Origin of the sequence: Pseudomonas sp. FBF18, from assembly GCF_024261405.1 — a bacterium.
In the GTDB taxonomy this organism is placed as follows: domain Bacteria; phylum Pseudomonadota; class Gammaproteobacteria; order Pseudomonadales; family Pseudomonadaceae; genus Aquipseudomonas; species Aquipseudomonas palmensis.
This window is the reverse complement of record NZ_QKRS01000012.1, coordinates 56180-171263: the sequence shown is the minus strand read 5'-3', so window position 1 is coordinate 171263 and position 115084 is coordinate 56180. Positions and strand designations below refer to the sequence as shown.

Here is a 115084-nt window from a genome sequence, read left to right as displayed (position 1 = left end):
AAATCCAAAATCAAATCGAGTGCCAGAGTTTGAAAAAGTTGAGGCCATCCTGAAAAACCACCAAATTTCAGGTACCAATCCTGTAGTAGGTAAGGTCAAATGAAAAACATGATTAATACTTCTTTTTTTGAGATATTTTATACGTTTTTGGATAGGCTGAATTTTGATGGGGTAGAGTCGCTACATTTACCTGCTCTTCGCGTTGAAGTTTTGGAAGACGCTGGGTATGAAGTGTCAGGTGATAAGTTGGAGTTTCATGCTTATGAAAAAGAAATTTTTGTCCCATACCAAAAGCGTAGTGTGGGCTTGCTGCATAAGCTGTATTTTTTTGCAGATGAGAAAGTAGGTAGTGGTATAGGAGTAGGCCCTAAAGTACGATTGGCTACGCTTTTAAAGGCGTACTGGTCTTACCGTGCTTTGCCAAGAGGTGAGTCAGGACCGTTAGCGTTCTATTTTTGGGAAGGTTATGAAGATGGTGCAGTAATAATTGAGGAAAAGATAGTTGTTTTTTTTGGAAGCTGGAGAAAAAAAGGCGCATATGTTGTTAGCGCAATCGAAAGCGGGCTTGATGAGTCGGGTAAACTTCCAGGGTTCGTGGTTGATACAGTTAAAAGAAGTATGAGTTTATACAGGGTTGACTGTGATGGGCGGCGAGAAAACGTTAAAGGTGCTCCTGTGGCTTTTTTAAGATTTGTTGATTTTATATGTAGTAAGAGGTAGGCGAAGCATTGCCGCTTCTGACGTGGCCCGCCATGTATTGAGGCGGGCAGCAATACATATTTAATGTTCTTTGGCGGCAGACTACGCCCTCAGGATGGACGTAGTATAGCCTTTTATGATCACCATTTTAGATGCCTCCTCTGTCATATGTCGAGGCCTAGTATCATTGCGTCCCATGGGAATGCGAGTCGCCCGAGTTTGTGCAGGTTAGAGATATTTTGACTAGATATCATAAACAAGGTACCAATCCGGTGGTTAGGTAAGGTGAATTTATTATGTTGAAGATTAATTTGATTAAGTTGTTTGATTTGTTTTTAAATCACGCGGTGGATGATTCTCCCGAAGTTTTTGGGCTCAAAGGATGGGGGGTGAGTGATGTTGTGATGGGCGACTATGATCTGGTAGGGTCTGTTTCAGACTTTCATTTTTATGAAAGGTGGTATTCTGTAAATTATGGTAATAAATGGGTTGATGTTAATGTAAAAAATTATTTTTTTTGCGATGAAAGGCTAGGTGTTGGATTCGAAGCTGTTGGTATAAGGCTGGTGCCGCTACTCAAGTATTATAGGAGGTTAAGGTGGGGTAATGATTTTGAGATCTATTTCTTTGATAAGGACCTAAAGGATGGAGCTGTTATTTTACAGGGTGGCAAAGTACTGAGATTTAGTCGGAAGAGTAAACGGGGTGGGTACAGAGTTGGCGCCCTCGAAAGCGATTTTTGTTCGGCTGATCGCTTCTCTGATGTATCGACGGGAATGGTGCGGGCTACAATGAATTTTTATTCTGCTGAGGAACTGCATTCAATCTCAAAAGTGGCTCGGATAGGTGCACTTTGTAAGTTGGTTGACTTTCTACGCTTCTCTTGATTTCATAGGCAGAATGACCTAGATGCACCCTCCTGATCATGGCCTCGTACCAACTCTTCCTGGAAGTATCAAGCGTGGGCATGGGTCGGGGTGAAGTTTATATTTACACAAGTAAAGTCCCCGAACTATATGAAAATTAAAATTGAAATTCCCGAATTTTTTCCAATGGCGATGATAGGCGTTTTTTTGAGGGGCTAGAATATATTTCTGTAGTGGGAGAATTCAAGGGTGTGGGTACTGATTTGATTTTGAAACTAGACCGTGAGCTGCTCTTTGTCATACATATAATAATCTATATTATCACCGGCCAGTTCATATTCGTCCTGCCTGTCCCGTATTAGAATGGAAAGGTCAAGCTGTATTTTTTAAGAATGAACCCGTTGGAAACGGACTGGATGTAGAGCCGATAGTCAGTTTGACGACATTGTTGAAGGCGTGCTGAGGTTGTCGTAAGTTTAAAAAGTCGTTAAGTAATTTGGAGTTTTAGTCAGGGTGGATCGGGCAAAGAAAATTTCTGGTGCTTATCTACGGTCGGTGGCTTTTCTTGTGCAAAGAAATAATGAATTTGTTTAGTTGCTGCTGTTTTTGGTGGGCTGGCTTTTCTAAGATGCTCCGTTTATGCGCCTCGGCGCAACAAGTTGCTGGACAACCTGTTGCGCGAGTATGCCAGTCCCCCTTACGAAAACGACGAGCGTGGCTTCACCCCAGATTCTTGCCCAACAACGCGTGATACAGCTCGCTGTCGCCCAATATCCCCACCACCTGATTCCCTTCCTGCAACACCAGCTTGTTCCCCGTCTGATAACGAATCTGCAACGCCTCGCGCATACCGATATTGGCATTCACCAGCGTCGGCTTGCGCTCCAGCCCCTCCACCGCCTCGCCGGGCGCCCAGTTCTGCAAGGCCATGCCGTTGACGCCCTGGCGCGCGCCCCTGATGGTGTTGCCCTCGGCCAGGTCCAGCCAAGAATCACCACCCGGGTCCAGGCATACCGAACCGTTGATGCGCTTGCACTTGTCCAGCGTGCGCATCAGGCTGCGCCCGCACAGCACGTTGAGCGGGTTGGTATGCGCGACGAAGGTACGCACATACTCGTCCGCCGGGTTGAGCACGATCTCCTCGGGCTTGCTGTACTGGATGATGCGCCCGTCCTTCATGATCGCGATGCGGCTGCCGAGCTTTAGGGCCTCGTCCAGGTCATGGCTGACGAACACGATGGTCTTGGCCAGCTTGCGTTGCAGCTCAAGCAGCTCGTCCTGCAGGCCCTGGCGGATCAGCGGGTCGAGCGCCGAGAACGGTTCGTCCATCAGCAGGATGTCGGCGTCCATCGCCAGCGCCCGGGCCAGGCCCACGCGCTGCTGCATGCCGCCCGACAGCTCGTCGGGCTTCTTGTTGCGCCACTGGGTCAGGCCCACCAGCTCGAGCTTCTCGTCCACCAGCTTGCGCCGCTCCTTCTCGGGCCGGCCCTGCATCTCCAGGCCGAAACTGATGTTCTCGCGTACCGTCAGCCAGGGCATCAGGGCGAACTTCTGGAACACCATGGCGATACGCTGGGTGCGCATCATCTTCAGCTCGGCCGGGGTGCAGTGGGCAATGTCGATCTGTGCGCCTTCATGCTCGACGAACAGCTTGCCGCGGCTCACCGTGTTCAGGCCGTTGATGCAGCGCAGCAGGCTCGACTTGCCTGAACCCGACAGGCCCATCAGCACGCAGATCTCGCCCTTGTTGATGTCCAGGCTGGCTTTCTCGACGCCGACCACCAGGCCGGTCTTCTTCAGGATCTGTTCACGCGTGAGGCCCTGGTCCAGCAGGCTGAGCGCCTCACGCGGGTGGCGCGAGAAGATCACGTCGACCTCTTCGAAGCGAATGATGCTCATGCTTCACTCCTTGCCGGTGCGTCCGGTTGCTTGCAGATACGGTCGAGCATGATCGCCAGCAGCACGATCGCCAGCCCCGCCTCGAAGCCCAGCGCGATATCGGCGGTGTTGAGTGCGTTGACCACCGGTTTGCCCAGACCATCGGCGCCCACCAGCGCGGCGATCACCACCATCGACAGCGACAGCATGATGCACTGGGTGACCCCCGCCGCGATGCTGGGCATGGCATGCGGCAGTTCGATGCGCGAGAGCAGCTGGCGCCGCGAGCAGCCGAACGCCTTGCCGGCATCCAGCAGTTCCTGCGGCACGTCGCGGATGCCCAGGTAGGTCAGGCGGATGGGCGCGGCAATCGCGAACACCACCGTCGAGATCAGCCCCGGCACCACGCCCAGGCCGAACAGGGTCAGGGTCGGGATCAGGTACACGAACGTGGGCACCGTCTGCATCAGGTCGAGTACCGGGCGCATGGCGGTGTAGAACATCGGCTTGTGTGCCGCCAGGATGCCCAGCGGCACGCCGATGGCCACGCACACGAAGGTGGCGAACAGCACCTGGGCCAGGGTTTCCATGGTTTCCTGCCAGTAGCCGAGGTTGAGAATCAGCAGGAACGACAGCGCGCAGAATACGGTGAGCGCCCATTTGCGCTGGATCAGGTGAGCGATCAGGGCCACCAGGGCAATCAGGACGAATGGGTTGAACCAGGTCAGCGCCCCGGTCACCCCGTGAATCATGAACTCCAGCGCCTCGGCGAAGGCGTCGAAGTAGTTGGCGCCGTGTTGCGTCAACCACTCGACGAAGGCCGCGATGTGCTGGCCAAGGGGTATTTTTTGATCGATCAGCATGATAGCGAGCGTCCACCTGCAAGGGATTGGAAACAACCCGCGCCGGGCAATCGCCCCCCGGCGCGGGGCGTGCTTACTGCGTCAGCTTGGCCTTGGCCGCCTCCAGGCCCGGTTTGCCATCCACGGTGGTCACGCCGGCCAGCCAGGTGTCGAGCACCTGCGGGTTCTGCTTGAGCCAGGCCTTGGCGGCGGCGTCGGGCTTGACCTTGTCGTCGAGCACCTTGCCCATCAGGGTGCTTTCCATGTCCAGGGTGAAGGAGAGGTTCTTGAGCAACTGGCCGACGTTGCTGCACTCCTGGCTGTAGCCCTTGCGCGTGTTGGTGAGCACGGTGGCCTTGCCGTAGTCGGGGCCGAAGAAGTCGTCGCCGCCTTCGAGGTATTTCATCTTGAAGCGCGTGTTCATCGGGTGCGGTTCCCAGCCGAGGAACACCACGTCGGTGCCACGGCGCTGGGCACGGTCGACTTGCGCGAGCATGCCGGCCTCGCTCGACTCCACCACCTTGAAGCCGGCGTCCTTCAAGCCGAAGGCATTCTTGTCGATCATGCTCTGGATGGTGCGGTTGCCGTCGTTGCCAGGCTCGATGCCGTAGATCTTGCCGTCCAGCTCCTTCTTGAATTTCGCGATGTCGGCGAAGTTCTTCAGGCCCTTGTCATACAGCGCCTGGGGCACGGCCAGGGTGTACTTGGCATTCTCCAGGTTGGCACGCACGGTCTCGACGGTGCCGGCATCGCGGTAAGGCTTGATGTCGTTTTCCATGGTCGGCATCCAGTTGCCGAGGAACACGTCCATGTTCTTGCCGTCGGCCAGCGACTTGTAGGTCACCGGTACCGAGATCATGGTGGTGCGGGTCTTGTAGCCAAGCGCTTGGAGCACCGCACTGGTGACTGCAGTGGTCACGGTGATGTCGGTCCAGCCGACGTCGGAGAAGTTGACGGTGTGGCACTGCTCGGGCTCCACGGCCTGGGCCAGCGCCGGCAGGCTCAGCAGCGCGGCCAGCAACAGCGGGGGTGAACCTTTCATGGTGGACTCCTGGTTTTTTTCGGATGTCCCACGGGACAGGGGCCGTGCAATCGAGTCGGTACCGATCATCTAACAGCGAAAATCAAACGCCTACCGGGTGCGTCGTATCCAGTACAGGCAGGGTCGCATCCAGTGCCAATGAGGTCGCTTACAGTGTCGTCGGCCTCGAAAAACGCGGTTCTGGCGCATGTGCACCGCAAAAAAACGGCGCAGGTCCTGCCCTGGCAACGGGCGGCGCTGCTGGACAAGAGCGCGTCGGTTGCAGACGTCGTGGTCGCTGACAAAAGCCTGATGATGCGCGAAACCGGCGGATTGCCGCCTTTTCAGCGTAGCAGCCAGAGGTACGCGGCATGGCCATCAGTGTGTTCGACCTGTTCAAGATCGGTGTCGGCCCTTCAAGCTCGCACACCGTCGGCCCGATGCGCGCCGCAGCGCTGTTCGTGCAGGGGCTGCGCGAGCGCAACCTGCTGGCCCGGGTGCGGCGTATCGAGGTGCGCCTGTACGGCTCGCTGTCGGCCACCGGCATCGGTCACGGCAGTGACAACGCGGTGATCATGGGCCTGATGGGCGAATGGCCGGACGCCATCGACCCGGCGCAGATCGCCCCGCGCATCGCCACGCTGCGCGAAACCGACAGCCTGCTGCTGGACGGACGCTGGCCGGTCGGCTTCGTCTGGGCCCGCGACATGCGCCTGCTGGACGAGAACCTGCCGTACCACCCCAATGCCCTGACCCTGATCGCCGAGGGCGAGCAGGGCGAGCTGCACCGCGATACCTACTACTCGGTGGGCGGCGGCTTCGTGGTGGACGCGGCGCAGGCGGCCAGCGGTGTGCTGGACGCCGACACCACCGTGCTGCCCTACGACTTCAACAGTGCCGTGGAACTGCTGGATTTGTGCCGGCAGCACGACCTGCGCGTGTCGCAACTGATGCTGGAGAACGAAAAGGTGTGGCGCAGCGAGGCTGAAATCCGTGCCGGGCTCATGACCCTGTGGCGGGCCATGCAGGCCTGTGTCGAAAACGGCCTGCGCCACGAGGGCATCCTGCCGGGCGGGCTCAATGTGCGCCGCCGCGCGGCACGCCTGCACCGCAGCCTGCAGGAACTGGGCAAGCCCAACGTGATCGGCTCCACCCTCAGTGCCATGGAGTGGGTCAACCTGTATGCGCTGGCGGTCAACGAGGAAAACGCCGCAGGCGGGCGCATGGTCACCGCCCCCACCAACGGCGCGGCAGTCATCATCCCGGCGGTGCTGCACTACTACATGCGCTTCAGCGACGAGGTCAGCGAAGCCAGCGTGGTGGACTTCTTTCTGGGCGCGGCGGCGGTGGGCATCCTGTGCAAGAAGAACGCGTCGATCTCCGGCGCCGAAGTCGGCTGCCAGGGCGAGGTCGGCTCGGCCTGCGCAATGGCGGCGGCGGGCCTGGCCGAAGTGCTCGGGGCCACCCCGGCGCAACTGGAGAACGCCGCCGAGATCGGCCTAGAACACAACCTGGGGCTGACCTGCGATCCGGTCGGCGGGCTGGTGCAGGTGCCGTGCATCGAGCGCAACGCGATTGCCGCGGTCAAGGCGATCAACGCCGCGCAGATGGCCTTGCGCGGTGACGGCGAGCACTTCATCTCCCTCGACCGGGTGATCCGCACCATGCGCGACACCGGCGCCGACATGCACGACAAGTACAAGGAAACCTCTCGCGGCGGGCTGGCGGTGAACGCCATCGAATGCTGAGGCGTGGCTGCGCCGTTTTGGCCCATCGCTTTGAGCGAGCGCTGCGTTTTGGCGCGCCCCGGCCGATGGCGATTCACTGGCCAAACCACCCCTTCCAGCACGCGCGGTGACACCGCGCGTTGTCGTTTCTGGGCATCCTTCCCACAAGTGCTACCCAATTTCACAACGGGACTACAGACAGGCTTTGGCCCGGCCTTTTGCGTTTAAAAGCGACCCTGCGGGCGTGGGCGAACTAGACACATCGCGATGTCGTTTTCAGGTGTTGTTGAATGCGTATTCAAGTTTGGGCATGGCATTTGCGTTGGGTTTGGCAAAGCCCCTGCAATCGAACCGGGGCCATGACAAAAAGCCCGAGCCTGAGGCACACCCTGCATTGTGTGAGGAGAGATCGCGATGACGTCGTACAACTCCGCAACCCCAAACCAGAACCGCACCCCCCAATCCATCGGTTTCCTGCTGCTGGACAACTTCACGCTGATCTCCCTGGCCTCCGCGGTCGAGCCGCTGCGCATGGCCAACCAGTTGTCGGGTCGCGAGCTGTATCGCTGGAGCACCCTGAGCGTGGATGGCGGTCAGGTGTGGGCCAGCGACGGCCTGCAGATCACTCCTGATTCGGCGATGCACGCGGCGCCGGCGATGGACACCGTGATCGTGTGTGGCGGCATCGGCATCCAGCGCACCGTGACCCGTGAACACGTGACCTGGCTGCAGAGCCAGGCCCGCCAGTCGCGTCGGCTGGGGGCGGTGTGTACCGGCAGCTGGGCGCTGGCCTGTGCGGGGCTGCTCGATGGCTTCGATTGCAGCGTGCACTGGGAGTGCCTGGCCGCGATGCAGGAGGCCTTCCCGCGGGTGAGCATGAGCACGCGCCTGTTTACCCTGGACCGCAACCGCTTCACCAGCTCGGGCGGCACCGCGCCGCTGGACATGATGCTGCACCTGATCAGTCGCGATCATGGCCGCGAGCTGTCGGCGGCGATCTCGGAGATGTTCGTGTACGAGCGTATCCGCAACGAGCAGGACCACCAGCGCGTGCCGCTCAAGCACATGCTCGGTACCAACCAGCCCAAGCTGCAGGAAATCGTGGCGCTGATGGAGGCCAACCTCGAAGAGCCGATCGACCTGGACGAACTGGCGGTGTACGTGGCGGTGTCGCGGCGCCAGCTGGAGCGGTTGTTCCAGAAGTACCTGCATTGTTCGCCGTCGCGCTATTACCTGAAGCTGCGGCTGATTCGTGCGCGGCAGCTGCTCAAGCAGACGCCGATGTCGATCATCGAGGTGGCATCGGTGTGCGGGTTCGTGTCCACGCCGCACTTTTCCAAGTGCTACCGGGAGTACTTCGGGATACCGCCGCGTGATGAGCGGGTAGGCTCGAACACGGCCCAGCAGGTGGCGATGATGCCGCTGCCGCAGGCGCTGGTGCTGTCGCCGCTGGCCGGGCCGATGTCGGCGCTGAGTCAGGCGCGCAATGAGTCGACGTTTGCCAGTGTGAGGCTGTAGACCAGGCCGACCGCATCGCAGGTCAAGCCCGCTCCCACCGGTACATCGCTGCTCTGAAGGGCAGTGAAGCGCCTGTGGGAGCGGGCTTGACCCGCGATGGGGTCAACCGTGAAGGCTTTTGTGGTTCGCCAGCGCCGGCAGCAACTGCTTGTCGATCGCCTGGCGCACCGCCGGCAGTATCGTCGCGCTGCCGGTGTACAACTGCTCCACCAGGCCGCGCAGGGCCCGGGCGCGTTCCGCGCTCAAGCCGCGTACCGCACATTCGCAGGCCTGCTCGGCGCTAGCGCCGGCAGGCATCTCGAAGCCCAGGGCGCGCAGTTGGCCCAGCAGGTCGTCCTGATCGATCAAATCGGCGTGCATCATGGCGGTTGTCCTTGTTCGAGGCGAAGGGTGCCCCGATTCTGGGAGCGCTGCGCGGTGGCGACAAGGGGCATGGCCGGCATACCTATGAACAGGTCGTTTTTGGCTAGATCAGTGACGTGCGCAGGCGCCCTCAGCCGCGCTTGAGCAGCGCCGCACAGGCGCTCTTGTAGGCCTCATGCTGATACTTGTTCAGCGTTCCCGGCAGCTCGAGATTGTGCTTCTTGGCCTGGGCGCTGACGGTCTGTGGCGACACCAGCTCCACCGTGCAGTTGTCCAGCAACTGCAGCACGCCCTCGATCTTGAAGGTGGTCGGGCCGCCGGCAAAGTCGCCCTTCTTGCTGCGCTTCTTGATCGCCAATTGCCCGATGCCATGCTCGCTGACAAAGGCTCTGACCTGTGCGGCGAATGCCTTTACCTGGGCGGCATCCTCGTCATCCTCCAGGCCGATCTTCTTGGTGGCCACGCCAACGTGCACGGGCTGGCCGGCGTCCAGGCTGGCCACGGCCAGCAGGGCTTCGCTGCCCTTGATTTCGATGCCGCAGATTTTCATGGGGTGCCTCAATCGGAGTTTTGCAGGCCAAGGGACTGCAGGTATTCGGAGCGGTCGTCGCTGCGTTGCGCCAGGCAGGTGTTCAGTGCGGCGTCGTACTCCTTGCCCGGTGTGCTGTCGAAGGTCTCGACCTTGCAGTCGGCGTCGCGTACTTGCTTCCACAGGTTCTGGGCGGCGTTCAGGCGGTTGCTCAGTTCGGTGATCTTCGCACCCTGGCCGGCATACTGTTCCTTGATGCGTTCTAGCAGATCGCCGAAGGCGGCGTTCAGCTCGCGTTCGGCAACCGTACGGCTGTAGGCGGCGCAGGCGTAGTTCTGCTGGGCCGTCTCGACGTTGTCGCACGGGGTGGGAGCGTCACTTTCCTCGGCGTGCACGGCAAAGGCCAACGGCGCCAGCAGCAGCCATACCATCGATTTCATCAGCGACATCCTCGCAACCGGTGTGTGGAAGGTGGGGGTCGATTCTCGCTCAGTGCCAGGCTAAATGACAGAGACCCGTCGCCCGACGCTAAGCGGTTTCATTCAGGTCCTCCCAGCCTCGATGAAACTGGTCGAAAAGATCGGCGTACATCTTGCCCAAGGGGTACTCCCTGTACTCCGAGCGCTCGAAACGCAACAGGCGGGTACGCAGCGTTACCTGCTCCAGGTCCAGGTATTCGCCCGGGTCCCAGCGGCTGGCCGTGTTCAGGTTGCTCAACAGGGCCTCGATAGCGAATTGGGCGGCGATGAAATTGATGCCTTCCTTGCTGAACCGGGCATAACGCTGGCGCAGGGCAAACAGCGAGACGCTGTTGCGGGTCAGGTCACAATCGGCACGGGGCTGCAGTTCTACGCACAGCGAGCCCTGGATGGCATCAAACGCCATGAGCACCGAAACAAAGTCGTGTTCCGGGTGGTAGCACTCGAAGTTGACGGACTCCTGGTCGAAATAAGGGTGCAAGTGCTTGTGGAGGAAGAAGTCCGCTTCGCCTTTGAGCGACGAGTTGCACGCGTAGCAACTGGGGATGAGATTGGCGAGGGTCAGGCCCAGGTGCGGGTAAAGCGCCTTGGGATAAAAGTGGTCGAGCGTTGGACGCATCGCCCCCTTGCCGTCCCTGAACAGGGTGTGCGCATAGTTGTAGTTGCAGTACGGGCAGGTGGCGAGTTGCGAGCTGGCACACAAGGCGTAGGCGTCCCAGTGGTCAGGCATGGGCTTTCGGGGTTTGGCACTGAACGTGTCGTAATTGAACACGCGCGTGAGGTCGCTGAGCAGATCGGCGTAGACCTCATCCGTCATGAACTGCCGACAGTCCAGCAACTCATGAATGGACCATTCCATTTGCGCGCGGCTGTCCGAGAGGATGGCCTTTTCGACATCAGCCACAAAGGTGCGGCTGTACCAGTTCTTTGCCTTGGGACGATCGTTGTTGACGAACGCCGTAATCCGTTCCTGCAGGTACTGCGTATGCCGCGGCCTTGCCGCACGCCAGTTGTCGGGCATGGAAATGATCATTGGCTTTGGTGCTCTGTGTGCGGCACCAGGCGCTGCAGTTCGCGCTGGATGATCGGGTCGTCCACCACCGATATCAGGTACTTCTCCTGAGGGCCATATGTGCCGGCTTTCAGCGCGGCAATCGCGGCATTGATCCGGCGCACGGCGAATTCGCCGATAGTGACAGCGCCGAAGGAGCGGTTGAGGATGGCGTGCAGCGGTGCGGCAAAGGAGGGCGAGGTGGTGTCGGGCTCGATGAAGTCATCGTTGCTCGCGGCCCGGCCTTTGTTTTGCGCGTGGTCCTCCAGGTTCAACTGGCACACAAATTCGCCGGGCACATCGGAAGCCAGCAGCGGGGAATGGGAGGCGATGATCAATTGCAGGAGGGTCAGTCCGAAGGTGTGCTTGCACTCGCTGAGAAATTTGTTCATTTGCCAGATGTACTTGCGTTGCCACGCAAGGTGCAAAAAGGCGTCGCCTTCATCGATCAGCACCAGCAGTTTGGTGATCGGCTCGCGCGGGGAGGCGCGGTTGCCGGCTGGCGGCGCGGCCAGGCGCTTGATCGCTTCGTACAGGGAAATGATCTGGTTGAAGATCGCCCATTGGCCGGAGCTCATGCCAGGCAGGACCATTTCGAACGGTCCTTCCCGATCCGAGGCAAAATGCAGGCGCTCCTGCTCATTGGTCAAGGCGTACTGGTACACGCCACGTGGGCCTTTTTCGAATGCGAAGTTGTCCAGGCGTTCGAGGATGTACCTGAACAGGCGGCGGCTTCCCACGTGTTTCTTTTGTTGCAAGGTGCCAGGGTCAATGTGCTGGAAGTAGCTTGAGGGCAAGTGTTCGTCGATCAGCGCGATGTAGCTCAGGATGTCGTAGTTCTGTTTTTGCATGTGGTGGAACGTGGCGCAGAGTGCCGTCAGGACGTTTGATGCCGCAGGCTCCCTCGTGCGCAGGTCGTCCAGCACATAGCCACTCAGAAGGCTAAGTTCACGCTTGTACTGATTCTGCAGGTACGTCAGCTCGCGCTGATCGCCGTTGAAGTCGGAAAACCGCTCCAGGCGCGCCTTCAGATCGCGTATCGATCGCAGCTGCGGCTGGTGGCGCTTGCTGGCATAGCGGCCCTTTTCATCCTCCACCAGTGCCAAGGCCAGAAAATCACCGACCTTTTTTTCATCTGCACGCAATTTGACCAGCAGGTTTATCTTAAGCCCGAAGCTCTCGATGATTTCGCGGTGTTCATACAGTTGAAGCAGATCCTGCTCCCGACGCTGTGATGCATCGACAAAGTGCTTCTGCGCGCGAAAGGCGATCCGGTTCTGCACCGGCGTGTAATACACAACGCCCCAGTCCTGAGGCTTGCGCTGATCGACATAGTTGAACACCAGTTGGCAGTCACTGCCGAAATCCGGCAGCCTGCGGCTGGCGAACTGCTCTACCGTGCGCTGCAGAAAGCGGCTCTTGCCCGACCCGTTGGGCCCGATGATCAGCGACACCGAATCAATGTCGAACAGGTTGAAGCTTTCCCGCGTGCGCAGGTGAAGGACGTGGCCGTCCTGTTCGATCGACGTCAGCATGGTCTGGCATTCCTTGTCTGAACACGACGCCGGGCGGGCGTCGGGCAAACCGCTATTTGAGCCGATTCTTGCGCGTCGCGAAAGCGGCCAACGGCCAATGGCCATGCCGGCCTTTGTCGCACCTTGACGTTTTCGGCAATTCCCCTGTCGTTTTTGCATCCTGGCGACCTGACGCCTAGGCATATGCTGGCCCCAAAGCGCCGGCAGACGATTCGGCGCCGCAACGTCATACAAGGGGACAGCCTGATGAGCCCGGCCGAATTGCACGCAGACAGCATCGTTATCGACGGGCTGATCATCGCCAAGTGGAACCGCGAGCTGTTCGAGGACATGCGCAAGGGCGGCCTCACTGCCGCCAACTGCACTGTCTCGGTGTGGGAGGGCTTTCAGGCCACCATCAACAGCATCGTCGCCAGCCAGAAGCTGATTCGCGAAAACAGCGACCTGGTACTGCCGGTACGCACTACCGCCGACATCCGCAAGGCCAAGGAGCAGGGCAAGACCGGCATCCTCTTCGGCTTCCAGAACGCCCATGCCTTCGAGGACCAGCTCGGCTACGTGGAGATCTTCAAGCAGCTGGGTGTGGGCATCGTGCAGATGTGCTACAACACCCAGAACCTGGTGGGTACCGGCTGCTATGAGCGCGACGGCGGGTTGTCCGGCTTCGGTCGCGAAATCGTCGCCGAGATGAACCGCGTGGGGGTCATGTGCGACCTGTCCCACGTCGGCTCCCGAACCAGCGAGGAAGTCATCCTCGAATCGAAAAAACCGGTGTGCTATTCCCACTGCCTGCCCTCCGGGCTCAAGGAGCACCCGCGCAACAAGTCCGATGCCGAGTTGAAGTTCATCGCCGACCATGGCGGCTTTGTCGGCGTGACCATGTTCGCGCCGTTTCTGGCCAAGGGTATCGACGCGACCATCGACGACTACGCCGAGGCCATCGAATACACCATGAACCTGGTGGGTGAAGACGCCATCGGCATCGGCACCGACTTCACCCAGGGCCACGGCCAGGACTTCTTCGAGTACCTGACCCACGACAAGGGCTATGCGCGCCGCCTCACCAGCTTCGGCAAGATCATCAACCCGTTGGGCATCCGCACCGTGGGCGAATTTCCCAACCTCACCGAAACCCTGCTCAAGCGCGGCCACCCCGAGCGGGTGGTGCGCAAGATCATGGGCGAGAACTGGGTCAATGTCCTGAAAGACGTCTGGGGCGAGTAACCCCACGCCTCACCCAGCCGCATCCTTTTTCTTTTATGGAGTTCAGTTTCCATGGCCAAGATCGCCCCGCAATTGCCCATCGAAGTCGACAGCGAAACCGGTGTGTGGACCAGCGACGCGCTGCCGATGCTGTACGTGCCGCGGCATTTCTTCGTCAACAACCACATGGGCATCGAAGAGGTGCTGGGCGCCGACGCCTACGCCGAGATTCTGTACAAGGCCGGCTACAAGTCGGCCTGGCACTGGTGCGAGAAGGAGGCCGAATGCCACGGCCTGCAAGGCGTGGCGGTGTTCGAGCACTACATGAAGCGCCTGTCGCAACGCGGCTGGGGGCTGTTCACGATCCAGGACATCGACCTCGACAGGGGTACCGCCAGCGTCAGGCTCGAACACTCGGCCTTCGTCTATGTGTACGGCAAGGTCGGGCGCAAGGTCGACTACATGTTCACCGGCTGGTTCGCCGGCGCCATGGACCAGATCCTGGCGGCCCGCGGCAGCCCCCTTCGCACGGTCGCCGAGCAGGTCTACGGCGGTTCGGAACACGGCCACGACGACGGCCTGTTCATCGTCAAGCCCCTGTAAGTCGAGGAACCCGCCATGGCTTTCGAAGCAATGTTCCAGCCGCTGCAGATCGGCAAGCTGACCATCCGCAACCGGGTACTGAGCACCGCACACGCCGAGGTGTACGCCACCGACGGCGGCATGACCACCGAGCGCTACGTGAAGTACTACGAAGAGAAGGCCAAAGGCGGTATCGGCCTGGCCATCTGCGGTGGTTCGTCGGTAGTGGCCATCGACAGCCCGCAGCAGTGGTGGGCCTCGGTCAACCTGGCCACCGACCGCATCATCCCGCACTTCAAGAACCTGGCCGACGCCATGCACAAGCACGGCGCCAAGATCATGATCCAGATTACCCACATGGGCCGGCGCTCGCGCTGGGACGGCTATCACTGGCCGACCCTGATGTCGCCCTCGGGCATCCGCGAACCGGTGCACCGCGCCACCTGCAAGACCATCGAGCCGGAGGAGATCTGGCGCGTGATCGGCAACTACGCGCAGGCCGCGCGCCGCGCCAAGGAAGGCGGGCTGGACGGGGTGGAACTGTCGGCAGTGCACCAGCACATGATCGACCAGTTCTGGAGCCCGCGGGTCAACAAGCGCACCGATGAATGGGGCGGCAGCTTCGAGAACCGCATGCGCTTCGGCCTGGAAGTGCTCAAGGCGGTGCGCGAGGAAGTCGGCCCCGACTTCTGCGTGGGCATGCGCATCTGCGGCGACGAGTTCCACCCCGATGGCCTCAGCCACGAGGACATGAAGGAAATCGCCAGGTACTACGACGCCACCGGCATGCTGGACTTCTTCGGCGTGATCGGCTCGGGCTGCGACACCCACAACACCCTGGCCAACGTGATCCCCAACATGAGCTTCCCGCCCGAGCCGTTCCTGCACCTGGCGGCGGGCATCAAGGAGGTGGTGAGCGTGCCGGTGATGCACGCGCAGAACATCAAGGACCCCAACCAGGCCACGCGCATTCTGGAGGGCGGCTACGTGGACATGGTCGGCATGACCCGCGCGCACATCGCCGACCCGCACCTGATCGCCAAGATCAAGATGGGCCAGATCGACCAGATCAAGCAGTGCGTGGGCGCCAACTACTGCATCGACCGCCAGTACCAGGGCCTGGACGTGCTGTGCATCCAGAACGCCGCCACTTCGCGGGAATACATGGGCGTGCCGCACATCATCGAGAAATCCACCGGCCCCAGACGCAAGGTGGTGGTGGTCGGTGCCGGCCCGGCCGGCATGGAGGCGGCGCGGGTGGCGGCCGAGCGCGGGCATGACGTGACCCTGTTCGAGAAGAAGGAGGCGATCGGCGGGCAGATCAGCATCGCCGCCAAGGCTCCGCAACGCGACCAGATCGCCGGCATCACGCGCTGGTACCAACTGGAGCTGGCGCGGCTGAAGGTCGACCTGCGCCTGGGTACGGCGGCGGACGTCGACACCCTCATGGACCTGCGCCCCGACGTGGTGGTGCTGGCGGTGGGCGGGCACCCGTTCATCGAGCAGAACGAGCACTGGGGCGCGGCCGAGGGCCTGGTGGTCAGCAGCTGGGACGTGCTCGACGGCACGGTGGCGCCGGGCAAGACCGCGCTGGTGTACGACACCATCTGCGAATTCACCGGCATGTCGGTGGCGGATTTTCTGGCCGACAAGGGCAGCCAGGTGGAGATCGTCACCGACGACATCAAGCCGGGGGTGGCGATTGGCGGCACCTCGTTCCCCACCTACTACCGCAGCATGTACCCCAAGGAAGTGATCATGACCGGCGACCTGATGCTGGAGAAGGTCTACCGCGAGGGCGACAAGTTGGTGGCAGTGCTGGAGAACGAATACACCGGGGCACGGGAGGAGCGGGTGGTCGACCAGGTGGTGATCGAGAACGGTGTGCGCCCCGACGAGACCCTGTACTACGCACTCAAGGAGGGCTCGCGCAACAAGGGCCAGATCGATGTGGAGGCGCTGTTCGCGATTGAGCCGCAGCCGATATTGAGCCAGCCGGGGGAGGGGTACCTGCTGTACCGGATCGGCGATTGCGTGGCGCAGCGCAACACCCATGCGGCGATCTACGACGCCTTGCGCCTGTGCAAGGATTTCTGATCGCTCTGTGAACCGATTGTCCCGGTCGCTCGGGCTTTCTGTGGGAGCGGGCTTGACCCGCGATGCAAGCACTGCGGTGTGTCAGGCGTGCCGCCATCGCGGGTCAAGCCCGCTCCCACAGTGTGTGCAACCGATCATATCGAGTGTGGGAGCTTCCCATGTTGAACACCCTGCTACCCCTGCTGCTGTTCGCCGCCCTCGGCCTGGCCGTGCTCGGCGCGCTGCGGCGCGTGCGGATGTGGCGCCAAGGCCGGCCATCGCGGGTCGAGCTGCTCAAGGGCCTGCTGGCCATGCCACGCCGGTACATGGTCGACCTGCACCACGTGGTCGCCCGCGACAGGTACATGGCCAACACCCACGTCGCCACCGCCGGCGGCTTCGTGCTGGCCGCCGTACTGGCGATCCTGGTGCACGGTTTCGGCCTGCACAACCGCCTCCTCGGCTACGCCCTGCTGGTGGCCACCGCCTTGATGTTCGGCGGTGCGCTGTTCGTCTACAGGCGCCGGCTGAACCCGCCCGCGCGCCTGTCCAGAGGCCCCTGGATGCGCCTGCCGAAAAGCCTGCTGGTGTTTTCCGCCAGCTTCTTCATCGCCACCCTGCCGGTAGCCGGCATCCTGCCCGAAGGTACCGGTGGCTGGGTGCTGGTGGCCTTGCTCGGGCTGGGCGTGCTGTGGGGTGTGAGCGAGCTGTTCTTCGGCATGACCTGGGGCGGGCCGATGAAGCACGCCTTCGCCGGTGCCCTGCACCTGGCCTGGCACCGGCGCGCCGAACGCTTCGGCGGCGGACGCTCCACCGGGCTCAAGCCGCTGGATCTGCAAGACCCGAGCGCACCGCTGGGTGTGGAAAAACCCAGGGACTTCACCTGGAACCAGTTGCTTGGCTTCGACGCCTGCGTGCAATGCGGCAAATGCGAGGCCGCGTGCCCGGCGTTCGCCGCCGGCCAGCCTCTGAACCCGAAAAAACTCATCCAGGACATGGTGGTGGGTCTGGCGGGTGGCACCGATGCGAAGTTTGCCGGCAGCCCGTACCCCGGCAAACCGCTCGGCGAACACGGCGGCAACCCGCACCAGCCGATCGTCGACGGCCTGGTGGATGCCGACACGCTGTGGTCGTGCACCACCTGTCGGGCGTGCGTGGAAGAGTGCCCGATGATGATCGAGCACGTGGATGCGATCGTCGACATGCGTCGCCACCTGACCCTGGAAAAAGGCGCCACGCCGAACAAGGGCGCCGAGGTGCTGGACAACCTGATCGCCACCGACAACCCCGGCGGCTTCGCCCCGGGCGGGCGCATGAACTGGGCCGCCGACCTCGACCTCGAGGTGCTGGGCGAGGTGCACGGCACCGACGTGCTGTTGTGGGTGGGTGACGGCGCCTTCGACATGCGCAACCAGCGCACCCTGCGCGCCTTCGTCAAGGTGCTCAGGGCGGCCAATGTAGGCTTTGCCGTGCTCGGCCTGGAGGAACGCGACAGCGGCGACGTGGCCCGCCGGCTGGGCGACGAGGCCACCTTCCAGCAACTGGCCCGGCGCAATATCCGGACCCTGGCACAGTACCGCTTCACACGCATCGTCACCTGCGACCCGCACAGCTTCCATGTACTGAAGAACGAATACGGCGCGCTGGGCGGGCACTACCAGGTGCAGCATCACAGCAGCTTCATCGCCGAGTTGATCGCCGCCGGCCGCCTCGACCTGGCGCCGCACAAGGGCGCCAGCGTGACCTATCACGACCCGTGCTACCTGGGCCGCTACAACGGCGAGTACGAGGCGCCGCGCCAGGTGCTGCGCGCGCTGGGCATCGAGGTGCGCGAGATGGCGCGCTCCGGCTTTCGCTCGCGTTGCTGCGGCGGCGGTGGCGGAGCGCCGATCACCGACATTCCGGGCAAGCAGCGCATTCCCGACATGCGCATGCAGGACATCCGCGAGACCGCCGCCGAGGTGGTGGCCGTGGGCTGCCCGCAGTGCACCGCGATGCTCGAAGGCGTGGTCGAACCACGCCCGCAGATCAAGGACCTGGCCGAGCTGGTGGCCGACGCGCTGCGTGAAGCGACGGTTGCCAGCACGCCGGTAGCAAGCCAACCAGAACCTGCGCAGGTGGACCCATGAGCGACATCATCCGGCGTGACCCGCGTGCCGAGTGGATTGCACGCAACCGTCTGCACCCGCTGCACGCAGCCATGCAGGCCCAACAGACGCAGTGGATGGGGCCCAATGGCGTGCTGCGCAAGAACCCGCATGCGGTGGGTTTCATCGGCCCCAATGGGATCAAGCGCATCGATCGCAGCGGCGCCAGCCAGGGCGCTACGAGCAAGCGCAGCGCCGCCGCCGAGGTGCTGGTGCCGCTGCATCAGGTGCCGTTGCCGGCGTTCTACATCGTGGTGGTGCCGGACATGGTCGGCGGGCGCCTGAGCAGCCACGACCGGGATGTGCTCGGGCTGGCCCACGGCCTGGCCGGCAGCGACGGCGCGGTGCTGGCAGTGGTGTTTGGCGAGCACAAGGAAACCGCCTTCGGCACGTTCGGCGTCGACCGCCTGCTGCAGATCGACGGTGACGCGTTCGCAGGTTATGCACCGGAGCAGCGGGTGCAAGGCCTGCGGGCTGTGGATAACCAGTTCAACCCGCGCCACTGGCTGCTGCCCGACAGCCGCAGCGGTGGCGGCGAGCTGGGCCGGCGCCTTGCCGCGGCGCTGGGCGAGCGCCCGGCCACGCGGGTGTGGCAGGTCAAGGACGGGCTGTGCAGCGGGCGCGCCGGGGCTGGCCAGCAGGACCTGGTACGCGGGCTGGCGCGCCTGATCCTGGCGGCGGCCGAATGTGCCGAGCCGGTCAGCGAAACCCGCCATGAAGCCCTGCCGGTGGAGTTGTCCACAGGCGCGGCGCGCAGCCTGGCGCGTATCGAAGACCTCGGCCCGGTGCCGGTGGACCCGGCCACCATCGCCATGGCCGAGGCCGAATTCATCCTGTCGGGCGGCAACGGGGTCAAGGACTGGGCACTTTTCCACAGGGCCACCGCCGCGCTGGGGGCCACCGAAGGGGCCTCGCGGGTGGCGGTGGACGATGGCTTCATGCCGCGCAATCGCCAGGTGGGGGCCACCGGTACCTGGGTCACGGCGCGGGTGTATGTGGCTGTGGGTATCTCCGGGGCGATCCAGCATCTGCAGGGCATCGGTGCCTGCGACAAGGTGGTGGCGATCAACCTGGACCCCGGCTGCGACATGATCAAGCGTGCCGACCTGGCGGTCATCGGCGACAGCGCGGCGATTTTGCAGGCGCTGATCGAGGCTGTGGACAACTATCGCAACGGCGCCCGGCGCGATGCGGCCTGAGGGGGCATTCATGAACATCAAGGTCATCAGCCTGGTCTCGATCGGCGCCCACCCCACCTCGGGGCGCATGCGCCGCGCCGAACAGGATGCGCGGGCCGTGGAACTGGGGTTGCAACTGGCTGGGGATAACCTGCAGGTGCTGCATGCCGGCGACCCGCACGAGCCTGCGCTGCGCGCGTACCTGGGCATGGGGCTGGCGCAGCTGGACGTGTTGCAGCAGCCCGCAGGCGCCGATGTGCTGGGCGTGCTCGGCGACTACCTGCGCGAGGCGGGGGCACAGTTGGTGCTGAGCGGCAGCCAGGCCGAAACCGGCGAAGGCTCGGGCATGCTGCCGTTTCTGCTGGCCGAGCGCCTGGGCTGGCCGCTGGTGGTGGGGCTGGCGCAGGTGGAATCCATCCACAATGGCGTGGCCCAGGTGCTGCAGGCCCTGCCACGGGGGCAGCGGCGCCGCCTGAGCGTGCGCCTGCCGATGCTCGCCACTGTGGATAACGCCGCGCCGGTGCCGCGCCAGAGCGCCTATGGGCCGGCGCAACGCGGGCTGTTGGCGGCCCATGAGGTGGCGGTGGTGGAGGACGAGTTATTCACAGATGCTGTATTGCAGCCGGCCAGACCCCGGCCCAAACGCCTCAAGGTAATCAAGGCCAAGAGCGGTGCCGACCGCATGAAAGCCGCCACGGCGAAGGCCAGTGGCGGCGGTGGACAGGTACTCAAGGGCGTGACCCCGAGCGAAGGCGCCGAGGCGATCCTGAAGCTGTTGGTGGAGGAGGGTGTGCTGCGCTGAAGGGTTGTGCACAAAGTCTGTTGGCGGTTCTGTGGATAAAGTGTTTGCCTATGGCTGCAGGCCACGTCAACCGTGGCCTGCAGGCTATTGTTCAAATAGTGATCAATACACGCCGCGAATTTTTCGCGGTTTTTTCATGCCCGTCGTCCAGCGAGACGGCAGTTTTGCTCACAATCCTTGTTGGCGGCTCTGTGGATAATCTGTTCGGACATGGCTGCAGGCCACGTGGTTAAAGGTGTTCAGCTATTTGATCAAAAAACGCACAAAACCTCGTCAATCCACCGCGAAATACTCACGCGGCAGCGAAAATCGGGGGTTTCGGCGGTTTATCCACATGGGTTTTGCAAAGAGGGCTACTTGCACACAAAGTCTGTTGGCGGCTTTGTGGATAAGGTGTTCGTGCAGTGCTGGGAGCCACGTATTCAAAGGCTTACAGAGGTTTGATCACTTTTTGATCTATTGCACGCTGTGGATTGAAGGGCGCTGGGCGGAAGTTTTCCACAAGGGTTGCCCACAATTGCTGTGGGTGTGGCTGTGGATAAAGTGTTGGTGGAGTAGGTATGGGGCAGTAGGGGCTGGGGTTTGCGGGTGTTGTTCAAAATTTGTACAGTTGGCACCGGCCTCATCGCGGGTCAAGCCCGCTCCCACAAGATCTACGCGGCCCTTGTGGGAGCGGGCTTGACCCGCGATGGGCCGCAAAGCGGCCCCAGTATTACTGCGCCGCCACACCTTTGAGATACGGCGCCGGCGCCGCGCCCAGGTTGCTCAGCATCCGCTCGCTGTACCAGTCCACGAAATTCACCACGCCAAACTCGTAGGTTTTCGAATACGGCCCCGGCTGATACGCCGTCGAGTTGATGCCGCGCTGGTTCTCTTCGGCCAGGCGCCGGTCCTGGTCGTTGGTCGCGTCCCACACCTGGCGCATGCGTGCCGGGTCGTAGTCCACGCCCTCAACCGCATCCTTGTGCACCAGCCACTTGGTGGTGACCATGCTCTCCTGGGCACTGATCGGCCATACCGTGAACACGATGATGTGATCACCCATGCAGTGGTTCCACGAATGCGGCAGGTGCAGGATGCGCATCGAGCCCAGGTCGGGGTTCTGGATGCGCCCCATCAGTTTCTGGCAGCCCAGCTTGCCGTCCAGGGTCATCGACAGCGTGCCCTTGAGCAGGGGCATGCGCACGATACGGTTGCGCAGGCCGAAGCTGGCATGCGCATAGGGGATCTTCTCCGCGTCCCACGCCGCAGCGCTGGCCGCCACGTGATCCTTGAACGCCTGGTCGGCGCGCGGGTCGGTGACGTCGTCCCATTCGAGCAGGGTCTTGAGCAGCTCCGGGTGCGAGGCGTTGCAGTGGTAGCACTCGCGATTGTTCTCCAGCACCAGCTTCCAGTTGGCCTTTTCCATCAGGGTGGTCTGCACCGCCACCTTGGTGTTCTCCATGTCGTAGGGCTCCATGTAATGGGCCAGGGTGGCGAGGAAGTCATCGATGGCCGGCGGGTTGTCGGCCAGGCTGACGAAGATGTAGCCACCGGCGGTCTTCACGTTCACCGGCTTGAGACCGTACTGCTGCATGTCGAAGTCGTCGCCCATCTCGGTGCCGGCGAACAGCAGCCGCCCGTCCAGCTCGTAGGTCCACTGGTGGTAGTGGCACACCAGCTTGGCCACCTTGCCCTTGTCGCTGGTACACAGGCGCGAGCCACGGTGGCGGCACACGTTGTGGAAGGCATGCACCTTGCCCTCGGCACCGCGGATCACGATGATCGGGTTCTTGCCGATCTGCAGGGTCAGGTAGTTGCCCTTGGCCGGGATCTCGCAGGTCATGCCTGCAATCAGCCATTCCTTGTGGAAAATCTCCTGCATGTCGATCTGGAACAACCGCTCATCGGTGTAGAAGGGTTGCGGCAGCGAGAAGGTGCGCTCGCGGGTCTGCAGCATGTCGGCGGTGGCCTTGCGTGCAGCGTCCAGTGGGTCGCCCAGGCTCAAGGTTGCGGTGACGTCCATCGTTCAGGTCCTCATGGCCCGTGCGGGCCGCGAAAGTGGCTAATCGTTCGTGTGGCGACGCAGGGCTCAGACAGCAGGTTGATGTGCGATGGAGTGTGCGTTCGCCCGCGCCGGCAACCATGCCCATGGGCGACATGGCCAGATCCGTTCCCGACGCGCGAGCCCTTGTGGGCGGGGGCTGGTCGCGATAAGTACGCCGATGTCGCGAACAGGAATGTGCGCCGCCTGCACCTTGCGCATCATCGTCGCCATAACAGGCCCCGATCGGCCGCGGAGACGAGCATGTCGAACAACTTCCTCAACCCGGTGACCACTCAGACCTGGGCCAACGGCCGGCATACCGTGCGCTGCGTCAAGGTCATTCAGGAAACCTGGGATGTGCGCACCTTCTGCTTCATGGCCGACCAGCCGATCCTGTTCTTCTTCAAGCCGGGGCAGTTCGTGACCCTGGAGCTGGAAATCGACGGTCAGCCGATCATGCGCTCGTACACCATCTCCAGCTCGCCCTCGGTGCCCTACAGCTTTTCGGTGACCATCAAGCGCGTACCCGGCGGCAAGGTTTCCAACTGGCTGCACGACACCCTGCATGAAGGCCAGGAGCTGGCCGTGCACGGGCCGGTGGGGTTGTTCAACGCGATGGACTTCCCCAGCCCCAGGGTGCTGTACCTGAGCGGCGGGGTGGGCATCACCCCGGTGATGTCCATGGCGCGCTGGTTCTATGACACCAATGCCAATGTCGACATGGTGTTCGTGCACAGCGCGCGTTCGCCCAAGGACATCATCTACCACCGCGAGCTGGAGCACATGGCCTCGCGGATCGACAACTTCAGCCTGCACATCATCTGCGAGAAGCATGGCCTGGGCGAGGCATGGGCCGGTTATCGCGGCTACCTGAACCAGAAGCTGATGGAGCTGATCGCGCCCGATTACCTGGAACGCGAGATCTTCTGCTGCGGGCCCACGCCCTACATGAACGCGGTCAAGCGCATGCTCGAAGCCAGCGGCTATGACATGCAGCGCTACCATGAGGAGTCGTTCGGCGCCACGCCGCCCGAGGCCAAGGCCGATGCGGTAGAGAACGCCGAGCAGGCCGCCGAGGCCGCCGAAGTGGACGTGGCCGACCAGCACCAGGTGGAGTTCACCGCCAGCGGCAAGAGCATCCGCGTGGCGCCGGGAGAGACGGTGCATGCGGCAGCCGCCAAGCTCGGGCTGATGATCCCCAAGGCCTGCGGCATGGGTATCTGCGGCACCTGCAAGGTGCTCAAGCTGGGTGGCGAGGTGGACATGGAGCACAACGGCGGCATCACCGAGGACGACGAGGCCGAAGGTTATATCCTGTCGTGCTGCAGCGTGCCGCGCGGTGACGTGCGCATCGAGTTCTAGTCGCGCAGCAGCTCGTGGTACAGCGCAGGGCGCCGGTCGGCCAGCACGTGGTTGTGGTCGCTGATCTGCTTGTCCAGTGCCTGGCCCAGCCTGATGTCGGCCAGCAGCAGCTGCTTCTTGCCGACACGCTTGCCGCCCTTGAGCACATAGCCGTCGGCATCGGTGAGGGTCGAGCCGCCCACCCAGCCAACCCCGCGCTCCTCGCCACAGCGGTCGCAGGCAATGACGAACAGCCGGTTCACCGAGGCGCTGGCCTGAACCCGGATGATCTCGGCCGGGCGCTGGAAGCCGGGCCGGGAGGTGTCCGGCCAGTTCACCGGTGCGCACAGCAGCTGGGCACCGCGCAGCGCCGCCAGGCGCACCCATTCGGGAAACTCCAGGTCGTAGCAGATCATCATGCCGATGCGCCCCAGGTGGGTGTCCACCACCGGCGGCGGCTCGCTGCCGGGGGTGAAGATCTGCGTTTCGCGGTCCCACAGGTGGGCCTTGCGGTAGAAGGTGCGTCGGCCGTCGGGCTCGATCAGCACCGAGCTGTTGGCCACCTGGCCGTCGGGCAGGCGCTCGCAGAAGCCGCCCACCACGATGATCTGGTACTTGGCGGCCTGCCGGGCCCAGGCCTCGAGGGTCGGCCCATCACGGGGCTCGGACAGCGCGTGGGCCTCTTCGCGGTCGTAGAACGCGTAGCCGCTCTGCGCCAGCTCGGGCAGTACCAGCAGTTGCGCGCCGCGCTCGGCGGCCTCGGCGATGGCCACCCGGGTGCGGTCGAGGTTGTAGCTTGGATTGGCAATGGTGGGCGCCAACTGGTAGCACCCGACACGCACGGTTTGTGGGGATGGGGTCATGGCTGCGGCGCCTTGGGCTCGGCGACCGGGGGCGGCGGGGTGCCGCGCAGGTGGCGCATCAGGAGCCAGTACAGCAGGGCCGAAACGATGAAGCCGGGAACGAAGGCCAGGTCGGCGCCGGACAACGCCACCGCCACCGGCCCTTGCACGCCGGCCAGCGACACGAAGGGCAGCATCGCCAGCAGCCCCCCCAGGTAGGCCAGGATGCCGGCCCAGGCCCACTGGCCGTATTCGCCCGCCGGGTCGAACATGGCCGGGATCACGTAGTTGCCTTTGCGCAACAGGTAGTAGTCGGTGAGATTGATTGCGCTCCAGGGCACCAGCACATACAGCATCAGTTGCAGGAACAGGTTGAAGCTGTCGAGGTAGCTGTCGGGCAACGCGATGGCGGTGAGGTACACCACCGCGCCAATGCCGCCCAGGCCCAGGGCACGCCCGGCCAGCCCCGGCGCCAGCGGGCGAAACGCGGTGATCGCGCTGATGCCGGTCAGCAGCGCGCCGTAGCAGTTGACGGCCATGATGCCCACCAGCGCCGGCACCGCCATCAGGATTGCGAAAGTGCCGAAGCCGGGCAGGAAGCGGTTGCCCAGGTGTTGCAGGCTGCTGATGGCTTCGGGCGCCACCACTGCCGAGGCTACCAGCGCGCCCAGCGACATCAACCACACCGCAGAGCCCGCGGCGCCCAGATAGGTCCACAGCACCACCTTGCGCGCCGAGGTGCTGGGCGGCAGGTAGCGCGAGTAGTCCGAGACATACACCGAATAGCTGATCTGGTAGCCGGCGGCGGCCGACAGCTGGATGAGAAAGCCCGACCAGGAAAACTGCAGCTGGCGCTGAACGGTGTCGGCCTCCAGCAACAGCAGCGCTGCCAGGGTGAGCAGGCCGAACACGCCGATCAGCAGGTAGGTGAGCCAGCGCTGCACGGTGTGCAGCAGGTCGTGCCCGACCACGGCGATCACCACGGCCACCGCGATCAGCAGTGCGTACCAGAAGGCATCGCTGCCCGGCAGCACAGTGGTCAGCGCATCGGTGGCCAGGATCACGTTGAACACGTTGAAGCCGATGTACACGCACACCACCGCCATGAACGGCAGCACGGCGCCCCGCAGGCCGAACTGGGCACGGGACTGGATCATCTGTGGCAGGCCAAGGCGCGGGCCCTGGTTGGCATGCAGGGCCATGCACAGGGTGCCCAGGGCCACCCCGAGCAGGATCGCCAGCACCGCCTGCCAGGCGGCCAGACCCAGGGCGGGCCCGACGAAGCCGGTGACCATGGTGGTGAGTACGAAGTTGCCGGTGAACCAGAAGGGGCCCAGGTGCCAGGCCTTGCCATGACGCTCGTCGAGGGGCACCGGGTGGATGGTACGGGTTTCTATCTTCAGGCCTGACGTTTCAGGTGCAGGTGCCGCATTGTTCATGGCGTTCCCAGGCATTCGGGCGAAAGTTTCAATGCTGATGAGGTTAGATGAAGCTGCAACTAACGGAACAACGACACACTTTCAGCGAGCGCGCAGGTACTTGCCTTAAAGTGTCTGTAATGTCCGATGTAGAGCCATTCTGATTTGTAAACTGGTATTTATGCCAGTCTGCAATGCGGGGAGGTTATTGCGAAAAGTTATCGTGCGGCGTGAGGTTTTTGATGCCGAAGTTAAAGTGCACTGAATATTCCTACTTAATATTAGGAATAGTTTGTGAGCAACTTTAGATAAGTCTGACGAGATAGTGTTTTCGACGGCGAGCGGGGGCCGATCGAAAAAAACCGGGCGCCCGGCGCGCACTGCGCCGGGGCCCGGTGGCGACCTACACGCTGAAGCGTGCGACCAGACCGTTCAGGCCCACCGCCAGGCGAGACAGTTCGGCACTCGCGGCGCTGGTCTGGTGCGCCCCGGTGGCCGACTGCACCGACAGGTCGTTGATGTTCACCAGGTTGCGGTCCACTTCGCGGGCCACCTGGGCCTGCTCTTCGGCGGCGCTGGCGATCACCAGGTTGCGTTCGTTGATTTCGGCCACCGCGGTGGTGATGGTCTCCAGCGACAGGCCGGCGCCGCGGGCGATGCTCAGGGTCGACTCGGCGCGTTCGGTGCTGTGGCGCATCGAGTTCACCGCCTGTTCGGTACCGCCCTGGATGCTGCCGATCATGCGCTCGATTTCGCTGGTCGACTGCTGGGTCCGGTGGGCCAGGGCGCGCACTTCGTCGGCGACCACGGCGAAGCCGCGCCCGGCTTCACCGGCACGCGCCGCCTCGATGGCGGCGTTGAGGGCCAGCAGGTTGGTCTGGTCGGCCAGGCCGCGGATCACATCGAGCACCTTGCCGATGTCACGCGACTCGCCGGCCAGGTTGCCGATCAGCTCGGCAGTACCCTGCACGTCGGCACTCATGCGCTCGATGGCGCTGACGGTCTCCATGACCAGGTCGCGACCGTCGCCGGCCGAGCGGGTGGCCTGCTTGGACGCCTCGGATGTGCTCACCGCGTTGCGTGCCACTTCTTCCACCGCGCTGGTCATCTCGGTGACAGCAGTGGCGGCCTGCTGGATCTCGTTGTTCTGCTGCTGCAGGCCGCGCGCGCTTTCGTCGGTGACTGCATTCAGCTCTTCGGCAGCCGAGGCCAGCTGGGTGGCGGAGCCGGCAATCTGCTGCAGGGTGTCGCGCAGCTTGTGCTGCATCTTGCCCATGGCGTGCAGCAGGCGCGCCGCTTCGTCGGTACCGGTGGTGTTGATCGGTTTGGTCAGGTTGCCATCGGCGATCAGCTCGGCCGCCTGCAGCGCTTCGTCGATCGGCTTGACGATGCTGCGGGTGAGCAGCAGCGCGCACAGCAGGGTCAGTGCGGTGGCGGCCACCAGCAGCACGATCACCAGGGTGAAGGCCGTGTCGTATTGCGTGGCGGCGGTCTGGTTGGTCACACGGGTCTGATCGGTGTTGATCTTGACCAGGCGATCGGTGACTGCGCTGATCTGCTCGGAGTTGTCGAGCAGGTCGTGGTTGATCAGGCTGCGCAGTGCTTCCACATCACCGGCCTGCGACAGGCTTACCATGCGGTTTTCGAGCTGGCGGTACTGGTTGAGCAGCTGCACGTACTGGTTGTACGCGCCCCGTTCCTCGTCGCCTTCGATCAGTGGCTCGTAGGCCCGGCGCGCTTCGTCGATCTGGGCATTGCGCTTGGCCAGCAGTTGCACGGTGTCCTGCAGGGTGGCGGCTTCGCGGTTGAGCAGCAGGCGGTAGGACAGCGTGCGCAGGCGCAGGGTGAGTTGGGTGAGCTGGTCGAGGTTGGTGATGCTGGGCACGCTGATCTGTTCGATGGCTTCGCCGGCCTTGCGTATCTGCCCCATCTGGTTGAGGGCAAAGATGCCCAATGCAAGCATCAGGGCGCCGATCAGCGAAAACCCCAGAAGTGCGCGCGGGGCGATGTTCATGTTACGTAATGACATGGTTTTATCCGGCAGGGAATAGGAATGCGCGCGGTCCATGCGTCGTGGGGCAACTCTTATTGCCTATCGGTCAAAGCAGGGCAGACTTGAGGGGGCATGTAACTAAATGTGAACCACCGGTCATTTTTTTCACCCCGGCATCCGACCAAGCGCTGGAACCGGTTGCCGATCGACGGGTCAATCTGCACCCGGTCGAGGCTCTGGCCCCGATATCCCTGGCGAGTGCGGTGAGATTTCTTTATCGTGTGCGCCCCCTGAAAAACCGTGAGAACGCAATCATGCTGGAAACATCCCTGAGTCAACTGGAGCAACTGGTCAACGACCTGGTGCAGAAGAACCTCGACCTGGCCGAGCGCAACGCGCAGCTGAGCGACGAACTGGCCCAGGCCAAGGACGAGAACGAAAGCCTGCAACTGAGCCTGATGGAGCAGGAAGAGAAGCAAGGTGCAACCGCCGCGCGTATCCAGGCGCTGGTTGAACGTGCCGGTGGCGGCGCCGTTACCGCATGAAGACCACCGCGCAGTCGATCAATGTCGTGTCGATAATGGGCAATGACTATTCGATCAAGGCCCCTGAAGGTCAGGAGCAGACCCTGGCGCAGGCGGTGCAGATGCTCAAGGCCTCCCTGGCCGATACCAAGCGCAAGTACCCGTCGCTGATCGGCGACAAGTTGCTGGTGCTGGCCGCCCTGAACCTGTGCTCGCAGCAGATCGAACTGCAACAGGCACATCAGGAAGCCCTCGACCGTTATCAAGAGCAAGTCAGCGCCACGGTCGACGTCATTGCCCGGACAATCGGCAACAGCTGATTTCCCCCTCGCGTGCATTCCCTCTTTACTGTGCTGGCTCACTGACCCCTGGGGGCAGTGAGCGGCCCGAGTGTGGCTGACTGCTAGCATTGTATTTTCTGTTGTATACAATTGGCCTGGTGTTTGCGGTACACGGCTGGTTTAACTCAGGGGAAATTCATGCAGTTCTGGCGGCGCAGTATCCAGTGGCAATTGATCGCAAGCATGGGCGCGGCCCTGGTGGCGAGCATTCTGATCGTGGTTGGTATCTACACCGTGGCGGTCAATCGACTGACCGAGCGCTACCTGGTGGAGACGGCGCTGCCGGCGAGTATCGAGGCCATGCGCAACGATATCGAGCGTATGTTGGGCCGGCCTCTGACGGCGGCGGCCGACATTGCCAACAACACCCTGTTGCGCGACTGGCTGGCAGCGGGGGAGCCCCCCGAACAGGCCGGTGCGTTCGTCGAGTACCTGGAGTCGGTGCGTGTGCACAACCAGGCGTTCACCGCGCTGTTCGCCGCCACGCGCAGCAATCACTACTACAACCAGGGCGGGCTGGATCGCACCTTGAGCCGCGACAACCCGAAGGACTCATGGTTCTTCGGGTTCATCGACAGTGGCAAGCCGCGCCTGCTCAATATCGACACGGACATCAGCAGTGGCGACCTGGCGCTGTTCATCGACTTTCGGGTGGAAAAAGCCGGCCAGCTGGTGGGCATTGCCGGGCTGGGCCTGCGCATGACCGAGTTGTCCCAACTGATCCACGACTTCAGTTTCGGTGAGCGCGGCCGGGTGTTCCTGGTGCGCGGCGATGGCCTGATCCAGGTGCACCCGCAGTCCGAGTTCAGCGGCAAGCGCCAGTTGGCCGAGCAGATCGGCGAAGGCGCCGCCCAGCGTGCGTTGACCCCGCACGAGGGCCTGCAGCAGAGCCGCTTCGAGCGCGATGGCGAGACCTACCTGGCCCTGAGCCTGCCGCTGCGCGACCTGAACTGGACCCTGGTGGCCGAGGTGCCCGAGGCGCAGATCTACGCCCAGGTGAACCAGGCCGTGTGGCTCACCAGCCTGATCGGCGCGGCGGTGGCGTTGCTGTCGCTGCTGCTGGTGGTATGGCTGGCGCGCGGCATCGTGCGCCCGCTGCGCCGGGTGACCGGTGCGCTGACCGCGATTGCCCAGGGCGGTGGCGACCTGACCCAGCGCCTGGACGAGTCGCGGGCCGATGAACTGGGCGACCTGGCCCGGGGTTTCAACCGTTTTCTGGACAGCCAGCGCGACCTGATCGGCGAGGTGCTGCGCACCACCGAGCACCTGCGCAGCGCCGTGGGGCAGGTGAGCGCGGTGGTGGAGGACACCGCCGCGCGCTCCCATCGCCAGCAGGAGATGACCGAGATGGTGGCCACTGCCGTGCACCAGATGGGCCTCACCGTGCAGGACATCGCGCAGAATGCCGGCCAGGCCGCGCACGCCTCGCAGACCGCGCGCACCGAAGCGTTGCAGGCGCGCGAGGTGGTGCAGCGCTCGATTGCGCACATCGAAGGCATGTCGGGCGAGATCGGCGTGGCGGCCAGTGCGGTTGGCCAACTGGCGCAGGAGGTGGCGTCCATCGACGAGGTGCTGGCGGTGATCCGCAGCATTTCCGAGCAGACCAACCTGCTGGCGTTGAACGCGGCGATCGAGGCGGCGCGGGCCGGGGAGATGGGCCGTGGCTTCGCTGTGGTGGCCGACGAGGTACGTACCCTGGCCCAGCGCACTCAGGTGTCCACCGACGAGGTGCAGCAGATGATCCAGCGCCTCAAGCAGGGGGCGGGCAGCGCGGTGGCGTCGATGCAGGCGGGGCAGGCGGCGACCGGCACCGGCGTGGCGTCGAGCCAGCAGACCGGAGCGTCGTTGACCACCATTACCGGGCAGGTGGAGCACATCACCGACATGAACCTGCAGGTGGCCACTGCCACCGAGGAGCAGTCGGCAGTGACCGAGGAGATCAACCGCAACGTGCAGGGGATTTCCGACCTGGCGCGCCAGACGGTGGCGCAGGTGGAGGCGTGTCGGGTGGATTGCCAGGCGTTGCGCGGGCTGGCTGATGACCTGGCGCGACAGATGGGTGGGTTCAGGCTCTAGATCAGGGTGATTGCTTCGCCGGCAAGGCCGGCTCCTACAGGTTGGCGGTGTCTGTAGGAGCCGGCCTTGCCGGCGAAGGGGCCATCAGCGACCCAGCGTTACCGCACGAATATCCGCCGCCAGCTCGCGCACCCGTGCCTCGTCGGTGTCCCACGAGCACATGAACCGTGCGCCGCCGCTGCCGATGAAGGTGTAGAACCGCCAGCCCTTGGCGCGCAGCGCTTCCAGTGCCGGCTCCGGCATCTGCAGAAACACCCCGTTGGCTTCTACCGGGAACATCAACTGCACCGCCGGGATGTCCGCCACCAGCCCGCTGAGCAACTGCGCGCAGTGGTTGGCGTGCTGCGCATGGCGCAGCCACGCACCGTCTTCGAGCAACCCCACCCACGGCGCCGACAGAAAGCGCATCTTCGACGCCAGCTGCCCGGCCTGCTTGCAGCGGTAGTCGAAGTCTTCGGCCAGCTTGCGGTTGAAGAACAGGATCGCCTCGCCCACCGCCATGCCGTTCTTGGTGCCGCCAAAGCACAGCACGTCGATGCCGGCCTTCCAGGTCAGTTCGGCCGGCGAGCAGCCCAGGAACGCGCAGGCATTGCTGAAGCGCGCGCCGTCCATGTGCAGGTTAAGGCCCAGTTCCTTGCAGGTGGCGCTGATCGCCTTGAGCTCTTCGGGCCGATACACGCTGCCCACTTCGGTGGCCTGGGTGATGGTTACCACGCGTGGCTTGGGGTAGTGGATGTCTTGGCGCTTGAGCGCCACTTCGCGGATGGACTCCGGCGTAAGCTTGCCGTTTTCGCTGCGGGCGGTGAGCAGCTTGGAGCCGTTGGAGAAGAACTCCGGCGCGCCGCATTCGTCGGTCTCGACGTGGGCGGTCTCGGAGCAGATCACGCTGTGGTAGCTCTGGCACAGGGACGACAGGGCCAGGGAGTTGGCGGCGGTACCGTTGAAGGCGAAGAACACCTCGCAGTCGGTCTCGAACAGTTTGCGAAAGTGGTCGGAGGCCTTGGCGGTCCACTGGTCGTCGCCGTAGGCGCGTTCGTGGCCCTGGTTGGCCTTGTCCATCGCCGCCCAGGCTTCGGGGCAGATGCCGGAATAGTTGTCGCTGGCAAATTGCTGGCTTTGTTCTGTCATTGCACTGTCCTGTGGTCGACGCAGGCAAGCACTCTAAACCAACTATCAAATCGCCGACTACAAGGCCCATGTCGTAAACGCACCTTTGCGTGGCGTGCGCAGGCATCTGGACGGCCCGCGCCAGCCCTACCATCGCAGCCAAAGGGCGCTGTCCATGCCACTGCCGGGAGAGATGCGATGTTCACCAAGCACGACCAGATCCAGGGTTACGACGATGCACTGCTGGCGGCGATCAACGCCGAGGAACAGCGCCAGGAAGACCACATCGAACTGATCGCCTCGGAAAACTACACCAGCAAGCGCGTGATGCAGGCCCAGGGCAGCGGCCTGACCAACAAGTACGCCGAAGGCTACCCGGGCAAGCGCTACTACGGCGGCTGCGAGCACGTGGACAAGGTCGAGCAACTGGCCATCGATCGTGCCAGGCAGCTGTTCGGCGCCGACTATGCCAACGTCCAGCCGCACTCCGGCAGCCAGGCCAACGCCGCGGTGTACCTGGCCCTGCTGCAGGCCGGCGACACCGTGCTGGGCATGAGCCTGGCCCACGGCGGCCACCTCACCCACGGTGCCAAGGTCAGTTTCAGCGGCAAGCTGTACAACGCCGTGCAATACGGCATCGATACCCGCACCGGCCTGATCGACTACGACGAGGTCGAGCGCCTGGCCGTCGAGCACCAGCCGAAGATGATCATTGCCGGGTTTTCGGCCTACAGCAAAACCCTCGATTTCCCACGCTTTCGCCAGATCGCCGACAAGGTCGGCGCCTACCTGTTCGTCGACATGGCCCACGTCGCCGGGCTGGTCGCGGCGGGCCTGTATCCCAACCCGCTGCCCTATGCCGACGTGGTCACCACCACCACCCACAAGACGCTGCGTGGCCCGCGTGGCGGGCTGATCCTGGCCAGGGCCAACGAAGCGCTGGAAAAGAAACTCAACGCCGCGGTGTTCCCCGGCGGGCAGGGCGGCCCGCTGATGCATGTGATCGCGGCCAAGGCGGTGTGCTTCAAGGAGGCCCTGGAGCCCGGCTTCAAGGCTTACCAGCAACAGGTGATCGACAACGCCCGGGCGATGGCTGCGGTGTTCATCGAGCGTGGTTTCGACGTGGTGTCCGGTGGCACCGACAACCACCTGTTCCTGGTCAGCCTGATCCGCCAGGGCCTGACCGGCAAGGACGCCGATGCCGCCCTGGGGCGCGCCCACATCACCGTCAACAAGAACGCCGTGCCCAACGACCCGCAGTCGCCGTTCGTCACCTCGGGCCTGCGCATCGGCACCCCGGCCGTCACCAGCCGTGGCTTCAAGGTGGCCCAGTGCACGGAGCTGGCCGGCTGGATCTGCGACATCCTCGACCACCTGGGCGATGCCGATGTCGAGGCCGACGTGGCCAGGAGCGTGTCGGCACTGTGTGCGGATTTTCCGGTTTACCGCTGAGTGGAGTAACAGACCATGCAACGCTATTCGGGCTTCGGCCTTTTCAAGCACTCGCTCAGCCACCACGAGAACTGGCAGCGCATGTGGCGCACGCCCACCCCGAAGAAGGTCTACGACGTGGTCATCGTCGGCGGCGGCGGGCACGGCCTGGCCACCGCCTACTACCTGGCCAAGGTGCACGGCATCACCAATGTGGCGGTGGTCGAGAAGGGCTGGCTGGGCGGCGGCAACACCGCGCGCAACACCACCATCGTGCGCTCCAACTACCTGTGGGACGAGTCGGCGCACCTCTATGAGCACGCGATGAAGCTCTGGGAGGGGTTGTCCCAGGACATCAACTACAACGTCATGTTCTCCCAGCGCGGGGTCTACAACCTGTGCCACACCCTGCAGGACATGCGCGACTCCGAGCGCCGGGTCAGCGCCAACCGGCTCAACGGCGTGGACGGCGAACTGCTGAACAGCAAGCAGGTGGCCGACGAGATCCCGCACCTGGACTGCTCCAGGAACACCCGTTATCCGGTTCTCGGCGCCACCGTGCAGCGCCGCGGCGGCGTGGCGCGTCACGATGCCGTGGCCTGGGGCTATGCGCGTGCCGCCGATGCTCTGGGCGTGGACCTGATCCAGCAGACCGAGGTGATCGGCTTTCGCAAGGAAAACGGCGCGGTGGTCGGCGTCGAGACCAACAAGGGCTTCATCGGTGCGCGGCGCGTGGGCGTGGTCACCGCCGGCAACTCCGGGCACATGGCCAGGCTGGCCGGCTTTCGCCTGCCCATCGAGTCGCACCCGCTGCAGGCACTGGTGTCCGAGCCGCTCAAGCCGATCATCGACAGCGTGATTATGTCCAACGCGGTGCACGGCTACATCAGCCAGTCGGACAAGGGCGACCTGGTGATCGGCGCCGGCATCGACGGCTGGGTGGGCTACGGCCAGCGCGGTTCGTACCCGGTGATCGAACATACCCTGCAGGCCATCGTCGAGATGTTCCCGATCCTGTCGCGGGTGCGCATGAACCGCCAGTGGGGCGGCATCGTCGACACCACCCCGGACGCCTGCCCGATCATCTCCAAGACCCCGGTGGCGAACATGTTCTTCAACTGCGGCTGGGGCACTGGCGGTTTCAAGGCCACGCCGGGCTCGGGCCACGTGTTCGCCGCGAGCCTGGCCACCGGCGAGATGCATGCACTGGCCAAGCCGTTTTCCATCGACCGTTTCCATAACGGCGCCCTGATCGACGAGCACGGCGCTGCCGCTGTCGCCCACTAACAGGAGACACTCCATGTTGCACATCTTCTGTCCCCACTGCGGCGAGCTGCGCTCCGAGGAAGAATTCCATGCCGCCGGCCAGGCGCACATTCCGCGCCCGCTGGACCCGAATGCCTGCACCGACGAGCAGTGGGGCGACTACCTGTTCTTTCGTGACAACCCGCGCGGCCTGCACCACGAGCTGTGGATCCATGCCGCGGGCTGCCGCCAGTACTTCAACGCCACCCGCGACACCGTGACCTACGAGATTCTCGAAACCTATCCGATTGGTGCCAGGCCCCAGGCGCGCGCCCAGGAAAACGTCCCGCAGCTGGCTGTCACCGGCCAGGGAGAAAAGGTATGAGCCAGCGCTATCGTCTGCCCAACGGCGGTCGTATCGACCGCAGCCAGGTCCTCGACTTCACCTTCAACGGCCAGCGCTACCAGGGCTACCAGGGCGACACCCTGGCCGCCGCGCTGCTGGCCAATGGCGTCGACATCGTGGGGCGCAGCTTCAAGTACTCGCGCCCACGCGGCATCATCGCCGCCGGCAGCGAAGAGCCCAACGCGATCCTGCAGATCGGTGCCAGCGAGGCCACCCAGGTACCCAACGTGCGCGCTACCCAGCAGGCGCTGTACGCCGGGCTGGTGGCCACCAGCACCAACGGCTGGCCCAGCGTGAACACCGACGTGATGGGCATCCTCGGCAAGGTCGGCGGCAAGCTGATGCCGCCGGGGTTCTACTACAAGACGTTCATGTACCCGCAGTCGTTCTGGATGACCTACGAGAAGTACATCCGCAAGGCCGCGGGCCTGGGCCGTTCGCCGCTGGAAAACGACCCGGACAGCTACGACTACATGAACCACCACTGCGATGTGCTGGTGGTGGGCGCAGGCCCCGCCGGGCTGGCTGCGGCACTGGCAGTCGGGCGCAGCGGGGCGCGAGTGATCCTGGCCGACGAGCAGGAGGAGTTCGGCGGCAGCCTGCTCGATACCCGCGAAACCCTCGACGGCCAGCCCGCCGCCGAGTGGGTGGCCAAGGTGATCGACGAGCTGCAGGGCATGCCCGAGGTCACCTTGCTGGCGCGGGCCACGGTCAACGGCTACCACGACCACAACTTCCTCACGATCCACCAGCGCCTCACCGATCACCTGGGCGACCGCGCACCCATCGGCCAGGTGCGCCAGCGCATGCACCGTGTGCGCGCCGGGCGTGTGGTGCTGGCCACCGGTGCCCACGAGCGGCCGCTGGTGTACGGCAACAACGATGTGCCGGGCAACATGCTCGCCGGCGCGGTATCTACCTACGTGCGCCGTTATGGCGTGGCGCCGGGGCGCAAGCTGGTGCTGTCGACCAACAACGATCACGCCTATCGCGTGGCGCTGGACTGGCACGACGCCGGGCTCAAGGTGGTCGCGGTCGCCGATGCGCGGCACAACCCGCGTGGCTCGCTGGTGGAGGAGGCACGTGCCAAGGGCATTCGCATCCTCACCTCCAGCGCGGTGATCGAGGCGCGCGGCAGCAAGCATGTGACGGCAGCGCGGGTGGCAGCCATCGACGTGGCCGCACACCAGGTCACCAGCCCCGGCGAATGGCTGGACTGCGACCTGGTGGCGACGTCGGGCGGCTACAGCCCGGTGGTGCACCTGGCTTCGCACCTGGGCGGCAAGCCGCTGTGGCGCGACGACATTCTCGGCTTCGTGCCCGGCGACGCGCCGCAGAAGCGCGTGTGCGTGGGTGGCGTCAATGGCGTGTTCGCCCTGGGCGATGCGCTGGCCGACGGGTTCGAAGGCGGCGTGCGTGCGGCCACCGAGGCCGGTTTCAAGGCAGTGGAGGGCGTTCTGCCCAAGGTGCTGGTGCGTCCGGAGGAGCCTACCGTGGCGCTGTTCCAGGTGCCCCATGACCGCAACACCGCGCGGGCACCCAAGCAGTTCGTCGACCAGCAGAACGATGTGACTGCGGCCGCCATCGAACTGGCCACCCGCGAAGGCTTCGAGTCGGTGGAGCACGTCAAGCGCTACACCGCGCTGGGGTTCGGCACCGACCAGGGCAAGCTGGGCAACATCAACGGGCTGGCGATCGCCGCACGCTCGCTGGGCATCGGCATTGCGCAGATGGGCACCACCATGTTTCGCCCCAACTACACGCCGGTGACCTTCGGCGCGGTGGCCGGGCGCCATTGCGGCCACCTGTTCGAGCCGGTGCGCTTCACCGCGCTGCATGCCTGGCATGTGAAGAACGGCGCCGAGTTCGAGGACGTCGGCCAGTGGAAGCGCCCGTGGTATTTCCCCCGCGGCGGCGAAGACCTGCAGGCGGCGGTGGCCCGCGAATGCAAGGCGGTGCGCGACAGCGTCGGCCTGCTGGATGCCTCGACCCTGGGCAAGATCGACATCCAGGGCCCGGACGCCCGTGAGTTCCTCAACCGCATCTACACCAACGCCTGGACCAAGCTCGACGTGGGCAAGGCGCGCTACGGCCTGATGTGCAAGGAAGACGGCATGGTTTTCGACGATGGCGTGACCGCGTGCCTGGGCGACAACCACTTCCTGATGACCACCACCACCGGCGGCGCGGCGCGGGTGCTGCAATGGCTGGAGATCTACCAGCAGACCGAATGGCCAGAGCTGAAGGTGTACTTCACCTCCGTCACCGACCACTGGGCCACGCTGACCCTGTCGGGGCCCAACAGCCGCAAGCTGCTGGCTGAAGTGACCGACATCGACCTGGACAGGGACGCCTTCCCGTTCATGAGCTGGAAGGAGGGCCTGGTGGGCGGGGTGCCGGCGCGGGTGTTCCGCATCTCGTTCACCGGCGAGCTGTCGTATGAAGTGAACGTGCAGGCCAATTACGCGATGGGCGTGCTGGAGCAGATCGTCGCCGCCGGCAAGGCGTACAACCTCACCCCCTATGGCACCGAGACCATGCACGTGCTGCGCGCCGAGAAGGGTTTCATCATTGTTGGCCAGGACACCGACGGCTCGATGACCCCGGACGACCTGAACATGGGTTGGTGCGTGGGGCGCACCAAGCCGTTCTCGTGGATCGGCTGGCGCGGCATGAACCGGGAAGACTGCGTGCGCGAGAACCGCAAGCAGCTGGTGGGGCTCAAGCCGGTGGACCCGAGCCAGTGGTTGCCCGAGGGCGCGCAGCTGGTGCTGGACCCCAAACAGCCGATTCCGATGGACATGGTGGGGCACGTGACCTCGAGCTACGCGAGCAACTCGCTGGGCTATTCGTTTGCCATGGGGGTGGTCAAGGGCGGGCTCAAACGCATGGGCGAGCGGGTGTTTTCGCCGCAGGCCGATGGCAGCGTGATCGAGGCCGAGATCTGCGCCTCGGTGTTCTTTGATCCGAAGGGTGAGCGGCAGAACATCTGATGGTTGCAGGAGCAGCCTTGCTGGCGAAGCGACCACCGCGCACCGGGTTGCAACCGGGTCACGGGCTTCGCCGGCAAGGCCGGCTCCTACAAAGAGATCACAGCACTACTGAATTCAAGGCAGGTATGTAATGAGCGCAATCAACGTCTACCCGCAACGCCCCGAGACTGACGCCAGGGCCGAATCACCCCTGCATCACGCCGACCTGCCCAGCCTGGTCGGCAAGGGCCGCAAGAACCCCGGCGTGACCCTGCGCGAGAAGAAGTTCCTCGGCCACCTGACCTTGCGCGGCAACGCCCACGACCCGGCTTTCGTCAGCGGCGTGCAACAGGCGCTGGGCCTGGAACTGCCGGTCGCACTCACCGTGGTCGCCAGTGGCGAGACCTCGCTGCAGTGGATGGGCCCCGACGAGTGGCTGCTGATCGTGCCCGGTGGCGAGGAGCTGGCCGCCGAGCAGAAGCTGCGCGAAGCCCTCGACGGGCAACACATCCAGGTGGTCAACGTCAGCGGCGGACAGACCCTGCTCGAACTGAGCGGGCCCAGGGTGCGCGAGGTGCTGATGAAGTCCACCAGCTACGACGTGCACCCCAACAACTTCCCGGTGGGCAAGGCGGTGGGCACGGTGTTCGCCAAGTCCCAGCTGGTGATCCGGCGCACCGGCGAGGACACCTGGGAGCTGCTGATCCGGCGCAGCTTCAGCGACTACTGGTGGCTGTGGCTGCAGGATGCCTGCGCCGAACATGGCCTGAGCATCGCCTCATGAGCCGTGCGCCGGACACCTGGATCCTTACCGCCGACTGCCCCAGCCTGCTGGGTACGGTGGACGCGGTGACGCGCTACCTGTACGAGCAGCAGTGCTACGTCACCGAGCATCATTCGTTCGATGACCGGCTGTCGGCGCGGTTCTTCATACGGGTGGAGTTTCGCCAGCCCGAGGCATTCGACGAGCAGGCTTTTCGCGCAGGCCTGGCCGCCCGTGGCGAAGCGTTCGGCATGACCTTCGAGCTGACTGCGCCCAGGCACCGGCCCAAGGTGGTGATCATGGTGTCCAAGGCCGATCATTGCCTCAACGACCTGCTGTACCGCCAGCGCATCGGCCAGCTGGCGATGGACGTGGTGGCGGTGATTTCCAACCACCCGGACCTGGAGCCGCTGGCGCACTGGCACCGCATCCCCTATTACCACTTTGCCCTCGACCCGCAGGACAAGCCGGCGCAGGAGCGCAAGGTGCTGCAGGTGATCGAGGCGTCCGGCGCCGAGCTGGTGATCCTTGCGCGCTACATGCAGGTGCTGTCGCCGGAGCTGTGCCGACGCCTGGATGGCTGGGCGATCAACATCCATCACTCGCTGCTGCCGGGGTTCAAGGGCGCCAAGCCGTATCACCAGGCCTACAACAAGGGCGTGAAGCTGGTGGGGGCCACGGCGCATTACATCAACAACGACCTGGACGAGGGCCCGATCATTGCCCAGGGCGTGGAAGCCGTGGATCACAGCCACTACCCTGAAGACCTGATCGCCCGCGGGCGCGATATCGAATGCCTGACGTTGGCACGGGCGGTGGGGTATCACATCGAGCGGCGGGTGTTTTTGAACGCCAATCGCACGGTGGTGCTGTAGCGGGCGCATCGCGGGTCAAGCCCGCTCCCACAGGGACTGTGGGAGCGGGCTTGACCCGCGATGAGGCCCGAAAGACGGACAGAACATTCAGCGCGACATAACAACAATCGAGCGAGGTGAAAGCATGTCTGGCAATCGTGGTGTGGTGTACCTGGGCGCAGGCAAGGTCGAGGTGCAAACAATCCCCTATCCCAAAATGCAGGACCCACGTGGGCGCAAGATCGAACACGGCGTGATCCTGCGGGTGGTCTCCACCAATATCTGCGGCTCCGACCAGCACATGGTGCGCGGTCGTACCACCGCCCAGACCGGCCTGGTGCTGGGGCACGAAATCACCGGCGAGGTCATCGAGAAAGGCCGTGACGTCGAGAACCTGCAACTGGGCGACCTGGTCTCGGTGCCGTTCAACGTGGCCTGCGGGCGCTGCCGCTCGTGCAAGGAACAACACACCGGCGTGTGCCTGAGCGTCAACCCGGCCCGCGCCGGCGGCGCCTACGGCTATGTCGACATGGGCGACTGGACCGGCGGGCAGGCCGAATATGTGCTGGTGCCCTACGCCGACTTCAACCTGCTCAAGCTGCCCGACCGCGACAAGGCCATGGAGAAGATCCGCGACCTGACCTGCCTCTCCGACATCCTGCCCACCGGCTACCACGGTGCGGTCACCGCAGGTGTCGGCCCCGGCAGCACGGTGTACGTGGCCGGTGCCGGCCCGGTCGGCCTGGCCGCTGCCGCCTCGGCGCGGCTGCTGGGCGCGGCGGTGGTGATCATCGGTGATGTGAACCCGGTACGTCTGGCCCATGCCAAGGCCCAGGGCTTCGAGGTCGCCGACCTGTCCCAGGACACCCCGCTGCACGAACAGATCGCCAACCTGCTGGGCGAGCCGGAGGTGGACTGCGCGGTCGATGCGGTGGGCTTCGAAGCCCGTGGCCACGGGCATGCCGGGGCCCAGCACGAAGCGCCGGCCACGGTGCTCAACTCGCTGATGGGGGTGGTGCGGGTCGCCGGCAAGATCGGCATCCCCGGCCTGTACGTGACCGAAGACCCGGGCGCGGTGGATGCCGCAGCCAAGATGGGCAGCCTGAGCATCCGTTTCGGCCTGGGCTGGGCCAAGTCCCACAGCTTCCACACCGGGCAGACCCCGGTGATGAAGTACAACCGCGCCCTGATGCAGGCCATCATGTGGGACCGCATCAACATCGCCGAGGTGGTCGGCGTGCAGGTCATCAGCCTGGATCAGGCGCCCGAGGGCTACGGCGAGTTCGATGCCGGCGTGCCGAAGAAATTCGTGATCGACCCGCACACGCTGTTCAGCGCAGCGTAAGACCAATGTCTACCCGGTTTCAGGCCCCTGAAGCCGGGCTGACAGACAAATTGTCGCAGTAGCCCGCAATTTTTTGTTACCCTTAAACGTACTAACTGGTTAACAAGCAAGCTACCTAAATGCGCCGACTATGCTCGGGATTGGGTCGGCCAACTGTTGACGGTGGTTTTTCACTACGTTTAGGACGGTAATCACATGAACGAACAGGCAGGTGCTCCGGGCACCGCAAAGTGGCTGCTGGGAGGTCTGGGCATCCTGATCGCCCTGATCGGCCTGGTGCTGGCAGGGGGCGGTGCGTACCTGAGCAGCCTCGGTGGTAGCTGGTACTTCCTTCTGATGGGCCTGGCGATGCTGGTCAGCGGTGTGCTGATCGCGCGGCGCAAGCCGTCGGGCGCCTGGCTGTACGCGGTGGCCCTGGTACTCACCGCGATCTGGGCGGTGTGGGATGCCGGCCTGGACTTCTGGCCGCTGGTCTCGCGGGTACTGACCTTTGCCGTGATCGGCCTGGTCATCGCGCTGGTGTTCCCGAGCCTGCAACGCGCCGACGGTCGTGCGGCCGGGCGTGGCGCGTTCGCGGTGGCCGGTGTGCTGGCCGTTGGCGTGGTCGCCACCCTGGGCTACATGTTCGTGCCCACCCACGTGGTCACCGCCAGCAGCGAGCCTGCGGTGCAGCCGGTCAAGCCGGGCACCGAGCAGAAGGACTGGGCGCACTGGGGCAACACCACCGCCGGCAACCGCTTTGCCGCGCTGGACCAGATCAACAAGGGCAACGTCGACAAGCTGCAGGTGGCCTGGACCTTCCATACCGGTGACGTGCCGCAAAGCACCGGCGCCGGTGCCGAAGACCAGAACACGCCGCTGCAGATCGGCGACACCCTGTATTCCTGCACCGCCTACGGCAAGGTCTTCGCCCTGGACGTGGACACCGGCAAGCAGCGCTGGATGTTCGACCCCAAGGGCAGCGCGCCGAACTGGCAGCGCTGCCGTGGCCTGGGCTACTCCGAAATCCCGCTGGCCGCCGACGCCGGCCCGCAGGCCTGCGCCAAGCGCCTGTTCCTGCCCACCGGTGATGCCCGCCTGATCGCGATCAACGCCGAAAACGGCGAAGCATGTGCCGACTTTGGCGATAACGGCGTGGTCGACCTGAGCGTCGACATGGGCGAGATCAAGCCGGGCTACTACCAGCAGACCTCCACCCCGCTGGTGGCCGGCGATGTGGTGATCGTCGGTGGCCGCGTGGCCGACAACTTCTCCACCGGCGAACCGCCGGGCGTGGTGCGTGCCTATGACGTGCGGACCGGCGAGCTGGCCTGGGCCTGGGACCCGGGCAACCCGAACATCACCAAGCGTCCGCCCGAAGGCCAGACCTACACCCGTGGCACGCCCAACGTGTGGTCGGCGATGTCCTATGACGCCAAGCTGGGCCTGGTGTACCTGCCGACCGGCAACGCCACCCCGGACTTCTTCGCCGGCACCCGTACCGAACTGGACGACAAGTACAGCTCCTCGATCGTGGCGCTGGACGTGAAGAACGGCCAGGTGCGCTGGCACTTCCAGACCACCCACCACGACCTGTGGGACTTCGACCTGCCGGCCCAGCCGCTGCTGTACGACATCCCGGATGACAAGGGTGGCGTGCAACCGGCGCTGGCCCAGGTGACCAAGCAGGGCGAGATCTTCGTGATCAACCGTGAAACCGGCGTGCCGATTGCCAAGGTCGAAGAGAAGCCGGTGCCCCAGGGCAACGTGCCGGGCGAGCGTTATTCGCCGACCCAGCCGTTCTCGGTAGAGATGCCGTCGATCGGCAACCAGACCCTGAAAGAGTCGGACATGTGGGGCGCGACCCCGTTCGACCAGTTGCTGTGCCGCATCTCGTTCAAGGGCATGCGCCACGAGGGTGTGTACACCCCGCCAGGGCTGGACCCGGCGTTGCAGTTCCCCGGGTCGCTGGGTGGCATGAACTGGGGTAGCGTGTCGGTCGACCCGACCAGCAACTACATGTTCGTCAACGACATGCGTCTGGGCCTGGCCAACTACATGATCCCGCGTGCAGACATTCCCAAAGGTGCCAGCGGCATCGAGATGGGTGTGGTGCCGCAGGACGGTACGCCGTATGGCGCGATGCGCCAGCGCTTCCTGTCCGCGGCCGGTATTCCGTGCCAGAGGCCGCCGTTCGGCACCATGTCGGCCATCGACCTGAAGACCAGGAAACTGATGTGGCAGGTGCCGGTCGGTACCGTGCAGGACACCGGGCCGCTGGGCATCCGCATGCACCTGCCGATCCCGATCGGCATGCCGACCCTGGGCGCTTCGCTGTCGACCCAGTCGGGCCTGCTGTTCTTTGCCGGCACCCAGGACTTCTACCTGCGTGCGTTCGACTCCGGCAACGGCAACGAGATCTGGAAGGCGCGTCTGCCGGTGGGCAGCCAGTCGGGGCCGATGACCTACGTGTCGCCCAAGACCGGCAAGCAATACATCCTGATCAGTGCTGGCGGTGCGCGTCAGTCGCCGGATCGGGGTGATTACGTGATTGCGTACGCCTTGCCCTAGGGCGGGTTGCCATTCTGTTGCAGGAGCCAGCCTTGCTGGCGAAAGCGGCCACCGCGTACCCCTGGATATCGCGGTGCTGCTTTCGCCGGCAAGGCCGGCTCCTACAGGCGATGACGGCGGAACATTCGCCGCAGATACGGGTCGAAACCTCGCTTTCCTACGAGGTCCGCCCCATGAAACGTTTCGCACTGCTCTCCCTGCTGGCACTCGCCACCACCTCGGCCCTGGCCTTCAATCTCAACGATGCCGCCAACGCCGTGTCTGCCATGCAAGGCAACAAACAGCAGGACGCTGCCGTTCAAGCCCCGGCCCCCTCGGCCAACCTGCTCAATACCCTGGGCGACCAACTCGATATCACCCCCGAACAGGCCATCGGCGGCACCGGCGCGCTGCTGGGCCTGGCCAGGCATCAGCTCAGCAGCAGCGACTACTCGCAACTGAGCAAGGCCGTGCCCGGCCTTGACCTGCTGTCCGGCGACAATGCCCTGGGCGGCCTCAGCGGCCTGGGCGAGTTGCTCGGCAAGAGCGGCAATTCCTCGGCCCTGAGCAACGCACTGGGCAACGTCAAGGACACCGACGACCTGAACAACGCCTTCGGCGCCCTGGGCATGAACACCGGCATGATCGCCCAGTTCGCCCCGCTGATCCTGCAGTACCTGGGCCAGCAGGGCGTGGCCGGTTCGCTGCTGCAGAGCCTGGGCGGCATCTGGGGCACCCCGGCCGCCGTGCCTTCGGTGTAAGCCGGCGGTTTGCCGAGGCGGGGCGGTGTGGTATACGTCCCGCCCCGTTCAAGCAAGGAAGTGCGACCCCGATGTTCATGGATGCCCTGAAGATGTCCCTGCCGGCCGATGCCGTGCTGGGTTTTCTGTTCTACATGGCCGGCGCCGCCGTGCTGTTCGCACTCTATGCGTTCATCTATACCCGCCTGACCCCCTACAACGAATTTGCCCTGATCCGCGAAGGCAACAGCGCTGCCGCCATCGCCCTGGGCGGTGCGCTGCTGGGTTTCGCCATCCCCGTGTCCGGGGCCATCTCCCATTCGATCTCGCTGCTCGACTTCCTGCTGTGGTCGGTGATCGCCGGCGCCGTGCAGTTGCTCGCGTTCGTGGTGGTCAGCGTGGTGGTCAAGGGCATGGACGAGCGTATCCGCCGTCAGGAAAACGCGGCCGCCATCCTGCTGGCTGCCGTGGCCATCGGCATCGGCATGCTCAATGCCGCGTGCATGACCCCAGCGGCCTGACAGCGGAGCACAGCCATGAAACGCAGCACGAGCATTCGGCTGATTGCCCTGGGCAGCCTGCCGCTGGCGCTGGCCGCCTGTGACAGTGATCGCAGCGCCACCCGCGTGGTCAGCGAGGTCAAGCGTTACCAGGACGTCGACAGCTGCGCCCTGGCCGGGGTAAGCCGTTCGGTGTGCGACAACGCCTGGAACGTCGCCCGCCAGCACCACGACGCCAACGCCCCACGCTTCACCCGCCTGGAAGACTGCCTGGCCAGCTTCGAGCAGTGCGAGCCAGGTCAGGGCGCGAGCTTTCACATGCCGCGCATGCAAGGCTTCGCCCTGACCACCGAGCGCCAGGTGTATGACGACGGGCTGAACCAGACCTCCAGCACCACCTCGTCGGCCGTGTATGGCGGCGGCGGTGGCCGCTACGACTACGTCAATGTCGAGCCGCGCTACCTGTCGGAGGCGATCTACCACGAGCGTGAAGGGCGCGAAGGGTTCAGGGCCAGCTCGCTGACCGACCAGGTCAACAGCGGCAACCAGTATGCCGGGCTGGTCGAGGACCACACGCCGTCCAGCCGTTTCAACGGCGGGGCTGGTGCCGATGCCCATGCGTCGGTGCTGCCGGCGCGCTTCATGGCCTCGGCACGGCCCTGGACGGTGGGCAGCCACCCCGGCTTCGCGGCCCATGTACCAGGCCGTGGCGGCTTCGGTTTCGGTTCCTGAGGGCGGGCGATGAAACGTATTGCCTGCACCCCGCGCGCGGACTGGAAAGCCACCGCCGAACACTACGGCTTCAGGTTCCACACCTTCGGCGACGAGCCGTACTGGGACGAGTCGGCGTGCTACCAGTTCACCCTGCGCCAGATCGAGGACGACCTCGAAGAACCCACCCGCCAGTTGCACGAGCTGTGCATGGACCTGGTGGCGCGGGCAGTGGACAGCGAAGAGCTGCTCGACCGCCTGGCCATCCCGCGTGACTACCGCGACCTGATCCGCCGCTCATGGCGCGACGGGCACCCGCATTTCTACGGGCGCATGGACCTGAGCTACGACGGCCATGGCCCGGCCAAGCTGCTGGAAGCCAACTACGACACACCCACCTCGCTGTACGAGGCCGGCTTCTTCCAGTACCTGTGGCTTGAGCAGCAGATGCAGCGCGGTGTACTGCCGGCCGATGCCGACCAGTTCAACAGCCTTGAAGAGAAACTCGGCCAGGTGTTCGGCGCCAACACCTTTGCCACGCCGTTCTACTTTGCCTCGGTCAGGGACTCGCTGGAGGATCGTGGCACGGTGCAGTACCTGTGCGACATTGCCACCGCTGCCGGGCTCGATACACGCCTGATCGATGTGGAAGACATCGGCCTGAACCCGGCCGGGCGTTTCATCGACCGCAGTGGGGCGCCGATCCCCAGCCTGTTCAAGCTCTACCCCTGGGAAGACATGTTCCACGACCGCTACGGCCCGGCGATTGCCGGCAGCGGCACGCTGTTCGTCGAGCCGCCCTGGAAGGCGCTGCTGTCGAACAAGGGCATGCTGGCGCTGCTGTGGGAGCAGCACGAAGGGCACCCGAACCTGCTGCCCGCATTCATCGACGCCACGCCCGAACGGCCGCTGGCGCCGGGGTGGGTGCGCAAGCCGTTCTTCTCGCGGGAGGGGGCGAATGTGGAGATTCATACCCCTGACGGGCAGCGGGTGAAGGAGGAGGGGCCGTATGGCAGTGGCCCCCACGTGATCCAGCAGTTTCATGCCTTGCCACGGTTTGCCGGCAGCCACACGGTGATCGGCAGCTGGGTGGTTGGCGATCAGCCGGCAGGCATCGGCATTCGCGAGGACAACTCGCTGATCACCAAGGACAGCAGCCGCTTCGTGCCCCACGCGATCATCGGCTAGCGGCGCAGCTCCTGGCGCAGTTGCTCGATGCGCGCGTCCTTGTCGTGCCACAGCTGGTTGACCCAGTCCTGTACGCTGCGCCGGAATTGCGGGTCGTTCTCGTAGTCGCCGCGCCACAGGGCCGGGTCCAGTGCGCGTACCTGGATTTCCACGATCACCCGCGGCACTGCACCGCTGACCAGGTCCCAGAACCCCGGCGCGGTGTCGCCGGGGTACACCAGGGTCACGTCGAGCAGGGCGTCGAGCTGTTCGCCCAGCGCGGCGAGCACGAACGCCACGCCGCCGGCCTTGGGCTTGAGCAGGTGGCGGAACGGCGAGCCCTGGGCATCGCGCTTGGCCGGGGTGAAGCGGGTGCCTTCGAGGTAGTTGACCACGGTCACCGGCTGGCGCTTGAACAGCTCGCAGGCGGCCTTGGTGATCTCCAGGTCCTGGCCCTTGAGGTGCGGGTGGCGTTCGAGGAAGGCCTTGCTGTAGCGCTTCATGAACGGGTAGTCCAGCGCCCACCAGGCCAGGCCCAGGAACGGCACCCAGATCAGTTCCTTTTTCAGGAAGAACTTGAAGAACGGAATGCGCCGGTTGAACACCTGGATCAGCGCGGGAATATCCACCCAGCTCTGGTGGTTGCTGACCATCAGGTAGGAGGTGTCCAGGCGCAGGTCGGCGGCGCCGCGCACGTCCCAGCGGGTGGGGATGCACAGGGCGAAGATCAGCTTGTCGATCTCGGCCCAGGTCTCGGCGATCCACATCACCGCCCACGAGGCGTAGTCGCGGTAGCGGCCGGGCAGTACCAGCTTGAGCAGGGCGAAGACCAGCAACGGGCCGATCAGCACCAGGGTGTTGAGCAAGAGCAGCAGGGTCACAAGACTGCCGGTAAGCAGGCGGCGCATAAGAAAACTCTGATTTTCGGTTAGGCGGTCGGCCATGATAAGCAGGGATTCGGTTCAGGCCAAATTCTGGGCAGCCCACGGCGCGGACAAATGTTTCACATTGTGTTGAATACCCTGTGGCGACGAACCTATGCTGCTGCGGCAGTCTAAACACAGACTTTTCTCAAGGAAGCTGACCCGGTGAAATCCGTACTTGCACTGCTTTCCCTGCTGGCCTTGCCGGTGATGGCCGCCGAGCCGACCCTGTATGGCCGTTATGAATACATTGGCGTGGCGGACCTCGACCAGACGTTCAAGGCCAAAATGGACACCGGCGCGCTGACCGCGTCGCTGTCGGCCAAGGACATCGAGCGATTCAAGCGCGATGGTGAGGACTGGGTACGGTTCCGCCTGGCGACCAAGGATGCCGACGGCAAGGTGTATGAACACAAGGTGGCGCGCATCAGCAAGATCAAGAGCCGCGCCGATGAAGACGAGGACGGCGAAGCACCCGACCCGGCCAAGCGTCCGGTGGTGGAGCTGGAGTTGTGCCTGGGCGACGTCAAGCGCACGGTGGAGGTCAACCTGACCGACCGCAGCAGCTTCAACTACCCGCTGCTGATCGGGGCCAAGGCGCTGCGCGAGTTCGGCGCGGCGGTGAACCCGGCGCGTCGGTTTACGGCGGGCAAGCCTGAATGCTGAGTTGAATCCATCGCGGCTCAAGCCCGCTCCCACAAGGGCCGTCGTTCTCCCGTGGGAGCGGGCTTGACCCGCGACAGGGCCTTGTCAGTCGAGGGATAATCCCCTACAAGTGCACCCAAACCTGCCAGGCCTGCACCGCCCATGCCCCACATACTGATTGTCGAAGACGAAGCGGCCATCGCCGACACCCTGATCTTTGCCCTGCAAGGCGACGGTCACAGCACCGAATGGGTGACCCTGGGCAGCGCCGCGCTGGAACAGCAGCGTCAGCGCCCGGCTGACCTGATCATCCTCGATATCGGCCTGCCGGATATCAACGGCTTCGAAACCTGCCGCCAACTGCGCCGCTTCAGCGAGGTGCCGGTGATGTTCCTCAGCGCCCGCGATGGGGAGATCGACCGCGTGGTGGGCCTGGAGATCGGTGCCGACGACTATGTGGTCAAACCCTTCAGCCCGCGTGAAGTGGCGGCGCGGGTACGCGCCATCCTCAAGCGCATGACCCCGCGCAGCGGACCCGAGGCCCCCGAGACGCCCTTCAGCATCGACTCCCAGCGCCTGCAGATCAGCTATCGCGGTCAATCGCTCAACCTCACCCGGCACGAATTTCGCCTGCTGCAATGCCTGCTCGAACAACCCGAACGGGTGTTCAGCCGCGAACAACTGCTGGATGCCACCGGCGTGCCGGCCGAGGCCGGCTACGAGCGCAACGTCGACAGCCACATCAAGAGCCTGCGCGCCAAGCTGCGCACCGTGCAGGCCGACGCCGAACCTATCCAGACCCACCGCGGCCTGGGCTACAGCTACAGCCCCGGGCACAGCTGATGCGCCTGGGCATCCGCATCTTCCTGGTGTACTTCCTGTTCGTCGGGCTGACCGGCTACTTCATCCTCAACACCGTGCGCGAACAGGTGCGCCCGGGTGTGCGCCAGTCCACCGAGGAAACCCTGGTGGACACCGCCAACCTGCTGGCCGAGATTCTGCGCGACGAGGTCAAGGCCGGCACCCTCGGCCAGGGCCGGCTGCCCGAGCTGCTCAAGGCTTACGGCAAGCGCCAGCCCAGGGCCGATATCTGGGGCCTGGCCAAGAACGAGGTCAACCACCGCATCTACGTCACCGACGCCAACGGCAAGGTGTTGCTCGACTCCAGCGGCGAAGCCCTGGGCCAGGACTATTCGCGCTGGAACGACGTGTACCTGACCCTGCGCGGCGAGTATGGCGCCCGCTCCACCCGCAGCGATCCGGACGACCCGGAGTCGTCGGTGATGCACGTGGCGGCGCCGATCATCGATGCCGGCAAGATCATCGGCGTGGTCACCGTGGCCAAGCCGAACAAGTCGTTGCAGCCGTACATCGATCGCTCCGAGCGGCGCCTGTTCAACCTGGGCCTTGGCCTGATCGTGCTGGGCCTGCTGGTGGGCGCCGGGCTGTCGTGGTGGCTGGCGCGCTCGCTGCGTCGGCTGACGCGCTATGCGCAGGCGGTCAGCGAGGGTGAACGCGTGGCCTTGCCGCATTACCGCGGCGGCGAGCTGGCGCAACTGGCCGGTGCGGTGGAGCGCATGCGCACGCAGCTGGAGGGCAGGGCGTACGTGGAGCGCTACGTGCATACCCTGACCCACGAGCTGAAAAGCCCGCTGGCGGCGATTCGCGGGGCCAGCGAGCTGCTGCAGGGGCCGATGAGCGACGAGCAGCGTCAACGCTTTGCCAGCAATATCGAAAGCGAGAGCGCGCGCATGCAGCAGTTGATCGAGCGGCTGCTGGACCTGGCCCAGGTCGAGCAGCGCCAGGGCCTGGAAGACCAGCAGCAGGTGCCGCTGGCGGCGCTGGTGGACGAGGTGCTACTGGCCCAGAGCGCGCGCATCGAAAGCGCCGGCCTGCAGGTGCGCCAGCGGGTACCGGCCAGCGTGCGGCTGCTGTGCGAGCCGTTTCTGCTGCGCCAGGCCATCGGCAACCTGCTGGAGAACGCCCTGGACTTCACCCCGCCGGGCGGTCTGCTGGTGGTCGACCTGGAGACACGGGGCCCACGGCTGGCGCTGAGCCTGTACAACCAGGGGGCGGCGATACCGGACTATGCCCTGGGCCGGCTCAGCGAGCGCTTCTACTCGCTGCCGCGCCCGGGCACGGGGCGCAAGAGCACAGGCCTTGGGCTGAACTTCGTCGAGGAAGTGATGCAGCTGCATGGCGGCTCGCTGGAGGTGGCCAACGTCGAGGACGGCGTGCGGGTGCGCCTGTGGCTGCCCAACGAGCGGCTGGGCTGAGCTCCACGCACTCTCCACATAACTCCACACAAGCGCCCAACCCGCTCCATGCACGGCGGGCAGACTGGCTCCATCGAAACCGGAGCCATTGCCCATGAACCGAACCCTGAGCATCAAACTGGGCGCCATCGCCTTTCTGATCGTGTTGCTGCTGATACCCCTGCTGATGATCGGCGGCCTGATCCAGGACCGCCAGCAGCAGCGCGACAGTGTGGTCGAGGACATCGCCCAGAGCTCCAGCTACAGCCAGCAGATCAGCGGGCCGCTGCTGGTGGTGCCGTACCGCAAGATCCAGCGCACCTGGAAAACCGTGGATGGCAGCACCCAGCAGCAGACCAGCACGGTGGCCGGGCATCTGTACTTTCTGCCCGAAACCCTGGAGGTCGACGCCAAGGTCGACACCGAGTTGCGTTCGCGGGGCATCTACCAGGCGCGCCTGTTCCACGCCGACAACCGCATCAGCGGGCAATTCAAGGTGCCGGCGCAGTGGGGCATCACCGAAGACTTCGACGATTACCGCTTCGACCCGGCGTTTCTGGCCGTGGGCATCAGCGATATCCGCGGTATCGAGAAGAGCCTGGAACTGAACGTGAATGGCCAGTCGCTGGCCTTCGCCGCGGGCACGGGGCTGGGCTGGCTGGGCGGCGGTGTGCACGTGGCGCTGCCCGACCTCGACGGCCGCGCCGAGACCCGCCTGGACTACGCCTTCGACCTGAGCCTGCAGGGCACCGGGCGCCTGCATGTGCTGCCGGTAGGGCGCAGCACCACGGTGAACATGGCGGCGAACTGGCCGCATCCAAGCTTCATCGGCAACTACCTGCCCATCAGCCGCGAGATCGACGCCCACGGCTTCAGCGCACGCTGGCAGACCTCGTTCTTCTCCACCAACCTGGAGGATGCGCTGACCCAGTGCGTGGTCAACAACGCCTGCGACGACTTTCACGGGCGCAGTTTCGGCGTGAGCTTCGTCGACCCGGTGGACCAGTACCTCAAGAGCGAGCGGGCGATCAAGTATGCGCTGCTGTTCATTGCGCTGACCTTTGCCGGGTTCTTCCTGTTCGAGATTCTCAAGAACCTCAGCGTGCACCCGATCCAGTACGCGCTGGTGGGTGTGGCCCTGGCGTTCTTCTACCTGCTGTTGCTGTCGTTGTCGGAGCACCTGGGGTTCGGGTTGGCGTATGCGCTGTCGGCGGGCGGCTGCGTGCTGCTGATCGGCTTCTACCTGTGCCACGTGCTGCGCAGCCTGGCGCGCGGGCTGGGGTTTGCGGCGGGCTTGCTGGTGCTGTACGCGATGCTCTACGGGCTGCTGGGCGCCGAGGACTACGCGCTGCTGATGGGCTCGTTGCTGCTGTTCGGCCTGCTTGGGGTGTTCATGGTGCTGACACGCCGCCTGGACTGGTATCAGGTTGGGCAGGGGATCTTGAAATGAGCGGATTGAGAGAGGAACGCACGCTGGGGGCTGTGATGGTGGGGGAAATCAGGTTGATCTGGGCTGCCGAGATCAGCGTCGACTTCATCGCGGGTCAAGCCCGCTCCCACAGGTCCGGTACAAGCCTCAAGGGCAGCAGCAGATCTGTGGGGGTGAGCTTGACCCGTGATGAGGCCCGATCAGGCCACAGAAGGGGCGGTCTTTAGCATCGATTCGCGCTGACTCACCTCGGCATACCAGGCTGCCAGGTTCGGCTGGCGCTCGCGCCAGCCAAGGTCCGGCAGGCGCAGGTCGATGTAGCCCAGCGCGCAGGCCACCCCGATTGCCGCTACGTCGAACACCGAGGCCAGTTCGGCCAGGTGCTCGTCTTCCAGGTGCGCCAGCGCGCGCCGGATCTTGTCCTGCTGGGCGTCGACCCACGGCGTCCAGCGCTTGTCCTCAGGGCGCAGGAAGGTCTCGTAGCGCGCCACCACCGCCGCGTCCATGATCGCATCGGCCAGCGACGCCAGGGTCAGGCGCCGCCAGCGCGCCGGGCCTTCGCGCGGGATCAGCGGGTTGCCCACATGCTGATGGTCGAGAAACTCGACGATCACGCGGCTGTCATGCAGCACCGTGCCGTCCTCCAGGCGCAACGCCGGGATCTTGCCCGCCGGGTTGCCCAGGTTCAGCTCGGCATCGGTCTTGATCGGGCTCAGGTCGACGGGATGCAGGGCTACCCGCTCGGCCTGCCCGGTCTCGTGCAGCAGCACGCGAACCTTGCGCACGAATGGCGAGGCGGCGGCATGGAACAGGGTCATGCTCGGTGTGCTCATGGCGTGGCCTCAGTTGCCTTGCAGGCTGGGTGGCAGGCACACGCCAGTGCCGCCGATGCCGCAGTAGCCATTCGGGTTCTTGGCCAGGTACTGCTGGTGATAGGCCTCGGCGAAGTACACGGTCGGTGCCTGGGCGATCTCGGTGGTGATCTGGCCGAAACCGGCCTTGTTCAGCTCGGCCTGGTAGGCCTGCCTGCTGGCCTCGGCCAGTTCCAGCTGTTCGGGGCTGGTGCAGTAGATGGCCGAACGGTACTGGGTACCGACGTCGTTGCCCTGGCGCATGCCCTGGGTGGGGTTGTGCAGCTCCCAGAACATGGTCAGCAGGTCCTGGTAGCTGACCTTGGCCTTGTCGAACACCACCAGCACCACTTCGGTGTGGCCGGTCAGGCCCGAGCAGACTTCTTCGTAGGTGGGGTTGGGGGTGAAACCGCCGGCGTAGCCGACCACGGTGCTGACCACACCTTCACGCTGCCAGAAGCGCCGCTCGGCGCCCCAGAAACAGCCCAGGCCGAAGATCGCGAAATCGACGTCTTCGAAGAACGGGCCCAGCAGCGGGGTGTCTTCGAACACGAAATGCTTCTCGGGCAGCGTCATCGGGGTCTCGCGACCCGGCAGCGCCTGTTCGGCGGCAGGCAGTACGTTTTTGTTCACCAGAATCTCCGAGCGCAGGACCATGGGCGGTTCCTCTTCAAGGCAGGATGTGTAGGGGGTAGACCCGTAGTGTGCCCGAGTGTTTCGCCGCTGTCAGGCGATTGGGCCACGCGGATAGCGCTTGAGTTTTTCGATCAGCTCGCTGCCGGGGATCGGCCGGTCGAACAGGTAGCCCTGGCCGACGTCGCAGCGGTGGCGGCGCAGGAACGCCAGCTGTTCGGCGGTCTCGATGCCTTCGGCCACCACCTTGAGCTTGAGGTTGTGAGCCATGGCCACCACTGCCGAGGTGATTTCCATATCGTCCTGGTTGTCCGGGATCTCGTGGATGAAGCTGCGGTCGATCTTGATGATGTCGATCGGGAATTTCTTCAGGTAGCTGAGCGAGGAGTAGCCGGTGCCGAAGTCGTCCATGGCCAGGGTCAGGCCCAGTTGCTTGAGCTCGTCGAGCTGGCGGTGGGTATCCTCGGTGGCTTCGAGCAGCAGGCCCTCGGTCAGTTCCAGTTCCAGCAGGTGTGGCGGCAGGGCTTCTTCCTTGAGGATGTTGGCGATCGAGCTGACCAGCTCCGGGTCGGAGAACTGCTTGGGCGACAGGTTGATCGCCACCTGCAGGTTGCCCATGCCCTCGGTGCTCAGCAGCTGGCTCATGCGGCAGGCCTGGCGCGCGATCCACTTGCCGATGGGGATGATCAGCCCGGTTTCCTCGGCCACGCTGATGAACTGGTCGGGGCGGATCATGCCCCGCTCCGGGTGGTTCCAGCGTAGCAGGGCCTCCAGGCCGAGCAGGCGACCGCTGCGCAGGCACAGCTTGGGCTGGTAGAACACGTCCAGTTCGTTCTGGGTCAGGGCGCGGCGCAGGTTGTTTTCCACGAACAGCTTGTAGCTGGCCTCGGCGTTGAGCGCCTCGGTGAACACCTGCACCTGGTGCTTGCCGTTGGCCTTGGCCTTGTGCAGGGCCAGGCCGGCGTTCTTCATCAGGGTCTGCGGGTCGCGCCCGTGCAGCGGCGCACACGCCAGGCCCACCGAGCCGGTCACGCTGATCAGCTGGTTGTCGACGAACATCGGCTTGTCGAGGGTGTTGAGCAACTGCTGGGCCACCTGCTGGCCGGCATCCAGGCTGCTGTCCTCCAGCAGCACGGCGAACTCGTTGCTGGCAAAACGCGCCAGGCTGCCACCGGGGCTCAGGCTGTTGCGCAGGCGCCGGGCCAGGCTGATCAGCAGCTTGTCGCCGGTCTGGTGCCCGAGGCTGTCGTTGATGCGCTTGAAGTTGTCGATGTCCACCAGCAGCAGGCAGATGGGGCTGTCGCTGTCGCGCTCGAAGCGCTCGTCGAGGCTGCGGATGAACGCCGGGCGGTTGCCCAGGCTGGTGAGGTTGTCGGTGTAGGCCAGGCGTTCGATGCGCTGCTGGGCCAGCTTGCTCTGGGTGATGTCTTCGTAGATGCCGATGTAGTGGGTCAACTCGCGGTTGTCGCCATACACCTTGGAGATCGACAGTTGGCCCCAGTAGGGCTCGAGGTTCTTGCGCCGGCTCTTGAATTCGCCCTGCCAGCTGTTGCCCATGGCCAGGCTCGACGGCGAGTCGAACAGCAGCTCGCTGAGGTTCTCCAGTGCGGTGAGCTCGGACAGGCGGTGGCCATGCACCTCTTCGGGTGTGTACTGGGTGATCTCGGTGAAGCTGGGGTTGACGTATTCCACCACGCCATCGCGGTTGACCAGCAGAAAGGCGTTGGCGCTTTGTTCCACCGCGCGCTGGAACAGGTGCAGGGCGCTGGTGGCGGTGCGCCGGTTGTGGTTGTTGATGACCTGGGCGAACTGGTCGGCCAGCTCGCCGGCAAAGGCGATTTCATCCGATTGCCAGGCCCGGGTCGAGCCGCTGTGTTCCAGGCAGAGCACGCCGACCACCTGGCCGTCGATGCGGATGCTGGCATCGAGCATGGCGTGGATACCGCGCTGGCGCAGGCTCTCGGAGATTTCGCGGGTGCGTGGGTCGCGCGCCGCGTTGTGCGCATCGATGGCGCGGCTGGTGTGCAGCGCCTCGAGGTAGTCGGGAAATCGCCCGGCATCGATCGCCTCGGGCAGGCGGTACTCCTGGGTGGCGCGGTAGAACGCCGAGATCGGTTCCAGTTGCTGGCCTTCCAGGTACCAGATGCTGGCGCAGTCGATGCTGTAGATTTCGCAGGCACTGCGGGTGATCAGCTCGGCGGCTTCCTGCAGCGAGTTGTCGGCGCTGTAGCGCTGGCGCGCCAGGCGCAGGATCAGGTCTTGCTGGGCGCGTACACGCTCCAGGTGCTCGAGCTGTTCCTGCTGCGCCTGCTGGTTGAGCTGCAGGGCGATCTGCAGGCGGTTGTTGCGGGTTTCGAGTTCTGCCGCCGAAAGGTCGGGTGTGTCGTTGGGCTGGGCATCGAGCACCAGCAGATAGCCGCGCAGCAACTGGCGGTTGTGCTGCCGGTAGGCTTCGCCCAGCTCCAGCATATTGAGCGGGCCCAGGCTGGTGTGCAGGGTATAACGCACCAGGTAGTACGGACGCTGCGCCAGTTGCAGCTCGATGGTGTCGTGCAGCTTGTAGCGTGCCTCGGGCTCCATCAGGCTGGCATAGGGCGAGCCGATCAGCGCACACAGGTCGACGGCCGCCTGGCCGAACTGACGCTCGCAGCCCGGGTCGAGGAACAGCATGGCCCAGCTGGCCTCATTCAGCCGCTCGAAACGCAGCATGCCGAGCCGCGAAGGCACCGGCAACTGCGTCACTACCTCGGCCACCGTACGGCTGGCGGCATCAGGTTGGCTTTTCATGGGAAGCTCGCTTCAAGAAGGCTGTTGGCGCGGGCTGGGCGAAGTGCTGCTACGCGTTTGAGCAAGGTTGCATCATGTGCTTGAGGCTGACAAGCAATAGAGTGGCCTGGCTTGATCTGTATCGGCTGACAGGTACAAATTCTTCAGTAATGCCGCGACGGATTGCGTCTGGCGGTGCCGCTCAAGGTGGGACGTTGAGCGGCACGGCATGAATCGCAGGCAAAAAAAGCCCCGCCAGATGGCGGGGTTGAGGTACGAGCGTGGCAGCTCGAAAACAGTGTCCGTGCTCCCCGGCAGGGGAGCACGGCGGGCAGCAGTTACAGCAGCATGGTGCGGATGTCGGTCAGCAGCTCGCCCAGGCGCTTGGTGAAGCGCGCGGCAGCGGCACCGTTGATCACGCGGTGATCGTACGACAGCGACAGCGGCAGCATCAGCTTGGGCTGGAACGCCTTGCCATCCCACACCGGCTGGATGGTGGCCTTGGACACACCCAGGATCGCCACTTCCGGCGCGTTGACGATCGGCGTGAAGCCGGTGCCGCCAATGTGACCGAGGCTGGAGATGGTGAAGCAGGCGCCCTGCATGTCGTCGGCAGAAAGCTTCTTGGTGCGGGCCTTTTCAGCCAGGGCCGCCGCTTCTGCAGCCAGCTGCAGCAGGCTCTTCTGGTCGACGTTCTTGATCACGGGGACCAGCAGGCCGTCTGGCGTATCCACGGCGAAACCGACGTTGACGTACTTCTTGCGAATGATCGCCTTGCCGCTAGGGGCCAGCGACGCGTTGAAGTCCGGCAGTTCCTTGAGCAGGTGCGCACAGGCCTTGAGCAGCAAGGGCAGCACGGTCAGCTTGACGCCGGCTTTCTCGGCCACGGCCTTCTGCGCAACGCGGAAGGCTTCCAGCTCGGTGATGTCGGCGCTGTCGAACTGGGTCACGTGCGGCACGTTCAGCCAGCTGCGGTGCAGGTTGGTGGCGCCAGCCTGCATCAGGCGGGTCATCGGCACTTCTTCGGTTTCACCGAAGCGGCTGAAGTCGACGGCCGGAATCGGCGGGATGCCCGCACCACCGGTCGCGCCGGCAGCCGGTGCTTCCTTGGCCTTCTGCATCATGGCCTTGACGTACACCTGCACGTCTTCCTTGAGCACGCGCCCGTGCGGGCCGCTGGCAGCCACGGCGCTCAGCTCGACGCCGAACTCGCGGGCCAGCTGACGCACGGCAGGGCCGGCGTGAACCTTGGCACCGCTTGGCGCTGGCGCAGCGGCCGGGGCCGGCGCGGCTTCGGCCTTGGCAGCCGGTGTGGCGGCAGGCGCAGCAGCCGGGGCCGCTTCAGCCTTGGCAGCCGGTGCAGCAGCGGCAGGCGCTGCTGGCGCGGCGGCGCCCTGGACCTTGAGCTTGAGGATGAAGTCGCCAGTGCCGACTTCGTCTTCGAGCTTGACGCCGATGCTTTCCACCACGCCGGCAGCCGGCGACGGGATTTCCATCGAGGCCTTGTCGGACTCCAGGGTAATCAGCGACTGGTCGGCTTCGACGCTGTCGCCGACCTTGACCAGCAGCTCGATGATCTTGGCCTTGCCCGACGAGCCGATGTCCGGCACGTGGATGTCCTGCACAGTGGCAGCCGCAGGTGCAGCGGCCGGTGCCGGGGCAGCCTCTGCAGCCGGGGCGGCAGCAGGCTTTTGTTCGGCGGCAGGCGCAGCGTCAGCCGGTGCCTCGGGCGCCGCAGCGGCGCCCTCGACTTCCAGTTCCAGCAGTTCGTCGCCTTCTTTCAGGCGGTCGCCCAGCTTGACCTTCAGGGCCTTGATCACACCGGCCTTGGGGGCCGGGATCTCCATGGAGGCCTTGTCCGACTCCAGGGTCAGCAGGCTCTGGTCGGCTTCGATACGGTCGCCGACTTTGACGAACAGCTCGATGATTTCACCTTCACCGCTGCCGATGTCAGGTACGCGAATGAGTTCGCTCACTTAAAAATACTCCTCAGCAGTCCAGTGGGTTGCGCTTGTCCGGGTCGATGCCGAACTTGGTGATGGCATCGGCCACGACCTTCGGTTCGATCTCGCCACGGTCAGCCAGGGCTTCCAGGGCAGCCAGCACCACGAAGTGACGGTCGACTTCGAAGAAGTGACGCAGCTTCTTGCGGCTGTCGCTGCGACCGAAGCCATCGGTACCCAGGACCTTGAATTCCTTGCTCGGTACCCACTGACGAATCTGCTCGGCGAACAGCTTCATGTAGTCGGTAGAGGCGATGACCGGGCCCTTGCGGCCGCCCAGGCACTCCTCGATGTAGGTCTGCTTGGGCTTCTGGCCAGGGTGCAGGCGGTTGCTGCGCTCCACGGCCAGGCCGTCGCGACGCAGTTCGTTGAAGCTGGTGACGCTCCACACGTCGGCACCGACGTTGAACTCTTCACGCAGGATCTTCGCCGCTTCACGCACTTCGCGCAGGATGGTGCCGGAGCCCATCAGCTGGACGTGGTGCGCTGCGTCCTTGGTGTCTTCCTCGAGCAGGTACATGCCCTTGATGATGCCTTCCTCGACACCGGCCGGAATGGCAGGCTGCTGGTAGGACTCGTTCATCACGGTGATGTAGTAGAAGACGTCCTGTTGCTCTTCGGTCATCTTCTTCATGCCGTCCTGGATGATCACCGCCAGCTCGTAGCCGTAGGTCGGATCATAGGTGCGGCAGTTCGGGATGGTCGCGGCCAGCATGTGGCTGTGACCGTCTTCGTGCTGCAGGCCTTCACCGTTGAGGGTGGTACGCCCGGCAGTACCGCCGATCAGGAAGCCACGGGTGCGGCTGTCGCCAGCGGCCCATGCCAGGTCGCCGATACGCTGGAAACCGAACATCGAGTAGAAGATGTAGAACGGCAGCATCGGCTGGTTGTGGTTCGAGTACGAGGTACCGGCGGCGATGAACGACGACATGGCGCCGGCTTCGTTGATGCCTTCCTCGAGGATCTGGCCCTTCTTGTCCTCGCGGTAGAACATCACCTGGTCCTTGTCGACGGGCTCGTAGAGCTGACCGACGGACGAGTAGATGCCCAGCTGGCGGAACATGCCTTCCATACCGAAGGTACGCGCTTCGTCCGGGATGATCGGGACGATGCGCTGGCCGATTTCCTTGTCCTTGACCAGCTGCGCGAGGATGCGCACGAAGGCCATGGTGGTGGAGATTTCACGGTCGCCCGAGCCGTCCAGGATCGCCTTGAGGGTTTCCAGTGGCGGGGTCGGGATGCTGAAGCTCTTGGCCCGGCGCTGTGGCACGAAACCGCCCAGGGCAGAGCGGCGCTCGCTCAGGTAACGGGCTTCGGCGCTGCCTTCTTCAGGCTTGAAGAACGGCAGGTTCTCCAGGTCTTCGTCCTTGACCGGGATGTCGAAACGATCGCGGAAGTGACGCAGGCTGTCGACGTCGACCTTCTTGGTGTTGTGCGCGGTGTTCTTGGCTTCGCCAGCACCGGTGCCGTAACCCTTGATGGTCTTGGCCAGGATGACCGTAGGCTGGTCCTTGTGGTTGACCGCCTGGTGGTAGGCTGCATAGACCTTGTACGGGTCGTGGCCACCACGGTTGAGCTTCCAGATCTCGTCGTCGGACAGGTCGGCGACCATGGCCTTGAGTTCCGGGGTGTTGAAGAAGTGCTCACGGACGAACGCGCCGTCCTTGGCCTTGTAGTTCTGGTACTCGCCGTCGATGACTTCGTCCATGCGGCGCTGCAGGATGCCGTCGACGTCCTTGGCCAGCAGTGGGTCCCAGAAACGGCCCCAGACCACCTTGTTGACGTTCCAGCCACCGCCACGGAACACGCCTTCGAGTTCCTGGATGATCTTGCCGTTGCCGCGAACCGGGCCGTCGAGGCGCTGCAGGTTGCAGTTGATGACGAAGATCAGGTTGTCCAGCTTCTCGCGGCCTGCCAGGGAGATCGCGCCCAGGGATTCCGGCTCGTCGCACTCGCCGTCGCCCATGAAGCACCAGATCTTCTGCTTGCCGGCAGGGATGTAGCCGCGGCTTTCCATGTACTTCATGAAACGTGCCTGGTAGATCGCCTGGATCGGGCCCAGACCCATCGACACGGTCGGGAACTGCCAGAAGTCAGGCATCAGCCACGGGTGCGGGTAGGACGACAGGCCTTGACCATCGACTTCCTGACGGAAGTTGTTCATCTGGTCTTCGCTGATGCGGCCTTCCATGAAGGCACGGGCGTAGACGCCCGGTGAGGCATGGCCCTGGAAGTAGATCAGGTCGCCGCCGTGCTCGTCGGTCGGGGCCTGGAAGAAGTAGTTGAAGCCGATGTCGTACAGCGTGGCGCTGGAGGCGAAGCTGGAGATGTGGCCGCCCAGGTCCGAGTCTTTCAGGTTGGTGCGCATTACCATGGCCAGCGCGTTCCAGCGGACCAACGAGCGAATGCGGCGTTCCATGAACAGGTCGCCAGGCATGCGTGCTTCGTGGGTGACGGGAATCGTGTTGCGGTATGGCGTGGTGATGGCATACGGCAGCTGGGAGCCACTACGGGTGGCCAGCTCGCCCATACGGGTCATCAGATAGTGAGCGCGGTCTTCGCCTTCTTTGTCGAGAACCGACTCCAGGGCGTCCAGCCATTCCTGGGTTTCGACGGGATCGAGGTCTTGCATGGCTTGCTCCAGGGCGGAAAGGCTTCCAGAATCGGTTGCCTGAGTTTGCGACTGGCCTTTTGGGCAGACGACATGAAATTCTTGGATTACCGGGCGTTGTACCGGCGGCGTGTAGTTTTACTACAAATCGATCCTCATTACATGCGTTGACAGTAAAAAAGCAGTAGTAAAACTACACGGATAAGGCTCGTGGCCCCTGTTCGGGTTGTGGGATAAAACGATACCGGTGGTTAAAAACTGGTCGGCATGCGGTTGTTTGCGATGATTTCTATCAAAGAATTATGTTTTTCAGCTATTTATGACCTTTGTACGACAGTCGAACCGTACGCCGAGTTCCCTTGCCCAAGTGCCACCAACCCTTTCACGCCGATCAAGGATAGACCATGAGCCTGCCCCTGCTGGCCGAACTGCCCGCTGCCCTGCAACCGCTGGTCAGCCGTAATGCCACCTCTTTGCGCAACGCCGTCGCGGCCGTCGACGGGCTGAGCCTGGACGACTGGAACGAGCAGCGCTGGGCCGAGTTCGCCCGCGTGGCGGCAGCCAGCGATTTCGTGCTTGAACAGAGCGTGCGCGACCCGGCGATGCTGCTGGCCCTGGCCGCCAGCGGCGAGCTCGACCGCGCCTTCGCCGCCGGCGAGTTGTGTGCCCAGGTGGCCGGTGCGGCGCAGGCCGCCGGCAGCGAAGACGAACTGGCGCGCAACCTGCGCCGCCAGCGCACCCGCCAGCAGGTGCGCATCATCTGGCGCGACCTGACCCGCCAGGCCGACCTGGTGCAGACCTGCCGCGACCTGTCCGACCTGGCCGATGCCGCCATCGACCAGGCGTATCAATGGCTGTACCCGCGCCTGTGCGCGCAGTTCGGGACCCCCACCGGCAATCGCAGCGGCCTGCCCCAGCAGATGGTGGTGCTGGGCATGGGCAAGCTGGGGGCGGTGGAACTGAACCTGTCGTCGGACATCGACCTGATCTTCGCCTACCCCGAGGGCGGCGAAACCGTGGGCGTGAAGCGCCCGCTGGACAACCAGGAGTTCTTCACCCGGCTGGGCCAGCGTCTGATCAAGGCGCTGGACCCGATCACCGTCGACGGCTTCGTGTTCCGCGTCGACATGCGCCTGCGCCCCTACGGCTCGTCCGGCGCGCTGGTGCTCAGCTTCAATGCACTGGAGCAGTACTACCAGGACCAGGGCCGCGACTGGGAACGCTACGCCATGATCAAGGCCCGTGTGGTGGCCGGCGACCAGCAGGCCGGCGGGCAGCTGCAGGACCTGCTGCGCCCGTTCGTGTACCGGCGCTACCTTGACTTCTCGGCGATCGAGGCGCTGCGCACCATGAAGCAGCTGATCCAGCAGGAGGTGCGGCGCAAGGGCATGGCCGAGAACATCAAGCTGGGCGCCGGTGGCATCCGCGAGGTGGAGTTCATCGCCCAGGCGTTCCAGCTGATCCACGGCGGGCGCGACCTGAGCCTGCAGCAGCGACCGCTGCTCAAGGTGCTGGCGACGCTCGAAGGCCAGGGCTACCTGCCGCCGGCGGTGGTGAGCGAGCTGCGCGAGGGCTATGAGTTCCTGCGTTATACCGAACACGCCATCCAGGCCATCGCCGACCGCCAGACCCAGATGCTGCCCGACGACGAACTGGACCGCGCACGTATCGCCTTCATGCTCGGTTTTGCCGACTGGGCGAGCTTCCACGCGCAACTGATGCACTGGCGCGGGCGCATCGACTGGCACTTCCGCCAGGTGATCGCCGACCCCGATGAAGAGGAAGGCGAAGAGGGCGAAGTGGTGGTCGGTGGCGAGTGGCTGCCGCTGTGGGAAGAAGCCCAGGACGAAGAGGCCGCCTGCCGCCAGTTGACCGACGCCGGCTTCGCCGATGCGGCCAGGGCGCTCAAGCAGCTGGCCAGCCTGCGCGCCAGCCCGCAGTTGCGTGCCATGCAGCGCCTGGGCCGCGAACGCCTCGATGCCTTTATACCGCGCCTGCTGGCGCAGGCGGTGGAGCACGCCGACCCGGACCTGGTGCTCGAACGCGTGCTGCCGCTGGTGGAGGCCGTGGCGCGGCGCTCGGCCTACCTGGTGCTGCTGACCGAAAACCCCGGTGCGTTGCGCCGCCTGCTGACCCTGTGCGCCGCCAGCCCGTGGATCGCCGAGCAGATCACGCGCTTCCCGCTGCTGCTCGATGAACTGCTCAACGAAGGCCGCCTGTTCAGCCCGCCCCAGGCACCGGAGCTGGCCGCCGAGCTGCGCGAGCGTCTCACGCGCATCCCCGAGGATGACCTTGAACAGCAGATGGAAGCGCTGCGTCACTTCAAGCTGGCCCACAGCCTGCGCGTGGCAGCCTCGGAAATCGCCGGCAACCTGCCGCTGATGAAGGTCAGCGACTACCTGACCTGGCTGGCCGAAGCCATTCTCAACCAGGTGCTGGCCCTGGCCTGGCGCCAGACCGTGGCGCGTCATGGCCAGCCAAGGCGCAGCGATGGCAGCCTGTGCGACCCCGGCTTCATCATCGTCGGCTACGGCAAGGTCGGCGGCATCGAGCTGGGCCACGGCTCGGACCTGGATCTGGTGTTCATCCACGACGGTGACCCCCAGGCCGAGACCGATGGCGCCAAGCCCATCGACAGTGCGCAGTTCTTCACCCGCCTGGGTCAGCGCATCATTCACCTGCTGACCACCCAGACCAACTCCGGCCAGCTGTATGACGTGGACATGCGCCTGCGCCCGTCCGGCGCTTCGGGTTTGCTGGTGAGTTCGCTGGGCGCCTTCGAGCGCTACCAGCGCAACGAGGCCTGGACCTGGGAACACCAGGCACTGGTGCGTGCGCGGGTGCTGGTGGGCTGCCCGCAGGTGGGTGCAGCCTTCGAGGGGGTGCGGGCGCAGGTGCTGGGACAGGCCCGCGACCTGGACAAGCTGCGCGCCGAAGTCAGCGACATGCGCGCCAAGATGCGCGACAACCTCGGCACCCGGGCGACCCAGGCCGGGCTTGGGCCCAACGCCTTCGACAGCGGGGTTGCCTTCGATATCAAGCAGGATGCCGGTGGTATCGTCGATATTGAATTTATGGTGCAATACGCGGCCCTGGCCTGGTCCCACACGCACCCGGCACTGCTGCGCTACACCGACAACATCCGCATTCTCGAAGGGCTGGAGGAGGTCGGGCTGATGCCGGCCAGCGATGCAATTTTGTTGCGTGAAGTGTACAAGGCCTTCCGCTCCGCCGCGCACCGCCAGGCCCTGCAGAAGCAGGCCGGGGTGATCGATGCCGGGCAGTTCGTCGACGAGCGCCGGCAGGTACGGCGCATCTGGGGCGAGCTGGGGTTGACCTGAACGCGGGCTGAACAGCCACCAGGCGATACGGCGCAATGAAGCGGCGGCGACCACGTCCTACACTGAGTGGCGTACACTGGTCGCACCACGCCTGATTATAAAGAGGGGAGGCCAGGCTGTTGGAAAACAGGCTGTAGCCTCCCTGATCGTTTCTGGATAAAGCATGAGAATTTTGATCATTGGGCCCAGTTGGGTGGGCGACATGGTAATGGCGCAGACGCTGTTCCATGTGCTGAAGCAGCGTCACCCTGCGTGCGTGATCGATGTGCTGGCACCCGAATGGAGCCGCCCGATCCTCGAGCGCATGCCCGAAGTGCGCCAGGCCTTGAGCTTCCCGCTCGGCCACGGCGCGCTGGAACTGGCCACGCGCCGGCGCATCGGCAAGTCGCTGGCCGGTCAGTACGACCAGGCGATCCTGCTGCCCAATTCGCTCAAGTCTGCGCTGGTGCCGTTCTTTGCCGGTATCGCGCAGCGCACCGGCTGGCGTGGCGAGCTGCGCTACGGCCTGCTCAACGATGTGCGCACCCTCGACAAGGCGCGCTACCCGCTGATGATCGAGCGCTTCATGGCCCTGGGCTACCCCGCCGGTGCCGAGCTGCCCAAACCCTACCCGCGCCCCAGCCTGCAGATCGAGACCGCCAGCCGCGATGCGGCGCTGGCCAAGTTCGGCCTGAGCCTGGACCGCCCGGTGCTGGCGCTGTGCCCCGGCGCCGAGTTCGGCGAGGCCAAGCGCTGGCCCTCGGAGCATTACGCCAAGGTCGCGGAAATCAAGATTCGCGAAGGCTGGCAGGTGTGGCTGTTCGGCTCCAAAAACGACCATGCGGTAGGTGAATCGATCCGCGAGTGGCTGATCCCGGGCCTGCGTGAAGAGTCGGTGAACCTCAGCGGCGAGACCTCGCTCGCCGAAGCGATCGACCTGCTGTCGTGCAGCGATGCGGTGGTGTCCAACGATTCGGGGCTGATGCACGTGGCTGCAGCGCTCAATCGCCCGCTGGTGGCGGTGTACGGGTCGACCTCGCCGGGCTTCACCCCACCGCTGGCCGACCAGGTCGAGGTGGTGCGCCTGGGGCTGGAATGCAGCCCGTGCTTCGACCGCACCTGCCGCTTCGGCCACTACAATTGCCTGCGCCTGCTGGAACCGGAGGCGGTGGCCTCGGCGTTGCAGCGGCTCAACGGTCCGTCGCTGGTCGACGTCACGGTCGAGGTCGATTAAGTTGCGGGTACTGCTGATCAAGACCTCCTCGCTGGGGGATGTCATCCACGCGCTGCCGGCACTGACCGACGCGGCGCACGCCATTCCCGGCATCCGCTTCGACTGGGTGGTCGAGGAAGGCTTCGCCGAAATCCCCACCTGGCACCCTGCGGTCGATCACGTGATCCCGGTGGCCATCCGTCGCTGGCGCAAGAACCTCTGGCAAACCTTGAAGAACGGCGAATGGCGCCAGTTCAAGAAGCGCCTGCGCGAGCGCAAGTACGACCTGGTGATCGACGCCCAGGGCCTGGTGAAAAGCGCCTGGCTGACCCGCTACGTCAAGGCGCCGGTGGCCGGGCTGGACCGCTACTCGGCACGCGAGGGGCTGGCCAGCCGCTTCTACGACCGGCGCCTGTCGGTGGCCCGCGGGCAGCATGCGGTGGAGCGGGTGCGCCAGCTGTTCGCCCTGGCGCTGGGCTACGACCTGCCCTCGGGGCTGGGTGACTACGGCCTGGATCGCTCGCGCCTGGAAGAGATACCCACCAAGCCCTACGTGGTGTTCCTGCATGGCACCACCTGGGACACCAAGCACTGGCCCGAACTGTACTGGCGCCAGTTGGCCGAACGCCTGGGGCGTGCCGGCCTGCATATCTGCCTGCCATGGGGCAACCCGGCCGAAAAGGCCCGCGCCGAGCGCATCGCCCAGGGCCTGAAGAACGCCCAGGTGCTGCCCAGGCTGAACCTGGCCGGGGTCGCCCGGGTGCTGGCTGCCGCCAAGGCCTGCGTGGCCGTCGACACCGGCCTTGGGCACCTGGCGGCGGCACTCGATGTGCCTACCCTGTCGCTGTTCGGCCCTACCAACCCGGGCCTGACCGGGGCCTACGGCAAGGCCCAGGTGCACCTGGGCAGTGACTTCCCCTGCGCCCCGTGCCTGCAGAAGAAGTGCACCTACAAGCCGAGCGCCGACGACCGGCGCCGGTTCGATCTCAAACGCGAGTGGCCGCTGTGCTTCACTCGCCTGAACCCCGAGCGTGTGGCGAGCCAGTTGAGCGCGTTGCTGCGGGCAGAGGATGTGCGTTGATGCAACTGGCCTTTGTGCTCTACAAGTATTTCCCCTTCGGCGGCCTGCAGCGTGACTTCATGCGCATCGCCCTGGAGTGCCAGCGCCGTGGCCACCAGATCCGGGTGTATACCCTGATCTGGGAGGGCGACGTGCCCGAGGGCTTCGAAGTGCTGGTGGCGCCGGTCAAGGCGCTGTTCAACCATCGGCGCAACGAGAAGCTCACCGACTGGATGCAGGCCGACCTGGCCAGGCGCCCGGTCGACCGCCTGATCGGCTTCAACAAGATGCCGGGGCTGGACGTGTACTACGCCGCCGACGGCTGCTTCGAGGACAAGGCGCAGAACCTGCGCCATTCGCTGTACCGCCGCTGGGGCCGCTACCGCCACTTTGCCGAGTACGAGCGTGCGGTGTTCGGCAAGGACGCCAAGACCCAGATCCTGATGATCTCCGAGGTCCAGCAGCCGCTGTTCGTCAAGCACTACGACACCCCCACCGAGCGCTTCCACCTGCTGCCTCCGGGCATCAGCCAGGACCGCCGGGCGCCGGCCAATGCCGCCGAGATCCGCGCCGAGTTTCGCCGCGAGTTCAACCTGGCGGACGACGAGCGCCTGCTGGTGCAGATCGGCTCGGGCTTCAAGACCAAGGGCGTGGACCGCAGCCTCAAGGCGCTGGCCGCCTTGCCCAACAGCCTGCGCAAGCGCACCCGGCTGATGGTCATCGGCCAGGACGACCCCAAGGTGTTCCAGCTGCAGAGCGCGACCCTGGGGCTGACCGAGCAGGTGCAGTTCCTCAAGGGCCGCAGCGATATCCCGCGCTTTCTGCTCGGGGCCGACGCACTGATCCACCCGGCCTACAACGAGAACACCGGCACCGTGCTGCTCGAAGCCGTGGTGGCCGGGTTGCCGGTACTGGTTTCGGCAGTGTGCGGCTATGCCCATTACATCGCTGAGGCCGATGCCGGCCTGGTGCTCGACGAGCCGTTCGAGCAGGAGCAACTCAACCGCTACCTGCAACGTATGCTCGAAGACGATGCGGCGCGTGCCGACTGGGGCCGCAACGGCCTGGCATTCGCCGACACCGCCGACCTGTACAGCATGCCGCAGCATGCGGCCGACGTGATCCTGGCGCAGGAGCGCGCATGAAACTGATACTGGCTGAACCCTTCAAGCGCCTGTGGGCCGGGCGCGATGCCTTCGACGCCGTCGAGGCCCTGCAAGGCGAGGTGTACCGCGAGCTGGAAGGCCGGCGCACGCTGCGCACCGAGGTCGAGGGCAACGGTTATTTCGTCAAGATCCACCGCGGCATCGGCTGGGGCGAGATCTTCAAGAACCTGTTCACCGCCAAGCTGCCGGTGCTCGGTGCCGGACAGGAATGGCAGGCCATCCAGCGCCTGCACCAAGTCGGGGTGCCGACCATGACCGCGGTGGCCTACGGCGAACGCGGCAGCAACCCGGCGACCCAGCATTCGTTCATCGTCACCGAGGAGCTGGCGCCCACCGTCAGCCTCGAGGACTTCAGCCTCGACTGGGTCAGGACGCCGCCGGCGCCGCGTCTCAAGCGTGCGCTGATCGCCGAGGTGGCGCGCATGACCGGCATGATGCACCGCGCCGGGGTCAACCACCGCGACTGCTACATCTGCCACTTTCTGCTGCACACCGACCGCCCGGTAACCCCGGACGACTTCAGGCTGTCGGTGATCGACCTGCACCGGGCCCAGACCCGCGCCAGCATTTCCCGACGCTGGCGCGACAAGGACCTGGCCGCGCTGTACTTCTCGGCGCTGGACATCGGCCTGACCCGACGCGACAAGCTGCGCTTTCTGCGCGGCTACTTCCAGCAGCCGCTGCGCCAGATCCTGGCCGAGCACGCCACCTTGCTGCGCTGGCTGGAGGGCAAGGCAAACAAGCTCTACGAGCGTAAACAACGGTATGGGGACGCGCTCTGATGGCGGGTTGGACACTGGAGCCGGCCTACGCGGCCCTGGCACAGGATTTCGGCAGCATCGACGCGGTGTTCGCGCTCAAGGGCGAACGCCTCACCCACGACCCGCTCAGCGAAGTGATTCGCGTGGAGCGCGGCGGGGTGAACTACTACGTCAAGCGCTACACCGGCGCAGGCAAGGGCCTGCGCCGCTACCTGGGGCGCCCGCGGATCAAGGCCGAGTGGCAGAACCTCAAGCAGTTCGCCAAGTGGGACATCCCCACCGCCGAGGTGGTGGCCTGCGGCCTGGAACGGCGCGGCTTCGCCTTCCACCGGGGCGCCATGATCACCCGCGAGCTGCCGCGCACCGAGGACCTCTCGGCGCTGGCCAAGCGCAACGACCCGCGCCTGGCAGATGCCGGCTGGGTCGACCATGTCAGCCGACAGCTGGCCCGCCATACGCGGGTGATGCACGACCATCACTTCACCCACAACGACCTCAAGTGGCGCAACCTGCTGGTCGATGACAAGGGCATGCTGTTCTTCATCGACTGCCCGACCGGTGCGTTCTGGGTCGGCTTCATGCTGCGCTATCGCATCACCAAGGACCTGGCCTGCCTGGACAAGGTGGCCAAGTATCACCTGTCGGCCACCCAGCGCCTGCGGTTCTACCTGCAATATCGCCGTCGCGATCGCCTGAACGCGTCGGACAAGCGCCGCGTGCGGCACGTCGTGACGTTTTTCGAGGGGCGCGAATGAGTGATTTCCTGGCCAGTGCCGAAGCTGCACTGCTTGAACGCCACGGCCTGAACAGCTTCGAGGCGCTGTGGGCGCTGCAGCTGGACGCTGTGGACGAGCCCAACACCGGGCGCGGCGGCTGGAGCCGCGTGTACCGCCTGGAGCTGGAGGGCAAGGGGTTCTACCTCAAGCGCCAGAGCGACTACCTCACGCGCACCCTGCACAGCCCCTTCGGGGAGCCGACCTTCGCCCGCGAGTTTCGCAACATCAAGCGCTACCAGAAGCTGCAGATCCCGGCCTTGCAGGCGGTGTTCTACGCCGAGCGCCGGGTCGACGGCGAGCGCCGCGCGATCCTGATGACCCGTGCGCTGGATGACTGGAGCGATCTTGACCACCTGCTCGGGCAGTGGCCGCAACTGGCCCTGGAGCAACGCCAGGGCATCCTGCGCGCCTGTGGCGAACTGGCCCGCACGGTGCACGCGGCGGGGCAGGTGCATGGCTGCTTCTACCCCAAGCACATCTTTTTGCGCGAGCGCAGCGAAGGCTGGCAGGCGCAGTTGATCGACCTGGAGAAAACCCGGCCGCTGCTGCTGGGCCAGCGTGATCGCCTCAAGGACCTGGAGCCGCTGCTGCGTCGTGCTGGCGCATGGAGCGAGAGCGATGTACGGCTGATGCTGGCCGCCTACCTGGAGCAACCGGCCGACAGTACGCTGGTGGATACCTGGCTGCAGCGCCTGCTGCATCGCCGTCGTGAAAAAGAGGCCCGCTGATGCGTTTGTCTGAACTCAAGGACGCCGGGCGCAGCCCGCAACTGCCATTGAGCATTGCCCTGGCCGACGCCGCCGGGCCGGCCGAGCTGCAACTGCTCAGCCTGCTGCGGGTGCTGCCGGGGCAGCGGTATGTCGGTGCCGGGATCTGGCGTGGCAAGCCGGTGCTGGCCAAGCTGCTGGTGGGCAGCAGCGCCGCCCGCCACTTCCAGCGCGAACTGGACGGTGCGCGCCTGCTGGCCAGCCAGGGGCTGACCACGCCGTTGCTGCTGGCCGACGGCCTGCGTGAAGGCGAGGGCGGCTGGCTGCTGTTCGAATTTCTTGAGCACGCCCACAGCCTGGCGGATGCCTGGGCGGCGGTCGAGGCCCTGCCGGTGCTTGCCGATGCCCAGCAGGAAGTGCTGGGCGAAGCCCTGCGCGCCGTGGCGCAGATGCATGCCAAAGGCCTGTGGCAGGCCGACCTGCACCTGGACAACCTGCTGCGCCATGGCGGGGAGCTGTACCTGATCGATGGCGCGGGGGTGAAGGCCGAAACCCCGGGCCAGCCGCTGTCGCGTCAGCAGGTGCTGCAGAACCTGGGGGTATTCTTTGCGCAGTTGCCCAAGCGCCTGGAGCCCTTCGTCGAGGAACTGCTGGTGCACTACGTGCTGGTCAACGGCGAGCACGCGCTGCCGCTGGAAGCCTTGCAGAAGCAGATCGACAAGGTGCGCAGCTGGCGTCTGAAGGACTACCTGGACAAGGCCGGTCGCGAGTGCACGCTGTTCAGCGTGCAGCGCGGGGCCTCGGGCCTGCGCGCGATCCGTCGATCGGAGGTGGCGGCCATGCTGCCGGTGCTGGAGCAGGCCGACGCGCTGATCGACCAGGGCCACCTGTACAAGACCGGCGGCGCGGCGAGCGTGGCACGGGTCGAGGCGTGCGGTCGCAGCCTGGTGCTCAAGCGCTACAACATCAAGAACACCGCCCACTGGTTCAAGCGCTTCTGGCGCCCCAGCCGGGCCTGGCATTCGTGGATCGAAGGGCATCGCCTGGAGTTCCTCGGCATCGCCACGCCCAGGCCGCTGGCAGTGCTGGAGCAGCGCGTGCTGGGGCTGCGCAGCCGTGCGTACCTGGTGACCGAGTATGCCGACGGGCCGGACCTGATCGAGAGCTTTGCGCCCTACGTCGACAGCGCCGAGGTGCCAGAGGAGCAGCTGCAAGCGCTGCAGACCCTGTTGCAGCAGCTGATGGGCGAACGCATCAGCCACGGCGACCTGAAGGGCCACAACCTGTTCTGGCAGGACGGTCAATGGTCGCTGATCGACCTTGATGCGATGTGCCAGCACGCCACCCAGCTCAGTTTCGCCAAGGCCTTCGCCCGTGACCGGGCGCGGTTGTTGCGCAACTGGCCGGCGGACAGTGCGTTGCACCAGCGGCTGGATGAGTGCCTGCCGAAACTGGCTGACTGACCTGCGCCTTCGCCGACAAGGCCGGCTCCTGCAGACGACGTGAAACCTTGCAGGCGCCGGCCTTGCCGACCAAGACTATCGCGCGGCCGGCCAAAAACCTCGCAGGCTGTACCCCACCGGCAGGGCCAGCCCCACCCACGCCAGCACATCCCACGGGCCATCCCCCAGCAGCGCCGCGAACAGCCCCACTGCGCCCAGCAGGGCAATCAGGCCCGGCATGCCGAACACCTTCCAGAACCTCGATTCACGCTTCATCACGTCGCCTGCGCACCCACCACAAATACACGCCGCTGCCGAGCACGATGATCGTCAGCACATCCAGCAGCGCCCATAGAATCTGCATCGGCCGGCCGCCGTAGTCGCCAAAGTGCAGCGGCTGCGACAGGCCCATCGCGTCCATGTACCACGGCCGCTCGCCAATCGCCGTCACCTGCAGGGTGCTGGCATCGATCAGTACCGGGGTCAGCAGGTGAGCGGTCAGGTGGGTGCTGCCCTTCATGAACACCGCATAGTGGTGCTCGCTGGAAAAGCGCGTGCCGGGGAAGGCGATGAAGTCCGGCTGCATGCCCGGCGCCGCCTCGGCGGCAATGTCCAGCAGACGGCTGGCCGGGGCCAGTGCGGTCAGCGGCGGTGCATCGCGGTACGGTGCGATCATCGCGCTGAGGCTGTCGTTGCGCCAGGCGGCGATGACCAGGTCGGACAGCGCGCTGATCACCCCGGTCACGCCCACCACCAGCGCCCAGGTCAGGGTCACGATGCCGATCAGGTTGTGCAGGTCGAGCCAGCGCAGGCGCCGCGATTTGTCGTGGCGTACCGTGGCGAACTTCAGCCTGCGCATGAATGGCGCGTACAGCACCACCCCGGAGATGATCGCCACCACGAACAACAGGCCCATGAAGGCCAGCAGCAGCTTGCCCGGCAAGCCGGCGAACATGTCCACATGCAGGCGCAGCATGGTCAGCATGAAGCCGCCGTTGGCCGAGGGCATCTCCACCACCTCGCCAGTACGCCCGTCGAGCATGAAGGTGTGCGACGAGTTGGGCTCGGTACCGGCGGTGGCGGCCATGATCGCGATCACGCCGTTGCTGTCGTCCTCGTCCCAGCCGAAGTACTGCATCACCTCGCCCGGGCGATGGGCCTGGGCCTTGAGCACCAGGGCCTGCAGGTCGAGTCTGGGTGTGTCGGCGGGCATTACCTTGAGCTCGGGCGCATCGCCCAGCAGGTGGTCGATCTCGTGGTGGAAGATCAGCGGCAGCCCGGTCAGCGCCAGCAACAGCAGAAACAGCGTGCACACCAGGCTGCTCCAGGTATGCACCCACGACCAGCGACGTATGGTTTGGCTCTTCATCGTTGGCCCTAGAACGCGTAGTTCACGCTGGCGACCACGTTGCGCTGGTCGCCGTAGTAGCACCAGAACCCGTCGCAGTTGGCCAGGTAGTCCTTGTTGAACAGGTTCTTGGCTTCCACCGCCACGCTCAGCCCCTTCATGCTGCTGTCCAGGCGACCCAGGTCGTAGTGCACGGCAGCGTCGTACACGGTGTAGGAGCCTACATGCGCCACCTCGGTGTTGGCGGTGTTGCCGTAGGTATCGCCGACATAGCGAACCCCGGCGCCCATGCCGAAGCCGTCCAGCGGGCCGGCGTGCCAGGTGTAGTCGGCCCACAGGGTGGCCTGGTTGCGCGGGATCAGCGCCATGCGGTTGCCGACTTCGCCAGGCACGCCCTTGCGGATCTCGGTATCGGTGTAGGTGTAGGAGCCGACCAGTTTGAGGTTGTCGGTGATGGCGCTGGTGGCTTCCAGCTCGATGCCGCGCACCTGCAATTCACCGACACTGCGAGAGATGCTGCCTTCGGTGACCTTCACGTTGCTCTGGCGCAGGTCGTAGGCGGCAGCGGTCAGCAGGGTGTTGCTGCCCACCGGCTGGAACTTGACGCCCACTTCGTACTGGCGGCCTTCGGTGGGCTTGAACGACTGCGCCGCATCCACGTTGGCGCCGGTGGTCGGCTGGAACGACTCGGTATAGGACAGGTACGGGGTGAGGCCGTTGTCGAACACGTAGCTCAGGCCCACGTTGCCGGTGAAGGCCTTGTCGCGCTGGGTGCTGGTGGCGTCGCCCTTGTTGTGGAAGGTGGTGCCGGTGTGAATCCAGTCCTCACGCCCGCCCAGGGTCAGGCGCCAGTTGTCCAGGGCGATCTGGTCCTGCACGTAGACGCCGGTCTGGCGGGTTTTCTGGCCGTAGTCCTGCAGTGCGAAGTAGTTCACGTTGGACATGTCGGCGCCATACACCGGTCGGATCACGCTGATTGGCGGCACGTTGATGCCGCTGATGTTGCCGTTGGCGTCGTAGTTGTACGAGCCGCCATACAGCCACTGGTAGTTGGTGTTGGAGCGCTGGTGGTCCAGGCCCAGCAGCAGGGTGTGCTCCAGCGCGCCGGTGCTGAAGTTGGCCTGCAGGTTGTTGTCGACAGCGAACTGGCTGATGTCTTCGTTGACGATCCCGGCCTCGCGGTTGACCGTACCGTCGGGTTCTACGGTATTGAAGGTGGCCACGTTGACCGCGCGAAACGACAGGTCGCTCTTGGTGTAGCGCAGGTTCTGGCGCAGCTGCCATACGTCGTCGAGGCGGTGCTCGAAAGCGTAGCCCAGGGCGTAGTAGGTGCGGTCGTAGAAATCCCAGTCCGGCTCACCGAGGTTCTTGTGGTGGGAAATCTTTGCCCCGGCAGGCGAGGCCAGCCGGGTGCCCTGCAAGGGCAGGAACTGCCCGGTGATGCCGGTATCGTCGCGGGTGAACTGCGAGATGAAGGTCAGGCTGGTGTCGTCGTCGACGTTCCAGGTCAGGCTGGGGGCGAGGTTGTAGCGCTTGTCGGGAATATGGTCGACCGGTGCGTTGCTGTCGCGTACCACGCCGCTGACGCGGTACAGAAACTGGCCGGCGTCGTCGATCTTGCCGGTGCTGTCGAAGTTGATCTGCCGGTGTTCGTTGCTGCCGACCTGGGCTTCGATCTGGTGCACGCTTTCGGCCTGCGGGCGTCGGCTGAGCATGTCGAGCATGCCGCCGGGCGGGGTCTGGCCATACACCGAAGAGGCCGGGCCGCGCAGTACGGTGATGCGTTCCAGGTTCCAGGGTTCGACCTTGGGGTTGGCGAACGAACCCTTGGGCAGCGGCAGGCCGTCGAGAAACTGGGTGGGGTCGAAGCCGCGCACGCGCAGCCAGTCGGCGCGCGAGTCAGAGCCGTAGCCGCTGCTTTGCACGCCCGCGGTGTAACGCAGCGCGTCGTTGAGGTTGAGCACCTGGCGCTGGTCGAGCTGTTCGCGGGTGATGACCGACATCGAGCGTGGCGCCTCGACGATCGGAGTGTCGGTCTTGGTGCCGGCGGCGGTGCGGGTGGCGACGTAGCCGGTGGTCGGGCCCCAGGCGCTCTCGTAGTCGCCGGCGGCGTTGATGCTGGTTTCCGGCAGGGCCAGGCTGCCTTCGGGGGCGGCGATCAGGCTGTAGGTGCCGGCGCTGCTCTGCTGCAGTTGCAGGCCGGTGCCGCGCAGGGCGGCCTGCAGGGCGCCGAGGCCGTCGTACTGGCCGCTGACCGGCGCCGAGGTGCGTCCGCTGGCCAGGCTCGGGTCCAGGGTCAGGGCGATGCCGGCCTGGCTGGCGATCAGGTTGAGGGTGGTCGACAACGGCCCGGCGGGCAGGCTGTAGCTGCGCGCGGCGCTCGATTCGGCGGCGATGGCGGCGGTGCTGGTCAGGGCCAGGGTCAGCAGGCAATGACGCAACAGCTTTTCAAGGGGACGGGACATGCAGCGGTTCCTCGGCGCAATAGTGCTAACTAGCTTCCATGCCGAGTGAAAAGGGAAAAGTGTCAGGGGGTGGGTAAAAAATAATGTTGAGGCCTTCGCCGGCAACGACCGCTCCTGCAGGAGGGCGTTGCAGGCGAAGGCGTTTTACGGGGTCTCGCCCTTGGCCACGATCGTCACCCACCATGGCGTGCGCTTTTGCACCTGCACCGGCAAGGTCGGCAGCAGCGACTGCAGCGCAAGGTCGGTGTCGTGCAGCGGGAAGCTGCCGGTAATGCGCAACCCGGCCACCTCCGGCGACACCCCCAGGTAGCCGCTGCGGTAACGCCCCAGCTCCTGCACCAGCGCATCCAGGCGCACGTTGTCGACCACCAGCATGCCGTGGGTCCAGGCGTCGGCGCCCAGGGCCAGCGGATCGATGCTGCCCAGCTGGTCGTGACTCATCATCACCTGCTGGCCTTCGCGCACGATCTGCTCGTCGCCGCTGTCCTGCGGCTTGGCTGCCACCGCCGACTGCAACACGCTCAGGCGCGTGCCCTGGTCTTCCAGGCGCACCAGGAAGCGTGTGCCCAGTGCGCGCAGGCGCCCGTCGGCCGTGGCGACGATGAACGGACGGTCATCCTTGTGCCCGGTCTCGATGGAAATCTCGCCTTCGCGCAGCACGATCAGGCGCTGCTGGCCATCGAAGCGAACATCCACCGCCGAATGGGTGTTGAGGCTGAGCAGGGTGCCGTCCTCCAGACGCAGGCTGCGCTGCTCGCCGGTGGCCGTGCGCTGGTCGGCCAGCCAGTAGTCCAGGCTCTGGTGGGTACTCAGCCAGCCGAGCAGGCCGCCCACCAGCACGATGCTGGCCAGCCCGCTGCCCAGCTTGCGCACGCGCTGGCGCAGGCCGGCCCGGGTTTCGCCCAGGGCCTTGCGCGCCGGGCCGGCCGCCGCGGCGAAGCGCTGGTTGAGCATGCCCAGCTGCATCCAGGCCCGCGCATGTTCTTCGTCTGCCGCGTGCCAGCGCTCGAAATCGGCACGCTCCTCGGCGCTGCCCGCATCCAGGCACAGCTGCCAGGCGATGGCGGCATCGAGCACCTTGGCCGATACCGGCCTGCTACTGAAGCCGTTCATGTCGGCTCGCCGTACAGCGCCACATAGCACTGGCGCATGCCCTGGGCCAGGTACTGGCGCACCCGCGACACCGACACGCCCAGGCGCTCGGCGATCTCGGCATGGCCCATGCCGTCGAGGCGGTTGTACAGGAACGCGGCGCGCGCCTTGCTCGACAGCTTGCCCAGCAGGCGGTCGATGGCCTTGAGGTCTTCGAGGATCAGGTGCTGTTCTTCCGGTGACGGCTGCTCGGCTTCGGGGATCAGCATCAGCTCGGCGAGGTACGCCTGCTCCAGTGCCGCCCGGCGAAAGTGGTCGAACAGCAGGCCGCGCGCCACCGCGGCCAGGAACGCCCGCGGCTCGCGTGGTGCGGGCAGCTGCTCGCGCCCGAGCAGGCGCACGAAGGTGTCCTGGCTCAGGTCTTCGGCGCGCTCGGCACAGGCGACGTTGCGCCGCAGCCAGCCCAGCAGCCAGCCGCGATGGTCACGGTACAGCGCACCAACCAGCTCACCGTGTGGGCTTTGCACTGACGACAAGGTGTTCCCCGGAATAGATGTGTTAACTAACGAGAATTATTCGCGATTGTGTCAGAGCCGCTGGCACTGTGCAATTAACGCTCATCGGATGACGTATCCGGGGGCTGGTCAGAAGCCGTGGCTGTGTTGCCGTCGCCGGCGCCAACCTTGCAGGCGATGCTCCAGCAGCAGCGGGCTGTCGATGTGTTGGCGTCGCGCCTGGCTGAACAGGATCAGTGCCAGTTCGGCAGTGACCTGTGCATCGGCGCTGGCGTGGTGGCGTTCACCGGCCTGCAGGCCGAAGTGTGCGGTCCAGTCGTCGAGCCCGGCGTCGCGCAACACCACGTCGGGGTTGAGCAGCGGGGCCAGCTCGGCCACGTCGATGAACGGGTGCTGCAGGCGGTAGCCCAGGCTGTCCTTCAGGGCGCGGCTGAGCATGCGCTGGTCGAAGCCGGCGTGGAACGCCAGAAGCGGGCTGTCGCCGATGAACGCCATGAGGTCGAGCAGTGCATCGGCCGGCACGCAGCCGGCGGCAATCGCACTGGGCCCCAGGCCATGGATCAGCACGCTGGGGCCCGGCTTGTGGTCATGCCGGTGCAGGGTGCGCTCGAACTGCTGGCTGAAGTCGATGGCGCCGTCCTCGATCACCACCGCGCCAATCGACAGCACCTGGTCGCGGTTCAGGTTCAGGCCGGTGGTTTCCAGGTCCAGCACCACCCAGCGCTGGGCGCGCAGGGTGTGGTCCTGCAGCGGGGCGGGGCCGGGCAGTTGGGCCAGACGCTGCTGCTGGGCGGCGTCCAGTGCGGGTTGGCTGGGGCGCAGCCAGGCGAACAGGCTCATGACAGGTCGCTCATAGTTGGTAGCGCAGGGCCAGGCTGCTTTGCAGACGCTGGGCCTGGCGCAGCGATTCGCGCAGGATGCGCCGGTCCAGGTCGTTGAGGCTGTCGGGGTCGACGCGGTTGGAGTAGGGCAGGTTCTGGCGGGTCTGCAACTGGTGCTGCTGCATGCGGGTCTGCTGGATGAAGTGGTAGGCCTCTTCATAGGCGCCGCCATCGAGCGGGTCGATCACTTCCTTGCCTACCAGCTGGCGCAGGCGCTCCAGGGTGTTGTTGGCGTGCACGCCATTGGCCAGCGCCAGCAGGCGCGCGCCGTCGACGAAGGGCGTGAGGCCCTGCACCTTGAGGTCGAGGGTGGCGGCCTTGTCGTTGCCGCTGCGGGTCAGCACGAATTCGCGAAAGCGCCCCACGGGCGGGCGCTGGCGCAGTGCGTTGGCGGCCATCATGCGCTGGAACAGGCGGTTGTCGGCGACCTGGTCGAGGATGCCCTGGCGCAGTTGTTCGCACGCCTGTTCGTCACCCCACACCACGCGCAGGTCGAAATAGATGCTCGAGGCCAGCAGGTTCTCGGGGGTGGCTTCGCGGATGAACGCGGCAAAGCGCCGAGCCCACTCGGCCCTCGACAGACACAGCTCGGGGTTGCCGGCCATGATGTTGCCCTTACACAGGGTGAAGCCGCACTGCGCCAGGCCCTGGTTGATGTGCTGCGCCAGCGGCAGCAGGCGGGCGCGGATCTCGGCAGCCTGGGCCGCGTCGCGTGCCTCGAACAGGATGCCGTTGTCCTGGTCGGTGTGCAGGGTCTGTTCGCGGCGGCCTTCGCTGCCGAAGCACAGCCAGCTGAACGGCACGCCGGGGTCGCCCTTGTCCTGGATCGCCAGTTCGATCACCCGGCACACGGTGTGGTCGTTGAGCAGGGTGATGATGTGGGTGATCTGGGTGGACGAGGCGCCATGGGCGAGCATGCGCTCGACCAGCTGGCCGATCTCGCCGCGCAGCGACACCAGGTTCTCGACCCGCGCGGCGTGACGGATGGTGCGCGCCAGGTGCACCAGGTCGACCCGCTGCAGCGAGAACAGGTCGCGCTCGGAGACCACCCCGCACAGGCGCTGGTCCTGCACCAGGCACACATGGGCGATATGGCGCTCGGTCATCGCGATGGCGGCGTCGAAGGCGCTGGCCTGGGGGCTGAGGTAGAAAGGCGCGGCGGTCATGTGCGCGGCGATCGGCGCGGCGAAGTCGGCACTGGCATCGGCCACCACCTGGCGCAGGTCGCGCAGGGTGAAGATGCCGACCGGTGCGCGCTGCTCGTCGACGATCACGATGCTGCCCACCTGCTGCTCGTGCATCAGGCGTACGGCCTCGCGTACGGGCGTATCAGGCGCGCAGGTGACCGGATGACGCATGGCCAGCTCACCCAGGCGGGTATTGAGCGAATACTGGTTGCCGAGGGTTTCAACTGCGCGGCGCTGGACCTGCTGGTTGACCTGGTCGAGCAGGCTGCTGACACCCCGCAGGGCAAAATCCCGAAACACTTCTGAGAGTGCGAACAGGCGGATGAACGCCGCCTTGTTCAGTTGCAGGCAGAAGGTGTCTTCGGCGGCCAGGTGTTCGGTACGGGTGGCACGCTCGCCCAGCAGGGCGGCCAGCGGGAAGCACTCGCCTCCGGTGATCTCGAAGGTGGTCTCGGTGCCGGTGGCGGCATGGTTGCGCTCGCCCACCACGCGTCCCTGCTTGACGATGTAGAAGTGCTCGACGGGTCCGTCGACAGGCTTGATGATGCTCTCACCGCTGGCGTAGAAGCGCAGCTGGCATTGTTCCACCAGGTACGCCAGGTGGGCGTTTTCCATCTGGTTGAAGGGAGGAAAGCGTTGCAGGAACTGCATGGTGCCGTGAATATTCTGCAGTACTGCGGTTTTGCCGGCCTGGTCGAAGGCGTCCATCTTGCTCATGAGCTTTACCGCATCTGTGCGTCGGCGCCGAGGGCCGAGCATTTGTTTTTATCGTGCTGCATGGTCGGCCGCGGGGTGCGCAGTGCCCATTGGACGTTTGTCTAAAGCGGGTAAGCGTCAATTATCCGACGAAAGGCGGGTTGCGGCACATGCGTTTGCGGTCTGAACTTGATTCAACGGATATTTTTACGATGGAACAGCCATGCCCGAAGCCGACGACATACTGAGCGAAGCCGAGCGCAAGGCGCTGGCGAGCGTGACTGCGCGCGGGACCGCGCTGCCCAAGGTGCTGATCGTCGAAGACGACAAAGGGTCGCGTGAAGCGCTGGCGAGCTACTTGAAGGCCCACGGCATTCGTTGCCTTGCCGCAGAAAACACCACGGTGGCGTTCGACTACCTCAAGCGCGAACCCAGGATCGGGCTGCTGATTACCGACCTGCGCATGCAGCCGGTGGGGGGCATCGAGTTCATCGAGCAGATTCGTGAGTCGGACCAGGCCGCGTTGCCGATCATCATCGTGTCGGGCGATGCCAAGGTGCAGGACGCGATTGCGGCAATGCACCTGAGCGTGGTCGACTTTCTGCTCAAGCCGCTCGACCAGGAGAAGCTGGAAAAGCTGGTGAAGCTGGTGAGGCATGAGCTGGGCATCGGCTGAACCCCTTCGCTGGCTTGCCAGCGAAGGGGTGCGTCAGGCAGCGCTGTAACGAGCTTACAGCCCGTTGCGCGCCTTGAACTCGCGACGACGGCGATGCAGTACCGGCTCGGTATAACCGTTCGGCTGCTTCGCACCCTCGATCACCAGCTCGACCGCCGCCTGGAAGGCGATGTTGCTGTCGAAGTCCGGTGCCATCGGGCGGTACAGCGGGTCGTTGGCGTTCTGCTTGTCGACCACCGGCGCCATGCGCTTGAGGCCTTCGATCACCTGCGCCTCGCTGATGATGCCGTGACGCAGCCAGTTGGCCAGCAACTGCGCGGAAATCCGCAGGGTGGCGCGGTCTTCCATCAGGCCCACATCGTTGATGTCCGGCACTTTCGAGCAACCCACGCCCTGGTCGATCCAGCGCACTACATAGCCAAGAATGCCCTGGGCATTGTTGTCCAGTTCGTTGCGGATCTCTTCGTCCGACCAGTTGGTGTCGGTGGCCAGCGGAATGGTCAGGATATCGTCGACCGAGGCCGGCGCACGCTTGGCAAGCTCCGCCTGGCGGGCGAACACGTCGACCTTGTGATAGTGCAGCGCGTGCAGCGCGGCGGCGGTCGGCGACGGCACCCAGGCGGTGTTGGCACCGGCCAGTGGGTGGGCGATCTTCTGCTCGAGCATGTCGGCCATCAGATCAGGCATGGCCCACATGCCCTTGCCGATCTGCGCGCGGCCCTGCAGGCCGGTGGCAAGGCCCACGTCGACGTTGTTGTTCTCGTAGGCACCGATCCACTTCTGGGTTTTCATGGCGCCCTTGCGCACCACGGCGCCCGCTTCCATGGAGGTGTGGATCTCGTCACCGGTACGGTCGAGGAAGCCGGTGTTGATGAACACCACGCGCTCGCTGGCGGCCTGGATGCAAGCCTTGAGGTTGACCGTGGTACGGCGCTCCTCGTCCATGATGCCGACCTTCAGGGTGTTGCGCTTGAGGCCCAGCACGTCTTCGACGCGGCCGAACAGCTCGTTGGTGAAGGCGGCTTCTTCAGGGCCGTGCATCTTCGGCTTGACGATGTACACCGAGCCGGTACGGCTGTTCTTGCGGGTGGTGTTGCCGTTGAGGTTGTGCACCGCAGCCAGGTTGGTGACCAGCGCATCGAGGATGCCTTCGGGCACTTCGTTGCCATCCTTGTCGAGGATCGCGTCGATGGTCATCAGGTGACCGACGTTGCGCACGAACAGCAGCGAACGGCCATGCAGGCTCAGCGAGCCGCCATTGGGCGCGGTGTACTCGCGGTCCGGGTTCATGGTGCGGGTGAAGGTCTGGCCGGCCTTGCTCACGCTTTCGGCCAGGTCGCCCTTCATCAGGCCCAGCCAGTTGCGGTAGATCACCACCTTGTCGTCGGCATCCACCGCGGCCACGGAGTCTTCGCAGTCCATGATGGTGGTCAGGGCGGCTTCCATCAGCACGTCCTTGACCCCGGCGGCGTCGGTCTGGCCGACCGGGGTGCTGGCATCGATCTGGATCTCGAAGTGCAGGCCGTTGTTTTTCAGCAGCACGGCGACAGGGGCCGTGGCATCGCCCTGGTAGCCGACCAGTTGCGCGTCGTCGCGCAGGCCGCTGTTGCTGCCACCCTTGAGGGTGACCACCAGCTTGCCATCGGCAATGCTGTAGCGGGTGGCATCGACGTGGGAGCCGGCCGCCAGTGGCGCAGACTCGTCGAGGAAGGCGCGGGCGAAGGCGATGACCTTGTCGCCGCGTACCTTGTTGTAGCCCTTGCCCTTCTCGGCGCCACCGGCTTCGCTGATGGCGTCGGTGCCGTACAGCGCGTCGTACAGCGAGCCCCAGCGGGCGTTGGAGGCGTTGAGGGCGAAGCGTGCGTTCATCACCGGCACTACCAGCTGCGGGCCGGCCATGCGAGCGATCTCGTCATCGACATTCTGGGTGGAGGCCTGGAAGTCCGCCGCTTCTGGCAGCAGGTAGCCGATCTCCTGGAGGAAGGCCTTGTAAGCCGGAGCATCGTGGGCCTGGCCCTTGCGCGCCTGGTGCCAGGCGTCGATCTGCGCCTGCAGGGTGTCACGCCTGGCCAGCAGGGCTTTGTTCTTTGGAGCGAGGTCGTTGATGATCTTCTCTGCCCCGATCCAGAACTGCTCGGCGTTGACGCCGGTTCCGGGAATGGCTTCGTTGTTCACGAAGTCGAACAGGACTTTGGCGACCTGAAGGCCACCGACTTGAACGTGTTCAGTCATTGCTTGCCTCACTCTGCTCAGCTATTCAGCTCTTGTTTCAACATTTTTGTAGTGCGCGTCGCGGCATACTACATGAAGCGCTGCGCTTGGGAAAATCAGACTAAATACGCCGTTTTGCGACCATTTGGTCGCAAAACGTCGTTCTGGGAGCGGGCATGTTCTCAAAAATCGAGTGAATTGTTCCAGATAAATCTAAAAACAGTACACGATTTGTTGTTCGAGCCCGCTGCGGCAGGTTGCCGCGCCTTGCCTATACTTGATCGGCGCCCCCGGTATTCGGGGGCTGGAGAGAGGACTGGCGCGTGGATCATCTTGTCTTGACCGTGATTGCCCCTGACCGCGCCGGCCAGGTGGAGCGGGTGGCCGAATGCATCGCCGAGCATAACGGCAACTGGCTGGAGAGTCGCATGTCGCGCATGGCAGGGCAATTCGCCGGCATCCTGCGCGTCGCGGTACCGGCCGAATCCTATGACGAACTGGTGGAGGCGTTGCAGGCGCTGGGCAAGCACGGGATTCGCGTGCTGATCGCCGAAAGCGGCATCGAGCCGTCGTGCACCTGGAAGCCGATCGCGATGGAGCTGGTGGGCAACGATCGCCCTGGCATCGTGCGCGACATCACCCGGCTGCTGGCCGAACAGGGGGTGAACCTGGAGCGCTTCAGTACCGACGTGCGGCCCGCGCCGATGAGCAGCGAGCCGCTGTTTCACGCCGATGCGCTGCTGGCCCTGCCGCTGACGCTGTCGCTGGATGACCTGCAACAGCGCCTGGAGGCCCTGGCCGACGACCTGATGGTGGAGCTCAAGCTGCGCCCCGAAGAGTCGGCATAGGGGGTGGCGTAGCGCTCAGGTGCGCCGGCGAATGCTCAGCCAGGCATCCACGCTGTACAGTGCCAGGCCGGCCCAGATGAACATGAACGCCACCAGGGTGCTGCTCGACAGGTGTTCGTCGAACAGCAGCACCGCCTGCAGCAGCACCAGGGTCGGCGCCAGGTACTGCAGAAAGCCCAGGGTGGTGTAAGGCAGATGCCGCGCGGCGGCGTTGAAGCACACCAGCGGTATCAGCGTGACGGGCCCGGCGGCGGCCAGCCACAGCGCGTCGCTGGTGCTGTAGAAGCTGGCCTGGGCGCTGTGGGCCATGGGGTTGAGCAGCAGCCAGCCGATGGCCAGCGGTACCAGCATCCAGGTTTCCACCACCAGCCCCGGCAACGCCGCCACTGGCGCCTGCTTGCGGATCAGCCCGTAGAAGCCGAAGCTCAGCGCCAGTACCAGCGACACCCATGGCAGGCTGCCCACCTGCCACACCTGCTGCGCCACACCCACTGCCGCCAGGCCTACCGCCACCCACTGCAGGCGTCGCAGACGCTCGCCCAGCAGTAACATGCCCAGCAGCACGTTGACCAGCGGGTTGATGTAGTAACCCAGGCTCGCCTCGAGCATGCGCCCGTTGTTCACCGACCATACATAGGTCAGCCAGTTGCCCGCGATCAGCGATCCGCTCAGGGCCAGGATTGCCAGGCGCCGCGGGTTGTCGCGCAGTTCGCGCCACCAGCCCGGGTGCTTCCAGAAAAGCAGCAGGATCGAGCCGAACAGGGCCGACCACAGCACCCGATGCACGATGATTTCCACGGCGGGCACGTTCTGCAGGGCTTTGAAATAGATGGGGAACAAGCCCCAGATGATGTAGGCGGTCAGGCCCAGTATGTACCCGCGGCGCGGGTTGGCGGCTTGCATGCTGATTCCTTGCTTAGGCAGCTATCTAAAACCCGGCTATTGTAGACAGACTGGCAGCAGGTTCTAGAACAATTTCAGCGGCTCTTCGGCCAGTGCGGCGGTCTGCTCACGCAGGGCCAGGACCTGGTCGCCCCAGTAGCGTTCGCTGCCAAACCACGGGAAGCTGCGCGGGAACGCCGGGTCGTCCCAGCGGCGCGCCAGCCAGGCGCTGTAGTGCAGCTGGCGCAGGGCGCGCAGCGGTTCGATCAGGGCCAGTTCGCGGGGGTCGAAATCATGGAACTCGTTGTAGCCATCCATCAGTTCGGCCAGCTGGCCCAGGCGCTCGTGACGATCGCCGGCGAGCATCATCCACAGGTCCTGCACGGCGGGGCCCATGCGGCAGTCGTCCAGGTCGACGATGTGGAACACCTCATCGCGGCACATCATGTTGCCGGGGTGGCAGTCGCCGTGCAGGCGGATGCTCTTGTATGGGGTGCGGGCGTAGGCGTCCTCCACGCGCTTGAGCAGGTCGCGGGCCACCGACTCGTAGGCCGGCAGCAGGCTGCGCGGCACGAAGTTGCCTTCGAGCAGGGTGGCGAGGGAGGCGTGACCGAAGTTGGCCACGCCCAGCGCTTCACGGTGTTCGAACGGGCGCGTGGCACCGACCGCGTGCAGGCGACCGAGCAACTGGCCGAGGCGGTACAGCTGGTCGAGGTTGCCCGGCTCCGGTGCGCGGCCGCCACGGCGCGGGAACAGTGTGAAGCGAAAGCCTGCATGCTCGAACAGGCTCTGGCCCTTGTGCACCAGCGGGGCGACCACGGGGACTTCGCAGTCGGCCAGTTCGGCGGTGAAGGCGTGCTCCTCGAGAATCGCCGCGTTGCTCCAGCGGCCGGGGCGATAGAATTTGGCGATCAGCGGTTCGGCGTCTTCGATGCCCACCTGGTAGACACGGTTCTCGTAGCTGTTGAGTGCCAGAACACGAGCGTCGCTGAGAAAGCCGATGCTTTCGACAGCGTCCAGGACCAGGTCGGGGGTAAGGGTATCGAAGGGGTGTGACATGGGAACTCCTGCAGCGCGACGGGTGGCCGGGCGTATGAGAGCCATGGTACAGCACCCCGGGGACGCTGCATGCCCCATCGCGGGTCAAGCCCGCTCCCACAAGGAAATCGCTGAACCTGTGGGAGCGGGCTTGACCCGCGATGGGCTGTGCTGCAGCCCCAATAATCTAGAGCGGCGTACCCAGCAGCACATACGCCGGCGAGAACCGCACTGCCACTTCACTGCCTACCGCCACCCGGTTGTCCAGCAGCCACTGCGGCTCGGCAAATGCGCACAGCGTCTGACCGTTGCTCAGGCTCAGGCGCACCTCGGTAGTCCCTTGCGGGTCATCGATCAGTTCCTGTACCACGGCGCTCAACTGGTTGACCTGCGCCGGCCCGGGCATCGCCACCTCCAGCCAGCCTGCCTTGATCAGCGCCACCACCGGCGTGCCCGGTTCCAGCTCCAGGCGCAAGGTGCTGTCATGGGTGATCTGTGCCTCGATGCGCAGCCCCCCGGCCAGGGTCAGCTCCACGGTGTCGATGCGGCCCTGCGCGCGAATGGCGCTGACCCGCCCATGCAACTGATTGCGCGCACTGGTGCGCAGCATCAGGCGCCCGAGCAGGTCGAGATCGTCGGAGTCTTCGGCCGCTTCCAGCACCTGCGCCTGCAACAGTTGCAGCTTCTGGTACAGGCGCAACACCCGCTGCCCCTCCAGCGACAGTTTCGCCCCACCGCCGCCGCGCCCGCCCACGCTGCGTTCCACCAGCGGGCTGGCAGCCAGGTTGTTGAGCTCGTCGATGGCATCCCACGCGGCCTTGTAGCTGATGCCGGCGCTCTTGGCCGCCCGGGTGATCGACCCCTGCTCGGCGATGTGGGCAAGCAGGGCGATGCGTTGCGGGCGACGGACGATATGTTGGGTCAACAGGGCAGGCAGGGACATGGGCGGGCACGCAGTCGGGGCAGGGATGGCCCAGAAAGTGCCCGCCGCCCCGGCGCAAGTCAAGCGCCGCCGGGCTTGGGCGTGCGTGCCAGGCAGTATACGTCCACCCGCGTGGCACCCGCCGCCCGCAACAGGCTGGCCAATGCCTGCGCAGTGGCGCCGGTGGTGAGCACATCGTCGACGATCGCCACATGCTGCCCCCTGATCGCCGCCGAATCGGCCAGGGCAAAGGCGTGGCGCAGGTTGCGCTTGCGCGCCTTGGCCGTCAGCCCCTGCTGGGCCGCCGTTTCTTGCGGGCGTTGGAGCAGACGTGGCTCGCAGGCGATCTCCAACTGCCCGGCCAACCACTGGGCAAGCATCGCAGCCTGGTTGAAGCCGCGTTCGCGCAGGCGCCGGCGCGCCAGCGGTACCGGCAACAGCAGGCCGGGCCGCGGCAGGTCTTCGGCAAAGCGGTAGGCAAGCCAGTTGCCCAGCAGTTGCGCCAGCAATCGGCCCAGCGGCCACTGGCGCTGGTGCTTGAAGCGGGTTATCAGTGCATCCACGGGGAAGCCGTAGTGCCAGGGCGCCTCGACCCGGGTGAAGGCGGGTGGGCGGCGGCTGCACTGGCCGCAGGTCAGGCCATGCATCGGCAAGGGCAGCGCGCAGGTTCGACAGCATTCTTCCAGCCAGGGCAGTTCGGCCTCGCAGGCCACGCAAATGGGGTGTGACTGCTGGGCAGGTTCATCGCACAGCAAACATGCTTGATTGATATTTAGCCAGTTGTAAACCAGTTGTTTAAGGTGTGGTTGACAGTGCATGGCGCTTCCTTAACTATGCGAGCTATCCGTGATGCGCTGGCGGGCTTTCCTGTCCCGGCGCCAGTACAAGCCTAAACAAGGAAACACCCATGAGCGCCAGCACAACTGCAACGCTTCGTCACGACTGGTCCCTGGCCGAAGTCAAAGCACTGTTCCAGCTACCGTTCAACGACCTGCTGTTTCAGGCGCAGACCGTTCACCGCGCGCATTTCGACGCCAACCGCGTTCAGGTCTCGACCCTGCTGTCGATCAAGACCGGCGCCTGCCCGGAAGATTGCAAATATTGTCCGCAGTCCGGCCACTACAACACCGGCCTGGAAAAACAGAAGCTGATGGAGGTGCAGAAGGTGCTGGAGGAGGCCGCCCGGGCCAAGGCCATCGGCTCCACGCGATTCTGCATGGGCGCGGCGTGGAAGCACCCGTCGGCCAAGGACATGCCCTACGTGCTGCAGATGGTCAAAGGGGTCAAGGCGCTGGGCCTGGAAACCTGCATGACCCTGGGCAAGCTCGACCAGGAGCAAACCGTGGCCCTGGCCCAGGCCGGCCTGGACTACTACAACCACAACCTGGACACCTCGCCGGAGTTCTACGGCAGCATCATCACCACCCGCACCTACGGCGAGCGCCTGCAGACCCTGGCTTATGTGCGCGATGCCGGGATGAAGATCTGTTCGGGGGGGATCCTGGGCATGGGCGAATCGCTGGACGACCGCGCCGGGCTGCTGATCCAGCTGGCCAACCTCCCGGAGCACCCCGAATCGGTGCCGATCAACATGCTGGTGAAGGTGGCGGGCACGCCGCTCGAGAATGCCGAAGACGTCGACCCGTTCGACTTCATCCGCATGCTGGCAGTGGCGCGCATCCTCATGCCGCAGTCCCATGTGCGCCTGTCGGCCGGGCGCGAGGCGATGAACGAACAGATGCAGGCACTGGCCTTCTTCGCCGGGGCCAACTCGATCTTCTACGGCGAGAAGCTGCTGACCACCGCCAACCCGCAGGCCGACAAGGACATGCAACTGTTCGCGCGCCTGGGCATCCAGCCTGAAGCGCGCGAAGAGCACGCCGACGAGGTGCACCAGGCGGCCATCGAGCAGGCGCTGATCGAGCAGAAGAGCAGCGAGCTGTTCTACGACGCCGCCTCCGCCTGAGGTCGCCATGAGCTTTGATCTGAGTGCGCGCCTGGAACAACGGCGCGCTGCGGCGCTGTATCGCCAGCGCCCCCTGCTGCAGAGCCCGCAGGGGCCGCAGGTGATGGTGGACGGCACGCCGTTGCTGGCGTTTTGCAGCAACGACTACCTGGGCCTGGCCAACCACCCCGAGGTGATCGACGCCTGGCGTGCCGGCGCTGAGCGTTGGGGCGTGGGCGGCGGGGCGTCGCACCTGGTGATCGGCCACAGCTCGCCGCACCATGAACTGGAACTGGCCCTGGCCGAGTTTACCGGTCGCCCGCGCGCGCTGCTGTTCACCACCGGCTACCTGGCCAACCTTGGTGCGTTGACCGCGCTGGTGGGGCAGGGCGACAGCGTGCTGCAGGATCGCCTCAACCATGCTTCGCTGCTGGATGGCGGGTTGCTCAGTGGCGCGCGCTTCAGCCGCTACCTGCACAACGATGCCGACAGCCTCGGCAAGCGCCTGGACAAGGCCACCGGCAATGCGCTGGTGGTCACCGATGGCGTGTTCAGCATGGACGGCGACATCGCCGACCTGCCGGCACTGGCTGCCCAGGCGCAGGCCAGGGGCGCCTGGCTGATGGTCGACGATGCCCATGGCTTCGGCACCCTGGGCCGCCACGGCGGTGGCGTGGTGGAGCATTTCGGCCTGGACATGGAGCAGGTACCGGTGCTGGTCGGCACCCTGGGCAAGGCCTTCGGTACCGCCGGTGCGTTCGTCGCCGGCAGTGAGGAACTGATCGAGTGCCTGATCCAGTTCGCCCGCCCGTACATCTATACCACCAGCCAGCCACCGGCCCTGGCCTGCGCCACGCTCAGGAGCCTGCAACTGCTGCGTGACGAGCACTGGCGCCGCGAGCACCTGGCGGCGCTGATCCGCCAGTTCCGTCAGGGCGCCGAGCAGATCGGCCTGCACCTGATGGACAGTTTCACGCCGATCCAGCCGATTCTGATCGGCGATGCCGCAAGGGCCATGCGGCTGTCGGCGATGTTGCGCGAGCGCGGGCTGATGGTCACGGCGATCCGTCCACCGACGGTGCCGGCCGGCAGTGCCCGGCTGCGCGTGACCCTGACCGCCGCCCACAGCGCCGCGCAGGTACAGCTATTGTTGAATGCATTGGCCGAGTGTCATTCGCTGCTGGAGCCTGCTGATGCGTGATCGACTGATTCTGTTGCCGGGCTGGGGCCTGGGTACCGCTGCACTGGAGCCGCTGGCCGCGAGCTTGCGCGCCCTGGATGCCAAGCTGCACGTGGAGCTGATGCCTCTGCCGGAGCTGGATGGCAGTGACGTGCCTGTATGGCTGGATCACCTGGACCGCACGCTGCCTACCGACACCTGGCTGGGAGGCTGGTCGCTGGGCGGCATGCTCGCCGCCGAGCTGGCGGCGCGACGCGGCGATCACTGCTGCGGGCTGGTGACGCTGGGCAGCAACGCCAGCTTCGTGGCCCGTGCGGACTGGCCCCATGGCATGCCGACCGACACCTTCAATACCTTTCTCGACGGTTGCCGTAGCCATACGCAAGTGACGCTCAAGCGCTTCAAGTCGCTGTGCAGCCAGGGCGCCCAGGCGCCGCGCAGCCTGGCGCGGTTGCTGGAGGTGGGGGTGCCGGCAACCGACCCGCTGTACCTGGCCACGGGCCTGGAGGTATTGCGGAAACTCGATACCCGGGCTGCGCTGAGCAACTTCGGCGGCCCGCAGTTGCACCTGTTCGCAGGCAGCGACGCGCTGGTGCCGGTCGAGGCGGCCAAGGCGCTGTTCGAACTGCTGCAGGACGTCGAGGTGGGCATTGTCGAGGACAGCGCCCACGCCTTCCTGCTGGAGCACGCCCAGGCGTTGGCGACCTTTATCAAGACCTTCCTGCACGAGAGTGGCGATGACTGATCTTTCCCTGCCCAGGCTGCCCGGCGCCTTGCCCGACAAGCGCCAGGTGGCGGCCTCGTTTTCCCGTGCTGCGGCCAGCTACGACAGTGTCGCCGCGTTGCAGCGGGCGGTGGGCGCTCATCTGCTGGCGCAGCTTCCCGCCGATTTGCAACCGCGTTGCTGGATCGATCTGGGCAGTGGCACCGGGCATTTCAGCCGGCACTTGCAGCAACGTTATCCACAAGGGCTGGGTGTGGCGGTGGATATCGCCGAAGGCATGCTGCTGCATGCCCGTGAGCTGGGGGGAGCGCATTACCATGTGGCGGGCGATGCCGAGCGTCTGCCGCTGCGTGATGGCAGCGCCGGGCTGATCTTCTCCAGCCTGGCGGTGCAGTGGTGCGCCGACCTGGCTGCGGTGCTGCGTGAAGCGCAGCGGGTTCTGCAGCCTGGGGGCGTGCTGGTGTTCGCCAGCCTGTGCGTGGGCACGCTGTTCGAGCTGCGTGAAAGCTGGCAGGCGGTGGACGGGCTGGTGCACGTCAATCGCTTCCGCCCTCTGGCGGACTACCAGCGTCTGTGTGCCGACAGCGGGCTGCAGGTGCTCGGGCTGGAGGCCCGGCCCCATGTACTGCATTACCCCGATGTGCGCAGCCTGACCCATGAGCTCAAGGCGCTGGGCGCACACAACCTCAACCCCGGTCGCCCCGCCGGCCTGACCGGCAGGGCACGCATGCAGGGCCTGCTGCAGGCCTACGAGCGCTTTCGCCAGCCGCAGGGACTGCCCGCCACCTATCAGGTAGTCTATGCGGTACTGCACAAGCCGCAGCACCAGGGGGATTGAGATGCATGCTGCCTATTTCATCGCCGGCACCGATACCGATGTGGGCAAGACCACCATTGCCGCCGGCCTGCTGCATGCGGCACGTCTTGCCGGCCTGAGTACCCTTGGGGCCAAGCCTGTAGCGTCGGGCTGCGAGGTGACCCCCAAGGGCCTGCGCAACGCCGATGCACTGGCCCTGATCGCGCAAAGCAGCCTCACGCTGCCCTATGCGCAGCTCAACCCGTTTGCCTTCGAGCCCGCCATCGCCCCGCACCTGGCGGCCCGCGAGGCGGGTGTTGCGCTGAGCGTGCAGGCGTTGCTGGCGCCGATGCGCACGGTGCTGGCGCACAACGCCGATTTCACCCTGATCGAAGGGGCGGGTGGCTGGCGGGTGCCGTTGTCCGATCAGGCCAATCTGTCGGACCTGGCGATTGCGCTCAAGCTGCCGGTGATCCTGGTGGTAGGCGTGCGCCTGGGTTGCATCAACCATGCGCTGCTCAGTGCCGAGGCGATTGCCCGCGATGGCCTGCAACTGGCCGGCTGGGTGGCGAACATCATCGAGCCGCGCACCTCGCGCCTGGAGGAGAACCTGGCTTCGCTTGCCGAACGCCTGCCGGCCCCCTGCCTGGGCCGGGTGCCAAAACTCAAGGTGGCCAGTGCCGAGGCGGTGGCCGCATACCTGCAGCTGGATTTGCTCGACTAGGCTGAGTCTATTGAAGGGCACTGTGCCATTAGTGTTTTTGACGGGCCTTTTGCCGGGTTGTCTGCTTCAATAGGGGCCGTTGATATCATCTGTGCCTTCCGTCACCTGGGGAGTTTGAAATGGAAATCTCGGGCAGTTCCGCATTCTATGCCGGCCTGGGCGCCATTCAGAGCGGCCAGAACCGCGTCGATCAGGCCGCCAGCCAGATCGCCAACACCACTGTCGAACGTGCTGCCACCAGCCAGTCCAGCGACTACCAGGCCGAACGCCTGCGCTCGGTCGACCGCAGCCAGCAGATGGACCTGGCCACCAGCACCGTCGAACTTGCCCTGGGCAAGCATCAGGTCGAGCTGGGTGTCAAAGTGGCCAAGGCCTCCGACGAAATGCTCGGCACGCTGATCGATACCTACGCCTGAGCCAGCCGGCGCTCGCATCTTCCCGGTTTTACCCCTACATCCTGACTCGACGCCCTGGCCCAAGGCCGGGCGCCTTGTCGTGCCTGCGTTCTGGCGAGCGGGGCCGGAGCGTAGCCTGCCATGGCAGAAATGCCCTCATGGGGGTGCTTGACAAGGTTTCGGCGTAAACGTATGTTTCAAACAACTGTTTGACCGAAAGCCGCCTAGAGCTGGTCGGTGTATGTCGCGGTCTCCCTATTCAAGGATCCATCAGCAGAGGTTCATCGCTATGCCTGATTACAAAGCCCCCTTGCGTGATATTCGTTTCGTTCGCGATGAACTGCTGGGCTACGAAGCGCACTATCAGAGCCTGCCGGCTTGCCAGGACGCCACCCCCGACATGGTCGATGCGATCCTCGAGGAAGGCGCCAAGTTTTGTGAACAGGTACTGGCCCCGCTGAACCGTGTGGGCGACCTGGAAGGCTGCACCTGGAGCGAGTCGGGCGTTAAGACCCCCACCGGCTTCAAGGAAGCCTACAAGCAGTTCGTCGAAGGCGGCTGGCCGAGCCTGGCCCATGACGTCGATCACGGCGGCCAGGGTCTGCCCGAGTCGCTGGGCCTGGCGGTCAGCGAAATGGTCGGCGAGTCGAACTGGTCGTGGGGCATGTACCCGGGCCTGTCGCACGGCGCGATGAACACCATCTCCGAGCACGGCACCGCCGAGCAGCAGAACACCTACCTGACCAAGCTGGTATCCGGCGAATGGACCGGCACCATGTGCCTGACCGAACCGCACTGCGGTACCGACCTGGGCATGCTGCGCACCAAGGCCGAACCTCAGGCCGACGGTTCCTACAAGGTCACCGGCACCAAGATCTTCATCTCGGCCGGTGAACACGACATGGCCGACAACATTGTGCACATCGTGCTGGCGCGCCTGCCCGATGCACCGGCCGGCACCAAAGGCATCTCGCTGTTCATCGTGCCCAAGTTCCTGCCGACCGCCGAAGGCGGTGTGGGCGAGCGCAACGCCGTTTCCTGTGGCTCCATCGAACACAAGATGGGCATCCACGGCAACGCCACCTGCGTGATGAACTTCGACGCCGCCACCGGCTACCTGATCGGCCCGGCCAACAAGGGTCTGAACTGCATGTTCACCTTCATGAACACCGCTCGCCTGGGTACCGCGCTGCAAGGCCTGGCCCACGCCGAAGTGGCGTTCCAGGGTGGCCTGAAGTATGCCCGCGACCGCCTGCAGATGCGTTCGCTGACCGGCCCCAAGGCGCCGGACAAGGCGGCTGACCCGATCATCGTCCACCCGGACGTGCGTCGCATGCTGCTGACCATGAAAGCCTTTGCCGAAGGCAACCGCGCGATGGTGTACTTCACCGCCAAGCAGGTCGACATCGTCAAGTACAGCCAGGACGAAGAAGAGAAGAAGAAGGCCGACGCACTGCTGGCCTTCATGACCCCGATCGCCAAGGCGTTCATGACCGAAGTCGGCTTCGAGTCGGCCAACCACGGCGTGCAGATCTACGGCGGCCACGGCTTCATCGCCGAGTGGGGCATGGAGCAGAACGTTCGCGACAGCCGCATCTCGATGCTGTACGAAGGCACCACCGGCATCCAGGCGCTGGACCTGCTGGGCCGCAAGGTGCTGATGACCCAGGGCGAGGCGCTCAAGGGCTTCACCAAGATCGTGCACAAGTTCGTCCAGAACAACGAAGGCAACGAGGCCATCAGCGAGTTTGTCGCGCCATTGGCCAAGTTGAACAAGGAGTGGGGCGAACTGACCATGAAGGTCGGCATGGCCGCGATGAAGGACCGCGAAGAAGTCGGTGCCGCCTCGGTGGACTACCTGATGTACTCCGGTTACGCCTGCCTGGCCTACTTCTGGGCCGACATGGCGCGCCTGGCCGCCGAGAAACTGGCTGCCGGCACCAGCGAAGAGGCGTTCTACACCGCCAAGCTGCAGACCGCGCGCTTCTACTTCCAGCGCATCCTGCCGCGGACCCGCACGCATGTGGAAACCATGCTGTCGGGCGCGAGCAACCTGATGGACATGAACGAAGAGCACTTCGGCCTCTCGTACTGAGTCATCGCCTGAAGCAAGAAAGCCCGCCCTTACCGGCGGGTTTTTTTATGCGCCAGTCAGAACCTGATACGAATACGTGCTAAGCCCTGCTCCCACCCTGCCGTTACAAGTGCTGCCGGCATATTCATCTATTCATGTGCGCTGCCGACACATTAAAGGCACAATGCCATTACTTGATCTGCCGGGTCGGAGATTCCCTTGTTTCGTTTATCCGCTGTACGACTGAGCCATTTTCTGCCGTCACTGTTCCTGCTGGTGTCTGGGCTCGCCGCTGCTTATGTCAGAGACCTCAACGTCTTCTTCACCTCGCTGTTCAACGTGCTGCCAACCCTGGTGCTGCTGCTGGGCGGGGCCTACTGCACGGTCTACCGCCGTCAGCGTGAACTGTTCCTGATGGTCACGGTGTATATCGCCTACTTCCTGCTCGACACCCAGACCGACTACTACCGCGACAATGGCGTGGTACGCCAGGACGCCGCCGTGGTGTTCCACCTGGTGTGCCTGTTGCTGCCCATCCTGTTTGCGCTGTACGGCGCCTGGCAGGAGCGCACGCACCTGTTCCAGGACATGGTGGCGCGCTTTGCCGTGCTGCTGGCGGTCGGCAGCACGGCGCTGGGGCTGGAGCAGAGCTACCCGCAGGCGCTGCTCAACTGGCTCGCGGAAATCCGCTGGCCGGCGCTGCACGGTCAGTGGATGAGCCTGATCCAGCTGGCCTACCCGGTGTTTCTGCTCGCCTTCATCCTGCTGGTGGTGCAGTACCTGCGCGAACCGCGCCCGCTGCATGCGGCGCAGGTGATCGGTCTGATGGGGATCTTCTGGATGCTGCCGCAGACCTTCATCCTGCCCTTCACCCTGAACATCATGTGCAGCCAGGTGATGCTGATGATCGCCGCCGCGGTCTCCCACGAGGCCTACCAGATGGCGTTTCGCGACGAGCTCACCGGCCTGCCGGGGCGCCGCGCGCTCAACGAGCGCATGCAGCGTCTGGGGCGCAACTATGTGCTGGCGATGACCGACGTCGATCACTTCAAGAAATTCAACGATACCCACGGGCACGACGTGGGCGACCAGGTGCTGCGCCTGGTGGCCAGCAAACTGTCCAAGGTCACCGGCGGGGGCCGCGCCTACCGCTATGGCGGCGAGGAGTTCGCCCTGGTGTTCGCGGCCAAGACCATCGAGGAATGCCTGCCGCACCTGGAGGCGGTGCGCGAGGTGATCGCCAACTACAATATCCAGCTGCGCAACCAGGACAGCCGCCCCCAGGACGACCAGCAGGGGCGACAACGCCGTGGGGCGGCCGGGGCCAGCAGCGTGTCGGTGACCATCAGCATCGGTGCCGCCGAGCGCCTGCCCGAGCACCGCAGCCCCGATGAGGTGCTCAAGTCGGCCGACCAGGCGCTGTACAGTGCCAAGGGAGCGGGGCGTAACTGCACCATGACCTACGGCCACCAGAGCAAGCGTGGAGCGGTGCGCACGGCGTGACCAGAAGTGACTACATGGTCGCCAGATGACCCTATGTGTCACAAAAGTTGTTAGGTTACACTGGCTCGCAACTGTGTAGCGGCCCTGCGGGGCCGTCCCGACTCAAGGTGTGAGAGGTTGCCATGGCTGACTATAAAGCGCCCCTGCGCGATATGCGCTTCGTCCTCAACGAAGTCTTCGAAGTATCCCGGCTGTGGGCACAACTGCCCGGGCTGGCCGAGGCGGTCGACGAAGAAACCGCACTGGCGGTGCTCGAGGAAGCCGGCAAGGTCACCAGCCAGCGAATCGCTCCGCTGAGCCGCAGCGCCGACGAAGAGGGCTGCCATTGGGACAACGGCGCCGTGCGCACCCCGGCCGGCTTCATCGATGCCTACCGCACCTACGCCGATGGTGGCTGGGTGGGCGTGGGCGGCGACCCTGCCTATGGCGGCATGGGCATGCCCAAGGTGATCTCTGCCCAGGTCGAAGAAATGGTCAACTCCTCGAGCCTGGCCTTCGGCCTGTACCCGATGCTGACCGCCGGTGCCTGCCTGTCGATCAACGCTCACGCCAGCGAGGAGCTCAAGACGCGGTACCTGCCCAACATGTACGCCGGGGTCTGGGCCGGCTCCATGTGCCTGACCGAGCCCCACGCCGGCACCGACCTTGGCATCATCCGTACCCGCGCCGAGCCGCAGGCCGACGGCAGCTACAAGGTCACCGGCACCAAGATCTTCATCACCGGCGGCGAACACGACCTGACCGAGAACATCATCCATCTGGTGCTGGCCAAGCTGCCTGACGCCCCGGCCGGGCCCAAGGGCATCTCGCTGTTCCTGGTGCCCAAGTTCCTGGTCAACCCCGATGGCAGCCTGGGCGAGCGCAACCCGGCCACCTGTGGCTCCATCGAGCACAAGATGGGCATCCAGGCCTCGGCCACCTGCGTGATGAACTTCGACAGCGCCGTGGGCTACCTGGTCGGCGAGCCGAACAAGGGCCTGGCAGCGATGTTCACCATGATGAACTACGAGCGCCTGGGGGTCGGCATCCAGGGCCTGGCATCGGCCGAGCGTTCCTACCAGAACGCCATCGAATACGCCCGCGACCGCCTGCAGAGCCGTGCACCTACCGGGCCCCAGGCCAAGGACAAGACTGCCGACCCGATCATCGTGCACCCCGACGTGCGGCGCATGCTGCTGACCATGAAGGCACTGAACGAAGGCGGCCGGGCTTTCTCCACCTATGTTGCGATGCAGCTCGATACCGCCAAGTTCAGTGAAGACCGCGAGGCCCGCAAGCGCGCCGAAGACCTGGTGGCGCTGCTGACGCCGGTGTCCAAGGCGTTTCTCACCGATCTGGGCCTGGAAGTGACCGTGCATGGCCAGCAGGTGTTCGGCGGCCATGGCTACATTCGCGAGTGGGGCCAGGAGCAACTGGTGCGCGACGTGCGCATCACCCAGATCTACGAAGGCACCAACGGCATCCAGGCCCTGGACCTGATGGGCCGCAAGGTGGTGGGCAGCGGCGGGGCGTTCTACAAGCTGTTCGCCGACGAGATCCGCCATTTCATCGCCACCGCCGACACGGCGCTGGGCGAGTTCGTCAAACCGCTGGAGACGGCGCTGGACAGCCTCGACGACCTGACCGCCTGGGTGCTCGACCGCGCCAAGGCGAACCCCAACGAAATCGGCGCGGCGTCGGTGGAGTACCTGCACGCCTTCGGCTACACCGCCTATGCCTACATGTGGGCACTGATGGCCCGCACGGCCCTGGCCAAACAGGGTGAGGACGACTTCTACGCCAGCAAACTGGGCACCGCGCGCTTCTACTTCGCCCGCCTGCTGCCGCGTATTCACTCGCTCAGCGCTTCGGTGAAGGCGGGCAGCGAGTCGTTGTACCTGCTCGACGCGGAACAGTTTTGATCTGACGGCGTCATGTAAGCTTTTGCTTACATGACGTGGTGACGTTTGGCCTCTTCCGTAAGATTGGATCCACAGCTAATCTTCACCTCATGGACGTCGCGCAGGATGCGCACAGTACATAACAGGGACACGGAAGGATTTCCTGCCAGGACGGCGGGACGAAAAGGATGTCAGGGAAACAGTCTGCAAAACCCCGCTTCGGCGGGGTTTTCTTTTGCCCGGGTTTTTTCTAGCCGAGCACATCCAGAGGTGAACCGCCGATCTGGCGAGGGTCGATCTCTTCCTCCAGCAGATTGCGCAGCAGCTCAACCGACGCCTGCTGGCGCTGCGCATCGCGAAACACCAGGCCTACCTTCAGTGGCACCCGCGGCTCGCTCAGCGGCTTCCAGAGCAGCTCTGGATCGTCCGTGGCGTCGCGCGCACGCCCCGGCAACACGGTTGCCAGCGAAGTATGCGCCAGGCTGTCGAGAATCCCGCCCATGTTGTTCATCTCGGCCTGCACCTGCGGGCGGCGCCCGAGGTTGGCCAGTTGCGCCTGCCAGATCTGGCGTACCTGGAACTCTTCGCCCAGCATCAGCATGGGCAGTTCGGCGGCCTGCTTGAGCGAGACCTTCTTGAATTCGCGCAGCGGGTGCGTGTGCGGGATCACCAGTTGCAGCTCGTCTTCGTACAGCAGCAGGCCGTGAAGGCCCGGCTGGCGCGGCGGCAGGTAGCTGATGCCGATATCCAGGGTGCCGTTGAGCAGGCGCCGTTCGATCTCCAGCCCCGACAGTTCGTAGATCTGCACCACCAGGTGTGGTTGCGCCTTGCGCAGGCGGTCGAGCAGTTGCGGCACCAGGCTCGGCCGTACCGTCTGCAGCACGCCGATGGCCAGGGTCCGCAAGGCCTGCCCGCAGAAGTTGCGCAACGCCTCGCGGGCGCGTTGCAGGCCGTCGAGCAGGGGTAGGGCGTGGTTGTACAGGGTGTGTGCGGCCAGGGTTGGCAACAGGCGCTTGTTGCCCCGTTCGAACAGGCTCACATCGAGGCTGTGTTCGAGCTGGCGGATCTGCTGCGACAGCGCTGGCTGCGACAGTGAAAGGCGTTCGGCGGCCCGGCCCACATGGCCTTCTTCGTACACCGCGACGAAATAACGCAGTTGGCGAAAATCCATAAGCAATACTTATCAAAAAAGCTCGAAAAACGAAATGGCCGAAGGCCCGCGAGAAGCCTAGTCTATCCCGTATTCACAAGGTTTACAGGGCCAGAAGGCGCGATGAATACCGTGTATGTGGATGGCGTTTACATAGGCAAGGCAAAAAATGTCGGTTATGGGTTACTCACCGATATCGATAAGGAACAGGTTGCAAGAAGGCTGTGGTTATGGCCACAGGGGCTGGGCAGCGACGAACACGGCGACCCGCGCTTCCATACCGGCCCCGAGCGGGCCTTGCACCACTATCCGGCCGAGCACTACGCCTGGTGGCGGCGACGTTATCCACAGATCGACTGGTGCGCGCCGGGTTTTGGCGAAAACCTCTCGACCCGCGGCCTTACCGAAGAGCACGTCTGCCTGGGCGACATGTTCCGCTGGGGCGGGGCGCTGCTGCAGGTCAGTCAGCCGCGCTCGCCGTGCTACCGCCTGAGCCATCGCTGGGGCTTGCCGAACCTGCCGCAACAGGCGCAGGACGCGCTGCGCTGCGGCTGGTTCTACCGGGTGCTCAAGCCTGGCTTCGTCAGCGCCGACGAGCCGTTCGAACTGATACAGCGCAGCTATCCGGGCCTGACCGTGGCCTGGGCACTGCATACTTTTTACCGTGAACCTCTGGAGCATGCGGGTTTGAAAAAGCTGGTGGATTGTCCGGCCCTCTCGTCACGCTGGCGCGACATCGCGATCAAGCGCCTGCGCAGCGGCCAGGTCGAGGACTGGACCGCGCGCCTGCTTGGCCTGCCGCTGGAAGGGCTGCGCGCATGAACCTGTTCAATCTGCGTCGCCAGGCGGCGCGCGCTGCCGAGCAGGCACCGGCGCCGGTGGCACTGGCCCAGGCCGAGCAGCTGTCGCGGGAATGCCTGATGCCGGCCACCGAGCGTGCGCCACAGGTGTTCGTGCGCGGCCAGGGTTCATGGCTGTGGGACAACGAAGGCCGCGCCTATCTGGATTTCACCCAGGGTTGCGCGGTGAACAGCCTCGGGCACAGCCCCAAGGCGCTGGTGCAGGCACTGAGCAGCCAGGCCCAGGCACTGATCAACCCCGGCGCCGGCTTTCATAACCGTGGTCTGTTGAGCCTGGTCAACCGCCTGTGCCAGAGCACCGGCAGCGATCAGGCCTACCTGCTCAACAGTGGTGCCGAAGCCTGCGAAGGCGCGATCAAGCTGGCGCGCAAGTGGGGCCAGCTGCATCGCAATGGCGCCTACCACATCATCACTGCGCGCCAGAGCTGCCACGGGCGCAGCCTGGGGGCGCTGTCGGCCTCCGACCCGTCGGCGTGCAACCGCTGCGAGCCCGGCCTGCCGGGTTTCAGCAAGGTGCCGTTCAACGATCTGGCCGCGCTGCATGCAGCAGTGGACTCGCGTACCGTGGCGATCATGCTCGAGCCGATCCAGGGCGAGGCCGGGGTGATCCCGGCCACCCAGCAGTACCTCAAGGGTGTCGAGCGCCTGTGCCGCGAACTGGGCATCCTGCTGATCCTGGATGAGGTGCAGACCGGCGTGGGCCGGTGCGGCGCGCTGCTGGCCGAGCAGACCTACGGCGTGCGCGCCGACATCATCACCCTGGGCAAGGGCCTGGGCGGCGGTGTGCCGCTGGCCGCCCTGCTGGCGCGGGGTACGGCCTGCTGCGCCGAGGCCGGCGAGCTGGAAGGCAGTCACCATGGCAATGCACTGATGAGTGCGGCGGGCCTGGCGATTCTCGATGCCGTGCTGGAGCCGGGCTTCATGGAGCAGGTGCAGGCGTCGGGGCGGCACCTGCGTGATGGCCTGAGCCACCTGGCGGGGCGTTATGGCCAGGGCGAGGTGCGCGGCCAGGGCTTGCTGTGGGGCCTGGAGCTGAGCGACGACTCGGCCGCGGCCCTGGTCAAGGCGGCGCTGCAGGAAGGGCTGCTGCTCAATGCGGCGCAGGCCAATGTGCTGCGCTTTTCGCCGGCGCTGACCGTCAGCCGCGGCAACATCGACGAAATGCTGCTGCGCCTGGCGCGTGCCTTTGCCCGTGTGCACACGGCGCAACTCAACCAGCGGCGTGCCTGACCCGGTAGCGCCGTACCAAATTCAACGAACCGTCTCGCGTTCCTGCGCATCGCCCCGGGCCTGATCCTTTTGGCCTGGGGCGTTTTTTTATGGGGGGATGGCTATTTGAACCAGTGGGGGGTGCTTGCAGTCTGTAGTTAGGACTTTAGACAAGGAGCTGCCCGATGGACCTGATCCGAATTATCTTCGCCATTCTGTTGCCGCCGCTGGGCGTGTTCCTGCAGGTGGGTTTTGGTGGCGCCTTCTGGCTGAACATCCTGCTCACCTTGTGCGGTTACATTCCGGGGATCGTGCACGCGGTGTACATCATCGCCAAGCGCTAGACCGCGTCGCGGCCATCGCGGGTCCAGCCCGTTCCCACAAGTATCATCGAGACCTTTGTGGGAGCGGGCTTGACCCGCGATGGGGGCATCAAGACTGGCCCAGTACCTCCCGGTAGAACTTCCACTCCTCTTCCAGCGCATGCGCCAGGTTCGCCGCCGTCCGGAACCCGTGCCGCTCGGTCGGGTAGAAATGCCCTTCGGCACGCACCCCGTTGGCCTTCAGCGCCGCCAGCATCGAACGGGTCTGCTCCGGTACCACCACCGCATCCAGTTCGCCCTGGAAGAAAATCACCGGCACCTTGATCTGCGCGGCATGCAGCAGTGGCGTGCGCGCCTGATAACGCTGCACATCCTGCTGCGGGTCGCCGATCAGCCAGTCCAGGTAATCGCCTTCGAACTTGTGCGTGGCGCGCGTCAGCGCCAGCGGGTCGCTGACCCCGTACAGGCTCGCCCCGCCACGGAACACATTCTGGAACGCCAGCGCACACAGCGTGGTGTAGCCCCCGGCGCTGCCCCCGCGGATGAACGCCTGGGTCGGGTCGATCAACCCTTGCCCTGCCAGGAAGTCGACCACCGCGCAGGCATCCTGCACGTCCACTACGCCCCAGCGCAGGTGCAGGGCCTGGCGATAGGCGCGGCCATAGCCGCTGCTGCCACGGTAGTTGAGGTCGGCCACTGCAAAGCCGCGCTGGGTCCAGTACTGGATGCGCGGGTCGAGCACCGGGAAGCACGCCGAGGTCGGTCCGCCATGCACGAACACCACCAGCGGCGGCGCCTCGACACCATTCATGGCCGGGTAGAAGAAGGCGTGCGCCTGGGCATCGCCGCTGGGGTAGGTGATGCTGCGCGGCTGGCTGACCTGTTCGCTGGGCAAGGGCATCGCACCGCCGGCCAGCACCTGAACGGCATGGCTGTGGCGGTCGATGGCGATGACGGCGGGCGTGCTGATGGCAGAGGCGGCGATGGCATACAGGTACCGGTCGTCGATCTCCAGGCAGCGAAAGCGGGTGTAGACGTCACTGAAGTCTTCCAGGGTGCCATCGGCATGATGCACGCCCAGGCGGCTGAAGCCGCCCTCGAACCAGCTCGCCAGATACCCGCCGCCGTCCAGGGGCAGCCAGGTGCTGGCGCCCAGTTGCCACGGTGCGCCAGCATGGTCGGCACGCTCGGCCGGCAGTGCTGCCCAGCCCTGCGGGGTTTCGCCCCAGGGTTGCCAGTAGCCGTCACGATCCGACAGGCAGTACAGGCGACCGTCGGCATCGAAGCGCGGCTGCTGCAGCGATTCCGGTTGCGCCTCGCTGCCGGCGATGCAGCGCGGCGCTTCCCAGGTGTGTGCATCGCGGCGTTCGGCGCACAGCAGGCGGGTGGCAGTCCAGGGTTGGTGCGGGCGGCTCCATTCGATCCAGGCCAGGCGCTGGCCGTCGGCGCTGAGGGTGGGAGCGGCATAGAAGTCGGCGCCTTCGGCCAGTACCGTGCGGGTGCCGGCGGCGATCGATACCAGCCGGTGCACATCGGCGTCTTCTTCAACCGCCAGCACCTGGCCGGCGCCCCAGCGCAGGTCACCGTAGCGGCACGGGCCGTGGGTCAGCGGCTGCGGCTGCCCGCCGCCGAGCCCCTGGCTGTAGAGCTGCTGGTCGGCTTCGTTGACGAACACCAGCCCGTCGTCGCTCAGGCAGAAACCGCCGCCGCCATACTCGTAGACGCGGCTGCGCACGCTGAAGCCGTCGGGGGTCAGGCAGCGGGCCTGGCCGTCACGCCACTGCCAGATGCGGCAACCGCCGTCCTGGGGGCGAAACTCGTTCCAGAACAGCCCCAGCGGGCTGCGCTTGAGTTCGGCGTAGTCGGTGCCGGCGGCAACCGCCTGTTGTGCGCTGAAGCGCTCAGCCGCGGGCGATGAGACGGGAGTTTCGATCATTGCGGAAGGTCATCTGGTCGATGGTCTGGGTGGCGGTTTCGGCCTCCTCCCGAGCAGCGAGGATGATCCCGTGGTCCGCCGATTTGGCGCAAACCGGGTCGGCATTGCTGGCGTCGCCGGTCAGCATGAAGGCCTGGCAGCGGCAGCCGCCGAAGTCCTTTTCTTTCTCGTCGCAGGAGCGGCACGGCTCGGGCATCCAGTCGTAGCCGCGAAAACGATTGAAGCCGAACGAGTCATACCATATGTGCTGCATGCTGTGTTCGCGCACGTTGGGGAATTGTACCGGCAACTGGCGTGCGCCATGGCACGGCAGTGCGGTGCCGTCCGGGGTGACGGTGAGGAAGATGCTGCCCCAGCCGTTCATGCAGCCCTTGGGCCGCTCTTCATAGTAGTCGGGGGTGACGAAGATCAGCTTGCATGGGTTGCCCGCAGCCTGCAGTTTCTCGCGGTATTCGTTGGTGATGCGTTCGGCGCGCTCCAGCTGCGCGCGGGTGGGCAGCAGGCCGGCGCGGTTGAGCTTGGCCCAGCCGTAGAACTGGCACGTGGCGAGCTCGACGAAGTCGGCTTCCAGGGCGATGCACAGCTCGATGATGCGGTCGATCTTGTCGATGTTGTGCCGGTGGGTGACGAAGTTCAGCACCATCGGGTAGCCGTGGGCCTTGACCGCGCGGGCCATCTCCAGCTTCTGCGCGAAGGCTTTCTTCGAGCCGGCCAGCAGGTTGTTGACCTGTTCGTCGCTGGCCTGGAAGCTGATCTGGATGTGGTCCAGCCCGGCGCGCTTGAAGTCGGCGATCTTCTGTTCGGTCAGGCCGATGCCGGAGGTGATCAGGTTGGTGTAGTAGCCCAGGCGGCGCCCCTCGCCGATCAGCTCGGCCAGGTCCTGGCGCACCAGTGGCTCGCCGCCGGAAAAGCCCAGCTGCGCGGCGCCCATTTCACGCGCCTCGGCCATCACCTTGAACCACTGCTCGGTGCTCAGCTCCTTGCCCTGCTCGGCGAAGTCCAGCGGGTTGGAGCAGTACGGGCATTGCAGCGGGCAGCGGTAGGTCAGCTCGGCCAGCAGCCACAGCGGCAGGCCGACTGCGGGCTTGGCCGGTACCTCACTCAAGGACGATCCAGTGTTGCTCACGGGCGACCTCCATGAATTGCTCGATGTCGTCACCGAGTTCGGGTACACCGGGGAATTGAACGTCCAGCTCGGCAATGATCGCGGCCACATCGCGCTTGCCGTCGATCAGCCCGCCGATCAGCGCGGCGCTTTCGTTGAGCTTGATCATGCCTTCGGGGTAGAGCAGCACATGGCCCTTCTGCGCCGGTTCGTACTGGAAGCGGTAGCCGGGGCGCCAGTGCGGCGTCTTCGAACGGTCGAAACTCATAAGGTGATCCCCTTGTGCCACACCCGCTCGCTGGTGACGCTGTGGTAGGGCGGGCGGTTCAGTTCATAGGCCATGCTCATGGCGTCGAGCATGCTCCACAGAATATCGAGCTTGAACTGAAGAATCTCCAGCATGCGTTGTTGACCCTGCACCGTGGTGTAGTGCTGCAGGGTGATGCTCAGGCCATGCTCCACATCGCGCCGGGCCTGGCCCAGGCGGGTGCGGAAGTACTCGTAGCCGGCCGGGTCGATCCAGGGATAGTGCTGTGGCCAGCTGTCCAGGCGTGACTGGTGGATCTGCGGGGCGAACAGTTCGGTCAGCGAGCTGCTGGCCGCTTCCTGCCAGCTGGCACGGCGGGCGAAGTTGACGTAGGCGTCGACCGCGAAGCGCACGCCGGGCAGCACCAGCTCCTGCGAGCGTAGCTGGTCGGGGTCCAGGCCCACGGCCTGGCCCAGGCGCAGCCAGGCTTCGATGCCGCCGTCTTCGCCGGGGGCGCCGTCGTGGTCGAGCAGGCGCTGGATCCACTCACGGCGGATCTCGCGGTCCGGGCAGTTGGCCAGGATCGCCGCATCCTTCATCGGGATGTTGACCTGGTAGTAGAAGCGGTTGGCGACCCAGCCCTGGATCTGCTCGCGGCTGGCGCGGCCTTCATACATGGCCACGTGGTAGGGGTGATGGATGTGGTAGTAGGCGCCCTTGGCGCGCAAGGCCTGCTCGAACGCGGCGGGGGAAAGCGGTACGGCTTCGCTCATGGGGGCTCCTACAGCTCGATGCTCATGCCGTCGAAGGCCACTTCGACGTTGCGGCGGGCCAGTTCGGCGCGCTCGGCGGAGTCTTCATCGAGAATCGGGTTGGTGTTGTTGATGTGGATGAGTACCTTGCGCTGGTCGGGGAAGCCTTCGAGTACCTCGAGCATGCCGCCGGGGCCATTCTGTGCCAGGTGACCCATCTCGCGGCCCGTGCGGGTACCGACACCGCGGCGCTGCATCTCATCATCCTCCCACAGCGTGCCGTCGACCAGCAGGCAATCGGCGTCGTGCATCAGTTGCAGCAGCTTGTCGTCGAACTGGCCAAGGCCCGGGGCGTAGAACAGCTTGCCGCCGGTGCGCAGGTCTTCGACCATCAGCCCCAGGTTGTCGCCCGGGTGCGGGTCGAAGCGGTGCGGCGAGTAGGGCGGCGCGGCGCTGCGCAGCGGGAACGGGGTAAAGCGCAGGTTCGGGCACGCCTCGATCACGAAGCTGCCTTCGAGCTCGATGCGGTTCCACTGCAGGCCACCGTTCCAGTGGCTGAGCATGGTGAACAGAGGGAAGCCGGTGCTCAGGTCCTGGTGGACCATGTCGGTGCACCACACCTGGTGCGGGCAACCTTCGCGCAGGCTGAGCAGGCCGGTGGTGTGGTCGATCTGGCTGTCGAGCAGGATGATCGCGTTGATCCCGGTGTCGCGCAGGGCGCGGGCCGGCTGCATGGGGGCGAAGCCTTGCAGCTGCGCGCGGATGTCCGGCGAGGCGTTGCACAGCACCCAGTGCACCCCGTCGTCGGACAGCGCGATCGAGGACTGGGTACGTGCGCTGGCGCGCAAGGTGCCGTCGCGAAAGCCCTTGCAGTTGTCGCAGTTGCAGTTCCACTGCGGGAAACCGCCGCCGGCGGCGGAACCTAGAATCTGGATGTACATGGCCACTCCTGCTGCGTCCAAAAATGAAAACGCCCCGGCTGACCGAGGCGTTGTACCGCAAGCAGACTCAGCGACTTGCGAAATACATGGTCACTTCAAAGCCAATACGCAGGTCAGTGTAAGCAGGTTTGGTCCACATGGGAGTACTCCTTCCGGATAGGTCTGGGGGCGGGTGGCTACATATTTAGGCCCCCCTTTGAAACAAGGGGTTACAACGGCCCGGGTAGCGCCATCTTACTAAAATTAATGGACAGTTTGGTTAAACCTGCGAGAAAGGCTGTTGCGTTGCCGGTAACAATCCGCCCTGTGCGGCGCTGGCCAGGTACAGGGCGTTGTCGAACAGGTGCCGGGCGGCGTGTTCGAGCTGCTGTGCGGTGACGGCCAGCAGCTGTTGTCGCAGCGTGTCCAGGCTGGGGGCGTCGCTGCCGGCCAGCCGGGCCTGCCAGGCCCATTCGGCGACATCGGCATTGCCCATGTCCGGTTCGTGGAACTGCGCCGCCAGGGCCTGACGCGCCTCGGCATCATCGGTCAGGTCATGGGTGAAGCCTGCGACCACGCAGCGCATGTGCTCGAGAATCTGTGCCGGGTCGGCCTTGGGCGACTGCACGCCCAGCAGCAGGCCGGTATGGCCCTGCACCTGGCGCAATGCGCTGAACACTGCATAGCCCAGTTGCAGCTCCACCCGCAGGCGCTGGTAGAAGGGCCCTTGCAGTCGATGTGCCAGCAGCCGGTACACCGCCTCGCTGCCGGGCGGGGCGGGGCAGAACACCAGCAGTGCGTGCTCGCCTTCGGGCAGCGGCACATGCTGCCAGGGCCCTGTGGCATCGCCGGTGATCGGCTCGGCCATGCCCGGCTGTCCCGGTACCTGGGCCAGCAGCGCATTCAGCGCCGGCTGCACCGCTTCGGTGAAGCCGCAGGTCATGCCCTGCCAGCGGGCATGCTGCCAGAGCGCGTCCAGCTCGGGCTGGGCGATCAGGCAGGTCGGCAATGGCCCCGGGTCACGCCCGACGATATAGCCCGGCAACTGCTTTAGCAGCAGGCGGATCGGTATCAGCGCCGGCTCGGTGCCTGAGCCTGCGCTCCAGTCCTGGGCGGCAGGCAGGCGCAGCAGCGCCAATGCCTGCTCGACGACTGCGACCACGGCGGGCGGTGACCCGGCGCAGCGCAGTTGCCAGAGGTGCTCGCACTCGCTCCATTGCAGCTCCACCGAGGCGCGGGTGGCGCGCTCGACCAGTGGGCGCAGGGCACCTTCGAGTACGCGCCACAGCCGCGCGCGCAACGCCGAGCGCACCTGCCAGCGCAGGTAGATCACGCCGTACTGCCGCACGGCCGGCAGCGCCGGGCTGTGGATAACCCCGGCGGGTGTCGGCGTAGCGGGTGCATCGCTGAACCCGACGGCCAGCAAGGGCTCGGCAGGTGGCAGTCGCCAGGGCTGGCGGGCTTGCTCGGTGAAGGGTTCGAGCAGGTCTTGCAGTGCCGCCAGGCCCTGGGCGTCGAGTGCACTGAATGGCTGGCCGCTGCTGTCGCTGCGCGCCAGTTCCAGGGCGCCGGCGGCCAGCGCGCGTGACTGCTGGATACGTGCATATTCGCTGTTCAGCGCCGTCAGGTCGGCATCGCGCAAGAAGCTCAGCCAGTCCCGGAACAGGTCTTCGACCTGGTCGGCAGGTGCCGCGTCATTGAGCTTGAAGCGCGCGTGCAGCAGTGCCTGTGCGGCGAACTGATGCAATGCCGAAAAACTGAAATCCTCCAGCCAGCGCCGTTCGCGCAAAGCGGCCAGCAGCCCGCCCGGGCGGGTGTCCGAAAGCCAGGTGTCGAGAAAGGCGATCGCCTGGGCAGCGCCGGCGGGCAGCCGTTCATAGCCGAGCAGCACATCCCGTTGCCCGGGCAGCTGTTCAACCCGCGCAGCGCGAAGCTGCAGCGCCGGTGCCGGGCCTTGTTCGATGGGCTGCCCGGGTGCGAAGACGGCGCCGTACTGCCTGGCCAGGGCTTCAAGGGTGGCCAGCGGCTGTGGGCCGACCAGGCTCAGGGTCATCTGCCCGGCCTGGTAGTAGCGTTGGTGAAAGGCTTGCAGGGCGCTCTGGAAGGCCGCGTCGGGTACCGGCAGGCTGTAGCGGTTGCCAGCGTGAAAACCGCTCAGCGGATGCTGCGCCGACATGCTCTGCAGCAGTGCGTGCTGACGCTGCGCTTCGGGGTTGCGCGCCCAGGCAATGAACTCGGCATGGATCACTTCGCGCTCGCGCAGCTGTTGCGCACGGTCGGCCTGGGGGTTGGCGAGCATTTCGCACAAGCGCTCGATGCCCCCCTCGAAGGCGGCAGCCGGCACTTCGAAGAAGAAGTCGGTGGTGCGCTCCCGCGTGCTGGCATTGACCTGGCCGCCCTGGCGCTGCACGTAGCGCATCAGGGCGTCGTCGATGGCAAAGCGCCGGTTGCCGAGAAAGAACAGGTGTTCGAGAAAGTGCGCCAGCCCCGGCCAGGCGTTGGGAGCATCGTGGCTGCCGGCGCGCACCCGCACTGCCGCTGCACAGCGCTTGAGCCGCGGTGCATGGCGCAGGGTGACGTGCAGGCCGTTGGGCAGGGTGAGGTGGGCGCAGGACATGACGGCTCCGGTAACGTGCGAACCGTCATGCTAGCGGATAAATCAGTGCTTGCGCGGGCCGCCGTGGAGTTCCACACGCAGGTCGTGCAGGTACGGTGTGCTGGCGCGGCCTTCGTGCACCCGTTGCAGCTCGAGGTCGGCCACCAGCAGCGTGGGCTCATGCCCGGCCATGGCCAGCAGGCTGCCGTCCGGGCCGATGATGCTGCTTTGGCCGCAATAGTGGATCTGCTCCTCGGCGCCGCAGTAGTTGGCATACACCAGGTAGCACTGGTTCTCCTGGGCGCGTACGCGCACGGTGAACTGGCAGATGAAATCGTAGGGCCGCATGTTGGCTGTCGGCACCACGATCAGCTCGGCCCCGGCCAGGGCCAGGCGGCGGGCGTTTTCCGGGAACTCGATGTCGTAGCAGATCAACAGGCCCAGCTGCCAGCCATTGAGCGTGACCACCGGGAAATGGTCGGGGCCGGGGCTGAACATGGCGCGGTCCAGCCCGCCGAACAGGTGGGTCTTGCGGTAGTTGGCCAGGCTGCTGCCGTGGGCGTCGATCAACTGCACGCTGTTGTACACCTGGCCGTCCTCGCCAAGCTCGGGGTAGCCGTAGACGATGGCGATGCGGTTGGCCTGGGCAATTTCCACCACGGCCATGGCCGATGCGCCGTCCTGCGGCTCGGCCAGGCGTGCGACCGCTTCGCTGCCGATGTTGTAGCCGCTGAGGAACATCTCGGGGCACACCAGCAGTTCGGCGCCGCGTGCCGCCGCCAGCTGCGCCTGCTGGTGCAGGCGCTCGAGGTTGCCGGCCACGTCCATCGGGTGGGGCTGGCCCTGGTACAGGGCTATGCGCATGGGTCTCTCCTTTCAGTCGGCCAGGGCGATCGGGCCGATCTCGTTGAATACATCGCCAGGGCCGGGGTTGTCGGCGTGGGTGCGGCCACCGAAGTGGTTCATGATGCCCCATACCGCGTTGAGCGAAGTCTGCACCGCGCCTTCGACCCAGGCCGGGGTCCAGGAGACGTCGTCGCCTGCGATAAAGATGCCGCGCTGCTCGGCAGGCAGGTCCTGCTGCATGAAGTGCGCGTACATGCGCTGATTGTAACGATAATGGCCGGGCAGGGCGCCCTTGAACGCCCCCAGGAAATGCGGGTCGGCTTCCCACGACACGGTGATCGGGTCGCCGATGATGTGCCCGGCGATATCGACCTTGGGGTAGATCTTCTTCAGGGCGTCCAGCGCCAGTTTCACGCGTTTTTCCACCGGGTGCGGCAGCATCTTGAGCGCATCGCTCATCCACGAGTACGACAGGCAGATCACCCCCGGCCTGTCGTCGCCGTTGTCGAACAGATAGGTGCCGCGGGTGAGGCGGTCGGTGAGGGTCATGCTCATCAGGTCGCGGCCGGTCTGCGGGTCCTTGTCCTTCCAGAACGGGCGGTCGACCATCACGAAGGTCTTGGACGACTGCATGTAGCGGGTGCGGTCCAGGGCCATCCACATCTTCTGCGAGAACAGCGACTCCTCGCACTCGATCTGGGTGGTCAGCAGCCAGCTCTGACAGGTGGTGAGCACCGCGGCGTAATGGCGGGTGACGCCCCAGGTGTCGGTAACGGCCAGGCGCCCATCGTCGGCGCGGGCGATGCTTTTCACCCCTGAATGTGGCGTGCCACGGTGCAACGAGCTGAGGCTGGTGCCTTGCGGCCAGTGGGCGCAGCGTTGCGGCACATGCCGCCAGATGCCCAGGGGCACCTGCTCGACACCGCCCACCACCAGGTGCTGGTGATCGTCGCAGTTGGTCATCACCACGCGGAAGATCTCGAGCATCGAGTTGGGGAAGTCGGAGTCCCAGCCGCCGGTGCCAAAGCCGACCTGGCCGAACACTTCGCGGTGCAGGAAGCTGAGCTTGGCGAAGGCCTTGGAGGTGGCGACGAAGTCGTAGAAGGTGCGGTCGTCCCACAGCGGCACCAGGGTGTTCCACAGCGCCTTCAGCCGCGGCACGTCGCGATCGCGGATTGCCTGCTGGATGTCGCCGAAGCGTGCGCCATCCTCCAGCGCATCGGCCCAGGCATCGGCCACTTCCTGGAACAGTGCCGGCAGGTCGCTGAGTTTTTCGGCGTAGTGGGTCTGGCCCTCGAGGTCGATCACCGTGCTGCCGGAGGCGGGGGTCAGCGGGTTGGGGAAGGGTCTGGTCTCCAGGCCCAGCTTGTCGACGTAGTGATAGAAGGCCGTGGAAGACACCGGGAAGCGCATGCCACCCAGCTCGGCGACGATGCCTTCGGCGCCGGAGAAGGTCTGCGAGCGCAGGCGCCCGCCCATTTTCGACGCCTCGTACACCACCGGCTTGAGGCCCAGCTTCATCAGCTCGTAGGCGGCCACCAGGCCGGCGATGCCGGCACCGACGATGGCCACCTCCTCACCGTGGCGCTCGGCGGGAATGCTGCCCAGGCCGGCCGGGTGCTCGATCCAGTCGTCGAAGGCGAAGGGGAAGTCCGGGCCGAAGATGGTGACCGGTTTTTTGCCGTCGGCGGGGTGGCGATTGTTCTTGTTCATGGGAGACCTTGCCAGGGCTGCGCGGGGAGCGGAGCTTGAGTATAGGAAATGCTGGCGGTCATTCTACGAGGGGAGGGTGTTGGTTATTAAGATGCAGAGTGTCGTCGTTTTGTGGGGATTTTTGTCATTGTGACGGGATGCTTGAACAGAGTGATGTCTTCGCCGGCAAGGCCGGCTCCTACAGGTTTGCGAGCACCGTTAGCATGCTTGCCAGCGAAGGGCCCTATCTGTTCCCCGCTAACCCATGTCAAACCGGTTGGCCGCGGTCCACCTTGCTGCTGAGGATGATCGAGGTGGTGGTTTTCTCCACGCCCTCGACACTGCCGATCTGGTCGAGCAACTGGTCCAATTGTTCGGGCGAATCGCTGCGCAGCCACGCCACATAGTCGAACTCGCCACTGACCGCACACAACTGCTGGATCTGCCCCATGGCGCTCAGGCGGCGTACCACCTCCTTGCCCGAGCGGGGGCGCACGGTGATGCCCACATAGGCCTGCAGGCCGCCGTCGATCACGCGCTGGCCAAGGCGCACGCCGTAACCGCTGATGACGTTGGTTTTCTCCAGGCGCGCCAGGCGCGAGGTCACGGTGGTGCGGGCAATGCCCAGTTGCCGGGCAAGCATGGCCACGCTTTCGCGGGCATTGATCTGCAGGGCGGCGATCAGTTGACGGTCGATTTCATCGAGGGCGACAGGGCGGGTGGGCATGGACAGGGATCGTTTCTTTCGCTTGGGAAGTGGGCCGATTAAGGCAGCTAATCGACCCACTGTCCACGCCGGTGCTATCAGGGCGCGGCCTTGAAGCAGTGCTCCAGCCCCGGGAACTCCCCGCTGCGCACCTCGCGGGCGTAGTGCTCCAGTGCCTGTTCGATCCGCGGTTGCAGCTCGGCATAGCGTTTGACGAAGCGCGGCTGGTACTCGCCGAACAGGCCCAGCAGGTCCTCGGTCACCAGCACCTGCCCATCGCACGCAGGGGATGCGCCAATGCCGATGGTGGGGATGTGCAACGCTTCGCTCAGGCTGCGGGCCAGCGGCTCGGCGATGCCCTCGAGCACCACCGAGAACGCCCCCGCCGCCTGCATGGCCAAGGCATCGTCGCGCACCTTGGTTGCGCTTTGTTCATCCCGCCCCTGGGCCTTGAAGCCGCCCATGCTGTTGACCTGCTGCGGCATCAGGCCCACGTGCGCCATCACCGGAATGCCACGGCGCACCAGAAATTCGACGGTGTGGGCCATTTCGGCGCCACCTTCGAGCTTGATGCCCTGTGCACCGGTTTCGCGCAGCACCCGGGCGGCGCTGACAAATGCCTGCTCCGGCGAGGCCTGATAGCAGCCGAACGGCAGGTCGACCACCACGCAGGCGCGCTCTGCCCCGCGCATCACCGCCTGGCCATGGGCAATCATCATGTCCAGGGTCACGCCCAGGGTGCTGGGCATGCCGTACAGCACCATGCCCACCGAATCGCCGACGATGATCAGGTCGGCATGGGCATCCACCCAGCGGGCCATGGGCAGGCTGTAGGCGGTCAGCACCACCAGGCTGCCGGCGCCCTTGCGCTGCTGGATGGCGGGAATGGTCAGGCGGTTTTGACGTACATGGGTGCTCATCGACAAGTCTCCGATCAGGTTGTGCAACGGGTCGCGGCGCAGGCTACCATCGGCACTTTTGGCTCACTTGAGCAAAGGGGACAGCTGATGCCGCAAGCGGGACAGATACCGCAGGTGCCGCCCGTACCGCTGGCGCTTTCGCGCCCGGTGCAGCGGCGCATGTTCGGCATACCGGCAGGTTATGAAGTGCAGATGCACAGCCATGACTGGGTGCAGTTCACCTATGCCAGCGCCGGGATCATGCAGGTGCTGACCGAGCGCCACAGCTATCTGCTGCCGCCGCAGTGCGCGTTGTGGATTCCGCCAGGGGTGCAGCACACGGCGTTCAGTGAGCAGGCGCTGGCGTTTCGCGGGCTGTACCTGGATGCCGCGGTGCTGCCGGGCGCTCGCCGTGACTGCGCGGTACTGCAGGTGACGCCGCTGGTGCGCGAGCTGATCGAACGGGTCAGCCACTTTCCCGCCGACTACCCTGACGACGGGCCGCAGGCGCGCCTGCTGCAGGTGCTGGTGGACGAGTTGCAGGGGCTGGCCGAAGCACCGTTCAGCCTGCCGCTGCCCAGCGACCCGCGCCTGCGCCGGATCACCGATGCACTGCAGGCCGAGCCTGGGGACAACCGCACCCTCGAGCAATGGGCGCAGCAGGTGGGGGCATCGCGGCGCACCCTGGTGCGCCTGTTTCAGGCGCAGACCCAGCTTTCATTCCGTGAATGGCGCCAGCGCCTGCGCTTGCTGGCCGCATTGCCGTTGCTGGCGCAGGGCATGAGCGTGACTCGGCTGGCGAATGAACTGGGGTATGACTCGGTGTCGGCGTTCATCGGGTTGTTTCAGCGCCACTATGGGAAGACGCCGGGGGTGTATGCGGCCAGTTTGGGGATGTGATTGTGAAGTTCTGAGGGCCGGAAACGCAATGCGCGGCTTTGAGTATGGTGGGCCCACACGGACTAGTGTTTAGCGTAATTGGCGAAATGGTTGGAAGCTGGGCACTGTACCGCCAGGGTATGTTTTTTGTACCGCGGAGCGGTCAGGTTTTACGGCCATGACGTTGTTCTCCTGGTAAAAATGTGATCAAGGTTGTTGCAGGGTGGCAATTACACACCTAAGATGCCCGCCTTCTCTCACCCGACAGCAAAGGAGGTACATCATGCAACAGTTGATCACCCTTTGCAGGTCGCGCCTGGCTTGAACGCATTCGCCGCTACTCGTTAGCGGTACCGCAACGCCCGGCCTCTGGCCTGCCAATCCGAACATCTTTTTGTTTCAACCCATCAGGATTGGACTATGGGCACTTGCATTCGCAATTTGTCCGACGGCGCCGTATTGGTCGCCGCGGACGACACCTGGATCGAAGGAAAAGCGATCCAACAACTCGAAACCACCGCTCGCCTAGGGGGCATGCATCGGGTGGCCGGCATGCCGGACCTGCATCCGGGGCGTGGCTATCCGGTCGGCGCGGCATTCTTTTCCGTGGGGCGTTTGTACCCGGCGCTGGTCGGCAATGACATCGGCTGTGGCATGGCGCTGTGGCGCACGGACATCCCGACCGCCAAGCTGCATCTGGACAAGCTGGAGAAACGCCTTGGCAACCTCGACCTGCCGCTCGACGAGACGTGGCAGGAGGCCGTTGCCAGCTTCGGTTTGCCTGCCACGGGGCACGAGCGTTCTCTAGGCACCATTGGTGGTGGGAACCACTTCGCCGAGCTGCAGCAACTCGATGAAAACTACGACGATGCGGCCCTGGCAGCCTTGGGCATCGAGCGCAAACACCTGCTGTTGCTGGTGCACAGCGGCTCGCGTGGTTTGGGCGAGGCGATCTTGCGTGAGCAGGTCGACCTGTTCGGTCATCACGGACTGGAGGCGGGCAGCGAGGCCAGCACTCATTACCTGGGCCGGCACGACGGCGCGCTGCGTTTTGCCGAAGCCAACCGTCAGTTGATTGCCCGGCGCATGCTCGACCACTTGCGTGCCGATGGCGATGTACTGCTCGACATCAACCACAACCTGGTGTCGCCAGCGCAGGTCGACGGGCTCGATGGTTGGCTGCATCGCAAAGGCGCCACACCGTCGGATCAGGGGGCGGTGGTGATCCCTGGTTCGCGCGGCGACTACAGCTACTTGGTACAGCCGATCGCCGACGAGCGCAGCCTGTTGTCCCTGGCCCATGGCGCCGGACGCAAATGGATGCGCAGCGAGTGCAAGGACCGCCTCGCCTCGCGCTACAGCGTCGAGCAACTGAGTCGTACGGCACTAGGCAGCCGCGTGATCTGCGCCGACCGGGCGCTGATCTACGAGGAAGCGCCGGAGGCCTACAAGGCTATCGGCTCGGTGGTGGGTGCCTTGCGTGAAGCGGGGTTGGTTCGCGTGCTGGCACGACTGAAACCGGTGCTGACCTACAAGACGCGCGGAGGGTGCTGCTGATGATCCTGCTGCAACTCTCGGCGGCTCAGGGGCCGGA

The 115084-nt window shown here is 65.0% G+C and carries 99 protein-coding genes (2 of these 99 cut by a window edge); 56 read left to right on the top strand and 43 right to left on the bottom strand.

The genetic code is table 11. The features are described from left to right. The 3 genes from DN387_RS18885 to DN387_RS18875 all read left to right on the top strand — a co-directional run. The coding region annotated (locus DN387_RS18885) for a hypothetical protein (RefSeq protein ID WP_254506163.1) crosses the window boundary (this coding region is incomplete at its 5' end): on the top strand, window positions 1–103 show 103 of its 457 nt. 354 nt of the annotated region lie to the left of the window's left edge. Then, the gene (locus tag DN387_RS18880) at window positions 100–720 is read left to right on the top strand and encodes a hypothetical protein (RefSeq protein WP_156326269.1); all 621 of its coding nucleotides are present in this window, start codon (window positions 100–102) and stop codon (window positions 718–720) included. The genes DN387_RS18885 and DN387_RS18880, both read left to right, overlap by 4 nt. 275 nt (window positions 721–995) lie before the next feature. After that, window positions 996–1586 carry a hypothetical protein gene (locus tag DN387_RS18875; RefSeq protein ID WP_156326268.1) on the top strand — a complete coding sequence of 197 codons (591 nt, stop codon included), beginning with the start codon at window positions 996–998 and terminating at the stop codon, window positions 1584–1586. A gap of 699 nt (window positions 1587–2285) precedes the next feature. Here DN387_RS18875 and choV read toward each other — a convergent pair. From choV to DN387_RS18860, 3 genes are all read right to left on the bottom strand, one after another. Continuing rightward, window positions 2286–3464 (bottom strand): choline ABC transporter ATP-binding protein, encoded by a 1179-nt coding sequence (gene choV, locus DN387_RS18870; protein WP_043860366.1) that lies wholly within the window; start codon window positions 3462–3464, stop codon window positions 2286–2288. After that, window positions 3461–4309, bottom strand: a complete 849-nt coding sequence (choW, locus tag DN387_RS18865) for a choline ABC transporter permease subunit (RefSeq protein ID WP_173925098.1) — start codon at window positions 4307–4309, stop codon at window positions 3461–3463. Before choW ends, choV begins: the two co-directional genes overlap by 4 nt. 70 nt (window positions 4310–4379) lie before the next feature. Beyond that, entirely contained in the window at window positions 4380–5327 is a 948-nt protein-coding gene (locus tag DN387_RS18860; protein ID WP_043860364.1) for a choline ABC transporter substrate-binding protein, read from the bottom strand. A 350-nt stretch (window positions 5328–5677) separates the two neighbouring features. Here DN387_RS18860 and DN387_RS18855 point away from each other — a divergent pair, with 350 nt between their 5' ends. After that, window positions 5678–7054 (top strand): L-serine ammonia-lyase, encoded by a 1377-nt coding sequence (locus tag DN387_RS18855; RefSeq protein ID WP_254506161.1) that lies wholly within the window; start codon window positions 5678–5680, stop codon window positions 7052–7054. Between the two features lie 393 nt (window positions 7055–7447). Then, window positions 7448–8551 carry a GlxA family transcriptional regulator gene (locus tag DN387_RS18850; RefSeq protein ID WP_043860362.1) on the top strand — a complete coding sequence of 368 codons (1104 nt, stop codon included), beginning with the start codon at window positions 7448–7450 and terminating at the stop codon, window positions 8549–8551. Between the two features lie 102 nt (window positions 8552–8653). Here DN387_RS18850 and DN387_RS18845 read toward each other — a convergent pair whose 3' ends face one another. From DN387_RS18845 to DN387_RS18825, 5 genes are all read right to left on the bottom strand, one after another. Further along, window positions 8654–8914 (bottom strand): hypothetical protein, encoded by a 261-nt coding sequence (locus DN387_RS18845; protein WP_043860361.1) that lies wholly within the window; start codon window positions 8912–8914, stop codon window positions 8654–8656. 130 nt (window positions 8915–9044) lie between these two features. Beyond that, on the bottom strand, window positions 9045–9464 hold the full coding sequence (locus DN387_RS18840; RefSeq protein WP_043860360.1) for a DUF3010 family protein: 420 nt from the start codon (window positions 9462–9464) through the stop codon (window positions 9045–9047). Between the two features lie 8 nt (window positions 9465–9472). After that, window positions 9473–9883, bottom strand: a complete 411-nt coding sequence (locus DN387_RS18835) for a lysozyme inhibitor LprI family protein (RefSeq protein ID WP_054916696.1) — start codon at window positions 9881–9883, stop codon at window positions 9473–9475. Window positions 9884–9971: 88 nt separating this feature from the next. Then, the gene (locus DN387_RS18830; RefSeq protein WP_156326267.1) at window positions 9972–10943 is read right to left on the bottom strand and encodes a hypothetical protein; all 972 of its coding nucleotides are present in this window, start codon (window positions 10941–10943) and stop codon (window positions 9972–9974) included. Window positions 10944–10951: 8 nt separating this feature from the next. Next, complete coding sequence (locus DN387_RS18825) at window positions 10952–12508, bottom strand: AAA family ATPase (RefSeq protein WP_054916694.1); 1557 nt, start codon at window positions 12506–12508, stop codon at window positions 10952–10954. Between the two features lie 246 nt (window positions 12509–12754). Here DN387_RS18825 and DN387_RS18820 point away from each other — a divergent pair, with 246 nt between their 5' ends. The 6 genes from DN387_RS18820 to DN387_RS18795 all read left to right on the top strand — a co-directional run bounded on the left by DN387_RS18820 (window position 12755) and on the right by DN387_RS18795 (window position 20496). Then, window positions 12755–13732: a dipeptidase gene (locus tag DN387_RS18820; protein WP_043860376.1), complete on the top strand. Its 978-nt coding sequence runs from the start codon at window positions 12755–12757 to the stop codon at window positions 13730–13732. Between the two features lie 51 nt (window positions 13733–13783). Then, window positions 13784–14314 carry a 4-vinyl reductase gene (locus DN387_RS18815; RefSeq protein ID WP_054916693.1) on the top strand — a complete coding sequence of 177 codons (531 nt, stop codon included), beginning with the start codon at window positions 13784–13786 and terminating at the stop codon, window positions 14312–14314. A gap of 15 nt (window positions 14315–14329) precedes the next feature. Beyond that, window positions 14330–16390 (top strand): dimethylglycine demethylation protein DgcA, encoded by a 2061-nt coding sequence (dgcA, locus tag DN387_RS18810; protein WP_054916692.1) that lies wholly within the window; start codon window positions 14330–14332, stop codon window positions 16388–16390. Window positions 16391–16548: 158 nt separating this feature from the next. Next, window positions 16549–18498, top strand: a complete 1950-nt coding sequence (gene dgcB, locus DN387_RS18805; protein WP_043860356.1) for a dimethylglycine demethylation protein DgcB — start codon at window positions 16549–16551, stop codon at window positions 18496–18498. Then, window positions 18495–19715, top strand: a complete 1221-nt coding sequence (locus DN387_RS18800) for an electron transfer flavoprotein subunit alpha/FixB family protein (RefSeq protein WP_054916006.1) — start codon at window positions 18495–18497, stop codon at window positions 19713–19715. Before dgcB ends, DN387_RS18800 begins: the two co-directional genes overlap by 4 nt. A gap of 10 nt (window positions 19716–19725) precedes the next feature. Continuing rightward, a complete protein-coding gene (locus tag DN387_RS18795) occupies window positions 19726–20496 on the top strand; it encodes an electron transfer flavoprotein subunit beta (protein ID WP_054916005.1) in 771 nt (256 codons plus the stop codon). A 712-nt stretch (window positions 20497–21208) separates the two neighbouring features. On the opposite strand, the gene gbcA is transcribed toward DN387_RS18795, so the two are convergent. Then, the gene (gene gbcA / locus DN387_RS18790; RefSeq protein ID WP_043863625.1) at window positions 21209–22501 is read right to left on the bottom strand and encodes a glycine-betaine demethylase subunit GbcA; all 1293 of its coding nucleotides are present in this window, start codon (window positions 22499–22501) and stop codon (window positions 21209–21211) included. 282 nt (window positions 22502–22783) lie between these two features. On the opposite strand from gbcA, the gene gbcB reads away from it, so the two are divergent. Further along, window positions 22784–23884, top strand: coding sequence for a glycine-betaine demethylase subunit GbcB (gbcB, locus tag DN387_RS18785; RefSeq protein WP_043863626.1), 1101 nt, complete (start codon window positions 22784–22786; stop codon window positions 23882–23884). Here gbcB and DN387_RS18780 read toward each other — a convergent pair. From DN387_RS18780 to DN387_RS18770, 3 genes are all read right to left on the bottom strand, one after another. Beyond that, window positions 23881–24726: a nitrilase-related carbon-nitrogen hydrolase gene (locus tag DN387_RS18780; RefSeq protein WP_054916004.1), complete on the bottom strand. Its 846-nt coding sequence runs from the start codon at window positions 24724–24726 to the stop codon at window positions 23881–23883. The genes gbcB and DN387_RS18780 overlap by 4 nt on opposite strands. Further along, on the bottom strand, window positions 24723–26144 hold the full coding sequence (locus DN387_RS18775; protein WP_082405773.1) for a cytosine permease: 1422 nt from the start codon (window positions 26142–26144) through the stop codon (window positions 24723–24725). The genes DN387_RS18780 and DN387_RS18775 overlap by 4 nt, the downstream gene beginning before the upstream one ends. Before the next feature lie 382 nt (window positions 26145–26526). Further along, window positions 26527–28152 (bottom strand): methyl-accepting chemotaxis protein, encoded by a 1626-nt coding sequence (locus tag DN387_RS18770; RefSeq protein WP_043863629.1) that lies wholly within the window; start codon window positions 28150–28152, stop codon window positions 26527–26529. A 278-nt stretch (window positions 28153–28430) separates the two neighbouring features. Here DN387_RS18770 and DN387_RS18765 point away from each other — a divergent pair, with 278 nt between their 5' ends. The 3 genes from DN387_RS18765 (at window position 28431) to DN387_RS18755 (ending at window position 31057) form a co-directional block, all read left to right on the top strand. Next, window positions 28431–28661: a hypothetical protein gene (locus DN387_RS18765; protein ID WP_043863630.1), complete on the top strand. Its 231-nt coding sequence runs from the start codon at window positions 28431–28433 to the stop codon at window positions 28659–28661. Next, window positions 28658–28960 (top strand): cell division protein ZapA, encoded by a 303-nt coding sequence (locus DN387_RS18760; RefSeq protein ID WP_043863631.1) that lies wholly within the window; start codon window positions 28658–28660, stop codon window positions 28958–28960. The genes DN387_RS18765 and DN387_RS18760 overlap by 4 nt, the downstream gene beginning before the upstream one ends. A gap of 159 nt (window positions 28961–29119) precedes the next feature. Further along, on the top strand, window positions 29120–31057 hold the full coding sequence (locus DN387_RS18755) for a methyl-accepting chemotaxis protein (RefSeq protein WP_054916002.1): 1938 nt from the start codon (window positions 29120–29122) through the stop codon (window positions 31055–31057). Between the two features lie 84 nt (window positions 31058–31141). Here the strand turns inward: DN387_RS18755 and DN387_RS18750 are convergent, their stop codons facing one another. Then, complete coding sequence (locus DN387_RS18750; protein ID WP_043863633.1) at window positions 31142–32185, bottom strand: low specificity L-threonine aldolase; 1044 nt, start codon at window positions 32183–32185, stop codon at window positions 31142–31144. 177 nt (window positions 32186–32362) lie between these two features. Between DN387_RS18750 and glyA the strand changes: the two genes are divergently transcribed. The 12 genes from glyA to DN387_RS18690 all read left to right on the top strand — a co-directional run bounded on the left by glyA (window position 32363) and on the right by DN387_RS18690 (window position 46848). Next, a complete protein-coding gene (glyA, locus tag DN387_RS18745) occupies window positions 32363–33616 on the top strand; it encodes a serine hydroxymethyltransferase (RefSeq protein ID WP_054916001.1) in 1254 nt (417 codons plus the stop codon). A 15-nt stretch (window positions 33617–33631) separates the two neighbouring features. Beyond that, complete coding sequence (locus tag DN387_RS18740; protein ID WP_043863635.1) at window positions 33632–34882, top strand: sarcosine oxidase subunit beta family protein; 1251 nt, start codon at window positions 33632–33634, stop codon at window positions 34880–34882. A gap of 13 nt (window positions 34883–34895) precedes the next feature. Continuing rightward, complete coding sequence (locus DN387_RS18735) at window positions 34896–35225, top strand: sarcosine oxidase subunit delta (protein ID WP_043863636.1); 330 nt, start codon at window positions 34896–34898, stop codon at window positions 35223–35225. After that, a complete protein-coding gene (locus DN387_RS18730) occupies window positions 35222–38239 on the top strand; it encodes a sarcosine oxidase subunit alpha (protein WP_054916000.1) in 3018 nt (1005 codons plus the stop codon). The genes DN387_RS18735 and DN387_RS18730 overlap by 4 nt, the downstream gene beginning before the upstream one ends. 130 nt (window positions 38240–38369) lie before the next feature. Further along, window positions 38370–39002 (top strand): sarcosine oxidase subunit gamma, encoded by a 633-nt coding sequence (soxG, locus tag DN387_RS18725; protein ID WP_043863638.1) that lies wholly within the window; start codon window positions 38370–38372, stop codon window positions 39000–39002. After that, complete coding sequence (gene purU / locus DN387_RS18720) at window positions 38999–39856, top strand: formyltetrahydrofolate deformylase (protein ID WP_043863639.1); 858 nt, start codon at window positions 38999–39001, stop codon at window positions 39854–39856. Before soxG ends, purU begins: the two co-directional genes overlap by 4 nt. Before the next feature lie 124 nt (window positions 39857–39980). Continuing rightward, window positions 39981–41180: a formaldehyde dehydrogenase, glutathione-independent gene (gene fdhA / locus DN387_RS18715; protein ID WP_043863640.1), complete on the top strand. Its 1200-nt coding sequence runs from the start codon at window positions 39981–39983 to the stop codon at window positions 41178–41180. Window positions 41181–41375: 195 nt separating this feature from the next. Beyond that, a complete protein-coding gene (locus DN387_RS18710) occupies window positions 41376–43730 on the top strand; it encodes a glucose/quinate/shikimate family membrane-bound PQQ-dependent dehydrogenase (RefSeq protein WP_054915999.1) in 2355 nt (784 codons plus the stop codon). A gap of 173 nt (window positions 43731–43903) precedes the next feature. Beyond that, complete coding sequence (locus DN387_RS18705; protein ID WP_043863642.1) at window positions 43904–44470, top strand: DUF2780 domain-containing protein; 567 nt, start codon at window positions 43904–43906, stop codon at window positions 44468–44470. 71 nt (window positions 44471–44541) lie between these two features. Continuing rightward, a complete protein-coding gene (locus DN387_RS18700; protein ID WP_043863643.1) occupies window positions 44542–44970 on the top strand; it encodes a DUF350 domain-containing protein in 429 nt (142 codons plus the stop codon). A 15-nt stretch (window positions 44971–44985) separates the two neighbouring features. Further along, window positions 44986–45681 (top strand): DUF1190 domain-containing protein, encoded by a 696-nt coding sequence (locus DN387_RS18695; protein WP_054915998.1) that lies wholly within the window; start codon window positions 44986–44988, stop codon window positions 45679–45681. 9 nt (window positions 45682–45690) lie between these two features. Continuing rightward, complete coding sequence (locus tag DN387_RS18690) at window positions 45691–46848, top strand: glutathionylspermidine synthase family protein (protein WP_043863645.1); 1158 nt, start codon at window positions 45691–45693, stop codon at window positions 46846–46848. Here DN387_RS18690 and DN387_RS18685 read toward each other — a convergent pair. Then, entirely contained in the window at window positions 46845–47735 is an 891-nt protein-coding gene (locus tag DN387_RS18685; RefSeq protein WP_054915997.1) for an acyltransferase, read from the bottom strand. The two genes, DN387_RS18690 and DN387_RS18685, sit on opposite strands and share 4 nt — an antisense overlap. 180 nt (window positions 47736–47915) lie before the next feature. Here DN387_RS18685 and DN387_RS18680 point away from each other — a divergent pair, with 180 nt between their 5' ends. From DN387_RS18680 to creD, 4 genes are all read left to right on the top strand, one after another. Further along, the gene (locus DN387_RS18680; RefSeq protein WP_043863647.1) at window positions 47916–48416 is read left to right on the top strand and encodes an ATP-dependent zinc protease; all 501 of its coding nucleotides are present in this window, start codon (window positions 47916–47918) and stop codon (window positions 48414–48416) included. Between the two features lie 141 nt (window positions 48417–48557). Further along, window positions 48558–49238 (top strand): two-component system response regulator CreB, encoded by a 681-nt coding sequence (gene creB, locus DN387_RS18675; protein WP_054915996.1) that lies wholly within the window; start codon window positions 48558–48560, stop codon window positions 49236–49238. Further along, window positions 49238–50671, top strand: a complete 1434-nt coding sequence (creC, locus tag DN387_RS18670; RefSeq protein ID WP_043863649.1) for a two-component system sensor histidine kinase CreC — start codon at window positions 49238–49240, stop codon at window positions 50669–50671. Before creB ends, creC begins: the two co-directional genes overlap by 1 nt. Before the next feature lie 94 nt (window positions 50672–50765). Next, window positions 50766–52100 carry a cell envelope integrity protein CreD gene (creD, locus tag DN387_RS18665; RefSeq protein ID WP_054915995.1) on the top strand — a complete coding sequence of 445 codons (1335 nt, stop codon included), beginning with the start codon at window positions 50766–50768 and terminating at the stop codon, window positions 52098–52100. Between the two features lie 179 nt (window positions 52101–52279). On the opposite strand, the gene DN387_RS18660 is transcribed toward creD, so the two are convergent. The 5 genes from DN387_RS18660 to aceE form a co-directional block, all read right to left on the bottom strand. Continuing rightward, the gene (locus DN387_RS18660; protein ID WP_054915994.1) at window positions 52280–52912 is read right to left on the bottom strand and encodes a glutathione S-transferase; all 633 of its coding nucleotides are present in this window, start codon (window positions 52910–52912) and stop codon (window positions 52280–52282) included. A gap of 9 nt (window positions 52913–52921) precedes the next feature. Beyond that, window positions 52922–53587: a peptide-methionine (S)-S-oxide reductase MsrA gene (msrA, locus tag DN387_RS18655; RefSeq protein WP_043863652.1), complete on the bottom strand. Its 666-nt coding sequence runs from the start codon at window positions 53585–53587 to the stop codon at window positions 52922–52924. 69 nt (window positions 53588–53656) lie between these two features. Next, window positions 53657–56350, bottom strand: a complete 2694-nt coding sequence (locus tag DN387_RS18650; protein WP_043863653.1) for a GGDEF and EAL domain-containing protein — start codon at window positions 56348–56350, stop codon at window positions 53657–53659. A gap of 317 nt (window positions 56351–56667) precedes the next feature. Continuing rightward, a complete protein-coding gene (aceF, locus tag DN387_RS18645; RefSeq protein WP_054915993.1) occupies window positions 56668–58305 on the bottom strand; it encodes a dihydrolipoyllysine-residue acetyltransferase in 1638 nt (545 codons plus the stop codon). A gap of 13 nt (window positions 58306–58318) precedes the next feature. After that, on the bottom strand, window positions 58319–60964 hold the full coding sequence (gene aceE, locus DN387_RS18640; protein ID WP_043863655.1) for a pyruvate dehydrogenase (acetyl-transferring), homodimeric type: 2646 nt from the start codon (window positions 60962–60964) through the stop codon (window positions 58319–58321). A gap of 383 nt (window positions 60965–61347) precedes the next feature. On the opposite strand from aceE, the gene glnE reads away from it, so the two are divergent. The 8 genes from glnE (at window position 61348) to DN387_RS18600 (ending at window position 71409) form a co-directional block, all read left to right on the top strand. Continuing rightward, window positions 61348–64284 (top strand): bifunctional [glutamate--ammonia ligase]-adenylyl-L-tyrosine phosphorylase/[glutamate--ammonia-ligase] adenylyltransferase, encoded by a 2937-nt coding sequence (gene glnE / locus DN387_RS18635; protein ID WP_054915992.1) that lies wholly within the window; start codon window positions 61348–61350, stop codon window positions 64282–64284. A gap of 163 nt (window positions 64285–64447) precedes the next feature. Then, a complete protein-coding gene (gene waaF / locus DN387_RS18630) occupies window positions 64448–65497 on the top strand; it encodes a lipopolysaccharide heptosyltransferase II (RefSeq protein WP_043863657.1) in 1050 nt (349 codons plus the stop codon). Window position 65498: 1 nt separating this feature from the next. Then, window positions 65499–66557, top strand: a complete 1059-nt coding sequence (waaC, locus tag DN387_RS18625) for a lipopolysaccharide heptosyltransferase I (protein WP_054915991.1) — start codon at window positions 65499–65501, stop codon at window positions 66555–66557. Next, window positions 66557–67681, top strand: coding sequence for a glycosyltransferase family 4 protein (locus DN387_RS18620; protein WP_054915990.1), 1125 nt, complete (start codon window positions 66557–66559; stop codon window positions 67679–67681). Before waaC ends, DN387_RS18620 begins: the two co-directional genes overlap by 1 nt. After that, window positions 67678–68484 (top strand): lipopolysaccharide core heptose(I) kinase RfaP, encoded by an 807-nt coding sequence (gene rfaP, locus DN387_RS18615; RefSeq protein WP_043863660.1) that lies wholly within the window; start codon window positions 67678–67680, stop codon window positions 68482–68484. Before DN387_RS18620 ends, rfaP begins: the two co-directional genes overlap by 4 nt. Beyond that, a complete protein-coding gene (locus tag DN387_RS18610) occupies window positions 68484–69218 on the top strand; it encodes a lipopolysaccharide kinase InaA family protein (RefSeq protein WP_043863661.1) in 735 nt (244 codons plus the stop codon). Before rfaP ends, DN387_RS18610 begins: the two co-directional genes overlap by 1 nt. Further along, window positions 69215–69967, top strand: coding sequence for a lipopolysaccharide kinase InaA family protein (locus DN387_RS18605; RefSeq protein WP_054915989.1), 753 nt, complete (start codon window positions 69215–69217; stop codon window positions 69965–69967). The genes DN387_RS18610 and DN387_RS18605 overlap by 4 nt, the downstream gene beginning before the upstream one ends. Further along, window positions 69967–71409, top strand: a complete 1443-nt coding sequence (locus tag DN387_RS18600) for a lipopolysaccharide kinase InaA family protein (RefSeq protein ID WP_054915988.1) — start codon at window positions 69967–69969, stop codon at window positions 71407–71409. Before DN387_RS18605 ends, DN387_RS18600 begins: the two co-directional genes overlap by 1 nt. Window positions 71410–71484: 75 nt before the next feature. Here the strand turns inward: DN387_RS18600 and DN387_RS18595 are convergent, their stop codons facing one another. The 7 genes from DN387_RS18595 to DN387_RS18565 all read right to left on the bottom strand — a co-directional run bounded on the left by DN387_RS18595 (window position 71485) and on the right by DN387_RS18565 (window position 79593). Continuing rightward, window positions 71485–71667, bottom strand: coding sequence for a hypothetical protein (locus tag DN387_RS18595; RefSeq protein WP_088514279.1), 183 nt, complete (start codon window positions 71665–71667; stop codon window positions 71485–71487). After that, entirely contained in the window at window positions 71654–72757 is a 1104-nt protein-coding gene (locus DN387_RS18590; RefSeq protein ID WP_054915987.1) for a PepSY domain-containing protein, read from the bottom strand. The genes DN387_RS18595 and DN387_RS18590 overlap by 14 nt, the downstream gene beginning before the upstream one ends. Before the next feature lie 8 nt (window positions 72758–72765). After that, window positions 72766–75201, bottom strand: coding sequence for a TonB-dependent siderophore receptor (locus tag DN387_RS18585; protein WP_054915986.1), 2436 nt, complete (start codon window positions 75199–75201; stop codon window positions 72766–72768). A 144-nt stretch (window positions 75202–75345) separates the two neighbouring features. Further along, window positions 75346–76314, bottom strand: a complete 969-nt coding sequence (locus DN387_RS18580) for a FecR domain-containing protein (protein WP_054915985.1) — start codon at window positions 76312–76314, stop codon at window positions 75346–75348. Continuing rightward, on the bottom strand, window positions 76311–76829 hold the full coding sequence (locus tag DN387_RS18575) for an RNA polymerase sigma factor (RefSeq protein WP_043863668.1): 519 nt from the start codon (window positions 76827–76829) through the stop codon (window positions 76311–76313). The genes DN387_RS18580 and DN387_RS18575 overlap by 4 nt, the downstream gene beginning before the upstream one ends. A gap of 108 nt (window positions 76830–76937) precedes the next feature. Then, entirely contained in the window at window positions 76938–77648 is a 711-nt protein-coding gene (locus DN387_RS18570; RefSeq protein ID WP_043863669.1) for a PolC-type DNA polymerase III, read from the bottom strand. Between the two features lie 10 nt (window positions 77649–77658). Then, window positions 77659–79593: a DUF294 nucleotidyltransferase-like domain-containing protein gene (locus DN387_RS18565; RefSeq protein ID WP_054915984.1), complete on the bottom strand. Its 1935-nt coding sequence runs from the start codon at window positions 79591–79593 to the stop codon at window positions 77659–77661. 202 nt (window positions 79594–79795) lie between these two features. Here DN387_RS18565 and DN387_RS18560 point away from each other — a divergent pair, with 202 nt between their 5' ends. Further along, the gene (locus DN387_RS18560; RefSeq protein ID WP_054915983.1) at window positions 79796–80248 is read left to right on the top strand and encodes a response regulator; all 453 of its coding nucleotides are present in this window, start codon (window positions 79796–79798) and stop codon (window positions 80246–80248) included. A 54-nt stretch (window positions 80249–80302) separates the two neighbouring features. On the opposite strand, the gene DN387_RS18555 is transcribed toward DN387_RS18560, so the two are convergent. Further along, window positions 80303–82480, bottom strand: a complete 2178-nt coding sequence (locus DN387_RS18555) for a malate synthase G (protein WP_054915982.1) — start codon at window positions 82478–82480, stop codon at window positions 80303–80305. Between the two features lie 302 nt (window positions 82481–82782). On the opposite strand from DN387_RS18555, the gene DN387_RS18550 reads away from it, so the two are divergent. Further along, the gene (locus tag DN387_RS18550; RefSeq protein WP_043863673.1) at window positions 82783–83307 is read left to right on the top strand and encodes a glycine cleavage system protein R; all 525 of its coding nucleotides are present in this window, start codon (window positions 82783–82785) and stop codon (window positions 83305–83307) included. 15 nt (window positions 83308–83322) lie between these two features. Here the strand turns inward: DN387_RS18550 and rarD are convergent, their stop codons facing one another. The 4 genes from rarD to DN387_RS18530 all read right to left on the bottom strand — a co-directional run bounded on the left by rarD (window position 83323) and on the right by DN387_RS18530 (window position 86967). Then, window positions 83323–84210 carry an EamA family transporter RarD gene (gene rarD, locus DN387_RS18545; RefSeq protein WP_054915981.1) on the bottom strand — a complete coding sequence of 296 codons (888 nt, stop codon included), beginning with the start codon at window positions 84208–84210 and terminating at the stop codon, window positions 83323–83325. Window positions 84211–84273: 63 nt separating this feature from the next. After that, window positions 84274–85248 (bottom strand): serine/threonine protein kinase, encoded by a 975-nt coding sequence (locus tag DN387_RS18540; protein ID WP_054915980.1) that lies wholly within the window; start codon window positions 85246–85248, stop codon window positions 84274–84276. Window positions 85249–85414: 166 nt separating this feature from the next. Beyond that, window positions 85415–86170 carry a TOBE domain-containing protein gene (locus tag DN387_RS18535; protein WP_043863676.1) on the bottom strand — a complete coding sequence of 252 codons (756 nt, stop codon included), beginning with the start codon at window positions 86168–86170 and terminating at the stop codon, window positions 85415–85417. A gap of 59 nt (window positions 86171–86229) precedes the next feature. Continuing rightward, the gene (locus DN387_RS18530; RefSeq protein ID WP_054915979.1) at window positions 86230–86967 is read right to left on the bottom strand and encodes a ComF family protein; all 738 of its coding nucleotides are present in this window, start codon (window positions 86965–86967) and stop codon (window positions 86230–86232) included. A gap of 89 nt (window positions 86968–87056) precedes the next feature. Between DN387_RS18530 and bioB the strand changes: the two genes are divergently transcribed. The 9 genes from bioB (at window position 87057) to DN387_RS18485 (ending at window position 97391) form a co-directional block, all read left to right on the top strand. Next, window positions 87057–88115, top strand: coding sequence for a biotin synthase BioB (bioB, locus tag DN387_RS18525; protein ID WP_043863678.1), 1059 nt, complete (start codon window positions 87057–87059; stop codon window positions 88113–88115). Between the two features lie 7 nt (window positions 88116–88122). Beyond that, the gene (gene bioF / locus DN387_RS18520) at window positions 88123–89295 is read left to right on the top strand and encodes an 8-amino-7-oxononanoate synthase (RefSeq protein ID WP_054915978.1); all 1173 of its coding nucleotides are present in this window, start codon (window positions 88123–88125) and stop codon (window positions 89293–89295) included. Continuing rightward, entirely contained in the window at window positions 89288–90019 is a 732-nt protein-coding gene (locus tag DN387_RS18515) for an alpha/beta fold hydrolase (RefSeq protein ID WP_054915977.1), read from the top strand. Before bioF ends, DN387_RS18515 begins: the two co-directional genes overlap by 8 nt. Beyond that, a complete protein-coding gene (gene bioC, locus DN387_RS18510) occupies window positions 90012–90836 on the top strand; it encodes a malonyl-ACP O-methyltransferase BioC (protein ID WP_054915976.1) in 825 nt (274 codons plus the stop codon). The genes DN387_RS18515 and bioC overlap by 8 nt, the downstream gene beginning before the upstream one ends. Before the next feature lies 1 nt (window position 90837). Next, the gene (gene bioD, locus DN387_RS18505) at window positions 90838–91518 is read left to right on the top strand and encodes a dethiobiotin synthase (RefSeq protein WP_043863682.1); all 681 of its coding nucleotides are present in this window, start codon (window positions 90838–90840) and stop codon (window positions 91516–91518) included. Window positions 91519–91637: 119 nt separating this feature from the next. Beyond that, the gene (locus DN387_RS18500) at window positions 91638–91934 is read left to right on the top strand and encodes a hypothetical protein (protein ID WP_043863683.1); all 297 of its coding nucleotides are present in this window, start codon (window positions 91638–91640) and stop codon (window positions 91932–91934) included. Window positions 91935–92202: 268 nt separating this feature from the next. Next, window positions 92203–94008 carry a phenylacyl-CoA dehydrogenase gene (locus DN387_RS18495; protein ID WP_043863684.1) on the top strand — a complete coding sequence of 602 codons (1806 nt, stop codon included), beginning with the start codon at window positions 92203–92205 and terminating at the stop codon, window positions 94006–94008. A gap of 198 nt (window positions 94009–94206) precedes the next feature. After that, window positions 94207–95490, top strand: coding sequence for a GGDEF domain-containing protein (locus DN387_RS18490; RefSeq protein ID WP_043863685.1), 1284 nt, complete (start codon window positions 94207–94209; stop codon window positions 95488–95490). Window positions 95491–95612: 122 nt separating this feature from the next. Next, window positions 95613–97391 (top strand): acyl-CoA dehydrogenase C-terminal domain-containing protein, encoded by a 1779-nt coding sequence (locus tag DN387_RS18485; RefSeq protein ID WP_054915975.1) that lies wholly within the window; start codon window positions 95613–95615, stop codon window positions 97389–97391. A 229-nt stretch (window positions 97392–97620) separates the two neighbouring features. On the opposite strand, the gene DN387_RS18480 is transcribed toward DN387_RS18485, so the two are convergent. Next, a complete protein-coding gene (locus DN387_RS18480) occupies window positions 97621–98541 on the bottom strand; it encodes a LysR family transcriptional regulator (RefSeq protein WP_054915974.1) in 921 nt (306 codons plus the stop codon). A gap of 102 nt (window positions 98542–98643) precedes the next feature. On the opposite strand from DN387_RS18480, the gene DN387_RS18475 reads away from it, so the two are divergent. The 3 genes from DN387_RS18475 to DN387_RS18465 all read left to right on the top strand — a co-directional run bounded on the left by DN387_RS18475 (window position 98644) and on the right by DN387_RS18465 (window position 100933). Next, window positions 98644–99342, top strand: coding sequence for an MOSC domain-containing protein (locus DN387_RS18475; protein WP_043863688.1), 699 nt, complete (start codon window positions 98644–98646; stop codon window positions 99340–99342). Next, a complete protein-coding gene (locus DN387_RS18470) occupies window positions 99339–100610 on the top strand; it encodes an aspartate aminotransferase family protein (RefSeq protein ID WP_043863689.1) in 1272 nt (423 codons plus the stop codon). Before DN387_RS18475 ends, DN387_RS18470 begins: the two co-directional genes overlap by 4 nt. A gap of 164 nt (window positions 100611–100774) precedes the next feature. Next, entirely contained in the window at window positions 100775–100933 is a 159-nt protein-coding gene (locus DN387_RS18465) for a YqaE/Pmp3 family membrane protein (RefSeq protein ID WP_011063854.1), read from the top strand. 88 nt (window positions 100934–101021) lie between these two features. On the opposite strand, the gene DN387_RS18460 is transcribed toward DN387_RS18465, so the two are convergent. From DN387_RS18460 to panB, 11 genes are all read right to left on the bottom strand, one after another. Next, window positions 101022–102848, bottom strand: coding sequence for a S9 family peptidase (locus DN387_RS18460; protein WP_054915972.1), 1827 nt, complete (start codon window positions 102846–102848; stop codon window positions 101022–101024). Then, window positions 102814–103974, bottom strand: a complete 1161-nt coding sequence (gene pqqE, locus DN387_RS18455) for a pyrroloquinoline quinone biosynthesis protein PqqE (protein WP_043863691.1) — start codon at window positions 103972–103974, stop codon at window positions 102814–102816. Before pqqE ends, DN387_RS18460 begins: the two co-directional genes overlap by 35 nt. Beyond that, window positions 103946–104221 carry a pyrroloquinoline quinone biosynthesis peptide chaperone PqqD gene (gene pqqD / locus DN387_RS18450; RefSeq protein WP_043863692.1) on the bottom strand — a complete coding sequence of 92 codons (276 nt, stop codon included), beginning with the start codon at window positions 104219–104221 and terminating at the stop codon, window positions 103946–103948. Before pqqD ends, pqqE begins: the two co-directional genes overlap by 29 nt. Then, window positions 104218–104973, bottom strand: coding sequence for a pyrroloquinoline-quinone synthase PqqC (pqqC, locus tag DN387_RS18445; protein WP_054915971.1), 756 nt, complete (start codon window positions 104971–104973; stop codon window positions 104218–104220). Before pqqC ends, pqqD begins: the two co-directional genes overlap by 4 nt. A gap of 8 nt (window positions 104974–104981) precedes the next feature. After that, window positions 104982–105893, bottom strand: coding sequence for a pyrroloquinoline quinone biosynthesis protein PqqB (gene pqqB / locus DN387_RS18440; RefSeq protein ID WP_054915970.1), 912 nt, complete (start codon window positions 105891–105893; stop codon window positions 104982–104984). Window positions 105894–105960: 67 nt separating this feature from the next. Then, window positions 105961–106032: a pyrroloquinoline quinone precursor peptide PqqA gene (pqqA, locus tag DN387_RS18435; RefSeq protein ID WP_008365141.1), complete on the bottom strand. Its 72-nt coding sequence runs from the start codon at window positions 106030–106032 to the stop codon at window positions 105961–105963. A gap of 120 nt (window positions 106033–106152) precedes the next feature. Then, window positions 106153–108489: a pyrroloquinoline quinone biosynthesis protein PqqF gene (gene pqqF / locus DN387_RS18430; RefSeq protein ID WP_054915969.1), complete on the bottom strand. Its 2337-nt coding sequence runs from the start codon at window positions 108487–108489 to the stop codon at window positions 106153–106155. Window positions 108490–108531: 42 nt separating this feature from the next. Beyond that, on the bottom strand, window positions 108532–109332 hold the full coding sequence (locus DN387_RS18425; protein ID WP_054915968.1) for a carbon-nitrogen hydrolase family protein: 801 nt from the start codon (window positions 109330–109332) through the stop codon (window positions 108532–108534). Window positions 109333–109344: 12 nt separating this feature from the next. Then, the gene (locus DN387_RS18420) at window positions 109345–111027 is read right to left on the bottom strand and encodes an NAD(P)/FAD-dependent oxidoreductase (protein ID WP_043863697.1); all 1683 of its coding nucleotides are present in this window, start codon (window positions 111025–111027) and stop codon (window positions 109345–109347) included. A gap of 247 nt (window positions 111028–111274) precedes the next feature. Further along, entirely contained in the window at window positions 111275–111733 is a 459-nt protein-coding gene (locus DN387_RS18415; RefSeq protein ID WP_054915967.1) for an Lrp/AsnC family transcriptional regulator, read from the bottom strand. A gap of 77 nt (window positions 111734–111810) precedes the next feature. Next, window positions 111811–112632 carry a 3-methyl-2-oxobutanoate hydroxymethyltransferase gene (panB, locus tag DN387_RS18410; protein ID WP_054915966.1) on the bottom strand — a complete coding sequence of 274 codons (822 nt, stop codon included), beginning with the start codon at window positions 112630–112632 and terminating at the stop codon, window positions 111811–111813. Window positions 112633–112719: 87 nt separating this feature from the next. Between panB and DN387_RS18405 the strand changes: the two genes are divergently transcribed. The 3 genes from DN387_RS18405 to prfH all read left to right on the top strand — a co-directional run. Continuing rightward, on the top strand, window positions 112720–113511 hold the full coding sequence (locus tag DN387_RS18405; protein WP_054915965.1) for a helix-turn-helix transcriptional regulator: 792 nt from the start codon (window positions 112720–112722) through the stop codon (window positions 113509–113511). 399 nt (window positions 113512–113910) lie between these two features. Then, window positions 113911–115047 (top strand): RNA ligase RtcB family protein, encoded by a 1137-nt coding sequence (locus DN387_RS18400; RefSeq protein ID WP_054915964.1) that lies wholly within the window; start codon window positions 113911–113913, stop codon window positions 115045–115047. Then, window positions 115047–115084 carry the 5' end (the start) of a peptide chain release factor H gene (prfH, locus tag DN387_RS18395; protein WP_043863775.1) on the top strand. The gene runs 583 nt beyond the window's last position, so only the first 38 of its 621 coding nucleotides appear in the window; its start codon is at window positions 115047–115049; its stop codon lies off the right edge, out of view. The genes DN387_RS18400 and prfH overlap by 1 nt, the downstream gene beginning before the upstream one ends.

Bases quoted from the DNA above. Each gene is read 5' to 3' on its own strand.
- DN387_RS18880 (WP_156326269.1), top strand. From the start codon at position 100: ATGAAAAACATGATTAATACTTCTTTTTTTGAGATATTTTATACGTTT.
- DN387_RS18875 (WP_156326268.1), top strand. From the start codon at position 996: ATGTTGAAGATTAATTTGATTAAGTTGTTTGATTTGTTTTTAAATCAC.
- choV (WP_043860366.1), bottom strand. From the start codon at position 3,464: ATGAGCATCATTCGCTTCGAAGAGGTCGACGTGATCTTCTCGCGCCAC.
- DN387_RS18860 (WP_043860364.1), bottom strand. From the start codon at position 5,327: ATGAAAGGTTCACCCCCGCTGTTGCTGGCCGCGCTGCTGAGCCTGCCG.
- DN387_RS18855 (WP_254506161.1), top strand. From the start codon at position 5,678: ATGGCCATCAGTGTGTTCGACCTGTTCAAGATCGGTGTCGGCCCTTCA.
- DN387_RS18850 (WP_043860362.1), top strand. From the start codon at position 7,448: ATGACGTCGTACAACTCCGCAACCCCAAACCAGAACCGCACCCCCCAA.
- DN387_RS18845 (WP_043860361.1), bottom strand. From the start codon at position 8,914: ATGATGCACGCCGATTTGATCGATCAGGACGACCTGCTGGGCCAACTG.
- DN387_RS18840 (WP_043860360.1), bottom strand. From the start codon at position 9,464: ATGAAAATCTGCGGCATCGAAATCAAGGGCAGCGAAGCCCTGCTGGCC.
- DN387_RS18835 (WP_054916696.1), bottom strand. From the start codon at position 9,883: ATGAAATCGATGGTATGGCTGCTGCTGGCGCCGTTGGCCTTTGCCGTG.
- DN387_RS18830 (WP_156326267.1), bottom strand. From the start codon at position 10,943: ATGCCCGACAACTGGCGTGCGGCAAGGCCGCGGCATACGCAGTACCTG.
- DN387_RS18825 (WP_054916694.1), bottom strand. From the start codon at position 12,508: ATGCTGACGTCGATCGAACAGGACGGCCACGTCCTTCACCTGCGCACG.
- DN387_RS18820 (WP_043860376.1), top strand. From the start codon at position 12,755: ATGAGCCCGGCCGAATTGCACGCAGACAGCATCGTTATCGACGGGCTG.
- DN387_RS18815 (WP_054916693.1), top strand. From the start codon at position 13,784: ATGGCCAAGATCGCCCCGCAATTGCCCATCGAAGTCGACAGCGAAACC.
- dgcA (WP_054916692.1), top strand. From the start codon at position 14,330: ATGGCTTTCGAAGCAATGTTCCAGCCGCTGCAGATCGGCAAGCTGACC.
- dgcB (WP_043860356.1), top strand. From the start codon at position 16,549: ATGTTGAACACCCTGCTACCCCTGCTGCTGTTCGCCGCCCTCGGCCTG.
- DN387_RS18800 (WP_054916006.1), top strand. From the start codon at position 18,495: ATGAGCGACATCATCCGGCGTGACCCGCGTGCCGAGTGGATTGCACGC.
- DN387_RS18795 (WP_054916005.1), top strand. From the start codon at position 19,726: ATGAACATCAAGGTCATCAGCCTGGTCTCGATCGGCGCCCACCCCACC.
- gbcA (WP_043863625.1), bottom strand. From the start codon at position 22,501: ATGGACGTCACCGCAACCTTGAGCCTGGGCGACCCACTGGACGCTGCA.
- gbcB (WP_043863626.1), top strand. From the start codon at position 22,784: ATGTCGAACAACTTCCTCAACCCGGTGACCACTCAGACCTGGGCCAAC.
- DN387_RS18780 (WP_054916004.1), bottom strand. From the start codon at position 24,726: ATGACCCCATCCCCACAAACCGTGCGTGTCGGGTGCTACCAGTTGGCG.
- DN387_RS18775 (WP_082405773.1), bottom strand. From the start codon at position 26,144: ATGAACAATGCGGCACCTGCACCTGAAACGTCAGGCCTGAAGATAGAA.
- DN387_RS18770 (WP_043863629.1), bottom strand. From the start codon at position 28,152: ATGTCATTACGTAACATGAACATCGCCCCGCGCGCACTTCTGGGGTTT.
- DN387_RS18765 (WP_043863630.1), top strand. From the start codon at position 28,431: ATGCTGGAAACATCCCTGAGTCAACTGGAGCAACTGGTCAACGACCTG.
- DN387_RS18760 (WP_043863631.1), top strand. From the start codon at position 28,658: ATGAAGACCACCGCGCAGTCGATCAATGTCGTGTCGATAATGGGCAAT.
- DN387_RS18755 (WP_054916002.1), top strand. From the start codon at position 29,120: ATGCAGTTCTGGCGGCGCAGTATCCAGTGGCAATTGATCGCAAGCATG.
- DN387_RS18750 (WP_043863633.1), bottom strand. From the start codon at position 32,185: ATGACAGAACAAAGCCAGCAATTTGCCAGCGACAACTATTCCGGCATC.
- glyA (WP_054916001.1), top strand. From the start codon at position 32,363: ATGTTCACCAAGCACGACCAGATCCAGGGTTACGACGATGCACTGCTG.
- DN387_RS18740 (WP_043863635.1), top strand. From the start codon at position 33,632: ATGCAACGCTATTCGGGCTTCGGCCTTTTCAAGCACTCGCTCAGCCAC.
- DN387_RS18735 (WP_043863636.1), top strand. From the start codon at position 34,896: ATGTTGCACATCTTCTGTCCCCACTGCGGCGAGCTGCGCTCCGAGGAA.
- DN387_RS18730 (WP_054916000.1), top strand. From the start codon at position 35,222: ATGAGCCAGCGCTATCGTCTGCCCAACGGCGGTCGTATCGACCGCAGC.
- soxG (WP_043863638.1), top strand. From the start codon at position 38,370: ATGAGCGCAATCAACGTCTACCCGCAACGCCCCGAGACTGACGCCAGG.
- purU (WP_043863639.1), top strand. From the start codon at position 38,999: ATGAGCCGTGCGCCGGACACCTGGATCCTTACCGCCGACTGCCCCAGC.
- fdhA (WP_043863640.1), top strand. From the start codon at position 39,981: ATGTCTGGCAATCGTGGTGTGGTGTACCTGGGCGCAGGCAAGGTCGAG.
- DN387_RS18710 (WP_054915999.1), top strand. From the start codon at position 41,376: ATGAACGAACAGGCAGGTGCTCCGGGCACCGCAAAGTGGCTGCTGGGA.
- DN387_RS18705 (WP_043863642.1), top strand. From the start codon at position 43,904: ATGAAACGTTTCGCACTGCTCTCCCTGCTGGCACTCGCCACCACCTCG.
- DN387_RS18700 (WP_043863643.1), top strand. From the start codon at position 44,542: ATGTTCATGGATGCCCTGAAGATGTCCCTGCCGGCCGATGCCGTGCTG.
- DN387_RS18695 (WP_054915998.1), top strand. From the start codon at position 44,986: ATGAAACGCAGCACGAGCATTCGGCTGATTGCCCTGGGCAGCCTGCCG.
- DN387_RS18690 (WP_043863645.1), top strand. From the start codon at position 45,691: ATGAAACGTATTGCCTGCACCCCGCGCGCGGACTGGAAAGCCACCGCC.
- DN387_RS18685 (WP_054915997.1), bottom strand. From the start codon at position 47,735: ATGCGCCGCCTGCTTACCGGCAGTCTTGTGACCCTGCTGCTCTTGCTC.
- creB (WP_054915996.1), top strand. From the start codon at position 48,558: ATGCCCCACATACTGATTGTCGAAGACGAAGCGGCCATCGCCGACACC.
- creC (WP_043863649.1), top strand. From the start codon at position 49,238: ATGCGCCTGGGCATCCGCATCTTCCTGGTGTACTTCCTGTTCGTCGGG.
- creD (WP_054915995.1), top strand. From the start codon at position 50,766: ATGAACCGAACCCTGAGCATCAAACTGGGCGCCATCGCCTTTCTGATC.
- DN387_RS18660 (WP_054915994.1), bottom strand. From the start codon at position 52,912: ATGAGCACACCGAGCATGACCCTGTTCCATGCCGCCGCCTCGCCATTC.
- msrA (WP_043863652.1), bottom strand. From the start codon at position 53,587: ATGGTCCTGCGCTCGGAGATTCTGGTGAACAAAAACGTACTGCCTGCC.
- DN387_RS18650 (WP_043863653.1), bottom strand. From the start codon at position 56,350: ATGAAAAGCCAACCTGATGCCGCCAGCCGTACGGTGGCCGAGGTAGTG.
- aceE (WP_043863655.1), bottom strand. From the start codon at position 60,964: ATGCAAGACCTCGATCCCGTCGAAACCCAGGAATGGCTGGACGCCCTG.
- glnE (WP_054915992.1), top strand. From the start codon at position 61,348: ATGAGCCTGCCCCTGCTGGCCGAACTGCCCGCTGCCCTGCAACCGCTG.
- waaF (WP_043863657.1), top strand. From the start codon at position 64,448: ATGAGAATTTTGATCATTGGGCCCAGTTGGGTGGGCGACATGGTAATG.
- DN387_RS18620 (WP_054915990.1), top strand. From the start codon at position 66,557: ATGCAACTGGCCTTTGTGCTCTACAAGTATTTCCCCTTCGGCGGCCTG.
- rfaP (WP_043863660.1), top strand. From the start codon at position 67,678: ATGAAACTGATACTGGCTGAACCCTTCAAGCGCCTGTGGGCCGGGCGC.
- DN387_RS18610 (WP_043863661.1), top strand. From the start codon at position 68,484: ATGGCGGGTTGGACACTGGAGCCGGCCTACGCGGCCCTGGCACAGGAT.
- DN387_RS18605 (WP_054915989.1), top strand. From the start codon at position 69,215: ATGAGTGATTTCCTGGCCAGTGCCGAAGCTGCACTGCTTGAACGCCAC.
- DN387_RS18600 (WP_054915988.1), top strand. From the start codon at position 69,967: ATGCGTTTGTCTGAACTCAAGGACGCCGGGCGCAGCCCGCAACTGCCA.
- DN387_RS18590 (WP_054915987.1), bottom strand. From the start codon at position 72,757: ATGAAGAGCCAAACCATACGTCGCTGGTCGTGGGTGCATACCTGGAGC.
- DN387_RS18585 (WP_054915986.1), bottom strand. From the start codon at position 75,201: ATGTCCCGTCCCCTTGAAAAGCTGTTGCGTCATTGCCTGCTGACCCTG.
- DN387_RS18580 (WP_054915985.1), bottom strand. From the start codon at position 76,314: ATGAACGGCTTCAGTAGCAGGCCGGTATCGGCCAAGGTGCTCGATGCC.
- DN387_RS18570 (WP_043863669.1), bottom strand. From the start codon at position 77,648: ATGAGCCTGTTCGCCTGGCTGCGCCCCAGCCAACCCGCACTGGACGCC.
- DN387_RS18565 (WP_054915984.1), bottom strand. From the start codon at position 79,593: ATGAGCAAGATGGACGCCTTCGACCAGGCCGGCAAAACCGCAGTACTG.
- DN387_RS18560 (WP_054915983.1), top strand. From the start codon at position 79,796: ATGCCCGAAGCCGACGACATACTGAGCGAAGCCGAGCGCAAGGCGCTG.
- DN387_RS18555 (WP_054915982.1), bottom strand. From the start codon at position 82,480: ATGACTGAACACGTTCAAGTCGGTGGCCTTCAGGTCGCCAAAGTCCTG.
- rarD (WP_054915981.1), bottom strand. From the start codon at position 84,210: ATGCAAGCCGCCAACCCGCGCCGCGGGTACATACTGGGCCTGACCGCC.
- DN387_RS18540 (WP_054915980.1), bottom strand. From the start codon at position 85,248: ATGTCACACCCCTTCGATACCCTTACCCCCGACCTGGTCCTGGACGCT.
- DN387_RS18535 (WP_043863676.1), bottom strand. From the start codon at position 86,170: ATGTCCCTGCCTGCCCTGTTGACCCAACATATCGTCCGTCGCCCGCAA.
- DN387_RS18530 (WP_054915979.1), bottom strand. From the start codon at position 86,967: ATGCACTGTCAACCACACCTTAAACAACTGGTTTACAACTGGCTAAAT.
- bioB (WP_043863678.1), top strand. From the start codon at position 87,057: ATGAGCGCCAGCACAACTGCAACGCTTCGTCACGACTGGTCCCTGGCC.
- bioF (WP_054915978.1), top strand. From the start codon at position 88,123: ATGAGCTTTGATCTGAGTGCGCGCCTGGAACAACGGCGCGCTGCGGCG.
- DN387_RS18515 (WP_054915977.1), top strand. From the start codon at position 89,288: ATGCGTGATCGACTGATTCTGTTGCCGGGCTGGGGCCTGGGTACCGCT.
- bioC (WP_054915976.1), top strand. From the start codon at position 90,012: ATGACTGATCTTTCCCTGCCCAGGCTGCCCGGCGCCTTGCCCGACAAG.
- bioD (WP_043863682.1), top strand. From the start codon at position 90,838: ATGCATGCTGCCTATTTCATCGCCGGCACCGATACCGATGTGGGCAAG.
- DN387_RS18500 (WP_043863683.1), top strand. From the start codon at position 91,638: ATGGAAATCTCGGGCAGTTCCGCATTCTATGCCGGCCTGGGCGCCATT.
- DN387_RS18495 (WP_043863684.1), top strand. From the start codon at position 92,203: ATGCCTGATTACAAAGCCCCCTTGCGTGATATTCGTTTCGTTCGCGAT.
- DN387_RS18485 (WP_054915975.1), top strand. From the start codon at position 95,613: ATGGCTGACTATAAAGCGCCCCTGCGCGATATGCGCTTCGTCCTCAAC.
- DN387_RS18480 (WP_054915974.1), bottom strand. From the start codon at position 98,541: ATGGATTTTCGCCAACTGCGTTATTTCGTCGCGGTGTACGAAGAAGGC.
- DN387_RS18475 (WP_043863688.1), top strand. From the start codon at position 98,644: ATGAATACCGTGTATGTGGATGGCGTTTACATAGGCAAGGCAAAAAAT.
- DN387_RS18470 (WP_043863689.1), top strand. From the start codon at position 99,339: ATGAACCTGTTCAATCTGCGTCGCCAGGCGGCGCGCGCTGCCGAGCAG.
- DN387_RS18465 (WP_011063854.1), top strand. From the start codon at position 100,775: ATGGACCTGATCCGAATTATCTTCGCCATTCTGTTGCCGCCGCTGGGC.
- DN387_RS18460 (WP_054915972.1), bottom strand. From the start codon at position 102,848: ATGATCGAAACTCCCGTCTCATCGCCCGCGGCTGAGCGCTTCAGCGCA.
- pqqD (WP_043863692.1), bottom strand. From the start codon at position 104,221: ATGAGTTTCGACCGTTCGAAGACGCCGCACTGGCGCCCCGGCTACCGC.
- pqqC (WP_054915971.1), bottom strand. From the start codon at position 104,973: ATGAGCGAAGCCGTACCGCTTTCCCCCGCCGCGTTCGAGCAGGCCTTG.
- pqqB (WP_054915970.1), bottom strand. From the start codon at position 105,893: ATGTACATCCAGATTCTAGGTTCCGCCGCCGGCGGCGGTTTCCCGCAG.
- pqqF (WP_054915969.1), bottom strand. From the start codon at position 108,489: ATGTCCTGCGCCCACCTCACCCTGCCCAACGGCCTGCACGTCACCCTG.
- DN387_RS18425 (WP_054915968.1), bottom strand. From the start codon at position 109,332: ATGCGCATAGCCCTGTACCAGGGCCAGCCCCACCCGATGGACGTGGCC.
- DN387_RS18420 (WP_043863697.1), bottom strand. From the start codon at position 111,027: ATGAACAAGAACAATCGCCACCCCGCCGACGGCAAAAAACCGGTCACC.
- DN387_RS18415 (WP_054915967.1), bottom strand. From the start codon at position 111,733: ATGCCCACCCGCCCTGTCGCCCTCGATGAAATCGACCGTCAACTGATC.
- panB (WP_054915966.1), bottom strand. From the start codon at position 112,632: ATGAGCACCCATGTACGTCAAAACCGCCTGACCATTCCCGCCATCCAG.
- DN387_RS18405 (WP_054915965.1), top strand. From the start codon at position 112,720: ATGCCGCAAGCGGGACAGATACCGCAGGTGCCGCCCGTACCGCTGGCG.
- DN387_RS18400 (WP_054915964.1), top strand. From the start codon at position 113,911: ATGGGCACTTGCATTCGCAATTTGTCCGACGGCGCCGTATTGGTCGCC.